115 protein-coding genes and 2 pseudogenes (2 of these 117 only partly in view) are annotated in these 111,487 nt (G+C 69.7%); 50 read left to right on the top strand and 67 right to left on the bottom strand.

Annotated elements, in window-relative coordinates; genetic code table 11:
- Window positions 1-584: the 5' portion of an aminotransferase-like domain-containing protein gene (locus M3Q35_RS46655; protein ID WP_273939057.1), read on the bottom strand. Its footprint begins 700 nt before the window's first position; the window shows 584 of its 1,284 coding nt (coding positions 1-584); it begins with the start codon at window positions 582-584; its stop codon lies beyond the left edge, outside the window.
- A gap of 61 nt (window positions 585-645) precedes the next feature.
- Here M3Q35_RS46655 and M3Q35_RS46660 point away from each other — a divergent pair, with 61 nt between their 5' ends.
- Window positions 646-1,260 (top strand): DJ-1/PfpI family protein, encoded by a 615-nt coding sequence (locus M3Q35_RS46660; RefSeq protein WP_273939059.1) that lies wholly within the window; start codon window positions 646-648, stop codon window positions 1,258-1,260.
- Here the strand turns inward: M3Q35_RS46660 and M3Q35_RS46665 are convergent.
- The 5 genes from M3Q35_RS46665 to M3Q35_RS46685 form a co-directional block, all read right to left on the bottom strand.
- Window positions 1,229-1,819: a TetR/AcrR family transcriptional regulator gene (locus tag M3Q35_RS46665; RefSeq protein WP_273939060.1), complete on the bottom strand. Its 591-nt coding sequence runs from the start codon at window positions 1,817-1,819 to the stop codon at window positions 1,229-1,231. The genes M3Q35_RS46660 and M3Q35_RS46665 overlap by 32 nt on opposite strands.
- Window positions 1,816-3,744 (bottom strand): YhgE/Pip domain-containing protein, encoded by a 1,929-nt coding sequence (locus M3Q35_RS46670; protein WP_273939061.1) that lies wholly within the window; start codon window positions 3,742-3,744, stop codon window positions 1,816-1,818. The genes M3Q35_RS46665 and M3Q35_RS46670 overlap by 4 nt, the downstream gene beginning before the upstream one ends.
- Window positions 3,741-4,403, bottom strand: a complete 663-nt coding sequence (locus tag M3Q35_RS46675) for a hypothetical protein (RefSeq protein WP_273939062.1) — start codon at window positions 4,401-4,403, stop codon at window positions 3,741-3,743. Before M3Q35_RS46675 ends, M3Q35_RS46670 begins: the two co-directional genes overlap by 4 nt.
- A gap of 93 nt (window positions 4,404-4,496) precedes the next feature.
- Window positions 4,497-5,480, bottom strand: coding sequence for a GNAT family N-acetyltransferase (locus M3Q35_RS46680; protein WP_273939063.1), 984 nt, complete (start codon window positions 5,478-5,480; stop codon window positions 4,497-4,499).
- A complete protein-coding gene (locus tag M3Q35_RS46685; RefSeq protein ID WP_273939065.1) occupies window positions 5,417-6,253 on the bottom strand; it encodes a class I SAM-dependent methyltransferase in 837 nt (278 codons plus the stop codon). The genes M3Q35_RS46680 and M3Q35_RS46685 overlap by 64 nt, the downstream gene beginning before the upstream one ends.
- A gap of 201 nt (window positions 6,254-6,454) precedes the next feature.
- Here M3Q35_RS46685 and rpsA point away from each other — a divergent pair, with 201 nt between their 5' ends.
- Together rpsA and coaE are read left to right on the top strand one after the other, a co-directional pair.
- Window positions 6,455-7,924 carry a 30S ribosomal protein S1 gene (rpsA, locus tag M3Q35_RS46690; RefSeq protein WP_273939066.1) on the top strand — a complete coding sequence of 490 codons (1,470 nt, stop codon included), beginning with the start codon at window positions 6,455-6,457 and terminating at the stop codon, window positions 7,922-7,924.
- Between the two features lie 141 nt (window positions 7,925-8,065).
- Window positions 8,066-9,256, top strand: a complete 1,191-nt coding sequence (coaE, locus tag M3Q35_RS46695; RefSeq protein ID WP_273939067.1) for a dephospho-CoA kinase — start codon at window positions 8,066-8,068, stop codon at window positions 9,254-9,256.
- Between the two features lie 173 nt (window positions 9,257-9,429).
- Here the strand turns inward: coaE and M3Q35_RS46700 are convergent, their stop codons facing one another.
- The 3 genes from M3Q35_RS46700 to M3Q35_RS46710 all read right to left on the bottom strand — a co-directional run bounded on the left by M3Q35_RS46700 (window position 9,430) and on the right by M3Q35_RS46710 (window position 11,383).
- Window positions 9,430-9,948 (bottom strand): ribonuclease FAU-1 family protein, encoded by a 519-nt coding sequence (locus M3Q35_RS46700; RefSeq protein WP_273939068.1) that lies wholly within the window; start codon window positions 9,946-9,948, stop codon window positions 9,430-9,432.
- Between the two features lie 137 nt (window positions 9,949-10,085).
- Entirely contained in the window at window positions 10,086-10,637 is a 552-nt protein-coding gene (locus M3Q35_RS46705; RefSeq protein ID WP_273939069.1) for a ribonuclease FAU-1 family protein, read from the bottom strand.
- Window positions 10,638-10,720: 83 nt separating this feature from the next.
- Window positions 10,721-11,383 carry a DUF4232 domain-containing protein gene (locus M3Q35_RS46710; RefSeq protein ID WP_273939070.1) on the bottom strand — a complete coding sequence of 221 codons (663 nt, stop codon included), beginning with the start codon at window positions 11,381-11,383 and terminating at the stop codon, window positions 10,721-10,723.
- A gap of 214 nt (window positions 11,384-11,597) precedes the next feature.
- On the opposite strand from M3Q35_RS46710, the gene uvrB reads away from it, so the two are divergent.
- From uvrB to M3Q35_RS46725, 3 genes are all read left to right on the top strand, one after another.
- Complete coding sequence (uvrB, locus tag M3Q35_RS46715) at window positions 11,598-13,751, top strand: excinuclease ABC subunit UvrB (protein WP_273939071.1); 2,154 nt, start codon at window positions 11,598-11,600, stop codon at window positions 13,749-13,751.
- 97 nt (window positions 13,752-13,848) lie between these two features.
- On the top strand, window positions 13,849-14,037 hold the full coding sequence (locus M3Q35_RS46720; RefSeq protein ID WP_273939072.1) for a hypothetical protein: 189 nt from the start codon (window positions 13,849-13,851) through the stop codon (window positions 14,035-14,037).
- 46 nt (window positions 14,038-14,083) lie between these two features.
- The gene (locus tag M3Q35_RS46725) at window positions 14,084-14,425 is read left to right on the top strand and encodes an MmcQ/YjbR family DNA-binding protein (protein WP_273939074.1); all 342 of its coding nucleotides are present in this window, start codon (window positions 14,084-14,086) and stop codon (window positions 14,423-14,425) included.
- A gap of 183 nt (window positions 14,426-14,608) precedes the next feature.
- On the opposite strand, the gene M3Q35_RS46730 is transcribed toward M3Q35_RS46725, so the two are convergent.
- Entirely contained in the window at window positions 14,609-15,139 is a 531-nt protein-coding gene (locus M3Q35_RS46730; RefSeq protein ID WP_273939075.1) for an RDD family protein, read from the bottom strand.
- A gap of 329 nt (window positions 15,140-15,468) precedes the next feature.
- On the opposite strand from M3Q35_RS46730, the gene M3Q35_RS46735 reads away from it, so the two are divergent.
- Window positions 15,469-17,481 carry a HelD family protein gene (locus tag M3Q35_RS46735; RefSeq protein WP_273944728.1) on the top strand — a complete coding sequence of 671 codons (2,013 nt, stop codon included), beginning with the start codon at window positions 15,469-15,471 and terminating at the stop codon, window positions 17,479-17,481.
- Between the two features lie 14 nt (window positions 17,482-17,495).
- Here the strand turns inward: M3Q35_RS46735 and M3Q35_RS46740 are convergent, their stop codons facing one another.
- A complete protein-coding gene (locus tag M3Q35_RS46740; RefSeq protein ID WP_273944730.1) occupies window positions 17,496-18,233 on the bottom strand; it encodes a pyrimidine reductase family protein in 738 nt (245 codons plus the stop codon).
- A 39-nt stretch (window positions 18,234-18,272) separates the two neighbouring features.
- Here M3Q35_RS46740 and zapE point away from each other — a divergent pair.
- Window positions 18,273-19,283 (top strand): annotated as a pseudogene (zapE, locus tag M3Q35_RS46745) (cell division protein ZapE); the annotation flags it as partial.
- A gap of 42 nt (window positions 19,284-19,325) precedes the next feature.
- Here zapE and M3Q35_RS46750 read toward each other — a convergent pair.
- Window positions 19,326-19,817 (bottom strand): annotated as a pseudogene (locus M3Q35_RS46750) (PaaI family thioesterase); the annotation flags it as partial.
- A gap of 13 nt (window positions 19,818-19,830) precedes the next feature.
- Complete coding sequence (locus M3Q35_RS46755) at window positions 19,831-20,502, bottom strand: TetR/AcrR family transcriptional regulator (protein ID WP_273939076.1); 672 nt, start codon at window positions 20,500-20,502, stop codon at window positions 19,831-19,833.
- 51 nt (window positions 20,503-20,553) lie between these two features.
- Between M3Q35_RS46755 and M3Q35_RS48710 the strand changes: the two genes are divergently transcribed.
- The 4 genes from M3Q35_RS48710 (at window position 20,554) to M3Q35_RS46770 (ending at window position 24,150) form a co-directional block, all read left to right on the top strand.
- The gene (locus tag M3Q35_RS48710; protein WP_337960541.1) at window positions 20,554-21,129 is read left to right on the top strand and encodes a quinone oxidoreductase family protein; all 576 of its coding nucleotides are present in this window, start codon (window positions 20,554-20,556) and stop codon (window positions 21,127-21,129) included.
- Entirely contained in the window at window positions 21,084-21,509 is a 426-nt protein-coding gene (locus tag M3Q35_RS48715; protein WP_337960542.1) for a zinc-binding dehydrogenase, read from the top strand. The genes M3Q35_RS48710 and M3Q35_RS48715 overlap by 46 nt, the downstream gene beginning before the upstream one ends.
- Window positions 21,510-21,551: 42 nt before the next feature.
- Complete coding sequence (locus tag M3Q35_RS46765) at window positions 21,552-23,186, top strand: ABC-F family ATP-binding cassette domain-containing protein (RefSeq protein ID WP_273939077.1); 1,635 nt, start codon at window positions 21,552-21,554, stop codon at window positions 23,184-23,186.
- Between the two features lie 97 nt (window positions 23,187-23,283).
- Window positions 23,284-24,150 (top strand): glutamate ABC transporter substrate-binding protein, encoded by an 867-nt coding sequence (locus M3Q35_RS46770; protein WP_379793743.1) that lies wholly within the window; start codon window positions 23,284-23,286, stop codon window positions 24,148-24,150.
- 66 nt (window positions 24,151-24,216) lie between these two features.
- On the opposite strand, the gene M3Q35_RS46775 is transcribed toward M3Q35_RS46770, so the two are convergent.
- From M3Q35_RS46775 to rocD, 3 genes are read right to left on the bottom strand one after another with little or no spacing between them, the layout of a single operon-like run.
- On the bottom strand, window positions 24,217-25,677 hold the full coding sequence (locus M3Q35_RS46775; protein ID WP_273939078.1) for a glycoside hydrolase family 30 protein: 1,461 nt from the start codon (window positions 25,675-25,677) through the stop codon (window positions 24,217-24,219).
- Window positions 25,678-25,722: 45 nt separating this feature from the next.
- Window positions 25,723-26,547: a GNAT family N-acetyltransferase gene (locus M3Q35_RS46780; RefSeq protein ID WP_273939079.1), complete on the bottom strand. Its 825-nt coding sequence runs from the start codon at window positions 26,545-26,547 to the stop codon at window positions 25,723-25,725.
- Between the two features lie 43 nt (window positions 26,548-26,590).
- A complete protein-coding gene (gene rocD, locus M3Q35_RS46785; RefSeq protein WP_273939080.1) occupies window positions 26,591-27,814 on the bottom strand; it encodes an ornithine--oxo-acid transaminase in 1,224 nt (407 codons plus the stop codon).
- A gap of 278 nt (window positions 27,815-28,092) precedes the next feature.
- On the opposite strand from rocD, the gene M3Q35_RS46790 reads away from it, so the two are divergent.
- Window positions 28,093-29,193 carry a lactonase family protein gene (locus M3Q35_RS46790; RefSeq protein ID WP_273939081.1) on the top strand — a complete coding sequence of 367 codons (1,101 nt, stop codon included), beginning with the start codon at window positions 28,093-28,095 and terminating at the stop codon, window positions 29,191-29,193.
- A gap of 139 nt (window positions 29,194-29,332) precedes the next feature.
- The gene (locus M3Q35_RS46795; protein ID WP_273939082.1) at window positions 29,333-29,584 is read left to right on the top strand and encodes a Smr/MutS family protein; all 252 of its coding nucleotides are present in this window, start codon (window positions 29,333-29,335) and stop codon (window positions 29,582-29,584) included.
- A 7-nt stretch (window positions 29,585-29,591) separates the two neighbouring features.
- On the opposite strand, the gene M3Q35_RS46800 is transcribed toward M3Q35_RS46795, so the two are convergent.
- From M3Q35_RS46800 to M3Q35_RS46845, 10 genes are all read right to left on the bottom strand, one after another.
- A complete protein-coding gene (locus M3Q35_RS46800) occupies window positions 29,592-30,254 on the bottom strand; it encodes a DUF4097 family beta strand repeat-containing protein (RefSeq protein WP_273939083.1) in 663 nt (220 codons plus the stop codon).
- Between the two features lie 162 nt (window positions 30,255-30,416).
- Entirely contained in the window at window positions 30,417-30,992 is a 576-nt protein-coding gene (locus M3Q35_RS46805; RefSeq protein WP_273939084.1) for a dihydrofolate reductase family protein, read from the bottom strand.
- A gap of 76 nt (window positions 30,993-31,068) precedes the next feature.
- Window positions 31,069-31,692 carry a maleylpyruvate isomerase N-terminal domain-containing protein gene (locus M3Q35_RS46810; RefSeq protein ID WP_273939085.1) on the bottom strand — a complete coding sequence of 208 codons (624 nt, stop codon included), beginning with the start codon at window positions 31,690-31,692 and terminating at the stop codon, window positions 31,069-31,071.
- Window positions 31,689-32,471, bottom strand: a complete 783-nt coding sequence (locus M3Q35_RS46815) for a methylenetetrahydrofolate reductase (protein WP_273939086.1) — start codon at window positions 32,469-32,471, stop codon at window positions 31,689-31,691. Before M3Q35_RS46815 ends, M3Q35_RS46810 begins: the two co-directional genes overlap by 4 nt.
- Window positions 32,472-32,474: 3 nt before the next feature.
- A complete protein-coding gene (locus M3Q35_RS46820) occupies window positions 32,475-34,178 on the bottom strand; it encodes an SDR family oxidoreductase (RefSeq protein ID WP_273939087.1) in 1,704 nt (567 codons plus the stop codon).
- Window positions 34,175-35,101 (bottom strand): PDR/VanB family oxidoreductase, encoded by a 927-nt coding sequence (locus M3Q35_RS46825; protein ID WP_273939088.1) that lies wholly within the window; start codon window positions 35,099-35,101, stop codon window positions 34,175-34,177. Before M3Q35_RS46825 ends, M3Q35_RS46820 begins: the two co-directional genes overlap by 4 nt.
- Window positions 35,101-35,967, bottom strand: coding sequence for a metal-dependent hydrolase (locus M3Q35_RS46830; protein WP_273939089.1), 867 nt, complete (start codon window positions 35,965-35,967; stop codon window positions 35,101-35,103). The genes M3Q35_RS46825 and M3Q35_RS46830 overlap by 1 nt, the downstream gene beginning before the upstream one ends.
- Window positions 35,968-36,080: 113 nt before the next feature.
- Window positions 36,081-36,389 (bottom strand): hypothetical protein, encoded by a 309-nt coding sequence (locus M3Q35_RS46835; protein WP_273939090.1) that lies wholly within the window; start codon window positions 36,387-36,389, stop codon window positions 36,081-36,083.
- Window positions 36,390-36,473: 84 nt separating this feature from the next.
- Window positions 36,474-36,890 (bottom strand): hypothetical protein, encoded by a 417-nt coding sequence (locus tag M3Q35_RS46840; RefSeq protein ID WP_273939091.1) that lies wholly within the window; start codon window positions 36,888-36,890, stop codon window positions 36,474-36,476.
- Between the two features lie 4 nt (window positions 36,891-36,894).
- On the bottom strand, window positions 36,895-37,506 hold the full coding sequence (locus tag M3Q35_RS46845) for a TetR/AcrR family transcriptional regulator (protein WP_273939092.1): 612 nt from the start codon (window positions 37,504-37,506) through the stop codon (window positions 36,895-36,897).
- A gap of 128 nt (window positions 37,507-37,634) precedes the next feature.
- Between M3Q35_RS46845 and M3Q35_RS46850 the strand changes: the two genes are divergently transcribed.
- Window positions 37,635-38,330, top strand: coding sequence for an alpha/beta fold hydrolase (locus M3Q35_RS46850; RefSeq protein WP_273939093.1), 696 nt, complete (start codon window positions 37,635-37,637; stop codon window positions 38,328-38,330).
- A 36-nt stretch (window positions 38,331-38,366) separates the two neighbouring features.
- Here the strand turns inward: M3Q35_RS46850 and M3Q35_RS46855 are convergent, their stop codons facing one another.
- The 4 genes from M3Q35_RS46855 to M3Q35_RS46870 are packed head-to-tail and all read right to left on the bottom strand — an operon-like array spanning window position 38,367 to window position 43,143.
- A complete protein-coding gene (locus M3Q35_RS46855) occupies window positions 38,367-39,359 on the bottom strand; it encodes a TIGR03842 family LLM class F420-dependent oxidoreductase (protein ID WP_273939094.1) in 993 nt (330 codons plus the stop codon).
- Between the two features lie 11 nt (window positions 39,360-39,370).
- Complete coding sequence (hydA, locus tag M3Q35_RS46860; RefSeq protein WP_273939095.1) at window positions 39,371-40,759, bottom strand: dihydropyrimidinase; 1,389 nt, start codon at window positions 40,757-40,759, stop codon at window positions 39,371-39,373.
- Entirely contained in the window at window positions 40,756-41,598 is an 843-nt protein-coding gene (locus M3Q35_RS46865) for a nitrilase-related carbon-nitrogen hydrolase (protein WP_273939096.1), read from the bottom strand. The genes hydA and M3Q35_RS46865 overlap by 4 nt, the downstream gene beginning before the upstream one ends.
- A gap of 12 nt (window positions 41,599-41,610) precedes the next feature.
- Window positions 41,611-43,143: an NCS1 family nucleobase:cation symporter-1 gene (locus M3Q35_RS46870; RefSeq protein WP_273939097.1), complete on the bottom strand. Its 1,533-nt coding sequence runs from the start codon at window positions 43,141-43,143 to the stop codon at window positions 41,611-41,613.
- Window positions 43,144-43,291: 148 nt separating this feature from the next.
- On the opposite strand from M3Q35_RS46870, the gene M3Q35_RS46875 reads away from it, so the two are divergent.
- From M3Q35_RS46875 to M3Q35_RS46890, 4 genes are all read left to right on the top strand, one after another.
- Complete coding sequence (locus tag M3Q35_RS46875) at window positions 43,292-44,083, top strand: alpha/beta hydrolase (protein WP_273939098.1); 792 nt, start codon at window positions 43,292-43,294, stop codon at window positions 44,081-44,083.
- Between the two features lie 236 nt (window positions 44,084-44,319).
- Complete coding sequence (locus M3Q35_RS46880; RefSeq protein ID WP_273939099.1) at window positions 44,320-44,721, top strand: XRE family transcriptional regulator; 402 nt, start codon at window positions 44,320-44,322, stop codon at window positions 44,719-44,721.
- Window positions 44,722-44,782: 61 nt separating this feature from the next.
- Window positions 44,783-45,286 (top strand): hypothetical protein, encoded by a 504-nt coding sequence (locus M3Q35_RS46885; protein ID WP_273939100.1) that lies wholly within the window; start codon window positions 44,783-44,785, stop codon window positions 45,284-45,286.
- Window positions 45,279-46,445: an MAB_1171c family putative transporter gene (locus M3Q35_RS46890; RefSeq protein WP_273939101.1), complete on the top strand. Its 1,167-nt coding sequence runs from the start codon at window positions 45,279-45,281 to the stop codon at window positions 46,443-46,445. Before M3Q35_RS46885 ends, M3Q35_RS46890 begins: the two co-directional genes overlap by 8 nt.
- An 85-nt stretch (window positions 46,446-46,530) precedes the next feature.
- On the opposite strand, the gene M3Q35_RS46895 is transcribed toward M3Q35_RS46890, so the two are convergent.
- Complete coding sequence (locus M3Q35_RS46895; protein ID WP_273944732.1) at window positions 46,531-48,120, bottom strand: PucR family transcriptional regulator; 1,590 nt, start codon at window positions 48,118-48,120, stop codon at window positions 46,531-46,533.
- Window positions 48,121-48,250: 130 nt separating this feature from the next.
- Between M3Q35_RS46895 and M3Q35_RS46900 the strand changes: the two genes are divergently transcribed.
- The 6 genes from M3Q35_RS46900 to M3Q35_RS46925 all read left to right on the top strand — a co-directional run bounded on the left by M3Q35_RS46900 (window position 48,251) and on the right by M3Q35_RS46925 (window position 55,075).
- Window positions 48,251-49,573 carry an aspartate aminotransferase family protein gene (locus tag M3Q35_RS46900; RefSeq protein ID WP_273939102.1) on the top strand — a complete coding sequence of 441 codons (1,323 nt, stop codon included), beginning with the start codon at window positions 48,251-48,253 and terminating at the stop codon, window positions 49,571-49,573.
- Window positions 49,570-51,057, top strand: coding sequence for a CoA-acylating methylmalonate-semialdehyde dehydrogenase (locus tag M3Q35_RS46905; RefSeq protein WP_273939103.1), 1,488 nt, complete (start codon window positions 49,570-49,572; stop codon window positions 51,055-51,057). Before M3Q35_RS46900 ends, M3Q35_RS46905 begins: the two co-directional genes overlap by 4 nt.
- 151 nt (window positions 51,058-51,208) lie before the next feature.
- Window positions 51,209-52,045: a chitosanase gene (locus tag M3Q35_RS46910; protein ID WP_273939104.1), complete on the top strand. Its 837-nt coding sequence runs from the start codon at window positions 51,209-51,211 to the stop codon at window positions 52,043-52,045.
- Window positions 52,046-52,199: 154 nt separating this feature from the next.
- Entirely contained in the window at window positions 52,200-52,520 is a 321-nt protein-coding gene (locus M3Q35_RS46915) for an ArsR/SmtB family transcription factor (RefSeq protein ID WP_273939105.1), read from the top strand.
- Window positions 52,517-52,975, top strand: coding sequence for an SRPBCC family protein (locus M3Q35_RS46920; protein ID WP_273939106.1), 459 nt, complete (start codon window positions 52,517-52,519; stop codon window positions 52,973-52,975). Before M3Q35_RS46915 ends, M3Q35_RS46920 begins: the two co-directional genes overlap by 4 nt.
- A 30-nt stretch (window positions 52,976-53,005) precedes the next feature.
- Window positions 53,006-55,075, top strand: a complete 2,070-nt coding sequence (locus M3Q35_RS46925) for a S9 family peptidase (RefSeq protein WP_273939107.1) — start codon at window positions 53,006-53,008, stop codon at window positions 55,073-55,075.
- 71 nt (window positions 55,076-55,146) lie between these two features.
- Here M3Q35_RS46925 and M3Q35_RS46930 read toward each other — a convergent pair whose 3' ends face one another.
- The 3 genes from M3Q35_RS46930 to M3Q35_RS46940 form a co-directional block, all read right to left on the bottom strand.
- Window positions 55,147-55,524 (bottom strand): DUF4333 domain-containing protein, encoded by a 378-nt coding sequence (locus tag M3Q35_RS46930; RefSeq protein ID WP_273939108.1) that lies wholly within the window; start codon window positions 55,522-55,524, stop codon window positions 55,147-55,149.
- A gap of 96 nt (window positions 55,525-55,620) precedes the next feature.
- Window positions 55,621-56,178, bottom strand: coding sequence for a hypothetical protein (locus tag M3Q35_RS46935; RefSeq protein ID WP_273939110.1), 558 nt, complete (start codon window positions 56,176-56,178; stop codon window positions 55,621-55,623).
- A 3-nt stretch (window positions 56,179-56,181) separates the two neighbouring features.
- On the bottom strand, window positions 56,182-56,970 hold the full coding sequence (locus M3Q35_RS46940) for an SDR family oxidoreductase (RefSeq protein ID WP_273939111.1): 789 nt from the start codon (window positions 56,968-56,970) through the stop codon (window positions 56,182-56,184).
- A gap of 82 nt (window positions 56,971-57,052) precedes the next feature.
- Between M3Q35_RS46940 and M3Q35_RS46945 the strand changes: the two genes are divergently transcribed.
- Genes M3Q35_RS46945 through M3Q35_RS46960 form a run of 4 tightly spaced genes read left to right on the top strand, consistent with a single transcriptional unit; the run spans window position 57,053 to window position 60,071 of the window.
- A complete protein-coding gene (locus M3Q35_RS46945; protein ID WP_273939112.1) occupies window positions 57,053-57,817 on the top strand; it encodes an SDR family oxidoreductase in 765 nt (254 codons plus the stop codon).
- A gap of 2 nt (window positions 57,818-57,819) precedes the next feature.
- Window positions 57,820-58,770 (top strand): LLM class F420-dependent oxidoreductase, encoded by a 951-nt coding sequence (locus M3Q35_RS46950; protein ID WP_273939113.1) that lies wholly within the window; start codon window positions 57,820-57,822, stop codon window positions 58,768-58,770.
- 22 nt (window positions 58,771-58,792) lie between these two features.
- Window positions 58,793-59,392, top strand: coding sequence for a TetR/AcrR family transcriptional regulator (locus M3Q35_RS46955; protein WP_273939115.1), 600 nt, complete (start codon window positions 58,793-58,795; stop codon window positions 59,390-59,392).
- Window positions 59,393-59,444: 52 nt separating this feature from the next.
- Entirely contained in the window at window positions 59,445-60,071 is a 627-nt protein-coding gene (locus tag M3Q35_RS46960) for a response regulator transcription factor (protein ID WP_273939116.1), read from the top strand.
- Window positions 60,072-60,345: 274 nt separating this feature from the next.
- Here M3Q35_RS46960 and M3Q35_RS46965 read toward each other — a convergent pair whose 3' ends face one another.
- Window positions 60,346-61,833, bottom strand: a complete 1,488-nt coding sequence (locus tag M3Q35_RS46965; RefSeq protein WP_273939117.1) for an alpha/beta hydrolase — start codon at window positions 61,831-61,833, stop codon at window positions 60,346-60,348.
- Between the two features lie 111 nt (window positions 61,834-61,944).
- The gene (locus M3Q35_RS46970; RefSeq protein ID WP_273939118.1) at window positions 61,945-64,395 is read right to left on the bottom strand and encodes a GcvT family protein; all 2,451 of its coding nucleotides are present in this window, start codon (window positions 64,393-64,395) and stop codon (window positions 61,945-61,947) included.
- A 51-nt stretch (window positions 64,396-64,446) separates the two neighbouring features.
- Here M3Q35_RS46970 and M3Q35_RS46975 point away from each other — a divergent pair, with 51 nt between their 5' ends.
- The 3 genes from M3Q35_RS46975 (at window position 64,447) to M3Q35_RS46985 (ending at window position 67,451) form a co-directional block, all read left to right on the top strand.
- Window positions 64,447-65,406, top strand: coding sequence for a choline/ethanolamine kinase family protein (locus M3Q35_RS46975; protein ID WP_273939119.1), 960 nt, complete (start codon window positions 64,447-64,449; stop codon window positions 65,404-65,406).
- Between the two features lie 2 nt (window positions 65,407-65,408).
- The gene (locus tag M3Q35_RS46980) at window positions 65,409-66,926 is read left to right on the top strand and encodes an amino acid permease (protein ID WP_273939120.1); all 1,518 of its coding nucleotides are present in this window, start codon (window positions 65,409-65,411) and stop codon (window positions 66,924-66,926) included.
- Window positions 66,927-67,028: 102 nt separating this feature from the next.
- A complete protein-coding gene (locus M3Q35_RS46985) occupies window positions 67,029-67,451 on the top strand; it encodes an RDD family protein (RefSeq protein ID WP_273939121.1) in 423 nt (140 codons plus the stop codon).
- Here M3Q35_RS46985 and M3Q35_RS46990 read toward each other — a convergent pair.
- Entirely contained in the window at window positions 67,420-68,013 is a 594-nt protein-coding gene (locus tag M3Q35_RS46990; RefSeq protein WP_273939122.1) for a TetR/AcrR family transcriptional regulator, read from the bottom strand. The two genes, M3Q35_RS46985 and M3Q35_RS46990, sit on opposite strands and share 32 nt — an antisense overlap.
- 59 nt (window positions 68,014-68,072) lie before the next feature.
- Here M3Q35_RS46990 and M3Q35_RS46995 point away from each other — a divergent pair, with 59 nt between their 5' ends.
- Window positions 68,073-69,038: a hypothetical protein gene (locus tag M3Q35_RS46995; RefSeq protein WP_273939123.1), complete on the top strand. Its 966-nt coding sequence runs from the start codon at window positions 68,073-68,075 to the stop codon at window positions 69,036-69,038.
- Here M3Q35_RS46995 and M3Q35_RS47000 read toward each other — a convergent pair.
- Both M3Q35_RS47000 and M3Q35_RS47005 read right to left on the bottom strand, forming a co-directional pair.
- Window positions 69,029-69,628 carry an MFS transporter gene (locus M3Q35_RS47000; protein WP_337960651.1) on the bottom strand — a complete coding sequence of 200 codons (600 nt, stop codon included), beginning with the start codon at window positions 69,626-69,628 and terminating at the stop codon, window positions 69,029-69,031. The two genes, M3Q35_RS46995 and M3Q35_RS47000, sit on opposite strands and share 10 nt — an antisense overlap.
- Complete coding sequence (locus tag M3Q35_RS47005; RefSeq protein WP_273939124.1) at window positions 69,586-70,206, bottom strand: MFS transporter; 621 nt, start codon at window positions 70,204-70,206, stop codon at window positions 69,586-69,588. Before M3Q35_RS47005 ends, M3Q35_RS47000 begins: the two co-directional genes overlap by 43 nt.
- Before the next feature lie 138 nt (window positions 70,207-70,344).
- Between M3Q35_RS47005 and M3Q35_RS47010 the strand changes: the two genes are divergently transcribed.
- Window positions 70,345-71,670 carry a glycoside hydrolase family 27 protein gene (locus M3Q35_RS47010; RefSeq protein WP_273939126.1) on the top strand — a complete coding sequence of 442 codons (1,326 nt, stop codon included), beginning with the start codon at window positions 70,345-70,347 and terminating at the stop codon, window positions 71,668-71,670.
- Window positions 71,671-72,006: 336 nt separating this feature from the next.
- Here the strand turns inward: M3Q35_RS47010 and M3Q35_RS47015 are convergent, their stop codons facing one another.
- Together M3Q35_RS47015 and M3Q35_RS47020 are read right to left on the bottom strand one after the other, a co-directional pair.
- Window positions 72,007-73,359: a ricin-type beta-trefoil lectin domain protein gene (locus M3Q35_RS47015; RefSeq protein WP_273939128.1), complete on the bottom strand. Its 1,353-nt coding sequence runs from the start codon at window positions 73,357-73,359 to the stop codon at window positions 72,007-72,009.
- A gap of 269 nt (window positions 73,360-73,628) precedes the next feature.
- Window positions 73,629-75,467 carry a ricin-type beta-trefoil lectin domain protein gene (locus tag M3Q35_RS47020; RefSeq protein ID WP_273939129.1) on the bottom strand — a complete coding sequence of 613 codons (1,839 nt, stop codon included), beginning with the start codon at window positions 75,465-75,467 and terminating at the stop codon, window positions 73,629-73,631.
- Between the two features lie 357 nt (window positions 75,468-75,824).
- Here M3Q35_RS47020 and M3Q35_RS47025 point away from each other — a divergent pair, with 357 nt between their 5' ends.
- Entirely contained in the window at window positions 75,825-76,028 is a 204-nt protein-coding gene (locus M3Q35_RS47025; RefSeq protein ID WP_273939130.1) for a cold-shock protein, read from the top strand.
- A 145-nt stretch (window positions 76,029-76,173) separates the two neighbouring features.
- On the opposite strand, the gene M3Q35_RS47030 is transcribed toward M3Q35_RS47025, so the two are convergent.
- The 7 genes from M3Q35_RS47030 to M3Q35_RS47065 all read right to left on the bottom strand — a co-directional run bounded on the left by M3Q35_RS47030 (window position 76,174) and on the right by M3Q35_RS47065 (window position 82,231).
- Complete coding sequence (locus tag M3Q35_RS47030) at window positions 76,174-77,004, bottom strand: IclR family transcriptional regulator domain-containing protein (RefSeq protein ID WP_273939131.1); 831 nt, start codon at window positions 77,002-77,004, stop codon at window positions 76,174-76,176.
- Window positions 77,001-78,119, bottom strand: coding sequence for a bifunctional 3-oxoadipate enol-lactonase/4-carboxymuconolactone decarboxylase PcaDC (gene pcaDC, locus M3Q35_RS47040; RefSeq protein WP_379793746.1), 1,119 nt, complete (start codon window positions 78,117-78,119; stop codon window positions 77,001-77,003). The genes M3Q35_RS47030 and pcaDC overlap by 4 nt, the downstream gene beginning before the upstream one ends.
- On the bottom strand, window positions 78,091-78,645 hold the full coding sequence (gene pcaG, locus M3Q35_RS47045) for a protocatechuate 3,4-dioxygenase subunit alpha (protein ID WP_273939132.1): 555 nt from the start codon (window positions 78,643-78,645) through the stop codon (window positions 78,091-78,093). Before pcaG ends, pcaDC begins: the two co-directional genes overlap by 29 nt.
- 73 nt (window positions 78,646-78,718) lie before the next feature.
- Window positions 78,719-79,432 carry a protocatechuate 3,4-dioxygenase subunit beta gene (pcaH, locus tag M3Q35_RS47050; protein ID WP_273939133.1) on the bottom strand — a complete coding sequence of 238 codons (714 nt, stop codon included), beginning with the start codon at window positions 79,430-79,432 and terminating at the stop codon, window positions 78,719-78,721.
- Between the two features lie 11 nt (window positions 79,433-79,443).
- Window positions 79,444-80,622 carry a thiolase family protein gene (locus tag M3Q35_RS47055; RefSeq protein WP_273944735.1) on the bottom strand — a complete coding sequence of 393 codons (1,179 nt, stop codon included), beginning with the start codon at window positions 80,620-80,622 and terminating at the stop codon, window positions 79,444-79,446.
- Window positions 80,622-81,350, bottom strand: coding sequence for a CoA-transferase subunit beta (locus tag M3Q35_RS47060; RefSeq protein WP_273944736.1), 729 nt, complete (start codon window positions 81,348-81,350; stop codon window positions 80,622-80,624). The genes M3Q35_RS47055 and M3Q35_RS47060 overlap by 1 nt, the downstream gene beginning before the upstream one ends.
- A gap of 83 nt (window positions 81,351-81,433) precedes the next feature.
- Window positions 81,434-82,231: a CoA transferase subunit A gene (locus M3Q35_RS47065; protein WP_273939134.1), complete on the bottom strand. Its 798-nt coding sequence runs from the start codon at window positions 82,229-82,231 to the stop codon at window positions 81,434-81,436.
- Between the two features lie 153 nt (window positions 82,232-82,384).
- Here M3Q35_RS47065 and M3Q35_RS47070 point away from each other — a divergent pair, with 153 nt between their 5' ends.
- The 4 genes from M3Q35_RS47070 (at window position 82,385) to M3Q35_RS47085 (ending at window position 86,302) form a co-directional block, all read left to right on the top strand.
- On the top strand, window positions 82,385-83,170 hold the full coding sequence (locus M3Q35_RS47070; RefSeq protein WP_273939135.1) for an ESX secretion-associated protein EspG: 786 nt from the start codon (window positions 82,385-82,387) through the stop codon (window positions 83,168-83,170).
- 285 nt (window positions 83,171-83,455) lie between these two features.
- The gene (locus M3Q35_RS47075; RefSeq protein WP_273939136.1) at window positions 83,456-85,024 is read left to right on the top strand and encodes a glycoside hydrolase family 27 protein; all 1,569 of its coding nucleotides are present in this window, start codon (window positions 83,456-83,458) and stop codon (window positions 85,022-85,024) included.
- Window positions 84,988-85,701 (top strand): DUF1349 domain-containing protein, encoded by a 714-nt coding sequence (locus M3Q35_RS47080; RefSeq protein ID WP_273939137.1) that lies wholly within the window; start codon window positions 84,988-84,990, stop codon window positions 85,699-85,701. The genes M3Q35_RS47075 and M3Q35_RS47080 overlap by 37 nt, the downstream gene beginning before the upstream one ends.
- 103 nt (window positions 85,702-85,804) lie before the next feature.
- On the top strand, window positions 85,805-86,302 hold the full coding sequence (locus M3Q35_RS47085; protein WP_273939138.1) for a DinB family protein: 498 nt from the start codon (window positions 85,805-85,807) through the stop codon (window positions 86,300-86,302).
- Here M3Q35_RS47085 and M3Q35_RS47090 read toward each other — a convergent pair.
- Complete coding sequence (locus M3Q35_RS47090; protein ID WP_273939139.1) at window positions 86,299-86,823, bottom strand: PadR family transcriptional regulator; 525 nt, start codon at window positions 86,821-86,823, stop codon at window positions 86,299-86,301. The two genes, M3Q35_RS47085 and M3Q35_RS47090, sit on opposite strands and share 4 nt — an antisense overlap.
- A gap of 147 nt (window positions 86,824-86,970) precedes the next feature.
- On the opposite strand from M3Q35_RS47090, the gene M3Q35_RS47095 reads away from it, so the two are divergent.
- Window positions 86,971-87,504 carry an aliphatic sulfonate ABC transporter substrate-binding protein gene (locus tag M3Q35_RS47095; protein ID WP_273939140.1) on the top strand — a complete coding sequence of 178 codons (534 nt, stop codon included), beginning with the start codon at window positions 86,971-86,973 and terminating at the stop codon, window positions 87,502-87,504.
- 184 nt (window positions 87,505-87,688) lie between these two features.
- Here M3Q35_RS47095 and M3Q35_RS47100 read toward each other — a convergent pair whose 3' ends face one another.
- The 8 genes from M3Q35_RS47100 to M3Q35_RS47135 form a co-directional block, all read right to left on the bottom strand.
- Complete coding sequence (locus tag M3Q35_RS47100; protein ID WP_273939141.1) at window positions 87,689-88,510, bottom strand: MerR family transcriptional regulator; 822 nt, start codon at window positions 88,508-88,510, stop codon at window positions 87,689-87,691.
- 21 nt (window positions 88,511-88,531) lie between these two features.
- The gene (locus M3Q35_RS47105; RefSeq protein WP_273939142.1) at window positions 88,532-89,329 is read right to left on the bottom strand and encodes an enoyl-CoA hydratase-related protein; all 798 of its coding nucleotides are present in this window, start codon (window positions 89,327-89,329) and stop codon (window positions 88,532-88,534) included.
- A 41-nt stretch (window positions 89,330-89,370) separates the two neighbouring features.
- Window positions 89,371-89,748: a DUF5684 domain-containing protein gene (locus M3Q35_RS47110; protein ID WP_273939143.1), complete on the bottom strand. Its 378-nt coding sequence runs from the start codon at window positions 89,746-89,748 to the stop codon at window positions 89,371-89,373.
- Window positions 89,749-89,862: 114 nt separating this feature from the next.
- A complete protein-coding gene (locus M3Q35_RS47115) occupies window positions 89,863-90,321 on the bottom strand; it encodes a MaoC family dehydratase (RefSeq protein WP_273939144.1) in 459 nt (152 codons plus the stop codon).
- A gap of 14 nt (window positions 90,322-90,335) precedes the next feature.
- Window positions 90,336-91,427 (bottom strand): acyl-CoA dehydrogenase family protein, encoded by a 1,092-nt coding sequence (locus tag M3Q35_RS47120; RefSeq protein ID WP_273939145.1) that lies wholly within the window; start codon window positions 91,425-91,427, stop codon window positions 90,336-90,338.
- Entirely contained in the window at window positions 91,424-92,596 is a 1,173-nt protein-coding gene (locus tag M3Q35_RS47125) for an acyl-CoA dehydrogenase family protein (protein WP_273939146.1), read from the bottom strand. Before M3Q35_RS47125 ends, M3Q35_RS47120 begins: the two co-directional genes overlap by 4 nt.
- Complete coding sequence (gene fabG, locus M3Q35_RS47130; protein ID WP_379793748.1) at window positions 92,589-93,392, bottom strand: 3-oxoacyl-ACP reductase FabG; 804 nt, start codon at window positions 93,390-93,392, stop codon at window positions 92,589-92,591. Before fabG ends, M3Q35_RS47125 begins: the two co-directional genes overlap by 8 nt.
- An 81-nt stretch (window positions 93,393-93,473) precedes the next feature.
- Complete coding sequence (locus M3Q35_RS47135) at window positions 93,474-95,279, bottom strand: FAD/NAD(P)-binding protein (RefSeq protein WP_273939148.1); 1,806 nt, start codon at window positions 95,277-95,279, stop codon at window positions 93,474-93,476.
- Window positions 95,280-95,364: 85 nt separating this feature from the next.
- Between M3Q35_RS47135 and M3Q35_RS47140 the strand changes: the two genes are divergently transcribed.
- Entirely contained in the window at window positions 95,365-95,823 is a 459-nt protein-coding gene (locus M3Q35_RS47140) for a GNAT family N-acetyltransferase (RefSeq protein ID WP_273939149.1), read from the top strand.
- A 7-nt stretch (window positions 95,824-95,830) separates the two neighbouring features.
- Here M3Q35_RS47140 and M3Q35_RS47145 read toward each other — a convergent pair whose 3' ends face one another.
- From M3Q35_RS47145 to M3Q35_RS47155, 3 genes are read right to left on the bottom strand one after another with little or no spacing between them, the layout of a single operon-like run.
- Window positions 95,831-96,181 (bottom strand): hypothetical protein, encoded by a 351-nt coding sequence (locus tag M3Q35_RS47145; RefSeq protein WP_273939150.1) that lies wholly within the window; start codon window positions 96,179-96,181, stop codon window positions 95,831-95,833.
- 24 nt (window positions 96,182-96,205) lie between these two features.
- Window positions 96,206-96,988 carry a slipin family protein gene (locus M3Q35_RS47150; RefSeq protein ID WP_273939151.1) on the bottom strand — a complete coding sequence of 261 codons (783 nt, stop codon included), beginning with the start codon at window positions 96,986-96,988 and terminating at the stop codon, window positions 96,206-96,208.
- A 30-nt stretch (window positions 96,989-97,018) separates the two neighbouring features.
- The gene (locus M3Q35_RS47155) at window positions 97,019-97,966 is read right to left on the bottom strand and encodes an alpha/beta fold hydrolase (protein WP_273939152.1); all 948 of its coding nucleotides are present in this window, start codon (window positions 97,964-97,966) and stop codon (window positions 97,019-97,021) included.
- Window positions 97,967-98,053: 87 nt separating this feature from the next.
- On the opposite strand from M3Q35_RS47155, the gene M3Q35_RS47160 reads away from it, so the two are divergent.
- Window positions 98,054-98,824 carry a crotonase/enoyl-CoA hydratase family protein gene (locus M3Q35_RS47160; protein ID WP_273939154.1) on the top strand — a complete coding sequence of 257 codons (771 nt, stop codon included), beginning with the start codon at window positions 98,054-98,056 and terminating at the stop codon, window positions 98,822-98,824.
- Here M3Q35_RS47160 and M3Q35_RS47165 read toward each other — a convergent pair.
- Window positions 98,811-99,428, bottom strand: a complete 618-nt coding sequence (locus tag M3Q35_RS47165; RefSeq protein ID WP_273944738.1) for a rhomboid family intramembrane serine protease — start codon at window positions 99,426-99,428, stop codon at window positions 98,811-98,813. The two genes, M3Q35_RS47160 and M3Q35_RS47165, sit on opposite strands and share 14 nt — an antisense overlap.
- A 187-nt stretch (window positions 99,429-99,615) precedes the next feature.
- Here M3Q35_RS47165 and M3Q35_RS47170 point away from each other — a divergent pair, with 187 nt between their 5' ends.
- The 3 genes from M3Q35_RS47170 (at window position 99,616) to M3Q35_RS47180 (ending at window position 101,944) form a co-directional block, all read left to right on the top strand.
- On the top strand, window positions 99,616-100,038 hold the full coding sequence (locus M3Q35_RS47170; RefSeq protein ID WP_273939155.1) for a hypothetical protein: 423 nt from the start codon (window positions 99,616-99,618) through the stop codon (window positions 100,036-100,038).
- Window positions 100,014-101,126 (top strand): hypothetical protein, encoded by a 1,113-nt coding sequence (locus M3Q35_RS47175; protein WP_273939156.1) that lies wholly within the window; start codon window positions 100,014-100,016, stop codon window positions 101,124-101,126. The genes M3Q35_RS47170 and M3Q35_RS47175 overlap by 25 nt, the downstream gene beginning before the upstream one ends.
- 77 nt (window positions 101,127-101,203) lie before the next feature.
- Window positions 101,204-101,944: a hypothetical protein gene (locus M3Q35_RS47180; RefSeq protein ID WP_273939157.1), complete on the top strand. Its 741-nt coding sequence runs from the start codon at window positions 101,204-101,206 to the stop codon at window positions 101,942-101,944.
- Here M3Q35_RS47180 and M3Q35_RS47185 read toward each other — a convergent pair.
- Window positions 101,937-102,602 (bottom strand): hypothetical protein, encoded by a 666-nt coding sequence (locus M3Q35_RS47185; RefSeq protein WP_273939158.1) that lies wholly within the window; start codon window positions 102,600-102,602, stop codon window positions 101,937-101,939. The two genes, M3Q35_RS47180 and M3Q35_RS47185, sit on opposite strands and share 8 nt — an antisense overlap.
- Window positions 102,599-103,024 (bottom strand): TIGR03667 family PPOX class F420-dependent oxidoreductase, encoded by a 426-nt coding sequence (locus tag M3Q35_RS47190; RefSeq protein ID WP_273939159.1) that lies wholly within the window; start codon window positions 103,022-103,024, stop codon window positions 102,599-102,601. The genes M3Q35_RS47185 and M3Q35_RS47190 overlap by 4 nt, the downstream gene beginning before the upstream one ends.
- A 54-nt stretch (window positions 103,025-103,078) precedes the next feature.
- Here M3Q35_RS47190 and M3Q35_RS47195 point away from each other — a divergent pair, with 54 nt between their 5' ends.
- Window positions 103,079-103,588, top strand: a complete 510-nt coding sequence (locus M3Q35_RS47195; RefSeq protein ID WP_273939160.1) for a HEAT repeat domain-containing protein — start codon at window positions 103,079-103,081, stop codon at window positions 103,586-103,588.
- Here the strand turns inward: M3Q35_RS47195 and M3Q35_RS47200 are convergent, their stop codons facing one another.
- On the bottom strand, window positions 103,589-105,073 hold the full coding sequence (locus tag M3Q35_RS47200; protein ID WP_273939161.1) for a glycoside hydrolase family 3 protein: 1,485 nt from the start codon (window positions 105,071-105,073) through the stop codon (window positions 103,589-103,591).
- A 104-nt stretch (window positions 105,074-105,177) separates the two neighbouring features.
- On the opposite strand from M3Q35_RS47200, the gene M3Q35_RS47205 reads away from it, so the two are divergent.
- On the top strand, window positions 105,178-106,116 hold the full coding sequence (locus M3Q35_RS47205) for a serine hydrolase (protein ID WP_273939163.1): 939 nt from the start codon (window positions 105,178-105,180) through the stop codon (window positions 106,114-106,116).
- A gap of 9 nt (window positions 106,117-106,125) precedes the next feature.
- Here the strand turns inward: M3Q35_RS47205 and M3Q35_RS47210 are convergent, their stop codons facing one another.
- From M3Q35_RS47210 to M3Q35_RS47220, 3 genes are read right to left on the bottom strand one after another with little or no spacing between them, the layout of a single operon-like run.
- The gene (locus tag M3Q35_RS47210) at window positions 106,126-107,076 is read right to left on the bottom strand and encodes a LysR family transcriptional regulator (RefSeq protein ID WP_273939164.1); all 951 of its coding nucleotides are present in this window, start codon (window positions 107,074-107,076) and stop codon (window positions 106,126-106,128) included.
- A 10-nt stretch (window positions 107,077-107,086) separates the two neighbouring features.
- Window positions 107,087-108,604, bottom strand: a complete 1,518-nt coding sequence (locus tag M3Q35_RS47215) for an MFS transporter (RefSeq protein WP_273939165.1) — start codon at window positions 108,602-108,604, stop codon at window positions 107,087-107,089.
- On the bottom strand, window positions 108,601-109,203 hold the full coding sequence (locus M3Q35_RS47220; RefSeq protein ID WP_273939166.1) for a flavodoxin family protein: 603 nt from the start codon (window positions 109,201-109,203) through the stop codon (window positions 108,601-108,603). Before M3Q35_RS47220 ends, M3Q35_RS47215 begins: the two co-directional genes overlap by 4 nt.
- Window positions 109,204-109,516: 313 nt before the next feature.
- On the opposite strand from M3Q35_RS47220, the gene M3Q35_RS47225 reads away from it, so the two are divergent.
- The 3 genes from M3Q35_RS47225 to M3Q35_RS47235 form a co-directional block, all read left to right on the top strand.
- Window positions 109,517-110,254, top strand: coding sequence for a 2-amino-3,7-dideoxy-D-threo-hept-6-ulosonate synthase (locus M3Q35_RS47225; protein ID WP_273939167.1), 738 nt, complete (start codon window positions 109,517-109,519; stop codon window positions 110,252-110,254).
- Between the two features lie 61 nt (window positions 110,255-110,315).
- Window positions 110,316-111,395 (top strand): 3-dehydroquinate synthase II, encoded by a 1,080-nt coding sequence (locus tag M3Q35_RS47230; RefSeq protein ID WP_273939169.1) that lies wholly within the window; start codon window positions 110,316-110,318, stop codon window positions 111,393-111,395.
- A protein-coding gene (locus tag M3Q35_RS47235) for a class I adenylate-forming enzyme family protein (RefSeq protein ID WP_273939170.1) crosses the window boundary here: on the top strand, window positions 111,395-111,487 show its 5' portion. Its footprint extends 1,299 nt past the window's final position; only the first 93 of its 1,392 coding nucleotides appear in the window; it begins with the start codon at window positions 111,395-111,397; its stop codon lies off the right edge, out of view. Before M3Q35_RS47230 ends, M3Q35_RS47235 begins: the two co-directional genes overlap by 1 nt.

Below are 111,487 nucleotides of genomic sequence, written 5' to 3' on the forward strand. Positions count from 1 at the left end.
AGGCCCAAAGTGTGGGCCAGCACCTTGAAACCGGTGTACGTCAACGGATCCACGGCCACCACGTCCCCGCGTTGCAGGGTGGCCATGGCCGTCGCGGCGAGGCCGTGCTGTGCGCCGCTGACGATCAGCACGTTCGCGGCGTCCACGGTCAGGCCGCGACGTTCCAGATGCTTGGCGACTGCGGTGCGGGCCTCGATCCGGCCGGCGTGCGGTTGGTAGTGCAGCAACGACTCGAGCTCGCCCGCTGCCAGCTCTCGCAACGCGTTGCGCAGCAGGTCGGCCTGGCCGGGGATGGCCGGGTAGTTGAACTGGAGGTCGACGGCGTCGGCCGCCACCGCCTGTTCGTCGATGCCTTGCCCGGCAAGCAAAGCCGTGTCCCGCACGAAGGTGCCGCGGCCCGGCTCGCCCGTCACCAGGCCCATCGCCTCCAGCTCCGCGTACACGCGCGTCGCCGTGACCAGCGCGATTCCTTCCCGCGCGGCCAGTTCCCGGTGCGTCGGCAGCCGCGTCCCCACCGGCCAGCGGCCCGCGCGCAGCTGCGCCGCGAGACCGTCCACCACGCCCTTGTACCGGGGAGTCCGCACCGGCCGATTGTATCCATGACAATTCTTCGACTGTCATGAAAACCGGCCCTAGCCTGGGCCAATGCACATCGCGATCCTGACCTTCGACGGCTACAACGAGCTCGACTCGTTCATCGCGCTCGGCATCCTCAACCGCGTCGACCGGCCCGACTGGCGGATCTCCATCGCCAGCCCAACACCGACCGTGCGCTCCATGAACGGCATCCTCGTCGAGGCCACCGCCACCCTCCAGGACGCCTGCGCCGCCGACGCCGTGATCGTCGGCAGCGGCGCCAAGACCCGTGAGGTCGTCGAGGACCCGGCGATCATGTCCGTGCTGCGCGGCCTCGACCCGTCCCGGCAGCTGCTGGCCGCCCAGTGCTCCGGCACCCTCGTGCTGGCCAAGCTCGGGCTGCTCGACGGCGTGCCGGCCTGCACCGACGTCCGCACCAAGCCATGGGTCGTCGCCGCCGGCGTCGACGTGCTCAACCAGCCGTTCTTCGCCAACGGCACCGTGGCCACCGCCGGCGGCTGCCTCGCCTCGCACTACCTGGCCACCTGGCTTATCACCCGTCTCGACGGCCCAGCAGCCGCCGAGCGGGCGCTCCGCTATGTCGCGCCGGTCGGCGAGCAGGACGAGTACATCGAGCGGGCCCTGCGCAACGTCAGCGCTCCGACACCCCTCGTACGAGCATGATCACGGATTCACGGACCTCGCGCTGACTGCGGTGCGGCTGGAACACCTGCCAGTCGAGGGCGACGACCAGCAACGTGCCGAACAGGGCGGCCGACGCGGTGCCGACCGGCACGTCGGGCGGTAAAGCGCCGACGTCGGCCCGGCGCTGCACGACCTGCTTCACGATGGCGACGATGTCGTCCCGCAGCAGGCTCAACGTGCCGTGCCACTGCCCCGGAGTCCGCCACATCTCGCTGACCAGCAGCTGGGCGAAGGCGGGGTACTCGGCGAAGAAGCCGAGCGCCCCGTCGACCAGCGACTCCAGGGCCGAGCCGGTGTCGTCGACGTCCTCGGCGACCCGCAGCCGCGCGGCCAGCAGCTCGACGCCGTGCCGGAGCAGCGCGTCGACCAGACCGTCCTTGCTGCCGAAGTTGTAGTAGACGGTCCCCTTGGCCACGCCCGCCTCGGCGGCGATCTCGTCGACGGTCACGCCGGCCGCCCCGCGCTCGCCGACCAGGCGCAGCGCGGCGTCGAACAGCTTCTGCTTCGTCGCCGAGGTACGGGCGGGCCGGGGCTTCACAGCACGAGCTCCGGCTTGAGGCGTGAGGGCGTCCACACCCTCTGCTTGTACGCGGCCAACACCGACAGCGCCAGCCCCACCACCAGATACCCGCCGATCACGGCAATGTCCGTGCCGAGGCTGGACAGCGCGCCGCCGTAGAGCAGATGGCGCAGCCCGTCGACCACGTAACCCAGCGGCAGCGCGATGTGCAGCGGCTGGAGCGGCGCGGGAATGGTCTGCCACGGGAACGTGCCGCCGGCGGTGGTCAGCTGCAACACCAGCAGCACCAGGCCGAGGAACTTGCCCACGGCGCCGAGCAGAGCGTTGAGGCCGTGCAGCATGGCGGTGAACGCGAAGCCGGTCAACACCAGGAAACCCAAGGTGCCCAACGGATCCGACGGGTGCACGCCGACCAGGGTGGTCACGACGGCGAACAGCAGGACCACCTGGAGGAAGCTGAGCAGCGCGGCCGGCAGCCAGCCGCCCAGCGCCACGATGCCCGGCCGCTGCTTGGCCGCCAGCGCCCGCCGGGACAGCGGCCGCAGCAGCAGGAACAGCACGAACGCGCCGATCCACGTGGCCAGGCCGAGGAAGAACGGGGCGAGACCGGCGCCGTAGGTGTCGGCGGTGGCCTGGCCGACCGCCTGCACGGTGACCGGGTCGCCGATGGTGTTGGCCGTGGCCGACGGGTCGTTCGGGTCGGGGATCTTGCCGGCGCCCGCGTTCAGCCCGTCCCGCAGCTGCGCGCTGCCGTCGGCCAGCTGCTTGGTGCCGGACGCCAGCTGCGACGCCCCGCTGGACAGCTTGTCGGCGCCGTCGGTCGCGGTCTTCAGGCCGTCACGGAGCTGCGTCGCGCCACTGTCGGCCTGCGCGATGCCGGACGCCAGCTGCGGCGACGCCGCCGCGAGCTGCGACGCGCCGTCGGCCACCTGCCGTGAGCCGGCGGACAGCTGCTGGAGCTTGCCGTTCACGGTCTGGATCTGACCGTTGGCGTCGTTCAGCGGCTTGCGGGCGTTGTCCAGCACGGCCAACACCTGGCTGACCTGGTCGGCGCTCAAACCGGCGGCCTGGAGCCGGGCCTGGATGTCCGAGCGGACGCCGTCCAGGTTGTTGTTGAAGGTCTGCGCGGCCGTGGCGATGGTCGAGCCGCCGGCCGCCACCTGGGCGTTGCCGTCGGCGACCTGCTTGGCCCCGTCGGCCAGCTGCTGGGTCTTGCTCGGCAGGCTGGCCGTGTTGCTCTTGAGCAGATCCAGGCCGGTGACCAGCTGGTTCGACCCGTCCAGCAGCTTGTGCTCGCCGGTGGCGAGGTCGGCGCTGCCGGTGGCCAGCTGCTGCGCGCCGTCATTGGCCTTGGCCGCGCCGTCGGCCAGCTTGGACGCGCCGTCGGCCGCTTGCAGCGTGCTGCTGCGGATCGTCGCGTAGCCGGTGAGCAGCTGGTCCGCCGCGGTCGTGCCGACCTTCTTGGCCACCGCCGCCCGTACCGCGTCGACGACCTTGTCGGCGATGGTGCGGGCCAGATAGTTGTTGGAGTCGTTGGTGGTCAGCTGGAGCACGCCCTGGCGCGGCTTGTTCTGCACGGGCGAGGTGAGCGCCTGCGAGAAGTCGGCCGGCAGCGTCAGCGCGAACGTGTACTTGTTGTCCCGCACGCCATCCGCGGCATCGGTGGCGCTGACCCGGTGCCACTCGAACTTCGGGTTGGTCAGCAGCTCGTCGGCCACCTCGTTGCCGGCGTTGAGCTGCTTGCCGTTGACCTCCGCGCCCTTGTCGTCCACGACCAGCGCGACCGGCAGCGACTTGAGGTTGTTGTAAGGGTCCCAGTTCGCGTACAGGTACATCGCGCCGTACAACAGCGGCACGAGAACCAGTGCGACGACAGCGATCTTGGGCAGCTTGCCCGCCGTGATGCGGCGAAGCTCGGTCGCCGCCAACCGGATGGGGCTCACTGGTGGTCCTCCTGAACCTGCGTAAATGCCAACGTCTCCGGCTGTTCGCGGTCACCGATGCGGGCCGCGGTCACGTCCAGCAGCCGCGCCGAGGTCTCGCTGCACAGCACCACCACGGCCAGGCCCTGCTCGGCCGCCTTGGCGGCGGTGTTCCACCAGGTGTGTGGACCGGCGCCGTGCCGATCGGGCAGCACGAGCACCAGCGCCTCGATGCCCGGGCGCTGCGCGGCGACCTCGACCAGCAGCCGGGTGCGGACCTCCGCCGGCACCGACTCGAAGCGGGCGCTCGCGTGCTCACGGGCGTCGTGCGCGAGCAGCCAGTCCGACACGGCCTTGCGGTTGGCCGGCTGCTTCGCGAAGGCCAGCTCCTCGGCCATGACCGTGCCCAGCGTCAGGGCCTCCTCGGGGGAGGACACGTCCGGCGCGTCCACGATGGCCACGCGCTGGCGCAGGCCGGCGTCGTCGACCTTGCCGTCCAGCTCGACGGTGCCGACGCTCGGCTTCATCCGGCCGCCCACCGCGAGCGCGAAGGCCGTGTGGCCGGTGCCGGGTTCCCCGGCGACGAGGGCGAGTTCGCCCGTCCGCACGCGCAGCGAGGTCGGCTGGAGCAGGGGGCCGTGGGCCCCGTCGATGCCGACGCTCTGGACGTGGATCTCCACCGAGCCTCCTTGAACTGACTGGTCAGTTCAAATAGTGCGGCAACCCGGTGCGCGAGGCAAGCCAGGGCGACGTGATCTCGACCCTATGAGCGATCAGCGCATCCCGCCCGCCGGGCGCACCTCCCACTGGGTCCACAGCGGCCGGTAGCCCTGCCGCGGCCAGAACACCGACGACAGCGGGTTCGGCGGGTTGTAGTGCAGGAAGTAGCCGGACGTCCGATGGCCGGCGAAGTGATTGTGCACGACCGCCATCAGCTGCTGGCCGATTCCGGCGCCCCTTGCCCCCGGGAGCACCGAAAGACAGTTCACATAGCCCCACAGGCCGATCGGCAGCTGGCGGCGGGTCCGCGCGGTCGGCGTGTTGGCCACGATCGCCGTCTCGGCCAGGCCGATGACCATGCCGTCCCGCTCGGCCACCCACACGTCGTCGGTCATCCCGAGCCGGCCGGCCAGCGAGGCCCGGCGGGTCCGCTCGGCCTCGGCCCGGAGCAGCGCCGCGCCGACGTTGGCCGAGTAGCGGACCTCGGCCATGGCCAGTTCCACGACGGCGTCCTCGTCGGAGGCCAGCGCCGGCCTGATGTTCACGGTCAGCGACGGCGCCCGGACCGTGGTCGGCTTGCGCACCGCCGTGACCGTGAGCGGCTGGAGGCCGTGATCGAGGAACACCCGGGCGCACTCCACGTCCCGGCTCGGCCAGATCACCGTGGCCGCCGTGTCCGGCCCGCGGTCGTTGACCCGGTCCAGCCAGTGCCGGAAGGCCCGCAGCACGGCGTCCATGCCGGCCGCGCCGGTGTGCCCGACCACCGGCTGGAGCTCGTAGGTGTCGGCCGCCGACCACAGCCAGGACGGCATGCCCGGCTCCGTCCGCTGGTGCGTGACGACCGCCGCCACCCGCGTGCCGTCCGGCAGCGCGGCGTTGACCGCCTCGCCCGGCTCCGGCGACGGCGCGGGCGGCAGCAGCCGGTCCAGCCGGGCGAACCGCTCCTCCTGCGCGGTCAGCAGGGCGTCGATCGTCACGGGCGTCGGCAGCGGAAGATCGCCGTGCCCGGGAACAGCCGTCCGCGCAGTGGGCTCCACTGGCCCCACTCCGGGTGGTCGGCGCCCGGCCACTCCGGCTCGACCAGGTCCTCCAGCAGCAGGCCGGCCGCCGCGATCTGCCGCACGTAGTCGCCGAGGGTGCGGTGATGCTCCACGTACGTGGCCGCGCCGGCCGCGTCCACCTCCAGATACGGCGTGCGGTCGAAGTAGGACTGCACGACGGTCAGGCCCATCGGGCCCGGGTCGTCGGGGAAGATCCAGCGCATCGGGTGCGTCACCGAGAACACCCACGGGCCGCCCGGCCGCAGCACGCGGGCCACTTCTTTGAACACGGCGCCGGCGTCGGCCACGAAGGGCACGCCGCCGAACGCCGAGCAGGCCGCGTCGAAGCTCTCGTCGGCGAAGGGCAGCTGGTCGGCGCTGGCCCGGACCAGCGCCGGGTGCAGGCCCGTGGCCTCGTTGCCGGCCACCGCGTGGCGCAGCATGCCCGCCGAGATGTCGAAGCTGACCGCGCGAGCGCCCTGGGCCGCCAGCCACCGGCCGCAGGAGGCCGCCCCGCAGCCCACCTCCAGCACGTTTTGTCCGGTCACGTCGCCGAGGTAGCCGGCGTCGGCCTCGCGGATGCCCTCCGGGCACCACATGAAGTCGGCGTCGCCGAGGAAGGTCCCGTGCTCGGCCTGGTAGTCGTCGGCATCAGCGTCCCACCAGGCAATACTCGCCGTCCGGGACTCCGCGCCGCCGACCTCGCGCTTGGCCGCGCCCGCCGTGCCGAGCTGATCCTCGGCGCCGGCGTAGCGTTCCTGCGTGCTCACACTGCTCCTTCTGGGGACCGGGTTTGCCCGGCCGTCACGGGCGCGCGTACGATATGGGCCGCGTAGTAGGTTCCGCGCTGCCCAGAACTTTGGACTCAGAGCTTCTTGACCACGGCCTGGAGTTTCGGTGGCGCACGCAGCGACTGCAGCACGACAACTTCAGGCCCACTAAACCCAATCCGTACCGGAGCAACCCACCTAATGTCCACCGACACCACCATTGTCCCGGCTTCGACCACCCCGAAGCAGCAGATCGCGGTCAACGATATCGGCACCGAGGAGGACTTCCTCGCCGCTATCGACAAGACGATCAAGTACTTCAACGACGGCGACATCGTCGAGGGCACGATCGTCAAGGTCGACCGGGACGAGGTCCTGCTCGACATCGGCTACAAGACCGAGGGCGTCATCCCCTCGCGCGAGCTGTCGATCAAGCACGACGTCGACCCCAACGAGGTCGTCAAGGTCGGCGACGAGGTCGAGGCCCTGGTCCTCCAGAAGGAGGACAAGGAAGGGCGACTGATCCTCTCCAAGAAGCGCGCCCAGTACGAGCGCGCCTGGGGCACCATCGAGGCCCTCAAGGAGAAGGACGAGCCGGTCAAGGGCACCGTCATCGAGGTGGTCAAGGGTGGCTTGATCCTGGACATCGGCCTCCGCGGCTTCCTGCCCGCGTCGCTGGTCGAGATGCGCCGGGTCCGCGACCTGCTGCCGTACGTCGGGCGCGAGCTCGAGGCCAAGATCATCGAGCTGGACAAGAACCGCAACAACGTGGTCCTGTCCCGCCGTGCCTGGCTGGAGCAGACCCAGTCCGAGGTCCGCAGCGAGTTCCTCAACCAGCTGCAGAAGGGCCAGGTCCGCAAGGGCGTCGTGTCCTCGATCGTCAACTTCGGCGCCTTCGTCGACCTTGGCGGCGTTGACGGCCTGGTGCACGTGTCCGAGCTGTCCTGGAAGCACATCGACCACCCGTCCGAGGTCGTCGAGGTCGGCCAGGAGGTCACCGTCGAGGTGCTGGACGTCGACATGGAGCGCGAGCGCGTCTCCCTGTCGCTGAAGGCCACCCAGGAAGACCCGTGGCGCCAGTTCGCCCGGACCCACGCCATCGGCCAGATCGTGCCCGGCAAGGTCACCAAGCTGGTTCCGTTCGGCGCGTTCGTGCGGGTCGACGAGGGCATCGAGGGCCTGGTCCACATCTCCGAGCTGGCCGAGCGCCACGTGGAGATCCCGGAGCAGGTCGTCCAGGTCAACGACGACGTCATGGTCAAGGTCATCGACATCGACCTGGACCGTCGCCGGATCTCGCTGTCGCTGAAGCAGGCGAACGAGGGCTTCACCACGGAGACCGAGTTCGACCCGACCCAGTACGGCATGGCCGCCGAGTACGACTCCGAGGGGAACTACATCTACCCCGAGGGCTTCGACCCGGAGACCCAGGACTGGCAGGAAGGCTTCGACAAGCAGCGCGAGGAGTGGGAGCGGCAGTACGCCGAGGCCCACACCCGCTACGAGGCCCACATGAAGCAGATCGCCAAGGCCGCCGAGGCCGACGCCGAGGCGCAGGGGGAGACCAACTACTCCTCCGGCTCCACCGAGGCGCCGGCTCAGGGTGGCGGCTCCCTCGCCAGCGACGAGCAGCTCGCCGCCCTCCGCGAGAAGCTGTCCGGCGGTCAGTGAGTACCAGCCGCTGAGTAGCTAGACGAGAAGAAGCCCCGCTCCCCGAGCGGGGGCTTCTTCATGCAGGGAAGGACGCCTTACCTGCGTCCAATGCAGGTAAGGCGTCCTTCCCTGCATCAGGGGTGATGGTTGGATGGACCCATGCTGCAGATCGGGTTGACCGGAGGCATCGGCGCGGGCAAGTCCACGGTGGCCCGGCGGCTGGCCGAGCTGGGGGCGACGGTCGTGGACTCGGACAAGATCGCCCGCGAGGTGGTGGAGCCGGGAACCGACGGCCTGGCGGAGATCGTGGCGGCGTTCGGGGGAGAGGTGCTGGCCGAGGACGGCAGCCTGAACCGGCCGGCGCTGGCGGCGAAGGTGTTCGGCCACGACGAGAACCGGGCCCGGCTCAACTCGATCGTGCACCCCAGGGTCCGCGACCGCGCGGTGGAGCTGACGAGCAAAGCCCCAGCTGACGGCATCGTGGTGCAGGACATCCCGCTGCTCGTGGAGAACGGCATGGCGCCGGCCTTTCACCTGGTCGTGGTGGTGGACGCGGACGTGGAGCTGCGGGTGCGCCGACTGACCACCAGCAGGGGCATGGACGAAAAGGACGTGCGGGCACGAATCGCGGCGCAGGCGTCGGCGGAGCAGCGGCGCGAGGCGGCGGACGTGTGGCTGGACAACAGCGGCACCGAGGACGAGACGCGGGCGGCGGTGGACGAGCTGTGGCATGAGCGGCTGCTGCCGTTCGAACGAAACGTCCGCGAGGGCACGTACCCGGAACGCGGCGGCCCGAAGATCGTGGAGTACGACGAGGAGTGGCCGCGAGACGCCCGTCAGCTGATCGCCCGGCTGAAGCTGGCGGCGGGGGACAAGGCGCTGCGGCTCGACCACATCGGCTCGACCTCGGTGCCGGGCCTGGCGGCCAAGGACGTGATCGACCTCCAGCTGACGGTTGCCGGCCTGGACGACGCCGACGCGCTGGCGGAAACCCTTGGCCGGGCCGGGTTTCCGGTGCTGCCGGCGTTCACCCGGGACACTCCCAAGGCGACGGACCCCGACCCGGAGCACTGGCGCAAGCGCACCCACTCCAGCGCCGATCCCGGCCGCTGGGCCAATCTGCACCTGCGTGCGGTCGGCTCCCCGGGCTGGCGCTACGCCCTGCTGTTCCCGGCCTGGCTGCGGGCCGACGACGCGGCCCGGGCCGACTACGAAGCGATGAAACGTGAGATGGCCACACGTTTTGCCGACATCCCGTCCTACGGCGACGGCAAGGAACCCTGGTTCGCCCAGGCCGACGCCCGCGCCGAGGCGTGGGCCGCTGCCACCGGCTGGACCCCACCCCTCTAACCCGCCCTTCTTTCGCTACCTGAGTGGCTCACTTGGCTTCTGGGGCCAAGTGAGCCACTCAGGTGCCGACGGGGAGGGGAAGCTGGTCCCCGCCTTGTGGAGCCGCAGGCGTGGCCGGGCGGGGAACGACCACTGCGACTTCGCCCGGGACGCGCTACCGGACGAGGAAGTCCTTACAGGGGCGGCCAGACGTCGAAGATGTCCAGGTGGTTCAGCCACGCGTTGAGGTCGTGGCGGAAGTGGCTCATCTCCTCGAGCGTGCGGTGCACGGTGCGCAGCGCCAGATCGGCGTCACCGGGGCGCAGCACGCGGCCGGCGACGGCGGCGGCGAACTCCTCGGAGCGCACGATGCGGGCGGTGGTGCCACCGGGCACGGCCAGGCCGAGCAGCAGATCGGTGGTCCGCCACGACCGGCTGTCCCGCTGCACCCGCACCGCGGTCAGCGTGCTCGGCGTCGGACGGCCATGCCGGGAGCGGGAGCGCAGGTGGGTCAGGCGCAGGCCCAGATCGGGCAGCAGCCAGGTGACCTCGCACTCGGCGAACGGGTCCTCGGGGGTCGGACATTCCATCCGAAGTCCCCACCGTTCCACCACGCATGTCGTCAGGTGTCGCGTGCCCCCGGACGAGTAGCTGCGAACCCCGGTGAAGGTGTCGACGGTGTCGACCAGCTGCGGAGTGATGACCGTTCCCACGCGACCCGAGGGTAGCCCTAGGTGTTCGCCCGGTGACCGTCCGGGTCGATTCGTTACATCACGCATTGTGGCCGTTTGGATACCGAATGGGTTGCGAGCGTGCTCGTCAGTCGAACGGCTCTTGACCGCGGTTTCCGTCATCGGCTAATGCCCCAGGCGAGTTCCACGCCCTCGGCGGCCAGCCACCGCTGGATGTCGTAACCGTGCGCGGCGATCCCCGCCACCGCACGGTAGGTGACCTCCAGAGCCAGTTGGGCGTCCTGGGCGCTGAGCACGCCCAGGCGCACCGCGGTCATCAGCTCGTCGGTGTCCAGCACCTCGACCTCGCGGCCGGTCCGCACCAGCAGATCGAGATAGAGGTCGACGGTCCGCCACACGCTCTCGTCCGGCTGCACGTGGACGATGTCGACGTAGAAGTCGAAGTCCCGCTCGTGCCCGGGCCACCAGCTCTGCCTGGTGACCCGCAGGCCGAACGCCGGCAGCAGCCACGACTCGAAGTGCTTGAGCTTGGGGTGCCCGACCACGGCCCGCGACATGTAGAGGCCGTGCTCGGTGCGCCGGTACTCGTCGACCGTGCGCACCTGGCGCTTGGGGTCCGTGTTGGTCATCGCGTCCAGGTCGAACAGCTCGACCTTGGGCGGATGGACATGGGCCTCGCCCCGGACCTGGGTCGGCAAGTGGACGGTCATGCCGACATCGTCTGACCTGCGCGGCGTCACTGCCATCCTCCGGCAGGGTCATATTCCGACCGCTGCCGGGTGGTGGCGTTGCGTCAGCTCGTGATGGAAGTGCCGACGCTGCTCACGGTGAGCAGCGGGCCCACGCTGCCGGCGCAGCCCTGGCCCGAGGTCGGCAGGAACATCGCGGCGGTCTCGTTCGGCGGGTAGACCCGCAGGCCGCGGACGTCGACCGGCTTGCACTGGTCGGCCGGGAACGGGCCGGCGTTGACGATGACCAGGCCGGCGTTGGTGCTCCCGCCGGGACGCAGCGTGATCGTCGGGCCTTGGTTGCCGCTGCGGTTGGCCGGCAGGCCGACCTGCTGGCCGCTGTCGCCGGTGACGTAGGAGACGCCGGGGAAGCCCTGCAGCGTGCAGCTGTGCTGGCTGATATTCGTGAACTGGAGCGAGGTGTACGTCTTCTGCATGGCGTGGTCGGAGTCGTGCCCGAACGACAGTTTCAGCTCGCTCGACTTGCAGTTCGACGGATTGTTGGACGCCGCGGGCTGCGCCCCATTGTTGCCCGTTTGCCCACCGCCCGTACCGGCGTCGGTTCCGCCGCCGGAGGCCTGCGCGGAGGTCGTCGGCGGCGGGCTGCTGGTGGCGGTGTTACCGCTGGTGATGGGGGTGATCGTGCCCGAGATCTGGGCGCCGCCGCAGGCGCTCAGCATGAAGGCTCCGGCGACGCAGGCCACTCCGACAGCAATGGTGGAACGCATGATGTACTCCCCGACTTTCGGTGGCCGGCGGAATTGTGGATCCGAATCGCCTGCCGTGGTTGTTCCGATGCTTAGAGGATGTGTGCGCGGCCGTTTGGTTGACGTGGTGTGATGTGGATTACAGCCAGTGAACCCGCGTCGATCCGGCCGCGTTGCAGGTCGGCCGAGCCGCTGCGCCGCGAAACTGTCAGGGGTGCGTCCTACTCTGGGAGGCGTGGCAGATGCACCTGTGCTTGCGTCCTCGGAGTTCCGACCGGTCAGCGACATCCCGCGCGCCGACGGGCGGTTCAGGGTGGTCGCCGACTACCAGCCGTCGGGCGACCAGCCGCAGGCGATCATGGAGCTGGAACAGCGGCTGCGGCGCAACGAGCCGGACGTCGTGCTGCTGGGCGCGACCGGCACCGGCAAGTCGGCGACGACGGCGTGGCTGGTGGAGAAGCTCCAGCGGCCGACGCTGGTGATGGCGCCGAACAAGACCCTGGCGGCGCAGCTGGCCAACGAGCTGAAGGGGTTCTTCCCCGACAACGCGGTCGAGTACTTCGTCAGCTACTACGACTACTACCAGCCCGAGGCGTACATCCCGCAGACCGACACCTACATCGAGAAGGACTCCTCGATCAACGAGGACGTGGAACGGCTGCGGCACTCGGCGACGATGAGCCTGCTGACCCGGCGTGACACGATCGTGGTGGCCTCGGTGTCGTGCATCTACGGTCTCGGCACGCCGCAGTCCTATCTGGACCGCTCGGTGCAGCTGAAGGTCGGCGGCGAGGTCGAGCGCGACCTGTTCCTGCGCGCCCTGGTCGACGTGCAGTACACCCGCAACGACATCGCCTTCGCCCGCGGCACCTTCCGGGTGCGCGGCGACACCGTGGAGATCATCCCGGCCTACGAGGAGCTGGCCGTGCGGGTCGAGTTCTTCGGTGACGAGATCGACCGGCTCTACTACCTGCACCCGCTGACCGGCGATGTGGTGCGCGAAGTGGACGAGCTGCGCATCTTCCCGGCGACGCACTACGTGGCCGGCCCGGAGCGGATGGAGAAGGCCATCGCCGGCATCGAGGCCGAGCTGGCCGAGTCGCTGGCCAAGATGGAGAAGCAGGGCAAGCTGCTGGAGGCGCAGCGGCTGCGCATGCGCACCACGTACGACATCGAGATGATGCGCCAGGTCGGCTTCTGCTCCGGCATCGAGAACTACTCGCGGCACATCGACGGCCGCGGCGCCGGCACCGCGCCGGCCACGCTGATCGACTACTTCCCGGACGACTTCCTGCTGGTGATCGACGAGTCGCACGTGACCGTGCCGCAGATCGGCGGCATGTACGAGGGCGACGCGTCCCGCAAGCGCAACCTGGTCGAGCACGGCTTCCGGCTGCCCAGCGCATTGGACAACCGGCCGCTGACCTGGGAGGAGTTCCAGGACCGGATCGGGCAGACGCTGTACCTGTCGGCGACGCCCGGCCCGTACGAGATGGGTCAGGCCGGCGGCGAGTTCGTCGAGCAGGTGATCCGGCCGACCGGCCTGATCGACCCGGAGGTCGTGATCAAGCCGACCGAGGGGCAGATCGACGACCTGGTGCACGAGGTGCGGCTGCGGGCCGAGCGCGACGAGCGGGTGCTGGTCACCACGCTGACCAAGAAGATGTCCGAGGACCTCACCGACTACCTGCTGGAGCTGGGCATTCGGGTGCGGTACCTGCACTCCGAGGTGGACACGCTGCGCAGGGTCGAGCTGTTGCGGCAGCTGCGGCTGGGCGACTACGACGTGCTGGTCGGCATCAACCTGCTGCGGGAGGGCCTCGACCTGCCCGAGGTGTCCCTGGTGGCCATCCTCGACGCCGACAAGGAGGGCTTCCTGCGGTCGGGGACGTCGTTGATCCAGACCATCGGCCGGGCCGCCCGTAACGTGTCGGGCGAGGTGCACATGTACGCCGACAAGATCACCGACTCGATGCGGTACGCCATCGACGAGACGAACCGCCGTCGGGCCAAGCAGATCGCGTACAACACCGAGAACGGCATCGATCCCCAGCCGCTGCGCAAGAAGATCGCCGACATCCTGGACAAGGTGTACGCCGAGGCCGAGGACACCGACGAGGTCAAGGTCGGCGGCTCCGGCCGCAACGCCTCCCGTGGCAAGCGGGCCACCGGCACCGAGGGCGGCAAGGCCGTGTCGTCCGGTGTGTTGGTCGAGCGGGACGTGAAGAACATGCCCCGGGCCGAGCTGGCCGATCTCGTGCAGCAGCTCACTGACCAGATGATGGCCGCCGCGCGGGATCTCCAGTTCGAGCTGGCCGGCCGGATCCGCGACGAGATCGCCGACCTGAAGAAGGAGCTGCGCGGCATGGACGCCGCCGGCCTGAAGTAGCGGGGTTCCCCGGGTTTCGGCCCTGTCCGAAACTCGGGGCGCTCGCCGCCGTTCGTGGCTAGTGTCGACCCCATCCAGTTATCGGAAGGGGAGACCGATGCGTGCAGCAGTAAGGATTGTGGCGGCTTTGGCCGTTGTCGGCGGTCTGACGTCGGCCGGCGCGAGCGCCGCGTTCGCCGCCTCGGCGACCGAGTACGGCAGCGCCGGGCCCGACGCTTCGGCCACGGAGTACGGCGTCGTGCACAGCGACGCCACCGCCATCGAGTACGGCTTGTTGGCGAACTGACCGGTCAGGGGTGGGCGGCCGGGCCGCCCACCTCGTACCGTGTGGCATGGATCTGGACGCGGTGATCGCCCACTGCCTGGCCAAGCTCGGGGCCGAGGAGACCTATCCGTGGGGTGACGGCGAGCTGGTCGCCAAGGTCGGCGGCAAGGCGTTCGCGTTCATCGGCATGGACAGCGGGACCGTCGGCGTGAAATGCGGGGCGACCGCCGATGAGGCCGACGTCTGGCGGCAGCGGTATCCCGAGCACATCGTGATGAGCGCCTACATCGGCCGCTACGGCTGGAACAAGGTCACGCTCGCCGGCCTGCCGGCCGACGAGATGCGGGAACTGTTGGACCGGTCGTACGAGGAGATCGTGGCCAAGCTGCCTAAGTCGAAGCGACCCTAGGTGGATTACACCAATGCCGTGGCCGCGCACTCGGGCGAGCCGCTTCTGTACGTGGGCAGCGACTTTCCGCGAACGGATCTCAAACTGGCCGAGTGATCGAAGCTCAACCGCGGTGGACAAAGTGTTGGGCCACAAGGTGTTCACCGCGCGGGGCGGCAGCCGGCGGGACCACCACAACGCCGGTCAGTCGGCGACGACGCGGGTGCCGGTGAGCCAGTCGTGCAAGGCGCGGCGCTGCGGGTGGACGAGCGCGAGGCCGATGCTGACGGGCACGATGACGTAGACGCAAGCCAGGCAGAAGCAGGCGGTCTGCTCGGTGCCGAGGTGCATCCACAGCCGGCTGAGGCCGAGGTGGGCCAGGAACCACGGGCTGAGCTTGATGGTGGTGCGCAGGGCGAGCTGGATCGGGGTGGCGCGGGAGCCGTCGGCGCGGACGACGCGGAGGCCGACGCGGCGTTTGCCGAGGCTGCCCTGGCGGCGGCTGGTCTCGGTGAGCACGAGGTAGATGCCGACGGGCACAAGACCGAGCGTGAGGGTGAAGAGGTCGGCGGAGAGTTCGCTGGAGGCGCTCCAATTCGGCTCGAGGCCTAACGCCCGCAGCCCGATGGCGACGCCGCCGAGTAGCAACAGCCAAGCCAGCGCCACGAGACAGTCCACCAGGCAGGCCTCGGTACGGGCCCTCGACCCGGCCCGTGGCTGGACGTGACGCGGCAACTGCTCACCCCCGACCGAACTGCTTCAGCCGACAACAAGATCATTAGATCACGTCGTCGACCGGCCCGGGCTCGTCGAGCCGATGGTATCGGCGAGAACCGGTTCCGAGGTCAGCCCGCAAAAGGCCCAACCTGCGCGGCCGAACGGCCGTCGGTCAGGGGATTTGTCGCGTCCAGGTCGGTCGGCTGAGGCGGCGGAGAAGAACAAGACTGTTTCTCGACGACATCGGCACGCATCCTCGACGGCACCGCATCACCGAGTCACGGGGGAAACGCGTGGGCAACGCCGAGCTGGCTGCCGAACAAGACCATCTGACCGCCCTGTACGCGATGGTCGACGCCCGGCGGGAACGGGCGGCACACGGGATGAAGGCCGGCGACGAGGAGGCGAAGGCGTTCTGGGGCGAGGAACTGGGCCGCCTGGCGGCGGTGGAGGACGGACTCTGCTTCGGTCGGCTGGACATGCGTGACGGCCGACGGATCTACGTCGGACGGCTTGGCCTGTTCCGGGACGGTCAAGACGAACCGCTGCTGGTGGACTGGCGAGCGGCGGCGGCGCGGCCGTTCTACACGGCGACCATGGCGAAAGCGGACGGCGTGCGAAGGCGGCGGCGCATCACGACCCGGGGCCGGACGGTCACCGCAGTGGACGACGAACTGCTGGACCGGGACGCCGCGAGCGACAGCGAGCTGGTCGGGGAGGCGGCGTTGATGGCGGCGCTGACGGCGGACCGAACCGGCCGGATGCACGACATCGTGACCACGCTGCAAGCCGAGCAGGACGCGATCGTCCGGGACGACTACGCCGGCGTGCTGGTGGTGCAAGGCGGCCCGGGCACGGGCAAGACAGCGGTGGCGCTGCACCGGCTGGCCTACCTGCTCTACACCCGCGCCCACCTGCGTACCCGAGGTGTCCTGGTCATCGGCCCGAGCCGGGTCTTCCTGGACTACATCGGACAGGTGCTGCCGGGCCTGGGGGAGCAGGCGGTGGTGACGGCGACGATTGCTGGCCTGTACCCGGGAGTTCAGGTCAACGGCACGGGGCCGGCCGAGGACAAAGGCCGGGCCGACATGGCCGACAAGATCGCGGCGGTGGTGCGCTCACGGGTACGCGTTCCCGAGGAGTCGCTGAAGGTGCACTTCGAACAGCAGGTGCTGAGGCTGGAATCCGACGACTGCCGCCGGGCCGTGGCGGCCGCCCGCCGCACGGGACTGCCGCACAACCAAGCGAGGCTGGTCTGCCACCAGCACGTGGTCGAACTGCTCGCGCAAGGCCTGGTCAACGGCATGGAGAACGTGGTGCTGACCGAGACCGGCGAAAGCCTGGACGGCGGCAGCGCCGACGGACGGCTCAGCGCAGCCGACCTGAGGGCGTTGGCGGCGGCCGGTGTCGTGCTCGATCCGGACCAGGACGACGGCCCGCGCCGCCTGGCCGACGAGATCGACCCGGCGCAGCTCCGCGCCGCGCTGCTGGCCGATCCCGGTGTCGCCGAAGTACTCGATGACCTGTGGCCAGCTTTGACCGCAGCAGAGGTGGTGGCCGAGATGCTCCCGGCCGGTGAATGGACGGCGGCGGACATTCCGTTGCTGGACGAGGCATCGGCGCTGATCGGCGAGTTCGACGGCACGACGTACGGGCACGTGGTGGTGGACGAGGCGCAGGAACTGTCGGCGATGGCCTGGCGGATGCTGATGCGCCGCTGTCCCACCAAGTCGATGACGGTCGTCGGCGACCTCGCCCAGACCAGCGACCTGGCCGGCGCAGTGTCCTGGGGCGACATGCTCCGGCCGCACGTGAGCGATCGCTGGCGGTTGGCCGAGCTCACCGTCAACTACCGCACCCCGACGGAGATCATGGACGCCGCCGCCGACCTGTTCGCCGCACACCACGCGGACCGGCGGCCGCCACGCTCCGTCCGCTCGGCCGGCGAAGAGCCCTGGCGTCTGGAGTGCCGCCCGGCCGAGCTGCTTGACGTCGTCGCCGGCCTTGCCGCCCAACACACGCGCGGGCAGCTGGCGATCATCGCCAAGGCGCACCACCGCGAGATCACGGCGGCGTTGTCACTCCCAACGCCGGCCGATGTGACCGCACCGGTCGTGGTGCTGACGCCCGGCGAGGCCAAGGGACTGGAGTTCGACGCCGTGCTGATCGTCGACCCGGCCGGCATCCTCGCCGGTCCGCTGGGCCACAACGACCTGTACGTCGCGATGACCCGTGCCACCCAGCAGCTGGGCATCGTCCACCCGGGACCGCCGCCGGCCGAGCTGGCCCGCATCCACCAGATTCGAATGTCACATGCGCGCCATACTTGCCTCCCTGCGGCACGTCCGGACCGCATGTGACAACGCGGGGGAGATTAGCGGCGGGCGCGGTAGCGGAGCATGAGGAAGCTGTCGTCGGTGAGCACGGATTCCAGGTCCAGCTCGCGGGGCGACGCCGGCTGCGGCCCGACGGCGATGCGGCTGGCGTCGCCGCCGGCCAGCAGCGGTGAGACGGTGAGGCAGAGCTGGTCGACCAGACCGGCCTCGATGAGCCCACCGAACAGGTGCGGCCCGCCCTCGCAGCTGACCCGGCGCAGGCCCCGCTTGTCGAGCTCGGCCAGCGCCACCGACAGGTCCACGTCGTCGTCACCGGTCACGACGACATCGGCACCGGCGTCGGACAACTCCCGCAGACGGGAGGACGGGGCGGCAGCGCAGGTGAGGACGATGGTCGGGGCGACGGTCTCGGTGATCAGCGCCGAGTCGGGGGCGACGGTGGCCCGCCGGGTGACCACGGCAATGGGTGGCACGGGGCTGAGCCCGAGCCGGGCCCGGACGGCCGCCCGCACCTCGCCGGACTTCACGCCGGCGTAGCCCTCGATGGCGGCGGTGCCGGCCCCGACCAGCACCACGTCGGCCAGGGTGCGGCCGAGCATGAAGACCTTCTTGTCGGCCGGCCCGGACAGGCCGTGCGACTTGCCGCCGACGGTGACGGCGCCGTCGGGGCTGGAGACGAAGTTCACCTGCACCCACGGCCGCGTCAGCGAGGACGGATAGTCGTAGAGCCGCTCGAGCTCGGTGTCGTCGATGTCACGGGCCTGGGGCAGGAGCATGCGCACGGGTCAATCCCAACACGACACTACGATTCGCACATGACCACCCCGCGCCTGATCGACCGTCATCCCACGATCAGCGGGGACGAGATCGTCGCGGCGATGGTGCCGCCGCCGCGCTTCTCCGAGGTCGGCTTCGCCACCTACATTCCGAACCCGGACGAGCCCAGCCAGGCCGAGGCCGTGCTGAAGGGCCAGGCGTTCGCGGCCCGCGTGACCAGGGACAACCGGTCGAAGTCCTGGGTGAAGAGCCTGTTCGCGGCCAAGGAGCCGACGGCCAAGCGAGGCCTGTACCTGGACGGCGGCTTCGGCGTCGGCAAGACGCACCTGCTGGCCTCGCTGTGGCACGAGGTCCCCGGTCCGAAGGCGTACGGCACGTTCGTCGAGCTCACGCACCTGGTCGGGGCGCTCGGCTTCGTCGAGGCGGTCAAGCGCCTGTCGGAGCACCGGCTGCTGGCCATCGACGAGTTCGAGCTGGACGACCCGGGCGACACGACCCTGGTCACGCGCCTGCTCCAGGAGCTGACCGAAGCCGGCACCTTCGTCGCGGCCACCTCGAACACGCTGCCGGAGAAGCTGGGCGAGGGCCGGTTCGCGGCCGACGACTTCCTGCGCGAGATCCGCAGCGTGTCGGCCCGGTTCGACGTCGTACGAGTTGACGGCCCCGACTACCGGCACCGCGGCCTGCCCGACGCGCCGGAGCCGATGACCGACGAGCAGCTGGTCGCCAGCGCCGAGGCCACTCCCGGCGCCACCCTCGACGACTTCGATGCCCTGTGCGCGCATCTGGCCAAGCTGCACCCGTCCCGCTACGGCCGGCTGGTGTCGGACGTGACCGCCGTGCACCTGCGCAACGTCCACGCCGCCCCGGACCAGGACGTCGCCTTGAGGCTCGTGGCCTTTGCCGACCGCCTGTACGACCGCGCCGTGCCGGTGGCCGTGTCCGGGCTGCCGCTGTCGGAGCTGTTCACCGACGAGATGCTGCACGGCGGCTACCGCAAGAAGTACCTGCGGGCGGTGTCCCGGCTGATCGCCCTCAGCCGTGAGGCAGGCGTCGGGGTTGACCTCGAAGTCGCGGCCCTCGATGCCGCGGCCGTGCTTGCTGAAGTGCTCCAGCCCGACCTCGATGAACAGGCCCTGCGCGGTCAGCGCCACCGGCCCGTCCTCGGCGTTGAGCCGGCCGACGGCGCTGGTGTAGATCTTGCGGCCGAGGCGGCCGTCCACCTGGGCCTGGATGTGCAGCACGGAGCCGACCGGCACGGGCCGGCGGAAGTCGGTCTCGAGCCGGCCGGTGACGGCCGGGATGTGGGTGAGCATGCCCAGCATGCCGAGCACCTCGTCGAACGCGCAGGCCAGCAGGCCACCGTGGGCCAGGCCGGGCGCGCCCTGGTGGTGCTCGGTGACGTGGAACCGGCCGTGCACGGTCAGCCCCTCGCCGGCCCGGGCCCGCATGTGCAGCCCGCTCTCGATGTCGCCGCAGGCGAAGCACTGCGAGTAGTGCACGGGCAGCTCGACGCCGGGCGCGGGCGCGTCGGGGTGCCGCGGCGGCAGCGTCGCGCCCTCCGGCAGCTCAACCTTGTTCACGACACAACTTCCTTCATGGGCTCAGTATCAGCCGCTGCTCCATGCCGGCGATCATCAGGTCCAGTCCGAACTCGAACTGGGTGTCGCCGCCGACGGTCTGGCGCAGTGCGGCCGTGTGCTGGACGAGCGTGGGATACCGCTCGGCCGGCAGGCCGGTCATTATCTGCCGCACCTTCTCGCGCCGCTCGGGATCGGAGTTCTCCTCCAGCAGGCGCACTTCCAGCGTGGTGACGCCGACGACGAAGCCGAGCAGCGTGGTGTACGCGCGGGCGGCGTTCTCGGCGCTGAAACCGGCCTCGGCCAGCGCCCGCAGCAGCGACTCGGCCGACTCGGCGGACTCGTGCCCGGCCAGCGGGCGCTGCTGAAGCAGGGACGTCAGGCACGGGTGCTCGAGGATCTGGCCGCGCAACCGCCGGCAGATCGTGCGGACCTGGTGCTGCCAGCCGCCGTACGCGGTGGTCAGCGCGGCCGCCCCCAACGCGTGGTCGCGCACCGCGTCGAGCAGCTCGTCCTTGCCCCGAAAGTAGGTGTACAGCGTCATCGGCGCGACCCCGAGCTCCTTGGCCAGCGCGCGCAGGCTGAACGCCTCGACGCCGACCTGGTCGAGCAGGGCCAGCGCGGCGGCGACGACGAGCTCCGCGCTCAGTGTGTTGCGGGGCACCCGCGTCCGGGCTTTCGTCTCCATGCCGTACACTGTACCGTACGCTGTACGGAACGGCGACGAAGGAGTCAGACGGTGCGTGCGGTGCAGGTGAGCGAGTTCGGTGGGCCCGAGGTCCTCAAGGTGGTGGAGCTGCCGAAGCCGGTGCCGGCCGAGGGGCAGCTGCTGGTCAAGGTGGATCGGGCCGGCATCAACTACGCCGACACCCACCAGGCCGAGAACTCCTACCTGTCGCAGCAGAAGCTGCCGTTCATCCCGGGTGGCGAGATCGTCGGCCACACCGAGGACGGCCGCCGCGTGGTGGCGCTGAGCGCCGGCGGCGGCTACGCCGAGTACGCCCTCACCCATGAGAGCCTGGCCTTCGAGGTACCGGACGGCGTCTCCGACGCGGCGGCGCTGGCGCTGATCGTGCAGGGCACGACCGCCTGGCACCTGCTGCGCACCTCGTCGCACATGCAGGTCGGCGAGTCCGTCGTGGTGATCTCCGCCGCTGGCGGCGTCGGCACGCTGGCCGTGCAGCTGGCCAAGCTGTGGGGCGCCGGCCGCGTCATCGGAACTGCCTCTTCGGACGGCAAAAGGGCTTGGCCGTCGACCTCGGCGCCGACGTGGCGATCGACGCCGACCCGGCCGACACGCTGGCCGAGCGCCTGATCGAGGCCAACGGCGGCAAGCGCGTGGACATCGTGCTGGAGATGACCGGCGCCGGTGTCTTCGACGCCTCGCTGAGCGCGCTGGACTCCTTCGGCCGCCTCGTCGCCTACGGCGCGGCCTCCCGCACCACCGGCTCCCCGGTGGCCCCGAACAAGCTGATGGCGCACTCCAAGTCGGTCATCGGCTTCTGGCTCCAGGACTGCTTCCGCCGGCCGGGCATGATGAGCGACGCCATGAACGAGCTGTTCGGCCTGGTCGCCACCAACAAGCTCAAGCCGCTGCTCGGCGGCGACTACGCGCTGACCGACGTGGCCCAGGCGCACATCGACATCCGTTCCCGCAAGACCGTCGGCAAGCTGGTGCTCGACCCCGGCAAGTAACTGATTACGCGTTATCGGGCCCGCTAGGTCACGATGTCCCCCATGGGGTTCCTCGAGGCCGGCGGGCTCGCGTATCAGCTCTCCGACGGCCGGCAGCTGTTCAGTGACGTCACCTTCCGGGTGTCGCAGGGCCAGGTGGCCGCGATCGTCGGGGAGAACGGCGCCGGCAAGACCACGCTGCTGCGCATCCTGTCCGGCGAGCTGACGCCGGCCGACGGCGGTGTGGTCGTGCAGGGCGGACTGGGCGTGATGCCGCAGTTCATCGGGTCGGTGCGGGACGAGTCGACCGTCCGCGACCTGCTGCTCGCCGTGGCCACGCCGGCGCTGCGGGCCGCGGCCAACGAGCTCGACGAGGTCGAGCTGCTGCTGATGGAGGTCGACGACGAGCCGACCCAGATGCGCTACGCCGACGCGCTGGCCACGTGGGGTGAGCTCGGCGGTTACGACCTCGAGGTGCTGTGGGACGTGGTCACCGTGGCCGCGCTGGGCATCCCCTACGACCGGGCCCGGTTCCGCGGCGTGCGCACGATGTCCGGCGGCGAGCAGAAACGGCTCGTGCTGGAGGCGTTGCTGCGCGGCAGCGACCAGGTGCTGATGCTCGACGAGCCGGACAACTACCTCGACGTGCCGGGCAAGCGCTGGCTGGAGGAACGGCTGCGCGAGACCAACAAGGCCGTGCTGCTGGTCAGCCACGACCGCGAGCTGCTGGCCAACGCGGCCACGCACATCGTCGCGCTGGAGGCCCACACGACCTGGGTGCACGGCGGCGGTTTCGGCACCTGGCACGAGGCCCGGACCGCGCGCTGGACGCGTGTCGCCGAGCTGCACAAGCGTTGGGACGAGGAGCATCAGCGGCTCATCGATCTCGTACGCGAACTGCGGCAGCAGGCCGCGATCAGCCCGGACATGGCGTCGCGCTACCGGGCCATGCAGACCCGGCTGCGCAAGTACGAGGAGAGCCCGCGCCCGCCCGAGCGGCCGGTGACGCACGAGGTCAAGCCGCGGCTGCGCGGTTCGCGCACCGGCGTCCGCGCGATCACGTGCGAGCGGCTGGAGCTGACCGGCCTGATGAAGCCGTTCGATCTCGAGGTGTTCTTCGGCGACCGGGTGGCGGTGTTGGGCTCCAACGGTTCCGGCAAGAGCCACTTCCTGCGGCTGTTGGACCAAGGTGCTAAAGGAAGTCAGGAGGTCGCGCACACCGGCTCGTGCCGGCTGGGCGCTCGCGTCGTGCCGGGATTGTTCGCGCAGACCCATGAACATCCCGAGTGGATCGGCCGCACGCTGGTGGATGTGTTGTGGCACGGGGAAAACGGCCGCAAGGGGCTGGAGCGCGGCGCGGCCATGTCGGTGCTGAGCCGGTACGGCCTCGCGGCCAGCGGTGACCAGCGGTTCGAGACGCTGTCGGGCGGGCAGCAGGCGCGCTTCCAGATCCTGCTGCTGGAACTGTCCGGCGCCACCCTGCTGTTGCTGGACGAGCCGACCGACAACCTCGACCTCACCTCGGCCGAGGCGTTGCAGGACGCGCTGGAGGAGTTCACCGGAACCGTGGTCGCGGTGACCCACGATCGCTGGTTCTCCAAGTCGTTTGACCGGTTCCTGCTGTTCGGTTCCACCGGAATAGTTCACGAAGTACCGGAACCCGTGTGGGATGAGGGCCGAGTGGCTCGGGCCAGGTGACTTTCGTTCACAAGAATCGGTCAGGAAAGAATTGTTCACACTCATGGTCTGGACGTCCCGTGGTGCGACCCCCTAGGTTCGCCTGATCCCTGACGACGTGACGACTGTTTGGTGGACGATCGTGACCAAGGCGTGGACCGCCACCCGTCGAGTGTCCGTCCTGTTGGCGGCCGCGCTGGTCGCGACCGCCTGCGGCAGCGGCGGCGGCAGCAGCGACACCGTGATCGGCAAGGCCTCGACGGGGCATCTGACCATCGCCATCGCCGAGGACCAGCCGGGCAGCAGCCTCAAGGGGCTCAACGGGGACTACACCGGGTTCGACATCGACGTGGCCCAGTTCGTGGCCAAGGAACTGGGCGTCGACCCGTCCGGCATCACCTGGCGGTCGACGGTCAGCGCCGACCGGGAGACCGTGCTGGAGAACGGATCGGCCGACATGGTGGTGGAGACGTACTCCATCACCGACAAGCGCAAGAAGGTGATCTCCTTCGCCGGCCCGTACTTCGTGGCCGGGCAGGACCTGCTGGTGCGGCTCAACGACGGCGACTCGATCACCGGGCCGGAGTCGCTCAACGGCAAGCGGCTGTGCTCGGTCGCCGGCACCACCTCGGCCCAGGAGGTCAAGGACAAGTTCGCGCAGCAGACGAAGCTGGTGGAGTACGCGCACTTCTCCGAATGCATCACCGCGCTGCTGGCCCGCATCGTCGATGCCGTCACCACCGACGACCTCATCCTGGCCGGCTACGCCTCGCAGAACCCGGAGCTGCTTCGCGTGGTGGGCAAGACCTTCACGCAGGAGCGCTACGGCGTCGGCGTGCGCAAGGGCGACACCGCCTCGGTGTCCAAGATCGACGACGCCATCACCAAGATGATCAGCACCGGCGCCTGGAACTCCTCGCTCCAGCACAACTTCGGCGGCACCGGCTACAAGATCCCCTCCCCACCCGAGATCACCGAACGCTGACCATTCGACGCTTGGAAGGGGCCTTCCTCCACTCCGAGTGGAGGAAGGCCCCCTTCCAAGCGTGAATCAGTGGATCTGGGGCCAGTGGTAGGTGACGGCGGCGCCGGCGGGGAGGGTGGCGGTGAAGGAGTGGGTGCCGTAGACGACGGTGAAGGTCTGCGTGGTGGTGCCGGTGTTGAGGGCCACCAGTGACGTGGACCGGTCCGGGTTGGTGAAGGCGACGGTGGTCAGCGGCGCGCCCGCCCGCGAGGTGGTGTCGACGGTGCTGGCGATGTGCGTGGCGCCGGTCGGCACGAACTTGGAGAAGTGCTCGATGTCGCGGTACTGGTCGTTGTAGGTCACGGCCTTGGTCGCCGAGTTGACCGTGATGGTGCCGTTGCAGCTGCCGCAACCGCCCAGGTGCGGCCCGTGGTTCTCGTCCAGCGCGATGTTCCAGTCGATGGAGCTGCGGCCCCAGTTCTGCATCACGCCGATGAGCGTGGAGGAGTCGCCGCCCTCGCACTCGGTCATGAAGATGTCCTTGCCGGGAAACGCTGCCTTGAGCCCGGTCTGCGCGGTCGGGTCGCCGTAGTAGCAGTGGTAGGCGGTGCCGGCGATCCAGCGGTAGGCGTCGGTGGCCAGCAGGTCGTACGGGTAGTTGGGCTCCGGGTCCTCGTTGGCGCGCTGGTGCGAGGAGATGTCGCCGGGGTGCTCGGACCAGTTGTGGTCGAAGGCCAGGATCTTGGTGTGCAGACCGGCGTTGCGGATGGCCGGGCCGAGCGCCTCGATGACCTTGGCCTCCTGCTCCCAGTTCAGGTCGGTGCCGGGATAGTTCTTGCGCTCCAACGCCTGCGGCTCGTTCTGCACGGTGATGTAGTCCACCGGCACGCCGGCCCGCTGGTAGGCCTGGACGAACTTGACGAGGTACAGGGCATAGGCCCGGTAGATCTTCGGGTCGTCGATCAGCTTGCCGTCGATCATCGAGCCGCCGGTCTTCATCCAGCCCGGCATGCTCCACGGGCTGGCCACGACCTGGATGTGCGGGTTGAGCTTGAGCGCCTGGCGCAGCAGCGGCAGGATCTGCTCCTGGTCGTGGGCGATGGAGAACTGCCGCATCTGATAGTCGGTCTGGCCGGCCGGCAGGTCGTCGTAGCTGTAGTCCTGGCCGACGGCGAAGTCCGAGGCCCCGATCGGCTGCCGCAGGAAGTTGATGCCCGCGCCCGTTTTCGGGTCGAACAGGTTGCGCATGACCGTATCCCGGTTCTCCGGCGTGAGGCCGTAGAGCACGTGCGCCGAGGAGTCGGTGATGGCCGCGCCGAAGCCGGACACCTGCTGGTATCTCACGTTCGGGTCCACGTGCACGGTCACGGGCGTCTTGGTCACGGTGTCGTTGAGCGGAAGCTGAACATCCGTCGGGGTTTCGACGCCGGGCGTGGTCAGCCACTCGTGCACGGTCGTGGGGTTGGCGGCTGTGGCGGCCACGCTTGTCGCTGGCAGGACCGTCGCGGCGGCCGCGACGGCGAGGGTCAACAGCACTCGGGTGCGCATGGCGCGAGACAACACCGTTACTTTGTTTTAGACAAGAATTAACTCTTATCCCAACGCCTGCATCACAGGTGTGAACAGCCGCGACCGGTCGCCGGGCAGATCCTGGCCGTGCACCATGCACGTGGTCTCGAACCACGGCGTGATGCCGTGCGCGGTGGCCCACTCGGCCAACTCGGGGTGCTCGGTGTCCAGTCGCACGTCACCGTCCACAGTGGACGCCACGGCGGCGATCAGGTCGGCCGCGTCGGACAGGTCGGCGGCCAGCACGGGGCCGATCACCACCAGGTCGCCGTCCCGCCACGAGCCGGCGTAGCCGGTGATCACGCCGGCGCTCTCCAGCACCCGCATGTGCCCGGCGAAGCGGAGGTATCCGGTCAGCAGCTCACCCCGGTCCACGCCGGTCACCTCGGCGTCGAGCGCCCGTACGGCGTCGAGGTCGGCGTAGGTGAACGGCCGGGTTCGACCGGTGCCGGGACGGGAGCAGGCGAAGCGGCCGCGGTGGGTGTGCACGGGACCGGTCACGCGGAAGCCGAGTTTCTCGTACAGCGGCACGCCCTCGGCGGTGGCGTGCAGCGCGACGGTGTCGGCCCGGGCGGTGTCCATCGCGTGCCGCATCAGCAGTCGGCCCAGCCCCCGGCGGTTCCACCGGCTGGCCACCAGCATCATGCCGATCCAGGCCAGCCGCGGACCGAACCGGCTCAGGATCACCGAGCCGGCAAGGTCCTGTTGTTCGCGCAGGCCGAAGCCTTCGCCGACGGTGAGCAGGAACGACCACTTCCGTCGGGCGCGCGGCCACCGCCGGTCGGCGGCGAGATCCAGACACGCGGCCAGGTCGTCGATGCCCAGCCGCGCGATTGACGCCGTGTCCATGCGGTCAACGTCTCATGACGTGGGTCACATGCGGTACGGCATTTTACCTACCTATAACGTTGGCGATCGCGTCCACGCCGCGGTCGATCTCCTCGCGGGTGATGACCAGCGGCGGGGCGATGCGCAGCGTGGTGTCGTGCGTTTCCTTGCACAGCACGCCCCGCTGGGCCAGCGCCTCCGACGCCACCCGGCCGGCCGGGCCGCCGGGCGCGATCTCCACGCCGGCCCACAGGCCACGCCCGCGGACCTCGGCCACACCGCGGCCGATCAGCTCGCCCAGCCGCCCGTGCAGATAGCCGCCGAGCTCGCGGGAGCGCTGCTGGAACTCGCCGGTGGCCAGCAGCTTGACCACGGCGCGGCCGACCGCGCAGGCCAGCGGGTTGCCGCCGAAGGTCGAGCCGTGCTCGCCGGGACGCAGCACGCCCAGCACGTCGCCGCGGCCAACCACCGCCGACACCGGCATGATGCCGCCGCCCAGGGCCTTGCCCAGCGTGTACAGGTCGGCGCGCACGCCCTCGTGGTCCAGCGCCAGCAGCTCGCCGGTGCGGGCCAGGCCGGACTGGATCTCGTCGGCGATCATCAGCACGTTGTTGTCGTCGCACAGCTTGCGGATGCCGGCCAGGTAGCCGGCGGGCGGCACGACCACGCCGGCCTCGCCCTGGATCGGCTCGATCAGCACGGCCGCGGTGTGCTCGGTGATCGCGTCGCGCATCGCGTCCAGGTCGCCGTACTTGACCACGGTGAAGCCCGGGGTGAACGGGCCGAAGTCGGCCCGGGCCACGTCGTCGGTGGAGAACGACACGATGGTGGTGGTGCGGCCGTGGAAGTTGGAGCCGGCCACCACGATCTGCGCGGTGCCGGCCGGCAGGCCCTTGACCTGGTACGCCCACTTGCGGGCCACCTTGATCGCCGACTCGACCGCCTCGGCGCCGGAGTTCATCGGCAGCACCAGGTCGGTGCCGGTGAGCTCGGCCAGCTCGCGGCAGAACAGGCCGAACTGGTCGTGGTGGAAGGCCCGGCTGGTCAGCGTGACCCGGGACAGCTGCTCGACGGCCGCGGCGACCAGCGCCGGGTGCCGGTGCCCGAAGTTCAGGGCCGAGTAGCCGGACAGGAAGTCCAGGTACCTCTTGCCGTCGACATCGGTCACCCAGGCGCCGTCGCCCTCGGCGATGACGACCGGCAGCGGGTGGTAGTTGTGCGTGCTCCACCGCTCGTCGAGGTCGACGTAACCGGCGGCCGTGGTGGGGGTGTCGATGGTGGCGGTCATGTAGTAAGGCTAGATGGCCCCTGGCGGTGATTTCATCCGGTCTACGTTGCGTTTGACACCTGTTTGTTGCGCTGTTCGAGAATCTGACGGCGATTCGTTGCATGCAGGCTGTGTTGCGCAATATGCAACATCGGTTGCACGCCTTGCCGACCGGCGATGGTCTAGGCCACAGTGGCGGCACGCCGCCGTTGCTTCGCCGAAAGGGGCGTGTGGTGCCTGATCTGGATCGTCGGCGGTTCCTGGGAGTGCTCGGGGCCGGGGTCGGAGGAGCGGTTCTGATGAGCAGTGGCGTGGCCGAGGCCGGCCCGGTGTTCGGCCAGGTCGACAGCACGGCCGCCGCGACCCGGCCGTTGTTCATCGGCACGTACACCGACGGCACGGGGGCCGGCAAGGGCATCGGCGTCGGCACGTGGGACGCCGCCAGCGGCCAGCTCACCGCCAAGTCCGTGGTCACCGTGGCCAATCCGTCGTTCCTCGCGCTCGCCCCGTCGCAGCGCTTCCTCTACGCCGTCGACGAGCAGGCCGGCGGCAAGGTCACCGCGCTGTCGGTGTCCAACGGCGGCCTGAAGGTCCTCAACAGCCAGTCCAGCAAGGGCGATGGCCCGACGCACCTGTGCGTCACGCCGGACGGCAAGCACGTGCTGGCGGCCAACTACGACTCCGGCAGCGTCGTCGTGCTGCCGGTGAAGTCCGACGGCAGCCTCGGCGCGGCCACGGATCTGGCCCAGCACACCGGTTCCGGGCCCGACCCGGACCGGCAGGAGGGGCCCCACGCGCACCAGGTGCTTCCGGACTGCACCGGCGCGTACGTGCACTCGGTCGACCTCGGCACCGACACCGTGTACGCCTACACGGTGTCCGGCGCCGGCAAGCTCAAGCTGGTGCACCAGGCCAAGGTGCCGGCCGGGCAGGGCCCGCGGCACCTGGTGTTCCACCCCAACGGCCGGTACGTCTACATCGCCAATGAGCTCGGCAACTCGGTGATCGTGGCGGCCTACGACCCGGCCACCGGCGTGCTCACCCCGGGCAAGCCGCAGACCACGCTGACCGCCCCGCCCAAGGCCGGCGTGCGCAACTACCCCGGCGAGATCATCATTTCGGCCGACGGCCGGTTCGTGTACCTGTCCAACCGCGGCGCCGACAACGCGGCCGTCTTCGCCGTCGGCGACAGCGGAGCATCGCTCAAGTTGCTGGCCAACACGCCCGTCGGCAAGAACCCCCGGCACATCGGCCTCGACCCGACCGGCTCGTTCCTGTTCTCGTCCAACCAGGACTCGGCCACCGTCACCAGCTACCGCGTGGACAAAAGCACCGGCCTGCTCACCGCGACCGGCGCGCCGCTGAAGTCGCCGATGCCGGTGATGACCCTGCCGCTCTGACACCCCCTCTTACCGCCACATGCGCTTCTCATGTGTCACCAGATGACACATGAGAAGCGCATGTGGCTTTTCGGTTCCGCCGGCGCGCACCTGCGGCTGTGCCTGCCCGTCCAGGGGCCTGCCCCTCTAGGGTTGGCCCATGCCGGAGATGTTGACCGTCGACCTGCATCCCGTGTTCCGCAGCGACCGGGACATCGACGCCGCCGTGCGTACCGCGGTCTTCCGCGCGGCCCGGGAGCGGATCAAGGTTGTGGAGATCATCCACGGCAAGGGCGCCGGCAAGCTCCGCAAGCGCGTGCTGGCCATGCTGAACCAGCCGCAGATCCGCAAGCTCTACCGGCGCCTCGAGTTCGACCCGGCCAACGACGGCCGGGTCCTCGTCCACTTCTGACCCGGTCTCAGAGGCTGTGGGCGACGATGTCGCCCTGGTTGGTGGTGGCGTGGATGTCGAGCTCGACGGTGCCGTTGTTGGTCAGCGCGTTGCTGATCCGGCCGAGGGTGGTGCCGGCGTCCAGCCGCGCCGACACGCCGGCTGCGGCGCCGATCGAGATGCCGCCCGCCTGGGTACGCAGCACCACCGTGCCGCCAACCGCCTCGGCGACCCGGATGTCACCGCGTGCGGTGCTGATCTCGGCCGGACCGGCCAGCCGACCGACCGCCACGTCGCCGTCCACCGCGGTCAGCCGCAGGCCGGCGGCCTCGTCGATGTGGATCTGGCTGTAGGCGCCGTCGAAGTCGACCTCGCCGAGGCGGCCCGTGGTGTGCAGCTCGGCGCTGCCGGCCGTGGCCCGCACCCTGGAGTCGGCCGGCAGATGCACCGTGACCTCCAGGGAACCGGTCGGGCCGAAGTACTGACCCTTGGCATCGGCGTGGATGCGCAGGACCCCGTCGGCGTACTCCACCGTGGTCTGCTGCGCGGCTTTGACGTCACGGGGCCGGGTGGCGTCGGCCGGCTGCACGTCGACCGTCGTGTCGGCCCGGTCGGCGGCGACGAACCGCACGCGGCCGGCCGGGATCTCCAGGACGGTGGTGATCGGGGCGGGGGTGGCGAAGGTGGGCATCTCGGGCTCCTGACCAGTGGTGTTCCCTGCTGACGGAAACCACCTTCGCCGGCCCCGCTGACAGCGAACCGCCGCCGGCCTGACACCACCCCTGACACCCCGCCGTGCTGCCACATGCGCTTCCTATGTGTCACCAGATGACACATAGGAAGCGCATGTGGCTCAGCGGACCACGTCGTAGATGAGCTTCTGGATGCCGTTGCCGTAGGACTGGCTGTCGACCAGCTTGAGGCCCTGCTTGTCCTTGTCGGTCGCGCTGAACAGGCGCTTGCCCGCGCCGAGCAGAACCGGGAAGACCAGCAGGTGGTAGCGGTCGATCAGGCCGGCGTCGGACAGGTTGCGGTTGAGCGTCGCGCTGCCGTGCACGATCACCGGGCCGCCGTCGGTCTCCTTGAGCGCGGCCACGTCGTCCAGCGACCGCAGGATGGTCGTGTCGCCCCAGTTGTCGACCAGGTCCTGGTCCTTCAGCGTCGTGGACACGACGTACTTCGGCATCGCGTTGTAGCCCGGGAACTCGTCGGTCATGCCCGGCCACACCGGCGCGAACGCCTGGTAGCTGACCCGCCCGAGCAACATCGCCGCGGCTTCCTCCTGCTCACGGCCCTTGAGCTCGTAGGCCGCGGGGTCGAACTCGATGCCCTGGAACGTCCAGCCCGCGTTGCGGTAGCCGTCCTCGCCGCCCGGGGCCTCGACGACGCCGTCCAGCGAGACGAACGCGGTGGTGATCAGGGTGCGCATGGGGTGCTCCTCGGTTGGGCCGTACCTGCATTCAACCCTGCGTCGAACGGCACCCGCCGATATCGACACGCGGGTTTCAGAAGGCGGTGGCGACCCGGTCGGCGCGTTCCCGCCGGGACAGGGCCCGCAGCACGGGCAGCTGGCCCCGCTTGGCGACGGCGATGCGGGCCAGGGTGGTGACGGCGGCATCGACGACGTCCGGGTCGAACTCCGGCGTGGGCACGCCGAGGCTCACGGCGAGGTCGTCGGTGTGCACGACGAGCTCGATGATCCGGGTGGTCAGGCACTGGTCGAGCGGCAGCACCCAGCGGTTGAACATCAGCACGAGCCGGTCCCCGGCCAGGCCTTCGAGCCGAGCGGCGACGGTCCGCACGGTGTCGTCGTACCGGTCGGCGAGCTCGGCGGCGGACCGGCCGGCCTGCTCCTCGCCGAGCACCCGGATGCGGGTGTTGTTCTCGGAGTGGACATCGACCTCGCCGCCGTGCTGCGCGTAGTAGTGGACGGCGTCCATCACCGGGGCGTCGGCGGGCACGGGGACGTCGAGGAAGCGGGTGACGTTGGCCTGCCCGGCGAGGTGCCCGGCCAGCCCGGAGACGCGGAACTCGGCCAGCGCCGACGGCTTGGTCCACGACTCGGCGAGTTCGGGGGAGCGGAGCAGCACGCCGGCCGTGCGGGCGGCGGAGAGGAAGGCCGAGATCACTTGAGCAGCTCCTCCAGCCGCGCGGCGACCTGGCGGTAGCGGGCCACCGGCACGAGGTGCACGCCGTCGAACGCGCCGGTCTCGCGGATCTTGAGCACCTGCTCGCACGTCGACTCGACGCCGGCCATCCGGTCGCCCTCGAGCCGGTCGACCAGGTCGGCCGGGATGTCGATGTCGGGGATGGCGGAGGCCAGCCGGCGGGCGTGGTCGGCGCTGGCGATGACCATCACGCCGGCGTAGACCGGCATGTCGACGGGGTTGGCCTCGCGCCACCGCAGCAGGGCGTCCAGCGAGAAGCTGACCTGCACGAACATGAAGTCGGCGGCCCGCTTCCACGACGGCAGCGGCCGCAGCCCGGCGGCCGTGCCGACCCGGAACGGGGCGACCCCGGCGAACGCCTTGTCCTCGGACAGCGACCGCACCTCGTCGATCATCGACCGCACCGTGAGCTGCCCGGTCCGGCTGCCGGTGGCCGGCTTGTCGCCGTAGACGAACAGGAACTCCTCGACCCCGTACGCGGCCGCGGTCAGCAGGTCACGGCGGAAGCCGAGCATGTTGCGGTCCCGCGAGTTCAGGCAGGCGATGCTGCGCCCGCCCATGGCCTGCACCTCGTGCGCGACGGCCACACTGGACACGGTGGCCCGGCCGATGTGGTTGTCCGGGATGAGGAAGCGGTTGGCCACCTTGGACAGGGTGCCGATCTGGTGTCGTACGTGCATCAGATCGGGCTTGGTCGGCGGCTCGATCTCGCAGACGACCTGGAACGGGCGCGAAGTCATGGGTCAGAACCTAGCGGCAAGCCTCCGCAACACGGTCGGGGACAGGCGGCTCAGCGCCCGCGCGGCCTTCGCCTCGACGGTCACCGGCACGACGGCTCGCCGCTGCCGCACGGCCCGTACGATCTCGGCGGCGACCCGCTCCGGCGGGAAGTTGCGCCGCCGGTACGCCTTCGTGCTGGCTTCCTGCCGCTGTGCCTGCTCGGCGGCGGTGAGTCCGGAGAACGTGGTGGTGCCGGCGATGTTCGTGTTCACGATGCCCGGGCAGATCGTCGACACGCCGATGCCGGCCGGGGCCAGCTCGGCCCGCAGGCAGTCGGACAGCATGAACACGGCGGCCTTGGACGTCGAGTAGATGCCGAGGATCTTGGACGGCAGGTAGGCGGCGGCCGAGGCGACGTTGACGATGTGGCCGCCCTCGCCGTTGGCGACCATCAGCTCGCCGAACGCCTTGCAGCCGTGGATGACGCCCCACAGGTTGACGTCGAGCACGCGCTGCCACTCCTCGGTGGTGGCGTCCAGCAGCGCGCCGGCATGTCCGATGCCGGCGTTGTTGACCACCACGTCCGGGACGCCGTGCGCGGCGGCGACATCGGCGGCGAACTTGGCGACGGCACCCTCGTCGGCCACATTCACCTGGTACGCATGGGCTTTCCCGCCGGCCAGCGCGACGGTCTCGGCCGCGGTGTCGTGGTTGAGGTCGCAGACCACGACTTCCGCGCCCTGCTTGGCGAAGGCCAGCGCGGTGGCCCGGCCGATGCCGCTGCCGCCGCCGGTGATCACCACCAGCTGGTCGGCGAACGGCGGCCGGTGCCGGCCGACCTCGGCCCGGCGCAGGCTTCGTGCCGCTTCCGCGCCGTCGACGTGCCGGATGAACTCCGTGGCCATACGGGCGACGACCTCCGGATGCGTGATCGGCACCCAGTGGCTGGCGGGAACCGTGCGGCGCCACAGTTTCGGGGCCCACTGCTGGAGGTTCTCGGTCAGCGCCGCCGTCACGTACCGGTCGCGCGTGGGGTGGATGACCTGCACCGGCACGGTCGTGCGGCGTTCCCGTGGCTGGCGCATCACCGGCCGGAAGTTGGCTTTGTACAAGGACATTCCGTTGATGCCGTCCTTGGTGACGGTCGGCGCGGGATGCCCCGGCCGGCGCGGCACGCCGTCGACCACGTTCAGCAGACGGCCCCAGTTGCGGCCCAGCCACAGCCGCCAGGCCAGCGTCGGCAGCACCGGCAGGTGGAAGAAGCCGATGTACCAGGAGTGCAGCAGCTGCCTTGCCTTTTTCAGGCTGGGGCGGCGCAGCCCGTGGGCCACGTGGTCAAGGCAGGGCCCGGAGATCGAGGTGTACGAGGCGATCCGGTCGGCGTTGGCCGGCTCGGTGACCGCCTCCCAGGCCTGGATCGAGCCCCAGTCGTGCGCGACGACGTGCACCGGCCGGTCCGGGCTGACCGCGTCGGCCACCGCCATCAGATCGTTGCCGAGGTGGTGGAGGCGATAACCCTCTATTGTGGACGGTTTGGTGGTCTTGCCCGAGCCGCGGGTGTCGTAGCTGACCACGTGGAAGTCCTCGACCAGGCGGGCGGTGACGTCCTGCCACATCAGGTGCGAGTCGGGGTAGCCGTGCACCAGCAGTACCGTCGGCTTCGCCGGGTCGCCGTGCTCGTAGACGGCCAGCCGCACGCCGTCGGAGGCCACTGTCCTGCTCTTCATCGCTCCTCCAGCACCAAGCGCTCGCCGTCGGTGCGCTCCACGCACACCAGGATGTCGTTGCCGTCGACCGTGCGTTGCCGGCAGGTGCCGCAGAAGCCTTGCTGGCACGAGTAGGGCACGCCGGGTCGGAAGTCCCTCAGCACGGCCAGCGCCGACCGGTCCGCCGGCACGTCGAGCACCGGGCCGTTCCGTCCTATTTGGACTTCGAACGGCTTGCCGTCGACGATCGGCGGCGGGCCGAACCGCTCATAGTGCAGGCGCGTTGCCGGGCAGTCACGGAAGCCTCTCTTGACGGCGTCCAGCATGCCCGCCGGTCCGCAGACGTAGACCGCGCCGCCTTCCGGGGCGTGCTCGAGGAGCTCGTCCCGGCCGGGGTTGATGGTGAGATTGCCTTGTGGCAGCTCGTCTTCGAACGGCAGCGACCGTCCCTTGTAGACCAGTCGCCAGTCGAGGCCGAGCCGGTTGGCCATCCTCACCATCGGCAGGATCGGCGTGATGCCGATGCCGCCGGCCACGAACAACATCTTTCCCTGGGCCACGAAGGGAAAGGCGTTGCGCGGGCCGTGCACGGTGACCGTGGTGCCAGGGCGTAGCTCGTGCACCTCGGCCGAGCCGGGGCCGATCAGCTTGGCCGCGATCCGGTACGTGAGGTCGCCCGGGTCGCCGCACAGCGAGTACTGCCGGCGCAGTCCCGACGGCAGGTGCAGATCCAGGTGCGCGCCGGGATGCCAGGCCGGCAGGTCGTCACCGGCCAGCCTGATGCTCACGACATCGTCTGCGACCTGTTTCCGTTCGGTGACAACGAGATTCAGTGGTCGTTCGAGGCTTTGCACCTGTTTGCCGCTGCGGCCCCAGTACGGCAGCGACCTTGTATAGAGGTCCGTGAACCTGGTCAGGCCGCGGATGAAGGGGTCGTGCGGCATCAGTGCGCTGCCTGGGCGGCCGGTGACTGGGCCAGGTAGGCCACCGCCTGGGCCGTCGAGCCCTCCTGCGTCGGGTAGTAGCTCGGCTTGAAGTAGCGGGACATCGACTTCGCTGTGCGCCACGGTCCCGGCATCAGTCCTTTTCGGACCGCCCGCCGATAGTCCCGCAGCCGGGGCTTCGTGCCGCGGGGCAGCTCCGGATCGTTGGCCAGCAGGAACTTCGCGCCCTTCACCCACATGATCCACAGCGTCGGGCCGGCGATCACCATCGCCCGGGCTCGGCGCAGGTAGCGCCCGTCGAAGTGTCGCATCACGTCAAAGGCGACGCAGCGGTGTTCCACCTCTTCCGCCCCGTGCCAGCGCAGCAGATCCAGCATCGTCGGGTTCGCCTCGGCCCGGTCAAGCCCCGGCGAGTTGAGGATCCAGTCGCCAAGGAACGCCGTCACGTGCTCGATCGCCGCCACCATGGCCAGCCGCTCGATCAGGTACTCCTGGCGGCCCCGCACCGTCAGCGTCGGCCTCTCCCCGAGGATCCGCTTGAAGATCCAGGACACCTCGTCCACGAACGGCTGCGGGTCCAGGCCGTTGGCCGGCAGGTGGTCCAGCACCCCTTGGTGGGCCTCCGCGTGCACCGCCTCCTGGCCGATGAAGCCCCTGACATCCTCGGCCAGCCGGTCGTCCGTGATCATCGGCAGGGCCTGCTGGAACACCTCGCAGAACCACCGCTCGCCTTCCGGGAGCAGCAGGTGCAGCACGTTCAGCACGTGCGTCGCGAACGGTTCCCTCGGCACCCAGTGCATCGGCAGCGCCGACCAGTCGAACCGCACGTCACGGGGTTGCAGCAGCAGCTTGTCGGGCTCCGTCATCGCCGACCTCCCGAGTACCTGTTACTTGAGGTAACAGTAAACCGGTCGGCCCATGGTGGCAACCCTCACCCGGGTGATGGCCCCTCCCGATGCGAACGGGAGAGGCCCTCGGCTCAGCGACAGGTCCCGACGAAGTCGTCCCTGATGTACACCCCCGAGCGGCCGCCCCAGAGATTCCCGCGATCCCACAGCCGCCCGTCCAGCGGCCCCGTCGTCCAGTCCGTGATCGTGAACCCCTGCCCCGCGTTCACCTCTCCGTACGTCGTGCTGTTCACGTCCGGCGCCGCGTGGTACCGCACGTTGTTCGCGATCACGCACTCGTACGACGCCGGCGCCGCACTCGCCGCCGGCGCGAGCACCGTCAGCATCCCGGCCGCCGCCAGCACCCCCGCGCCGATCCGAACCGTCCTGGAGTCTCGCAACAACTTCTTTCCTCCCTGTGGTGGGTCGCCCTCGACCCTAGGACCGCCGAATGGAGGAAACATTGAATCCGTGATCCGCGATTGTCAGTTGCTTGGCGCGGCCGGACTGCCGAGTCGGTCGACGAGTGCGTGCAGGTCGGGAAGGTCCGGTGCGATCTTCTTCCGGCGGGCGTAGGCCTCGGCGGAATCGACGGCCATCGCGAGCAAGGTCAGCAGCGCCGAATCCGGGTTGTCGGCCGCTTCGGGCGGCACGGCGGCCTGGATCATGAGCAGTGATCGGGAAGCGTTGAAGCGTCCGGTCCGTACGCCGACGAAGTCGGGGGCGATCCAATCCCCGGGTAGCTGGAACACGACGTTGACATTGAGCGGAGAGCTGACGCCGCTGGCGGCGAGCATTACCTGGCGGGTGAGGTGCCTGGCGGCCCTGTGAGACGGCCCGCCGGACGCGGTGCTGTCGACGATGATGCCGATGCTGAGGGCCTGGGTCGCGTTCATCGACACGCGCTCAGGCCGGGCGGCGGTAGGCGCCGTACCACTGGTTGGCGGCGAGTTCGCGAGCGACGGTCGGGTCCTGGTCGGGGTGGCCGGCGAGGGCCTGCTGGGTGATGACCCGAAGACCGCCGTAGACGATGACCTGGCTGGCGGTGGCGGGGTCGATGTCGGGGGCGGTCTCGCCGGCGGCCTGGGCCTGCTCGATCCAGTGCTGGGAAAGACGCTGGAACGGGATGAGGCGGTCCTCCCAGAGCTGGCCGATCTTGGCGTCGTGGCCGGCGACCTCCAGCACGGCGCGGAGGATGTGGGCCTGGCGGCGGTAGTGGCGGATGACGCCGAGCAGGGCCTCGGTGAGGCGGTCGAGGGCGTCGGGCTGGGCGGGGGTCCAACGCTGCATGAGGTCGAAAGAGCCGTCCTTGAGGGCGGCGGTGAGCGGCGCAAGGAGAGCGTTCTTCTCCTTGAAGTACAGGTAAAGCGTGGAGCGGGCGACGCCGGCCTCGGCGGCGACCCGCTGGGTGGAGAGCGCGGCGAAAGACACGCCCCCGGCCAACAACCGCTCGGTGGCGGCGAGCACGGCCGACTCGATCGCGGCGGCCCGGTCGGCGGCGGCCTGGTCGACGGTCATACGGACATCGTAGGGCGGACGTCGGTGCTCAACGGAGCCGTGATCGGTCGGCGCGATGTTAGGGTCCAAGCTGTCGGACGCTGCGTCCGAAAGGGACTTAAAGGGAGTAAACGGGCATGGTGGCGTACGTGTTGATCCCAGGGGCCTGGCACGGGGGCTGGGCCTGGGCGCCGGTCGCGCAGCGGCTGCGGGCGGCCGGGCACCAAGCGGTCACGGTGACGCTGCCCGGCCTCGGCGACGGGGACGACCCGAGCGGCCACCGCCTGTCCGACGCCGCCGACCACATCGTCGAAACGGTGCTGGACCGCGGACTGACGGACGTGGTGCTGGTCGGCCACAGCTGGGCCGGCTACCCGATCAACGGCGCGGCGGCCCGCCTGACCGGTCGGCTGGCCGGCATCGTCTACTACGGCGCGCATGCCCCGGTGGTGGGCCGGTCCATGATCGACGACAACCCGGCCGAATCCGCCGCCCTGCTGCGCAGCCTGATCGCTGCCTCGCCGAACGGGGCGATCGAGCCCACGCTCCAGTTCGTCGAGGGCATCTTCATGCAGGGCGAGGCGCCCGAAGTGCAGCGGCTGACCGCCGATCTGCTCACGCCGATGCCCGGCGGCTACTTCCAGGACCCGGCCGAGGGAGTGGACGTGAGGACGCTCGGCGTCCCGCTGCACTACCTGCTCGGCGACGACGATCAGGCGCTGCCGTACCCGGGTGGGGTGTTCGCCGAACGCCTCGGTCGCACGCCGGTCGCGGTGCCCGGCACGCACGAGGGCATGCTCACCCATCCCAACGAGATCGCCAAGGCGATTCTTGCCGTGAGCTGACGGGTGGCCGCCGTGGCGGCCACCCGTCATTGCGGATCAGACGGCGGGGATCACCGAACTGCCGTACGCCGCAAGGGTTTTGTCGCGGTCGTCGTGCATCAGGTACAGCGAGAACTGGTCGACGCCGAGGGATTTGAGCTCCTGCAACCGTTCCACGTGCGCCGACTCGGGACCGACGAGGCAGAAGCGGTCCACAATGGAGTCGGGCACGAAATCGGTGGAGGGGTTGCCGGCCTTGCCGTGGTGCGCGTAGTCGTAGCCCTCACGGCCCTTGATGTAGTCGGTGAGGGCCTTGGGCACACCGCCACCCTCGCCGTAGCGGGCGACGAGGTCGGCGACGTGGTTGCCGACCATGCCGCCGAACCAGCGGAGCTGATCCCGTTGGTGCGCAAGGTCGGAGCCCACGTAGGCCGGGGCGGCAACGCAGATCTTCACCGCGGCCGGGTCGCGCCCGGCGGCGGAGGCGGCCTCGCGGACGGAACCGATGGTCCAGCGGGCGATGTCGGGATCGGCGGTCTGGAGGATGAAACCGTCGGCCTGCTCGCCGACCATCTTCAACGCGCGCGGACCATAGGCCGCCATCCACATCTCGAGCTTGCCGTCACGAACCCACGGAATCCGCACGGGAACGCCATGGTGCTGCACCTCGCGCCCCTCGGCGAGATCCTTGATCACGTGCATGGCCTCGCTCAACGTGGCCAGGGAAGCGGGTTTCTGGCCGATGACCCGCCGGGCGGAGTCGCCGCGTCCGATGCCGCAGACGGTGCGGTTGCCGAACATGTCGTTGAGGGTGGCGAACAGCGACGCCGTCACCGACCAGTCGCGAGTGCTGGGGTTGGTGACCATGGGGCCGACGACGAGCGCGGAGGTCGCGGCCAGGATCTGGGAGTAGATGACAAAAGGCTCCTGCCACAGCACGACCGAGTCGAACGTCCAGCCGTAGCGGAAGCCGCCGTCCTCCGCCGCCTTCATCATCTCGACGACGGCGCGGGCCGGCGGATCGGTCTGGAGCACAACGCCGAAGTCCATTGCCGGGCCTCTCAGTTCAGGTACTGGTTCAGTTCGCGGGACAGGAAGCGGCCGTGCCCCTTGGCGCCGTGCCAGCCGTCACGGTCGAGGACAACCCGGCCCCGCGACAGCACGGTGTCGACACGGCCGGTGATCTCCAATCCCTCGTACGCCGAATAGTCCACGTTCATGTGGTGCGTGCTGGCGGACAGGGTCTGGGTGGCCTTCGGGTCGTACACCACGATGTCGGCGTCCGAACCCGGTGCGATGACACCCTTGCGCGGATAGAGGCCGAACATCCGGGCCGGCGTGGTGGAGGTGACCTCGACCCAGCGCTGCAAGGTCAGCTCGCCGCCGACCACGCCCTGGTAGATCAGGTCCATCCGGTGCTCGACGCCGGGCATCCCGTTGGGAATCTTGGAGAAGTCGCCGCGTCCCAGCTCCTTCTGCTCCACGAAGCAGAACGGGCAGTGGTCGGTCGACACCACGGACAGGTCGTTGGTCCGCAGCCCCTGCCACAACGCGCCCTGGTGCGACTTCTCCCGCAGCGGCGGGGAAGCGACGAACTTGGCGCCCTCGAAATCCGGTCGGGCCAGGTCCTCGATGGACAGGAACAGATACTGCGGGCACGTCTCGGCGAAGACGTTCTGGCCGTCGTTCCGGGCGACGGCAACGGCTTCCAGCGCCTGCGCCGCCGAAAGGTGCACGATGTAGAGCGGCGCGCCGGTCACCTTGGCCAGCTGGATGGCCCGATGGGTGGCCTCGCCCTCCAGCTCCGGCGGCCGGGTCAGCCCGTGCTGCACGGGATCGGTCCGCCCGGCGGCGATCGCCTGCGCCACCAGCTGGTCGATGGCGATGCCGTTCTCGGCGTGCATCATGATGGTGCCGCCGTTGGCCCGGGCCCGTTGCATGGCAAGGAGAATCTCGCCGTCGGTGGAGTAGAACACGCCGGGATAGGCCATGAACATCTTGAACGTGTTCACGCCCGCGTCCACGCAGGCGTCCATCTCCTTGAGGGTGCCGTCGTTGACGTCCGACACGATCATGTGGAAGCCGTAGTCGATCGCGCAGTTGCCGCCGGCCTTCTCGTGCCACTTGTCCAAAGTGGACAGAAGCGAGGTTCCCTTGGCCTGCACGGCGAAGTCCACGATGGTGGTGGTGCCGCCCCAGGCGGCCGCGGTCGTGCCGGTCTCGAAGGTGTCAGCCGAAAAGGTCCCGCCGAACGGCATCTCCATGTGCGTGTGCCCGTCGATGCCGCCGGGCAGCACGTACTTGCCGGTCGCGTCGATCACCGTGTCGGCGTTGCCGGGCCAGGAATCCGGCGCGACCACGGCGGTGACCCGCTCGCCGTCGACCACGACATCGGCCGCCACCGAGCCGGTCGAGCTGAGCACGGTGCCGCCCTTGATCAGAATGCTCACGGCTTCACCAGCGATTCGTAGCTGTCCGGGCGGCGGTCGCGGTAGAACGCCCACAGGTCGCGGACCTCGGCCAGCAGCCCCATGTCCAGGTCGCGGACGACGATCTCCTCCTCGGTGTCCGACGCGGCCTCGCCGATCAGCTGCCCGCGCGGGTCGGCGAAGTAGGTCTGGCCGTAGAAGTCGTTGTCGCCCAACGGTTCCACGCCGACCCGGTTGATCGTGCCGACGAAGTACTCGTTGGCCACCGCGGCGGCCGGCTGCTCAAGCCGCCACAGGTACTCGGACAGGCCGCGGCTGGTGGCCGACGGGTTGAACACGATCTTCGCGCCGGCCAGGCCCAGCGCCCGCCAGCCCTCCGGGAAGTGCCGCTCGTAGCAGATGTAGACGCCGATCCGGCCGACCGCGGTGTCGAAGACCGGGTAGCCCATGTTGCCGGGCCGGAAGTAGAACTTCTCCCAGAAGCCCTTGACCTGCGGGATGTGGTTCTTGCGGTGCTTGCCCAGGTACTTGCCGTCGGCGTCGATCACCGCCGCGGTGTTGTAGTAGACGCCGGGCTGCTCCTGCTCGTACATGGGCGCGATCAGCACGACCCCGTGCTGCTTGGCCACCTCGCACAGCAGCTGGGTGGTCGGCCCGTCCGGGATCTGCTCGGTGTAGGAGTAGTAGTCGGCGTCCTGCACCTGGCAGAAGTAGGGGCCGTAGAACAACTCCTGGAGGCAGATGACCTGCGCGCCCTGCGAGGCCGCGGTCGAGATGGCGGCCACCGCGTTGGCGATCATCGATTCCTTGTCCCCGGTCCAGCGTTGCTGGACGAGACCGGCCCGGACGATCTGTGACACGTTCTGTCTCCTTCAGTCAGTCGTGGCAACGGTGACTGCCGGCGCGGCCGATGTTCTCGGCGCCAGCACCAGGTACAGCACGAAGGCGGCGACCAGACCGGCCACCCAGCTGTAGTCGTAGAGGGGCTTGAGGAACGGGATCATGCCGTCGGCCGGGAACGGCCCGGTGCCGGGCGCGGAGTAGGCGCCGCCGACCGCGATGACCGCGCCGACCACGGTGGCCACCAGCGCCCGCCAGTTCCAGCCGCCGGTGAACCAGTACTTCCCGTTCTCCAGATAGAGATCCGGCAGCGACAGCGTGGTCTTGTCGACCAGCCAGTAGCCGGCGATCAGCACGCCGGCCACCGCGGCCAGCACGCCGCCGTAGAAGCCGAGCCAGGTGAAGATGTAGATGTGCGGGTCGGAGATCAGCCGCCACGGCTGGATCAGCACGCCGAGGATGCCGGTGATCAGGCCGCCGGTGGCGAAGGTGATGCGCTTGGGCACCGCGTTGGAGAAGTCGTAGGACGGGGACACCACGTTGGCCGCGAGGTTGGCCGACACGGTGGCCAGCACCAGCGCGACCAGCGCCACGATCACCAGCGCCGGGCTGTCGAAGTGCGCCGCCAGCTGCGCCGGGTCCCAGATCGCCTCGCCGTACAGGGACACCGCGCCGGAGGTGGTCAGGATGGCTACGATGGCGATGAACGACATGGTGGTGGGCAGGCCAAGGATCTGGCCCCAGAACTGCTTGCGCTGGCTGCCGCCGAAGCGGGTGAAGTCCGGCATGTTCAGCGACAGCGTCGACCAGAAGGCGATCATCGCCATCAGCGAGGGCGCGAACACCGCCCAGAAGCCCGAGCCCCAGCCCAGCTTGGACGGCTCGGACAGGATCGGGCCGAAGCCGCCCGCCTTGACCAGCACGTACACCAGCAGGATGAGGAAGCCGACCGAGACCAGCGGCGCGGTCCAGTTCTCGAACCGCCGGATGGCGTCCATGCCGCGCCAGATGATCAGCATCTGCACGACCCAGAACGCCGCGAAGGACAGCCACAGCGTCCACGGCTGGCCGCCGATCGCCGCCGCATTGGTCCAGCCGCCGCCGAACAGCTTGCCGACGATCACGTACAGCGCCTCGCCGCCGACCCAGGTCTGGATGCCGAACCAGCCGCAGGCGATGAACGCCCGCAGCAGCGCCGGCAGGTTGGCTCCGCGCACGCCGTAGAAGGCGCGGGCGAACACCGGGAACGGGATGCCGTACTTGGTGCCGGCGTGGCTGTTGAGCAGCATCGGCACCAGCACGATCAGGTTGCCGAGGGTGATCGTCAGGAAGGCCTGCACCCAGTCCATGCCCAGCGCGATCAGCGAGGCGGCCAGGGTGTAGCTGGGGATGTTGTGGGCCATGCCCATCCACAGCGCGAAGAAGTTGTACGTGGTCCAGGTGCGCTTGCCCAGCGGCACCGGGGCCAGCTCGGCATTGTGGAACCTGCTTGCGGCGACGGCGGTGTCGTCCGCGAGCTCGACACGTCCGTCGGACTGGGTGACCGGGACCGGGGAGTGGGCCATGGCTGCTCCTGACGTCACCTGAGCAAGAAGTCAGTATCGTGGGCGGCGGCTGCGGGAAAGGGCAGTGTCACACTGTCCATGGTTGGCCGCCACCGCGCACACAGTGTTCAGTTCGGAACCGTACTGCCCGTTCGGGCGTCTCTTGATCGTGATTTCGCGACGGGCGCTGCTCATCGGCGGCGGGGTGGGGACGGCGGCGGCGGCCGCCGCGGCAGTGGTGGAGCGCACCCGGGTGCGTCGGCTGCTCGGGTGGACCGGGCCGGACGGGGTGGTGCCGGACGTGAAGCCGGTCACGGTCTCCGTGACGCAGCATCAGTCTGTTGCACGGGGATGTGCGGTCGATGTCGTCACGATGAACGCCGTCGCCGGATACGAGGTGTGCGTGGTCCTGCACGGCCGGGGCAACAACGCCCGGGGCATGATCAACCTCGGGCTGCCGCGGTTCCTGGCGGCCGCCAAGGCCCGGTTCACGGTGGTGGCGGTCGACGGCGGAGACTCCTACTGGGTACCGCGGTCGCCGGCCGATGATCCGCAGAAGATGTTGCGCGAAGAGTTGCCCGGATGGCTGCGGTCGGCCGGCCTCTCGGAGCCCCGAGCCGTCCTCGGCATTTCCATGGGCGGCTTCGGCGGGCTCGTCTACGCCCGCCAGGCCGGCATCCCGGCTGCCGTGCTCAGTCCGGCGCTGTTCCGATCATGGGACGACGCCCGCACCGTCGGGGCGTTCGCCGATGAGGCGCAGTGGGCCTCTTTCGAGCCTTTGCGCCATCCCTTGCCGCCCCATTTCGGCGTGTGGTGCGGCGAGGAGGACCCGTTCTACGACGCGGCACGGGATCTCGCCCCGCACGCCCAGATGGCGGCCTTCGATCATGGCGAGCATACGGACGGCTACTGGCGCCGAGTCCTGCCCAACGCCCTGGCCTACCTGGGGGCAGTCCTGTGAGGCAGGACGCGCCCCCTGGTCGCGTCCTGCCGCCGGACAATCGCCCCAGTGCGACGTCCGCCGTGGTGAACACCCCTCGGGCTCACCGTTGTTCATTCCGGTGGACGTCTCAGTCAGCCTCGCAGCCGGGGTGCCCGGTGTCAACACGCTGCGTTTCTTGACATGCGCATTCCGTGTTCAATACCGTGAACAGTGAACTGTGGGGAGCAGCTGGGGGAAAGGCCTGGGGGATTGGCATGGCCGAGTCCGTTGCCGAGAAGATCAACGCCCTGATCGGCGAGCGCTGGCGGCACCTGCCGAAGCCGCCGGGCAATGCGGCGATCGCCCGGGAGATCAGGCGGGACACGGGGCTGTCGATCTCGACGGGCTACCTGTGGATGCTGCGCACCGGGCAACGCGGCAACCCGACCGGGGACCGGCTGCAAGCCCTGGCCAAGTTCTTCGGCCGCCCGCCGGCCTACTTCTTCGACCACGAGGTGACCAGCGAGGACATGGAGCTGGCGGCCTGCCTGCGCCAACACGGTGTGCGGATGATCGCGCTGCGCGCCGAAGGGCTGTCGGAGCAGAGCCAACGGGCCATCCTCGAGCTGGTGGAGCGGGCCCGGCAGCTCGAGAAGCTCGACGACGCCGATGACTGACTCCGCTGTGCGGGCACGGTTCCACCGCTGCCCGCCGGTGCCGACCGATGAGGCGGACCCCGTGAGAAGACAGCGTCGGCTGCGGGCCATCGCCGCCCGGTACGCGACGGCCGGCCCGTTCTCCGTTGACGCCCTGTGCCGGGTGATCTCGGCCCAACGCGGCCGCCCGCTGCACGTGCACCCGCTCAACGTGCCGCCGTCGGCCGGGCTCAACGCCTGCGGCATGTGGATCGCCACCGACGTGGCCGACCACGTCTTCGTCGAGCACCGGACCAGCCGGTTCCACCAGGAGCACATCATCCTGCACGAGATCGGCCACATGCTGTGCGATCACGTGACGGAGGACCTGCCGTCGGCGCTGACCGACGCCCTGCGCGCGGGCGAGGTCGACACCGGGCTGGTGCGCCAGGTGCTGGCCCGTACCAGCTACACGACCGGCCAGGAGCAGGACGCCGAGCTGGTGGCCAGCCTGATCCTGGAGCGGGTGGCCCGACGGCACGCCCGCGCGCTCGACGACGCGGACAGCCGGCTCGGCACGATTCTGGGGATCAACGACGGTGACTGACCTGATTCAGACGGTCCTGCTCTACGTGTGCTGGATCGTGGTGATCGTGCGGGTCACGGCGCTGCGCTCACGCAACCAGCGGCCGCTGTGGTTCGCGCTGCTGATGTTGGCGCTGGGCATCACCATGCTGCAGAAGGACACCAACGCCTTCATTCGCGGCATCACCGGCGACGCGAACTTCCAGTACCTCGTCTCCAGCGTCATGGCCGTCGGAGTCGCGGCCACGCTGCTGACCTTCGCCGCCCGCGCGGCCGAAGTGTGGATCTCCCCGTGGCTGCGCTGGATCTCCTGCGGCATAACGGTATTCGTGATGATCACGTCCTATGTGGTCTTCACGGCCGGCGGCGGCCAGGCCCGGCCGCACTTCTTCCCGGTGCCCGGCACACTGTCCATTCTGGATCTGTACTGGGTCGTCTACCTTGTGTACCAAGGCATTGCCACGGTGGCCACGCTGGTGTTGCTGATCAAAGCCTTCGGCCGGGTCCGGTCTTGGCTGGTCCGCACGCCGGTGCTGCTGCTGATCATCGGCTCGGTCGGCTTCACCGTGTTCATCGGCAGCCGTTTCGTGGCGGTGTTCGGCGGCGTCGAATCGGCCGTCGCGTTCGGCACGTACGTCTCGTCCCCGCACACCATCGGCGTCTCGCTGGGCTGCTCGATCGCCGCCTTCGTGCCGCTGGTGCTGGGCTGGTCGGCCTGGCGCAACGCCAATGCCCTGTACCCGCTGTGGAAATCCCTCGTCACGGCCGTGCCGCACATCGCCCTGTACCCGCCGCGCGCCCGCCTCGTCGACGCGCTTTTACCGCAGAACAGTCAACTCCGCCTGCACCGCCGCCTGGTCGAGATCCGGGACGGCATGCTGATCATGAACGACTGGGTGCAGCCGGCCGACCTCGCCCAGATCGAGGTCTTCGTCTCCGACGTGCCGCCGGACCTGATGACGCCGATCACCACCGCTTGCTGGCTCAAGGTCGCCATCGCCGTGCACGCCGCCGGTGTGCCCATGGCGACCGACCCGCTCGACCTCGTCCGCGAAGGCGGCACCGACGGCGAGTCCGAGCTGAACTGGCTCCGTTCCGTGGCCGCGGTGTGGACCGACGCCCGCACCGACCGTTTCGCCACCACCGTCAGCGAGACCCGCCTGGCCGCCCACCGCCCGTGAGCCTCTGTCTTGGCACATGCGGTCCGGATGTGCCTCTGGGAGGCAAGTATGACGCGCATGTGACATTCGAATGTGTGCGCGGGGGTCAGGTGGAGAGGTCCATGGCCAGCAGGGCGACGTAGAGGGACAGCATGGACTCGGGATCCTCAAGGGAGACACCGAGAACGGTCTCGATGCGGGACAGCTGCTGGTAGTAGGCGGTGCGGGACATGTGCGCGGCGGCGGCCGCGGCGGACTTGTTGCCGCCGTGCTCGCAGAAGACGCGGAGCAGGTCGACGAGACGGCTGCCCTGGGCGGTGTCGCGGGCGAGCAGCGGCCCGAGTTCCCGTGCGGCGAAGGCGGACAGGCGCTCGTCCTCACGGAGCAGGTGCAGCAGACCGCGCAGGCGAACGTCGTCGAGGCGGTGGTAGCTGCGGGCACCGGGGGAGCGCAGGGCGGCGTTGGCCACGTGGGCGGCCTCGATCATGCTGCGACGGCCGTCGGGGATGGAGCGCACGGTGGTGCCGACGCCGACGACCACGGGGATCGCCGTGGGAGAACTCCTGATCTGGGAAGCAAGTCGCCGCAGTGAAGCGTCCACATTGGACTGGGGTGGCAGCGAGATCAGGGCCCGTACGGAAATGTCGTCGACGCCGCCGACCAGTGCCGGGATCTTGGTCCGACGGGCGGCGGAGGCGGTGGCCTCGGCCAGGTCGCGCAAGGCCTCCTGGGTGGCCGACGGCGTGGTCTCGGGGCGGATGGCCATGCCGATGAGTTGCCGTCCCTCCAACGGAACCCCGAGCGCGCCGGCCCGCGTGGCGAGATCGACCGGCGGCGCGCCGGTGGCCAGCAGCTCGGTCAACAGCGTGCGATGGGTGTGCCGCTCCAGGCTCTCCCGGTCCCGCGCGACGAGCCGGTTCACGGCCAGCGCGGACGCGGCCCGCTCGGCCACCACGACCAGCCGGTGCACCGGCTCGTCCGGGCTGACCAGCACCAACCGGCCCCAGTCGTTGCCACGGGCGCCGACGATCGTCACGAGCCAGCCGGCGCCCGGGTGGTAGGCGGTGCGCTCGGCCACGGTGACCGCGCGTGACCGCTCGGCCCAGCCGGCCAGCAGCTCGGCCACCTCGCCGCCGGCCGGGTCGTAGGCCAGCACGTCGTGACCGAGGGTCTCCAGCACCACCGGCGCGCCGGTCATCCGCGCCACCTCGCGCAGCACCTCGGACGGCTCGGCCCCGGACACCGTCAGCGCCGTGAAGGTCTCGTGCACCTGCTCGGCCGCCCGCAGCTCGGCCAGCTGGGCGTCCACGATCATCGCCACCACCGCCTCGGTGATGGCCACGAACCGGACCTCCTGGGCCAGCGTGATCACGGGCAGTGATCGCCGCTCGGCCGCCTCCAGCAGCGCCGCCGGCAGCGCGTCGGTCCAGCGTCGGACCAGCTCGAACACCACACCGCTGGCCCCGGCGTCGGCCAGGCCGTCGATGTAGGCGGTGAGCTCGGCCGGGTCGTCACGCAGCGCGATGCCGGTGGTCAGCACCAGCTCGCCGCCACGCAGCAGCGGCCCGATGTCGGCCACCTCGGCCACGTGCACCCAGCGCACCCGGCCGTCCAGCCCGGCCGAGCCGGCGGCCAGCCGGGGCCGGCCGCGCCGGATCAGCGGCATGGTCAGCACGTCCGACACGGACGGGAACACCGAGCTCTTGGCCAGCTTGGACACAGTGTCAGTCTAGGGCCGGTAACCCGCTACAGGTTGTCCATTACCGCGACGACCCGCCGAGGCCCACACTCGCTTGCGGGTCCGGTCCACCGTCGGGAGGAAGCAGATGTCGACGCACGCGGAACTGCTGGCCAGGCACAAGGCAGTGCTGCCGGACTGGCTCGCGTTGTACTACGACGAGCCGATCGAGATCGTGCGCGGGCAGGGCCGCCGGGTCACCGACGCCGAAGGCGTCGAGTACCTGGACTTCTTCGCCGGCATCCTGACCAACGCGGTCGGCTACGACATCGCCGAGATCTCCGACGCCGTGCGGGCGCAGCTCGACGGCGGCATCGTGCACACCTCCACGCTGTACCTGATCCGGCAGCAGATCGAGCTGGCCGAGAAGATCGCCAAGCTGTCCGGCATCCCGGACGCCAAGGTGTTCTTCACCAACTCGGGCACCGAGGCCAACGAGACGGCGATGATGCTGGCCACCCAGTACCGCCGCAGCAACCAGGTGCTGGCCCTGCGCAACTCCTACCACGGCCGTGGCTTCGGCACGATCGCCGTCACCGGCAACCGCGGCTGGTCGGCGTCCTCGCTGAGCCCGGTCAACGTCAGCTACGTGCACGGCGGCAACCGGAATCGCGGGCCGTTCAAGGACTTCAGCGACGCCGACTACATCAAGGCCTGTGTTGCCGACCTCCGCGAGGTGCTGAACACGGCCACCGCGGGCGACGTGGCCTGCATGATCGCCGAGCCGATCCAGGGCGTCGGCGGCTTCACCACCCCGCCCGACGGATTGTTCAAGGCGTTCAAGGAAGTTCTCGACGAGACCGGCATCCTGCTGATCTCCGACGAGGTGCAGACCGGCTGGGGCCGCACCGGCGAGCACTTCTGGGGCATCCAGGCGCACGAGGTCGTGCCGGACCTGATGACCTTCGCCAAGGGCCTCGGCAACGGCTTCGCCATCGGCGGCGTGATCGCCCGCGGCGACGTGATGGACAGCCTGTCGGCCAACTCGATCTCCACCTTCGGCGGCAACCCGATCTCCACCGCGGCGGCCAACGCGACCCTGGACTACGTGCTGGAGCACGACCTTCAGGCCAACGCCCTGAAGCTGGGCAACAAGCTGATGAACGGCCTGCGCCACATCGGCGACGAGAATCCGGTGATCGGCGACGTGCGCGGCAAGGGCCTGATGATCGGCGTCGAGCTGGTCGAGCCGGGCGGTGACACGCCGAGCGCGCGGGCGGCCGTGAAGATGATGGAGGAGACCCGCAAGCGCGGCCTGCTGATCGGCAAGGGCGGCCTGAACGGCAACGTGCTGCGGCTGGCGCCGCCGATGACGCTGACCGAGCCGGAAGCCGATGAGGCGCTGGAGATCCTGGCCGAGTCGATCGCTGAGACGAATTCCTGGGCGACCAACGAGGAGCTCACCCGATGACCACGCACTGGATCGACGGCAAGCCGTGGACCGGCACGGCCGAGCGGCGCGGCGACGTCTACGACCCGGCAACGGGTTCCGTGGCGTCCACTGTGGACTTCGCGTCGGTCGACGTGGTCGACGAGGCCGTTGCGGCGGCCTCGAGGGCGTGGCAGAGCTGGCGCGAGGTCTCGCTGGCCGCGCGGTCGACGGTGCTGTTCAAGTTCCGGGAACTGTTGGTGGCCAACAAGACCGAGCTGGCCGCGCTGATCACCGCCGAGCACGGCAAGGTGCTGTCCGACGCCGCCGGCGAGGTGCAGCGGGCCATCGAGAACGTCGAGTACGCGTGCGGCATCCCGCAGCTGCTCAAGGGCGGGTTCAGCGAGAACGCCTCGACGCGCGTGGACGTGTACTCCATCCAGCAGTCGCTCGGCGTGGTCGGCGTGATCTCGCCGTTCAACTTCCCGGCCATGGTGCCGCTGTGGTTCGTGCCCAACGCGATCGCCTGCGGCAACACGGTTGTGCTCAAGCCGAGCGAGAAGGATCCGTCGGCGGCGGTGTTCATCGCCGAGCTGTGGGCGCGGGCCGGGCTGCCGGCCGGCGTGCTCAACGTGGTGCACGGCGACAAGGTCGCCGTCGACCGGCTGCTGGAACACCGTGACGTCAAGGCGATCTCGTTCGTCGGCTCCACGCCGATCGCCCGCTACGTCTACGAGACCGGCACCGCCGCCGGCAAGCGCGTGCAGGCGTTGGGCGGGGCCAAGAACCACATGGTGGTGCTGCCGGACGCCGACCTCGACCTGGCCGCCGACGCCGCCGTGAACGCGGGCTTCGGCTCGGCCGGCGAGCGCTGCATGGCCGTTTCCGTTGTGGTGGCAGTGGATCCGATCGGTGACGAGCTGGTCGCCAAGATCGCCGAGCGACTTCCGGGGTTGTCGGTCGGTGACGGGCGCAAGCCCGACAGCGAGATGGGTCCGCTGGTCACCGGCGCCCACCGGGACAAGGTCACGTCCTATGTGGACGCCGGCCTGAGCGAGGGCGCCCGGCTCGTCGTCGACGGCCGTCAGCACACGATCGACGGCGACTCGGCCGGCTTCTGGCTCGGGCCGACGCTGTTCGACAACGTCGAGCCGGACATGACGATCTATCGGGACGAGATCTTCGGCCCGGTGCTGTCGGTGCTGCGGCGGCCCTCGTACGACGATGCCGTGGACGTGGTCAACGCCAACCCGTACGGCAACGGCGTCGCCATCTTCACCAACGACGGCGGGGCCGCGCGGCGGTTCCAGCACGAGGTCGAGGTGGGCATGGTCGGCGTCAACGTGCCGATCCCGGTGCCGGTGGCCTACTACTCGTTCGGCGGCTGGAAGCAATCGCTGTTCGGCGACTCGCACGCCTATGGTCCCGAGGGCGTGCACTTCTACACCCGGTCCAAGGTCGTCACCAGCCGCTGGCTCGACCCGTCGCACGGCGGCATCAACCTGGGCTTCCCTCAGAACTCCTGACGGACCGCCAACTTTTTCGCCCCTGCGCGGCGTACCCGTTGACCGGGTGCGCCGCGTAGCTCTATGGTCCCCTCCACTACCGGAAAGAAAGTTTCCTAACTGAACAACGTCACCACCAACCGCCGCCGCCCCTGCACTCCCGGAGGTTGATGTGAAGCGGTACCTTGCCCCGCTGCTCGCGGTCGCCGTCGCGGCGACCGCCGGTGTCGCGCTGTCCACCGCCGGCTCGGCGTCGGCGGCGTCGGCACCGAGGCTCGACCAGAAGACGATCTACATGATGGACGACATCACCGCCGTGTTCGAGCAGTCCAAGAACGCGCCGCAGTACTCGAACATCGAGAACGACAACGACGGCTGCGGCTGGACCGCGGGCTGGATCGGCTTCTGCACCGAGACCGGCGACATGCTCGACCTGGTCAAGAAGTACAACGTGGCCAACCCCGACAACGTGCTGAAGAAGTACACCGCCACGTTGCAGAAGCTGGCCGACGACCAGGACGACAGCACCGCGCCGCTGGGCTCGAAGTTCTCGTCCGACTGGAAGACCGCGGCCAAGGACCCGGTCTTCGTGCAGACCCAGCTCAAGGTCGGGCACGACGACTACCTGACCCCGGCGCTGACCATGGCCGGCCAGATCGGCGTCAAGACCAACCTCGGCGTGGAGAACCTGTTCGACACCGCGCTGATGATGGGCCCGGCCAGCACCGACTGCGACGGCATGCCGAACATCGTCAAGGAGACGACCAAGGCGCTCGGCGGCACGCCGGCGACCGGCGTCAGCGAGGCGGCGTTCTTCAAGCAGTACAACACGATCCGCATCAAGCACATGAAGAACCCGTGCACCCCGGGCCGGCAGAACGACTGGCCCGACGCGGTCGGCCGGGCCCAGGCCCTGCAGAAGCTGTGGGACACCGGCCACACCAGCCTGGCCCCGTCTATCACCATCGCCGGCGGCTTCGACATCACCATCTCCAACCCGCACGACTGAGCAACGCTTGGAAGGGCCCCTTCCTGACGTCCAACGTCAGAAAGGGTCCCTTCACGTTTGGAACGGACCATTCCTCTACTCGGAGTTTGGGAATGGTCCGTTCACCGCGTTCGGGGCTTGACGGCACGCTTCGGTAAGTCGTAGCTTACGGTTCGTGGCGACTTACCGAACCGACGGGCTCGGCGCGCTCGGGGATCCGATGCGCCGGGCCGTGTTCGAGCTGGTCGCCGCCGGGCCGAAGGCGGTCGGCGAGCTCGCCCGCGAGCTGCCGATCAGCCGGCCGGCCGTGTCCCAACACCTCAAGGTGCTCAAGGAGGCGGGGCTGGTGGTCGACGACGCGGTCGGCACCAGGCGCGTCTACCGGGTCGACCCGAGCGGGGTCGCGGCCCTGCGGGCCTACCTGGACGTGGTGTGGGACCGAGCACTGGCCGCCTTCGCGGCGGCCGTCGAGAACACACCTGAGGAGCCGTCATGAGCGTGGTCAAGACAGTCACCGTCAAGGCCGGTCAACCGCACGCGTTCAAGGTCTTCACCGCCGGGTTCGCCACCTGGTGGCCGTCATCGCACCACATCGGCAAGGCCGACATGGCCGAGGCGATCATGGAGCAGCGCGACGGCGGCCGCTGGTACGAGCGCGGCGTGGACGGCAGTGAATGCGACTGGGGCACCGTGCTGGTCTACGACCCGCCCAACCGTGTGGTGCTCAGCTGGCACCTCAACGGCGAATGGGCCTACGACCCCGATCCGGCCAAGGCCAGCGAGGTCGAGGTGCGGTTCATCGCCGAAGGCCCGGACGTGACGCGGGTCGAACTGGAGCACCGGCACTTCGAGCGGCACGGCGGCAACTGGGAGGCCGTGGCCCGCGGCGTCGACACCGAGAACGGCTGGGCGGGGCTGCTGCGGGGGTACGCCGATATCGCGGCGGCGTGACCAGGGGCGGGCCGGATAGGGTCATCGCTCGTGACTGCTGAACTGTCCTTTCCCCGCCAGCAAGCCCGCACCCAGCGCTTCTCGTTGGGTGTGCCCAGGGCGTTCACCGTCGCACCGGACGGATCCCGGGTGCTGTTCCTCCGCTCCGCGTCGGGCACCGACCGTCGCACCGGCCTGTGGAGCCTGGACGTCGAGACGGGGCAGGAGGCCCCGCTGTTCGACCCCTTCTCCGACAGCGAGGAGCTGTCGCCCGAGGAGCGGGCCCGCCGTGAGCGCAGCCGCGAGTCGGCCGCCGGTGTCGTCGGCTACGCCACCGACTCGGCGCTGACCGTGGCGGCGTTCGCGCTGTCCGGCAAGGTGCACGTGACCGACCTGGCCGCCGGCACCACGGCCGAGCTGGCCACGCCCGGGCCGGTGATCGATCCCCGGCCCGACCCCACCGGCCGCCACGTCGCGTACGCCGTGGTGGCCGGCGAGCTGCGGGTCGTCGGCGTGGACGGCACCGGTGACCGGGCGCTGGCCGAGCCCGACGGCGACGAGGTGACGTGGGGCGTCGCCGAGTTCATCGCCGCCGAGGAGATGGACCGGTTCCGGGGCTACTGGTGGGCGCCGGACGGCGAGCGGTTGCTGGCCGCTCGCGTGGACAACTCGCCCGTGCAGCGCTGGCACATCGCCGACCCGGCCAACCCCGGCACGGTGCCGGCCGAGATCGCCTACCCGGCCGCCGGCACCGACAACGCCGACGTCAGCCTGGCCGTGCTCGGCCTCGACGGCTCGCGGGTCGACGTGCAGTGGGACCGGGCCGCGTTCCCGTACCTGGCCACCGCGCACTGGTCGGCCGGCGGCGCGCCGCTGCTGCTCGTGCAGTCGCGTGACCAGCGGACGCAGCGGATTCTCACCGTGGACCCGGACACCGGTTCGACGGCCGTGCTGCACGAGGAGAGCGACCCTCAGTGGGTCGACATCATGCCCGGCGTGCCGGCGTGGACCCGCGACGGCCGCCTGGTCCGGATCGCCGCCGTGGACGGTGCTTGGCGCCTCGTCGTGGGCGATGACGTGCTGACTCCCGTCGGCTTGCAAGTACGCTCCGTGACTTCAGTGACGAATGAAGACGTACTGGTCCGGGCGTCCGAGGGCGACCCCACGCAGATCCACACCTATCGGGTCCGCAAGGACGGCGTCGAACGGTTGTCCGTTGCCGACGGCGTGCATGCCGTCGTGCGGGGCGGCGAGGTCACCGTGCGGCTCAGCACCGGTCTTGGCTTCTTCGGCACCGTCACCGAGATCTTCCGTGGTTCCGACCGCGTTGGCTCGGTGAAGTCGCTCGCCGCCACACCGTCCATCACGCCCAACGTTCAGATGTTGGAGCTGGGGGAGCGCGGCCTTCGCGGCGCCCTGCTGCTACCCACCGGTTACGCCGACGGGCCGCTGCCCGTGCTGCTCGACCCGTACGGCGGGCCGCATGCGCAGCGTGTCGTTCAGACGCGGAACGCTTTCACCGCTTCGCAGTGGCTCGCCGACCAGGGCTTCGCCGTGCTCGTCGTGGACGGCCGGGGCACTCCCGGCCGTGGTCCCGGGTGGGAGCGGGCCATCCACCTCGACTTCGCCGGCGCCACCCTCGACGACCAGGTCGACGCCTTGCACGCCGCCGCCGCCCAGTTCCCCTTCTTGGACCTTTCTCGCGTCGCCATCCGGGGTTGGTCTTACGGCGGCTACCTCTCGGCGTTGGCGGTCCTGCGCCGCCCCGACGTCTTCCGGGCCGGCATCGCCGGCGCTCCCGTCACCGATTGGCGGCTCTACGACACCCACTACACCGAGCGCTACCTGGGCAACCCCTTGGAGCGGCCCGAGGTGTACGACGCCAATTCCCTCATCGACGACGCCCCCAAGCTCAGCCAGGACCTGATGATCATCCACGGCCTGGCCGACGACAACGTCGTCGCCGCCCACACCCTGCGCCTCAGCTCCGCCCTGTTGGCCGCCGGCCGTCCGCACACCGTGCTGCCCCTGTCCGGCGTCACCCACATGACCCCCCAGGAGCAGGTAGCCGAGAACCTCCTGCTGCTCCAGGTCGACTTCTTGAAGCGCTCCCTCGGCTGACGTTTCTGCCACCTGCGCTTCCTATGTGGCGTCTGACGCCACATAGGAAGCGCGTGTGGCGAACCAACGTCTCACTGTGGCTGGCCGACCTCGTAGTGGCCATCGTCCGATTTCACGGTGATCAGAACACTCTTGTGCGCGCCGTCCACGGTCACCTGGCAGGTGAAGGCGAGGCCCAGATGCACCGGTTGGTTCGAGGGGCAGTGCACGTCATAGGCCTTGAGTTTGTAGTCGTTGTTCAGGACATCTGAGATACCGATCTCCATCTTGCCTTCGTCGAAGATCTTGATCGGCGACGGCGTCCTGCCGATCAAGGGGGCCGGCGTGGCGGGTGCGGTGTGGTCACGAACAAGGACAACAGTGATGATCACTATGCAGCCGGCGATGACCATGGCGCAGATCGACACGATTGCGGCGACGGCGCTGGACGGCCGGGGCGGAGTGGACACAGCACATCAGTCTGGCGAGGACCGGCCTGCGTTACGTTCACCTGGGCGACCTGCCACATGAGCTTCCTGCTTGCATTTGGGCGGCAAGTAGGAAGCTCATGTGGCAGCCGGCTGGCACCAGAGGGTGAGGTCGCTGGACGTGGCGACGGCGAGGGTGCGGCCGGATGGGGAGAAGCCGGCGGCGCGCAGCTCGGAGTGGTCGGCGTGAAAGATGTGCCACCAGGTCTGACCGGGCGGCCCGGCGCAGTGGCCGCCGTCGGCTGACAGTAGAACGCGCTCGTGGGGCCACTCGGGAGCGACGACATCCAGGCACCAGCCGTCAGGCGTTGTCCGGTGCAGGCCGCCGCCGAAGAGGCCGGCGATGGAGACGAGAGTGCCGGCGAGGGGCCCGAGCCCGGTCAGGTCGGTCTCGGTCTCGGGGTCGGGATCCCGGTCGCGAGCGATCTTCTCGCCGGTCACGGCGTCGAACAGGCCATGGCCGGCACTGGAGACGACCATGACCAGATCCCGGCCGTCGTCCGGATGAACGGCGAAGCCGATGCCCAACAGGCCGCCGACGGGGTGGCTGGCAAGCGGTTGCCAGGGCGGCGGAGCCGGTTGCACCGGCGCGGCCAGGAAGCGGTCGCGCAGTTCCCGCTGGTGGTCCGTGAGCACGGATCAGTGTGGCAGCTGGGCGACGGCGCGGCGCATGCCGGATAGCCAGCGGTCGACGTCGTCGGCCTTGCGCTGCACGAACTTGGCCACCTCGGGGTGGGGCAGGATGTGGAACTTCTCGGCGGCGAGGCCCTCGACGACGATGCCGGCGACGTCGGCAGGCTCGAGGATGTCGCCGAAGGCGGCGACGGCGAGGGCGGCGGTCTCGCCCTGCTCGATGCCCGGCATGAGCATGTCGGTCCGTACGCCCATGGGGCACAGGACGCTGACGCCGATGCCCTGGTCACCGTAGGTGGCGGAGAGCCACTCGGCGAAGGCGACGGCGGCGTGCTTGGACACGGAGTACGGGGCGTCGCCGGGGGACATGAGCAGCCCGGCGGCGGAGGCGGTGTTGAGGAAGTAGCCCCGGCCGCGCGAAAGCATGGACGGCAGGGCGGCGTTGGCGGCGTGCACGTGGGCCATCAGGTTGACGTTGAGGTTCGTCGCCCAGTCGGCGGGTGAGGCGTCCATGCCCCGGCCGAAGGCGACGCCGGCGTTGGAGCAGAACAGGTCGACGGGGCCGAACTGCTCGGCGGCGGTCACCAGGGAAGCCACGGCGTCGAAGTCGGTGACGTCGGCGGCGACGCCGACGGCCGGCACGTCCAGCGAAGCGGCGACGGACGAGGCGGCGGCGCCGTCGATGTCGGAGACGACGATGCCGGCGGCGCCCTCGGCGGCGAACCGGCGGGCCAACGCGGCCCCGATCCCCCGGCCGGCCCCGGTCACCACGACCACGCTGTCGCGCACCTGCATGCCGAATACCTCCTCGTAGTGCCTGCGTACCGACTGGTCGGTATTGTAGCGTGGGGGCCACCCGACCACAGGAGCGACGAAGATGTCAGGTCTGACCGGCAAGACCGCGCTGATCACCGGCGCGTCCCGCGGCATCGGCAAGGCGATCGCCTTCGCGCTGGCCGCGCAGGGTGCGAACGTGGTGCTCTCCTCACGCAAGCAGGAGGCCCTCGACCACGTCGCCGAGGAGCTCAAGGCGGCCCAGCCGGGGGCCAAGGTGCTGGCCAAGGCCGCTCACGTCGGTGACCAGGAGCAGGCCCAGGCCTGTGTGGACGCCGCGGTGGCGGAGTTCGGCGGCATCGAGATCCTGGTCAACAACGCCGGCACGAACCCCTACTTCGGCCCCATGGTCGACCTGGACATCCCGCGCGCGGAGAAGACCGTGCAGGTCAACCAGATGTCGATCGTGCTGTGGACCGGCCTGGTCTGGAAGGCGGCGATGTCCGCGTCCGGCGGCTCGATCATCAACATCGCCTCGATCGGCGGCCTGGCCCCGGAGATCGGCATCGGCTACTACAACGCGACCAAGGCGGCGGTCATCCACCTGACCCGCCAGTTCGCCATGGAGCTGGCCCCCACCACCCGGGTGAACGCGATCGCCCCCGGCGTGGTGCGCACCCACCTGGCCCGCGGCCTGTGGGAGAACAACGAGGAGCACCTGAACAAGGCGCTGCCGCTCGGCCGCATCGGCGAGCCGGAGGACATCGCGAAGGCGGCGGTCTTCCTGGCCGGCGACGACTCGTCCTGGATGACCGGCCAGACGCTGGTCATCGACGGCGGCGCGACGATCCGTCCGATGGTGGTGTGAGCATGAGTCGTTGGGGCATCACGCTGCCGCTGGTCGGGATTCCGCTGCCGCAGCAGCGGGACCTGGTCAAGTCGCTGCCGGACCTGGGCTACACCGATGTCTGGTCGGCCGAGACGGCCGGCACGGACGCGTTCACGCCGCTGGCGCTGGCCGCCGAGTGGGCGCCGTCGCTGCGCCTGGGCACGGCCATCGCCCCGGTCTACACCCGCGGCCCCGGCCTGCTGGCCATGCAGGCGGCGACGATCGCCGAGCTGGCCCCGGGCCGGTTCGCGCTGGGCATCGGGTCGAGCTCGCCGGTGATCGTGCAGGGCTGGAACGCCCGCGAGTTCACCGAGCCGTTCGCGCACGTCCGCGACACGCTCCGGTTCCTCCAGAAGGCGCTGGCCGGCGAGAAGGTCGACGGCGACTTCGGCTCGTTCCAGATCAGCCGGTTCAAGCTGGAGCGGGTGCCGGAGCAGGCCCCGCAGGTGATGCTGGCGGCGCTGCGCCCCGGCATGCTGCGGCTGGCGGCCAAGGAGGCCGACGGCGCGATCACCAACTGGCTGGCCCCGGCCGACGTGCCCAAGGTGCGGGCGGAGTTGGGCGCCGACAAGGAACTCGTGGCCCGGGTCTTCGTCTGCCCGACGGAAGATGTTGCGGCGGCAAGGGCTTTCGGCCGGATGCTGATCAGCAGCTACCTGACCGTGCCGGCCTACGCGGCGTTCCACGACTGGCTGGGCCGCGGCGAGGACCTGGCCGAGATGCGCCGGCTGTGGGCGGCCGGCGACCGCAAGGGCGCCAACGCGGCCATCCCGGACCACGTGGTCGACGACCTGGTCGTGCATGGCAGCCTTGACCGCTGCCGCGAGCGCGTGCAGGAGTACGTCGAGCAGGGCCTGGACACGCCCGCGATCATGGTGTTGCCGACCGGGGCGGACCAGTTCGACGTGGTCAGGGCCCTGGGCCGGCAGTGATTTCTCACGGCGGGAGGTAGTGGTGACGAAGGCTTCGCAGGGGCGCGGCGAGCTGACCCCGATGGAGGGCCGCATCCTGCGCGCGGCGGTGAAGCTGTTCGCGGAGAAGGGCTTCGACGCCACCACGGTGCAGGAGGTGGTGGCCTACGCCGAGGTGACCAAGGGCGCGCTCTACCACTACTTCGACTCCAAGGACGACCTGCTCTACGAGATCTACCACTCGCTGATCGGGCTGCAGACCGCGGAGCTGGACCGGATCATCGCCGAGGGCCGGGACGGGCACGAGACCGTGCGGGCGATCATGGTCAACCTGGTCGTGACGACCGCGGAGCGCATCGACGAGACGGCCGTGTTCGTGCGGGAGATGCACAAGCTGGACTCGGAGCGGATGGCCGCCTTCCGGGCCGACCGCCGCCGCTACCAGCGCACGTTCCGGGACGTGATCGCCAAGGCGCAGGCGGCCGGCGAGTTCAGCTCGGTGACGCCGGCCGACACGGCCGTGCTGATCGCGCTGGGCGTGGTGAACCAATTGCCGACCTGGTATCGGCCGGACGGACCCAAGTCCCCCGAGCAACTGGGTGCCGAGATCGCCGATTTCGTGCTGGCGGCGCTGCGGAACTAGAACCGACACCGAAATCCGGGCGTATTCGGGGTGGGCATACCATCATTTGCCCATGACGGCTTTGGACACCCCGATCGTCCGTGTCGTGGTCGCCGATGACCGCGTCCCGGTCAGATCCGGCCTGGACACCGCCCTCGGGCACTTACCCGGCGTCGCCGTGGTCGGCACGGCGACGCACCATGCCCAGGTGCCTCCGCTACTGGACCGGCACCGACCGGAAGTGCTGCTACTGGGGCTGTCCCTGCCCGGCGGCGACGCGGTCGAGCTGACCCGTGCGGTCCGCGCCGAGCACCCGGCGACCGCGGTCATCGTGATCGCGGTGCTGCCCGCGACCAACGAGCAGGTGCTGCCGGCGTTGCAGGCCGGCGCGGCCGGCTGGCTGCCGCCGACGGCCGACCGCGACACCGTGATCCGCGCGCTGCGGGCCGTGGTGGCCGGCGGCGGCCCGGCGCCGCGCCGCCCGATCGGGCGAGATCATCGCGGCGAGCTGACCGCCCGCGAGGCCGATGTGCTGCGGCTGGTCGCCGCGGGCTTGACCAACGCCGAGATCGCGCGCAGGCTCAGTGTCAGCGAGGCGACCGTGAAGACGCACCTCAACCACGCCTACACCAAGGTCGGCCTGCAGAACCGGGCCGAGGCCGTCGAGTACGCGAAGCGGCACGGACTGGGCCCCGGGTGACGGCGTGGGTCAACATACCCACGCCCCATGGTCAATTCCGGTCCTGTCGGCCTTCGCCCGCCGCCCGCGATACTTCCATGGCGTGAACGGGGGATTTCCACGGGGGGATGACCCAGGGGAGGGGAATCCTGTGCAGGTACCGAAGTTCGGCATAGTCGCATGACGCGGAGGGGCTCCCGGGCGACCGGGAGCCCCTCGCTCGTTGCCGGAGTGGGTCAGCTTCCTCTCACCGGCTCAGTCCGACGCCGCGCGGGTCGAAATCCCTTGACACCGTTCAGAAACCGACCGCGGGCAGCGGGGAGCGCTGACCGGCGAAGCCGGTGGTGGCGGGCGGCACGGCCGGGCAGTGGGTGCCCTTGGCCGGCAGCTTGCCGGAGATCAGGTACTGGTCGGTCGCGGCGACGACGCACGGGCTCTTGAAGTACTGGCCGTGGCCCCAGCCGTCATAGGTCAGCAGTGTGGAGTTGCGAATCTGGCTGGCCGCGCCGACGGACCACGCGTACGGCGTGGCCGGATCGTGCTTGCCACCGATGATCAGCAGCGGCGGCGTGCCGTGAACCTGGTACGGGTGCTGGGGATTGGCCACCTTGTCGACGCCGAGACAGCCGGTCATCGCGCCCCAGCCGATGCCGGACAGGCGCAGCGTCGGCGCGACAGCGTTGCTGATGCGCCGCTGGAGGGCGACGGAGGCGGCGTTGGGCAGGTCGAACTTCCAGTCGGCGCAGAAGGCGAACGGGAAGTACACATACGCCGTGGTGTCGGCCTTGGGGCCGAACGCGGTGGTGCTGTCGGCCAACGCCTTGAGGTCCTGGGCCAGGTACTTCCAGTCCGGTCCGTACAGGTAGCCGACCGGCAGGCCGGACAGCTCGTCGGCGGTCATCGGCTTCTGGGTGTTGGGATCGATCAGCTTGCCGGCCTGCGCCTTGGCGTAGAGCTGGTTGAACAGCAGGTTGACGTCCTGCCCGTGCAGGGCGCAGGTGGCGTCGCGGTCACACCACTTCACGAACTCCTGGAAGGCGTCCTCGTCGGTCTGCGCCTCGGTGACGGTGAAGCCGGTGGTGCGCTGGCTGTGGTCCATGTTGCTGTCCAGGGCCAACGCGCGCACGTGGTCGGGGAACATCTCGGCGTACTGCTGGCCCATCAGCGTGCCGTACGAGACGCCGTAGTAGGTCAGCTTCTTCTCGCCCAGCGCGGCCCGGATCGCGTCGATGTCCTTGACCACGCTGATGTCGTCAACGTGGTCGATCAACGGCCCGCTGAGCTTGCGGCAGTCGTCCATGAGCGTCTTGCGGTACGCGACCGCGGCGGCGTAGCCCTTGGGCGTGTCCGGCGGGTCGGTCGGCGCCTGCTGGAGCACGGACAGGTCGCACTTGATGGCATCGTGCGGGTTCACGCCGCGCGGGTCGAAACCGATGATGTCGAAGCGGCTCATCAGCTCCGGCGAGAACATGGTCGGGTTGTAGATCAGCGACAGCACGCCGGAGCCGCCGGGACCGCCCGGGTCGAACACCAGCGAGCCGATGCGCTTGCTCGGGTCGGTCGCCTTGCGGCGGGCCAGGGCCAGCGAGAACGTGCCGTCCTTGGGGTTGTCCCAGTTGATCGGCAGGACCAGCGTGCCGCAGTCGACGGTGGCGTCCTGTTCGCACGGCGCCCAGGTGATCGTCCGGGCCGGCTGCTCCGGCGCCGCGGTCGCGGGCACGGCGGTGGCGGCCAGGGCGAGCGCCACCGCCGGCAGCGCGAGCGCTGCTCGTAACTTGTTCACTTGTGAATCCCCTCAGTAGTGCTGGCAACACCCACTGATACCAGGGGAACCGAAGCAGTCAAGGGATTCGGGGGTTACCCCCACGAACCCCTTGACGGTTAACGGCTTTCGCTAGGCCTTGACGCGGTCGCCCTTCGGGTCGAACAGCGGATCCCTTGTCACCACACCGTTCACCCATTCGCCGAACAACTCCACCGAAAGGGCGGCGCCGATCGGCGTTGTCGCCGGCAGGTAGGCGAAGGCGATGGGCTTGTCGACGGTGTAGCCGAATCCGCCGGTGGTGACCCGGCCGACGATCTCGTCGCCGATGCGCACCGGCTCGCCGCCCAGCGGCACCGCGTGCTGCTCGTCCAGCGTCAGGCAGCGCAGCCGGCGGGTGATGCCGCGCTCCTTGGCCTGGAGCAACGCATCCCGTCCCAGGAACGGCTTGTCCTTCTTGACGGCGAAGCCCAGCCCGGCCTCGTAAGGGTTGTGGTCCGGCGTGAGGTCGGAACCCCAGAGCCGGTAACCCTTCTCCAGCCGCATGCTGTCGATCGCCTTGTACCCGCCGGCGATCAGCCCGAAGTCCTGGCCGTACTCCCACAGCGTCGCCCACAGCCCGGCGCCGTACTCGGCCGAGGCGTACAGCTCCCAGCCCAGCTCGCCGACGAAGGTCACCCGCTGCGCCACCAGCGGCACGTCGCCGACCGTGATCTGCTGCGCCGTCATGTACGGGAACGACTCGTTGTCCAGGCCGGCCGGCGTCAGCTGGGCCAGGATCTCGCGGGAATTCGGTCCCCACAAAGCGAAACACGTGTACTGGCCGGTGACGTCGGCGATGCGCACCGAGCCGTCCCGCGGTGCGTGCTGGCGCAGCCAGGCCAGGTCACGCGAGCCGTAGGCCGTGCCGGTGACGATCCGGAAGAGGTCCTCTTCCAGTCGGGCCACGGTGAAGTCGCACTCGATGCCGCCGCGGGTGTTCAGCGCCTGGGTGTAGGTGACGCTGCCGACCTCGCGGTCGACATCGTTGGCGCACAACCAACTCAGCAGCTCGGCCGCGCCCGGCCCGGACACCTCGATCTTGGCGAACGAGGTCTCGTCGAACAGCCCGGCGGCCGCGCGGGTGCCGCGGTGCTCGGCCACGATCGCCGGCGACCAGCCCATGCCGGCCCAGCCGCGCGGCTGCATGAAGTCGTCGCCGGCGTACATGTTGTTCTGGTAGTAGTCGACCCGCTCCCAGCCCGACTTCTCGCTGAAATGGGCCTGCTGCTGGGCGTGCCAGGCGTAGGCCGGCGACATCCGCAGCGGCCGGCCGGCCGAGCGCTGCCGGTGCGGGAACGGGATGTCGTAGTACGTCTCGTAGTTCTCGGTGACCCGGGCCAGCGTGTACGAGGGCGACCGGTACTGCCGGCCGAACCGGCGAATGTCCATATGGGACACATCCAGCTGGGCCTCGCCGGCCACGATCCACTCGGCCATCACCTTGCCGATGCCGCCGGCCCCGGCGATGCCGTGCGCACAGAAACCCGCGGCCACGAAGAAGCCGGCGACCTCGGTCTCGCCGAGGCAGAACTCGTTGTCCGGGGTGAACGCCTCCGGCCCGTTGATCAGCTTGCGGATGCCCAGATCGGCCATCACCGGCACGCGCATCGCCGCGTTCTCGCTGATCTCGGCGAACCGCTCCCAGTCGGCGGCCAGCAGCTTTCCGTTGAAGTCACTCGGAATCCGGTCCAGCCCGGTCTTGTCCAGCGACCAGGCCCGCGAGTCACGCTCGTAACCGCCCATCAGCAGCCCGTCGACCTCCTCGCGCCAGTACACGAGGTTGTCCGGGTCGCGCAGCGTCGGCAGGTGCGTGCCGTCCCGCTCGCGCACCGGCTCGGTGACCACGTACTGGTGCGACATCGGGATGATCGGGATCCGCACGCCGGCCAGCCGGCCGATCTCGGCCGCGTACATGCCGCCGCAGTTGACGACGATCTCCGCCTCGACATCGCCCTTGTCGGTGCGGACCCTGCTCACCCGGCCGCGTTCGACGTCGATGCCGGTGACGCGGGTGTGCTGGTGGATCCGCACGCCGCCGGCGCGGGCCCCGGCGGCCAGCGAGTAGGCCAGCTGCGAGGGGTCCACATAGCCGTCGGTCGGCAGGTAGGAGCCGCCGAGCACGCCCTTGGTGTCCATCAGCGGGAACAGTTCCCTGGCCTGCTCGGCGCTGATCTCCTCCAGCGGCACGCCGAACGCCCGGGCCCAGCCGATCTGCCGGCGCACCTCGGCCATCCGGTCCGGCGTGCAGGCCAGCCGGATGCCGCCGCACTGCACCCAGCCGGGCGGATGTTCACCGGCCTGCAACTCGGCGTACAGCTGGGCGGAGTGCTGGTTCATCCTGGTCAGCGTCGGATCGGCGCGCAGCTGGCCGACCAGCCCGGCCGAGTGGAAGGTCGAGCCGCTGGTCAGCTCGTCGCGGTCGAGCACGATCACGTCGCGTTCGCCCAGCTGGGCGAGGTGGTACGCGACACTGGCGCCGCCCACCCCGCCACCGATGATGACGATCCTTGCCCGGTCGGGGAGTGCCCTGTCAGCTGCCACGACCCTCTTGTTACCGCATCGGGTTGACGCTGGCCAGCCGCGGACCGACACTTGCTGATCACGTTCGTCCGAGGACGGGAGGCGCGGCCGGTGGTGCTGGACGAGATCGTCTCCCAGGTGCCCGAGTTCGCCGGGCCGGTCGAGCTGACCGTGATCAAGGGCGGGCTCAGCCACCGGGTCGTGCGGGTCGACGCCGGCGGGGGACGGTTCGTGCTGCGGGTGCTCGACCTGGCCGTCACCGAGGCGGGCCTCGGCGTGACCATGGAGCAGGAGATCGCCAACACCGTGCAGGCCGCCGAGACCGGCGCCGGGCCCCGGGTGCTGCGGGTGCTGCCCGACGCGCACGCCCTGGTGCTGGAGTACGTGGACGGCCGGACGCTGTCGGCCGCGGACGTGCCGTCGCATCTGGACGGGATCGCCGACGCCTGCCGGCGGCTGCACTCCGGACGCCCGTTCGGCAACAGCTTCGACATATTCGAGAAACTGGCCGAGTTCCTCACGCTGTGCGAGCGGCACGGGCTGGGGCTGCCCGACGGCTACGCCGAGCAGTTGCCGTTGGTGGCCCGGATCCGCGAGGCGCTGGCCGCGCGGCCGCTGCCGGCCGTGCCGTGCCACAACGACCTGCTGGCCGAGAACTTCATCGCCGACGGCGACCGGGTGCGTATCGTCGACTACCAGCTGTCCGGGCAGAACGACCCGTGCTTCGAGCTGGGCGACATCGCCGCCGAGGCGCTGCTGGACGTGACCGGCGTGACCCGGCTGGCCCTTGCCTACTTCGGTTCGGACCTGAATGATCGGCTTCTCGCCAGGACCCGGTTGTACCTGACGATGTCCAATGTGACCTGGACCCTGTGGTTCACGGTCCACAGTGGACTGCTCGGTGGCAGAGCTGATGTCTCGGCTGCCGCCGACTTCGACTACGCGGCCGAGGCGGCCGCGAAGTGGGGGCGGGCGCTGAGCGATCTCGGCGATCCCGGGTTGGGAGAGTTGCTGGACACCGTGCGGAGGTAGCCGTGAGCGAGCAGGTCGACGACCACATCGACGATGACGCGACAACACTGGCAAGACTGGGCTACCGGCAGGAGTTGCGCCGGACGTGGAGCGGCTTCTCCAACTTCGCCATCTCCTTCTCCATCATCTCCATCCTGTCCGGCTGCTTCACCACGTTCGGGCAGGCGTGGAACAACGGTGGGCCGGTGGCGATCAGCTGGGGCTGGCCGGTCATCTCGGCGTTCATCCTGATCATCGGGCTGTGCATGTCCGAGCTGGTGTCGGCCTTCCCCACGGCCGGCGGGATCTACTGGTGGGCCTCGAAACTGGGCAAGCCGGTGCACGGCTGGTTCACCGGCTGGCTCAACCTGGTCGGGCTGGTCGCCGTGACCGCCTCGGTCGACTACGGCTGCGCCACCTTCATCTCGTTCTTCCTGTCCCTTGTGGACTCCGGCTGGGAGGGCACGCTCACCCAGATCTTCCTGATCTTCGTGGTCGTGCTGGTGCTGCACGCGCTGATCAACATCTTCGGCAGCCACCTGGTCGCCATGCTGAACAACGTGTCCGTGTACTGGCACGTCGTCGGTGTCGTCGCCGTGGTGGCCATCCTGGCCTTCGCGCCGGTGCACCACCAGAGCTTCGCGTTCGTGTTCACCGAGCGGATCAACAACTCCGGCTTCGCCGACGGCACCTACTGGTTCTACGTGCTGCCACTGGGTTTCCTGCTCACCCAGTACACCATCACCGGCTTCGACGCGTGCGCGCACATCTCCGAGGAGACCAAGGGCGCCGCCCGCACGGCCGCCCGTGGCATCTGGCAGTCCATTCTGTACTCGGCCATCGGCGGCTGGGTCCTGCTGCTGGCCTTCCTGTTCGCCGCCACCAACGTCGACGAGATCAACAAGCAGGCCGGTTTCGTCGGCTCGATCATCACGACGGCGCTGAACTCCAACCTGGCCATCGTGGTCATCGGCATCTCGGCCATCGGGCAATTCTTCTGCGGCATGAGCTGCGTGACCAGCACCTCGCGGATGAGCTACGCCTTCAGCCGTGACGGTGCCGTGCCCGGGCACCGACTGTGGTCGAAGCTGAACGCCAACCGCGTGCCGGTGAACGCCGTGATCGGCTCCTGCGTGGCCGGCTTGGTGCTGACGCTCCCCGCCCTGTACAAGAGCTCCGCCGGCGTGCCCACCGCTTTCTACGCCGTCGTCTCGGTGGCGGTGATCGGCCTCTACCTGGCCTTCCTCATCCCCATCGCCCTGCGCCTGCGAGCCGGCGACTCCTTCGTGCCCGGCCCGTGGACCCTGGGCCGCAACTACAAGTGGATGTGCTGGACCGCCATCATCGAGATCGTCATCATCTCGGTCTACTTCATCCTGCCCACCGTCCCCGCCGGCGTCCCCGGCGCCGCCGACTTCAGCTGGACCGCCGTCAACTACGCCCCGCTGGCCGTCGGCGGCCTGGTGCTGCTCATCGCCATCTGGTGGTTCGCCTCGGCCCGCAAGTGGTTCACCGGCCCCAAACACACCATCGAGATCTAGCCCGTTCGGTCGGAGGGTCCCGGGCAACCATCCGGGGCCCTCCGACGTTGTCGGTGCATGGGAGTCCCGGAAATCAGCCGACCGCCAGCCACGCCGGAGTTCGTGCCTGATCGCCGTGTCGGGCGGCAGCCGGATGTCGAGGACGCGTCGTACGGCCTGATCGTCGTCCAGCGGTGGAACGTGCGCGAGCCGCGGGAGCGCACGGCGCGCTGGCGGATCGCGGTGGCCGTCGACATCCTGCTGCACTCGTTCGTGACGTTCATCGTGTTCGGCAGCTACCTGGTCGGCCACCCGGATCCGCCGTTGTGGGGGGTGCTCCTGGCGCTGCCGGGCAGCTACCTGGCGGTGTCCTTCGTGCACCGGGTGTTTTTGCAGTGGTGGTGGCGGGCCACGCTCGGCAAGCTGCTGCTGGGCGTGGTCCTGGTGCGCAGCGACACCCGCGAGCGGCCGCCGCTGCGGCGCCTGGCCGGGGTTTGGCTGCTCTCCTTGGTGCTCACGTTCGCTCAGCTGTTGGACGGGCTGTGAGCGGCAGGTAGACCCGGTCGACTATCTCCACCAGCACGTCGTCGCCGACGGGGCGCAGGCCGTGGGACGCGTATTCGTTGCGTAGCAACGTGACGGCGACCGTGGCGACGCGCGGGTGGAGGGACTCGGGTGCGGCCTGGCCGCGGTCGACCGCCCGCTGCAAGATCGTCAGCCACATCGACGCGCCGCCGTCGCCGACCAATTCCAGCAGTTGGGGGAGCAGGTCCGGATCCTCGGCGGTGGCGGCCAGCAGGCCGCGGATGACGTCGGCCTTGGGCGTGCCGACGTCGGCGTTCATCTGCCGCAGCACGGTGAGCACGTCGGTGCGCAGGTCGCCGGTGTCGGGCGGGCCGAGCCGGGTCTCCACGAGCAGCTTGTACGCGGCGACGCCGAGCGCGGCGCGGTTGGGCCAGCGGCGGTAGATGGCGTTCTTGTTGGTGCCGGCGCGCTGCGCCACCCGGTCCATCGTCAGGCCCGCGTAGCCGGACTCGGTCAGCTCGTCCGCCGCGGCGCGCAGGATCGCCTGCTCCAGCACCGCCCCGCGCCGCCTCACCTGCGCCATGGTCCGGACCGTACCTTAATCGGTTGATAGGGTACTGCTTGTACCCTACGGTTCGGCTCATGCGAGCCAAGGGCATCACCTATGACACCGGTTTCCTGGCCGGCGGCACCAGCACCCACGAGCCCTTCGATGAGGACGCCGTCCGGCGTGATCTGCTGACGATCCGCGACGACCTGCACTGCACCGCCGTGCGGCTGACCGGCGGGGATGTCTCGCGGCTGGACATGGCAGCCACCTATGCCGCGTCTTTGGGCCTCGAAGTGTGGTTTTCGCCGTTCACCAACGACCGCACCCAGGACCAGCTGCTGGCCGTGTTGGCCGATTGCGCCGACCGGGCCGAGCGCTTACGGCTTGCCGGCGCGGAAGTCGTGCTGCTCACCGGGGCGGAGCTGAGCATGTTCACCGTCGGTTTCCTGCCCGGCGACACCTTGGAGGAACGCCTGGCCGTGCTGGCCGACCCAGCCGAGCTTCGCGCCGCGATCCCCGCGATTCCTCTGCGGCTCAACACATTCCTGGCCCGGGCCGTGACACTCGTACGGTCGCGGTTCGGAGGGCCCGTCAGCTACGCCGCCATCCCGTCCTTCGAGGGCGTCGACTGGACCCCGTTCGACTTCATCTCCGTCGACCTCTACCGCTCCGCCCAGGTCGCCGACATCTTCCCCGACGCCGTGAAGTCCCTTGTGGCACAAGGCAAGCCCGTCGCCATCACCGAGTTCGGCTCGGCCACCTTCCTCGGCGCCCCTGACCGCGGCGCCCATGCCAGCTCGATCGTCGTGCGCGAGGGCGTCGTCGCCGTCGGCCTCGACGGCCCGTACTCCCGTGACGAGGACGGCCAGGCCGCCCACATCGTCGAGCTGCTGGACCTGTTCGACGATGCCGGCGTCGACACCACGTTCGTCCACACCTTCGCCAACTTCCACCTGCCGGGCCACCTGGACCACGCAAGTTACGGCGTGGTGAAAGTGATCGACAACGGGTGGACACCCAAGGCCGCCTTCGCGGCACTGGCCCGCCGCTATCGGTAGCTCGGAACGTCGGCGGTGCGGGGGATCAGGAACGGAATGCTGGTGACGCACAGGATTCCGGCCACCACGATCGCCGTGCGGAGGCTGGTGACGGTGGCGAGCGCGCCACCGGCGGCGATGAAGAACGGCTGGGTGAGGCGGCCGCCGACAGACCAACCAGCGAGGACACGGGACATCATGTCCTCGCGGGTGATGGCCATGCGATGTGCGGCGAAGGCCGGGTTGAACACGCCGGCGCACAGCAGTAGGCCGAAGGACACTGTGCTCAACAGGACGAGGCCGCCGAAACCTTGTCCGGCGAGCGGAATCGTCAGCAGCCAAGGGGTTCTGGCGATGCCGGCGCCGATGAGCACCCGGCGGATGCCGAACCGGCGGACCAGTCGCGGCGAGAGTCTGGCCCCGAGCACGCCACCCAGGCACGGCAGGCCGACCACCAGGCCGTACTGCCATGGCGTGAAATGGAGGACGTTCAGCATCAGCACGGTCTCCAGCGGTACTACCATGAGTATCGCCGAGCCGAACAGCAAAGCGTTGGCGAACAACAACCTCAGCGCCCGATCGCCCAGCAGGTAGCGCCAGCCGGCGACGATCTCCTTGCCGCTCTTGGCCGTTCGGGCTGGTGGTGGCGCTTCCGGCTGCCACGCGAGTCACGCTCTCGGGCTGGAGAGTTCCGTCCTCGGGCCTGCCCACCCAACGTGACCACGCTGGAAGTGGCCCGAGGGCGGAACTCGCCGAGGTGCCCGAGAGCGTGACTCGCGGGGGTCGCCGCCCGGTTTTCCGTTGGTACCAACGACCTCAGGTGCGCGCCGCTGGCCGCTTGGAACGTCACCAGGGCCGCCGTCTGGATCACGCTTACCGCGTACAGCTGCGCCATCGTCACCACGTGCAGCGCCGTCGTCACCGCCACGCTCGTCAGCGCCGCGAACCTGACGATGTCCGCCGCCACCATCACCGGCCGCTTCCGTCGGAACTCCACCGCCGCCCCCGACGGCACCGCGATCAGTGCCCCGGCCAGCGCCGACACCGCCGCCAGCAGCGACACCTCCGCCGGCGATGCGTGCAATATCAACACCGCCACCAGCGGCAGCGCCCCATACCCGATCGCACTACCCGCGTCGCTCGTCGCTGACGCCCACCACAGCCGCCGAAACCCCGCCCCCAGATCCACCCGCCCGACCCTAGCGGTGGGCAGATGGGGCGATGTTGAAGTCGTCAAGCGTCCGCCGCGATAGTTGACGCCGGAAATAAACCCCGGTTACCGTGAGTTTGCCCTGATCAGCGTGGATCGGGAGAAAAGAGACTGCCCATGTCCAGTCGTCTCACCGCGGTTGCCGCGGCGGTCGTCGCCGTTGCTGTTCTGCTGCCGGGCGCGAGTCCGGCGTACGCCAAGACCGGCTTCGCGGCGCCGGCCATGGGCTGGAGCAGCTGGAGCGTGGAGGCCTCGACGCGGGCCACGTACGGGACCAGCTGGCTGACCGAATCCCATGTCGAGGGGGCCGCGGACGCGGTGGCGTCCAAGCTGAAGTCGGCCGGCTACCGGTACATCAACATCGACTCCGGCTGGAACGCCGACCTGTCGTTCAACGGGCACACCGACGGCAACGGCATTCCGGACCCCGACCCGACCCGCTTCCCCGACGGCATCGCCGGCGTGGCCAACTACGTGCACAACGAGGGGCTGCTGCTCGGGCTGTACACGACCGTGGGGCTGGACAAGGGCGTCTACGACAAGAACGCGCCGATCGTCGGGACCGGTTGCCACACCCAGGACATCGCCCAGCAGCCGCTCACCGCCACCAACGGCTGGGGCAGCTCGTGGAAGATCAATTACGGCAACTCGTGCGCCCGGGCCTACCTCAACTCCGTGGCGAGCAAGTTCGCCTCGTGGGGCGTCGACCTGATCAAGGTGGACGGCATCACGGCCGACAACGTCGCCGATGTGCAGGCGTGGTCGCGGGCCATCGACCAGACCGGGCGCAGCATCTGGCTCACCGCCAGCGCGTGGCCCGTGCCGCAGTCCATCGAGTCGCAATTGTCCAGCTACGCCAACGATGTTCGGATCGACACCGACGTCGAGTGCTACTGCGCCACGTTGTCCACGTGGACCAGTTCCGTCAGCGCTCGCTGGAACGACCTGCCCAACTGGCTCGGCGGTCTCGGTTCGGGCTACTTCCCCGACCTGGACTCCATGCCCATTTCCAACAACTCCGGCAGCGCCATCCAGGACGGCATCAGCAGCACCGAGCGCCAGAGCGTGATGACCTTCTGGTCCATGGCCTCCGCGCCGCTCTACGTGGGCGGCGACGTCTACTTCCTCGACAGCGGAGCCGTTTCCATTCTCACCAACCCCGAAGTTGTTGCCGTCGACCAATCCGCCCGGTTCCCCACCCGAATCACCGGCGGCACCTTGCAGAAGTGGCGCAAGCAGCTGCCCGACGGCAGTTGGGCCGTCGCCGTCTACAACCTCGGGTCCTCCAGCGCCAACATCACCGTCAACTGGAGCGACCTCGGCATCAGCGGCAGCCACCCGGTTCGCGACCTGGTGTCCCGGACGGATCTCGGTTCCTTCAGCGGAAGCTGGACCGCCACCGCCATTCCCGCCCACGGCTCCAAGCTGATCAAGGTGGGGTAGTGGGTGCGAGGCGGCCCGGGAGGCGTTGACCACGCGGCGCGGGCGCACAACTGGCCACGCGGGGCGACGGATCCGGGATGGCTGCGGCGGAAATGAGCAGCCCCCGACTTCCATTCTACTCGGTGAAGCTGGGAAACGGGTTCGACGCGATCTTGAGGGACGCTGCCGACCGGTGTTCTCATGTTGATCTGGTTGGATTGATTCGGGGGTGCTCCGCGCGGCCGGCTGAGGTGAAGGGCGCTGCCGGACGGAAAGCGTTGTCCAGCAAAGGAAAAGGGGCCTGCCCTGGCGTTGGCAGGCCCCTCGTCTCAGGGGTGTCGACCCGACAGCGTCACCTCAGTTGAGGGTCCACTGCTGGTTGGCCCCACCGGCGCAGGTCCAGATCTGCAGCGGGGTGCCGTCGGCCGAACTCTGGTTGGTGGCGTCGAGGCACTTGCCGGAGCCGGTGTTCACGAGCTCCTTCTGCGCGTTGAGGGTCCACTGCTGCGCGCCGGTGCCGTTGCAGTCGTACAGCTGGACCTTGGCGCCGTTGGCGGTGCTGGCTCCGGACACGTCGAGGCACTTGCCCAGCGCCTGGAAGGAGTTGCCCGAGTGGTTCCAGGTCTGCGCGGCGGTGCCGTTGCAGGTGTAGATCTGGACCTGGGTGCCATTCGCCGAGTTGGCGCCGGCGACGTCGACGCACTTGCCGCCGATGCCGGTGATGGTGCCGCCGGTGGGCGGCGGCGGGGGCGGGGTGGTGCCGCCGGTGATCTTCTGGAAGATCCGGGAGTACGCGTAGCCGGTGGCCCGGTCGTAGTCCTGCAACTCCCAGAACGACAGCTCCTGCACGCCGTTCTGGGCGGCGAAGGTCTCCAAGGTCTGCGCATCGGTCTGGCTGAACTGCGCGCCGTCGTCGTTGCGGCCGGCGATGGGGGTCAAGCCCATCTTGTTGTACGCCGCGGCGGTGGAGATGCCGTAAAGGCTGGAGATCTGGTTGGCGGCGTTGCGCGCGGCCGACAAGGCGTCGTTGATGACGGGCTGGCCGTCGTAGAAGTCCATCACCATCAGGTTGATGACGGAGATCTTGACGCCCTTGGCCTTGGCGTCGTTGAGCACGGTGAACTGGTCGCTCTCGAGGCCGTCGGTGCCGACCGCGAGCGTGTAGTCGACCTGCACGGCCGGGTTCTGCGCCTGCAAGGCGGCCAGTGCCTGGTTGCGGCGGGAGATCGAAGCGGTGTCCTTGATGACACTGCCCTCGATGTCGAAGTCGAGCCGGGGAGTGCCGTACTGGTTGACCACGTTGGCGTACGCGGCGGTGAGGCTCGAGACGTTGGTGCACGTCTGGGCCAGCTCGCCGCCCTCAGCCCCGCCGAAGGACGGGATCACGTTGCCGCCGGCGTTCTGCAACGCGGTGATCTGCGACTTGAACGAGCCGACGCCGGTGCCGTTGGCCTCCCACACGGGCGTGCAGCCGGACTGCGGAGTGAGGAACGCCAGCGTGTAGAACTTGTCGCCGGTCGAGTTCATGTCCGACGCCATCTGGCCGGCGTCGGCATCGGTGATCTGTAGATAAGGCGCCGAGTAGTGGGCCGGGAAAGCGCCGCCCGCGGCCGGGGCCGCCGTCGCGGCGGGCTGGACAACCAGCATGGCCGCGGTTGCCGCCACCGGCAGCGCGGCCGCCAACACCGCTCTTGTCGTGGTGATGCGCATGGTCGATCTCCTACGGGTATCGCACGGCCGGAATCGTGCAGGCAGGGGTGAAGATCCGGCATTTCACGAAATCGACCCTCCGCAGCGGCGGGGAGCGGTCTGGACCAATTTCGTGAGGTATTCATACCCTCCGAACGGGCACCGATCAATAGTGCATTCGGAGGTAAAACCGCAGCTCAGGGCCGGTTTTGGGAATGCTGGAACCGGCCCGGCCCGTCGCGGGCGGAACGCGCGACGGGTCGGGCCGGAGAATTCGGACGATCAGGGCGTCAGTTCAACGTCCATTGCTGGTTGGCCCCGCCGGCGCAGGTCCAGATCTGCAATGGAGTGCCGTCGGCCGAACTCTGGTTGGTGGCGTCGAGGCATTTGCCGGACCCGGTGTTCACGAGTTCGTGCTGTCCGTTCTGGGTCCATTGCTGAGCCCCGGACCCATTGCAGTCGTACAACTGGACCTTGGCCCCGTTGGTCGTGCTGGCGCCGGAGACGTCGAGGCACTTGCCGAGGGCCTGGAAGGTGTTGCCGGAGTGGTTCCAGGTCTGCGCGGCGGTGCCGTTGCAGGTGTAGATCTGGACCTGGGTGCCGTTGGCGGAGTTGGCGCCGGCGACGTCGACGCACTTGCCGCCGATGCCGGTGATGGTGCCACCGGTCGGCGGCGGGGTGGTGCCGCCGCCCTGCGTCCCGGTCCAGGTGAAGGTGGCGCTGGTGGCCGCCGGCACCGAGTACGTGAAGGACTCGTTGCCCCAGTTGACCCGCACGCTCTGCGCGCTGCCACTCGGGTTGTAGGCCACCAAAGCCTTGGAGCCGTCCGGGTTGATCCACGCGACGTTGCGCACGGCGCCGTCGTTGGAGGCGATGCGGGTCGCACCCGGCTTGACGAACTTGGTCAGCTGGCCCATGTCGTAGTACTCGATGTTGTAGTCGACCTGGCCGCGCCGGCTGTCGTTCTGGTGCACCGTGATCAGGCCGGTGCAGGTGTTGCAGCCGCCGTTGTTCGGGCCCTGCGTCTCGTTGACCGCGAGGCTCCACTTCACCACGCTACGGTCCCAGTTGCGGGTGTAGTCGATGATGTTGTTCATGTCCTCGTTCTGCTGATTGCCGATCCAGTTGCCGCCGGAGTGCTCGGTCTCGTACATGTTCATCGACGGGTACTGGTTGTGCACCGTGCTCTGCTCGGCCACGTTGCCGCCGTAACCGTGCCAGGCCACGCCGCCGAAGTTGGCGTCGTTGCGGATCGACGCGTCGTTGACCGTCTGCGCGGCGTAGTTGTCGTAGGTGTCCCAGTTCCAGTCCAGGGCGAGCACCTTGGTCGACAGTCCGGCGTTGTGCAGCGCCGGCAGCAGGTTGCTCTTGGCGAACGTGGCCAGCCCGGAGGCGTTCCAGTTCATGCCGGGGTAGTTGCCGCCGACGGTCGGCTCGTTCTGCTCGCTGACGTAGTCGACCGGGATGCCCTGGGCCGCGTAGCCCTGGATGTACTTGACGAAGTAGTTGGCGTAGGCCTGGTAGTACTGCGCCTGGAGCCAGCCCTGGATGTAGGAGTTGTTGTCCTTCATCCACGGCGGCGCGGTCCACGGCGAGCCCATCACCTTGAGCTGCGGGTTGAGCTGCTTGGCCTGCTTGGTCAACGGGATGACGTCGACCATGTCGTGCGACAGGGTGAAGTTGTTCAGGTTCGGGTCGGCCCCGCCGTCGTCGTAGGTGTAGCTGTAGCGGGCCAGGTCGGACGCGCCCATGGGGTTGCGCAGGAAGTCCAGCCCGATGCCGTTGACCGGATCGAACAGCTTCTGCATGGTGGCGGTGCGGGTGGCCGCGGACAGCGCGCCGCTGGAGTTCATCAGGTACGCGGCGGTGTCGGTGAACGACGCGCCCGCGCCCTCGAACTGCTGGTACCGGGTGTTCTCGTCGACCGTGATGGTCTGCTGGCCGGTCCCGGTGCCGGCGGTGAAGTTGATCGGCGTCTGCTGTTGCAGGCCACGGGTGACGTTGCGGCCGGCGGAGTCATTGGTGGAGGTCAGCCAGATGTTCACGGACTCGTTGGCCGCGTTCGCGGCCGGGGCCGCCAGCATTCCGGCCACGAGCAACAAGGGCACGACGAGCAGCGTTGGTCGCACGGCAGCAGCACCTCGGTTCGACAGGTTCGCAGGGGTCCGTCGGTGTGTGAGGCTCGATGGCGGTGCGCGCGTCACACCTTATTTCGGGTCATGATTTAAGTAGCGAACTCTTGATGCGTCAAGGGCCAGAAGTGCCAGCGCTCACACCTGTCCGGGTGGCGGGCTTCCACCTCGCGTACTCGGTGTGGTTGACTGTGCGCGGTCGCATTCTGTGTTCGTGTCATATCCACGCTCGCGGAAGAAGTCGCGGGCGGTGGTCCTCCTCGCAGGGAACCGGGTGAAGTCCCCCGTCCGCGATCAGACCCGTAGCGTCGTGGTTGCGGCGACACGTAGTACCTGTTTGAGGAGATAGATCAAGTGGCTGAGGGCACCGTCAAGTGGTTCAACTCGGAGAAGGGCTTCGGCTTCATCGCCCCTTCCGATGGTGGCGCTGACGTTTTCGTGCACTACTCGGAGATCCAGGGCAACGGCTTCCGTACCCTGGAGGAGAACCAGAAGGTCTCGTTCGAGGTCGGGCAGGGTCAGAAGGGCCCGCAGGCCATGGGCGTGCGCGCGATCTGAGATCGGCTGACCGTGATCGGCTGACTGAGTTCGGCTGAGCGAGGCCCGTCACCCTGGGTGGCGGGCCTTTCGTTTCGTTTCGGTTGTTTCATAACCGGGCGCGTCATTGTGCGACAAATGGACGCGCCCGTTCGACCGAATCCCTTCAACGCCTGCTACCGCGCAGATCGTGTTCGATCGCCGCGGCGGCCGTGCGCAGATGCGGCAGCAGTTCGTCGCGGATGCTTTCCGAACTGCCCCGACTGGCGTGGGCCGACACGTTCACCGCGGCCACCACCTTGCCGTCCGGGTCGTGGATGGGCACCGCGATCGACCGCAGCCCCTCCTCCAGCTCCTGGTCGACCAGGGCCCAGCCGTGCTCGCGGGCCTGCTCGAGCAGCACACGCAGCAGACGCCGCTCCACCGTGGTGTACCGGGTCAGCGCCCGCAGGTCGGCCCGCTCGAAGTAGTTGTCCAACCACTCGTCGGACTGTGCGGCCAACAGAACCCGGCCCATCGAGGTGGCATAGGCCGGGAACCGGGTGCCGACCGCGATGGTCACGGTCATGATCCGCTTCGTCGGCACGCGGGCCACGTACACCACGTCCTCGCCGTCCAGCACCGACACCGAACTGGACTCGTGCACCTGCGACACCAGGGTTTCCAGGTGCGGCTGGGCCACCTCGGGCAACCCCATGCTGGACAGGTAGGCGTAGCCCAGCTCCAGGATCCGCGGCCGCAGCGCGAACAGACGGCCGTCGGTGCGCATGTAGCCCAGCTCGACCAGGGTGTGCAGGAACCGGCGGGCGGCGGCCCGGGTGAGGCCGGTGGCTCGGGCCACGTCGCTCAACGTCAGCTCGGCGTGCTCGGCGTCGAAGGCACGGATCACCGCCAGACCCCGCTCAAGGGACTGGACGAAGGCGGTGCCGCGCGCCACCTCGGTGACCTCGACGGCCACGGGCGGCGCCTGGACGTCGGGCGCGGGTATCTCGTTCATGGTGTGTCCAGCGTAGACAGCACCCGGTCGGCGATCCGGAAGGCCCGGTTGGCCGTCGGCACGCCGGCGTACACCGCGACCTGGAGCAGCACCTCCTTGATCTCCTCGACGGTCATCCCGTTGCGCAGCGCGGCCCGCACGTGCATGGCCAGCTCGTCCTCGTGCTGCAATGTGGCCAGCATGGCCAGGGTGATCGCGCTGCGGGTGCGGCGATCCAGGCCGGGACGGGTCCAGACGTCGCCCCACGCGTAGCGGCTGATGAAGTCCTGGAAGTCGGCGGTGAACGGCGTGGTGGCGGCCTGCGCGCGGTCCACGTGTGCGTCGCCGAGGACCTGGCGGCGCACCGAGGTGAAGTGCTCCACCAGCAACGAAGTCACCGCATCGGGTGATTCCAGCGGCGCGATGTGTGCGCCCGGCACCACCTTCAGCCGTGCGCCGGGGACGGCGTCGGCGATGGCCTGGCTGTGCTCAACCGGCGTGGCCCGGTCCTCGTCGCCGGCCAGCACCAGCGTCGGGGCGGTAATGGACGGCAGCTGGGCGCGCAGGTCCAGCGTGGCCAGTGCCTCGCAGCACTCCGCGTAGCCCTCGTCGTCGACCGACGACATCATGTCCACCAGCCATGCACGGTCGGTGTAGTCGGCGGTCACCCAGCGATCGGTCACCTGCGGGGCAATCGACCCCGTTCCGTTGGCCCGTACGGCTTCCGCCCGCTGTCGCCACGCGTCCGGCGTGCCGAAGTACGCCGTCGTGCAGCACACCGCCAGCCGGTCGACACGGTCGGGGGCGTTGGCGGCCAACCACAAGCCGACCATGCCGCCCAGCGACAGCCCGAGATAGTGGGCCCGTTCGACGCCGGCCTCGTCCAGCAGTCGCAGCACCCGCTCGCCGAGCCCGTCGACCGTGTCCAGCCCCGGCTCCGCCGCTGCGTCACCGTGCCCGGGATGGTCGATCAGCAGCAGGCGCAGGGACTTGCCCAGCGCGGGCAGCTGCTCACGCCACATCCGTGCGTCAGTGCCGAGCGAGTTGCCCACGACCAGCACCGGCCCCTCGGGCGCGCCGGCCCAGCGGTAGTCCGTCACGCGTCCCTCACAGCTCGAAGAAGACGGTTTCCCCATCGCCCTGCAACCGGAGGTCGAACCGCAGCTCGTCGCCGTCCGGCCGGGCGATCAGAGTGTGCCGCAGCTCGGCCGGCACGGCTTGCAGGACCGGGTCGGCGGCGTTGGCCTGCTCCTCGTCCGGCCAGTAGATGCGGGTCACCAGCCGTTGCAGCAGGCCGCGGGCCAGTACGGTGACGTCGATGTGCGGGGCCTCGGTGCCACCGTCCGGGGTGGGCAGCGGGCCGGGTTTGACCGTGCGCAGCCAGAACTCGCCCTGCGCGGACGTGGCCGACCGGCCGAAGCCGCGGAAGCCCTCGTCCACCGCGCCGCGCGGGTCGTCGGGGTGGTCGAAGCGGCCGGTGGCGCTGGCCTGCCAGGTCTCGATCATGGCGTCGGGCACCGGATCGCCGGCCCCGTCGTAGACCGTGCCGCGGATGACCACCGCGCCGGGCGTGCCCTCGGCCACCACCTCGGGACCGTCGGGCCAGGGCAGTCCGTCGGGCAGCGCGAAGAACGGGCCGACCGTCTGCGAGGGTGTGGTCACAGGCCCACCTCGCTGGCGCTCGGCGGGTCTGCGACCCAGGTCGCTGTGCTGAATGGTGCCCTCGCAAGCTCGGTCACTGATCGTCCTCCTCGTCCTCGAACACGCTGGCGTCGCTGCCGCGCAGCACGATGTCGAACTTGTACGACAGGGCCCACTCCGGCTGCGTGGTCTCCAGGTCGAAGCGGGAGATCATGCGCTGCCGGGCCTTCTCGTCCCGCACCGAGTTGTAGATCGGGTCGAACGGGAACAGCGGATCGCCCGGGAAGTACATCTGGGTGATCAGCCGCTGGGTGAAGGCCCGGCCGAACAGCGAGAAGTGGATGTGGGCCGGCCGCCAGGCGTTGTCGTGGTTGCGCCACGGATAGGCCCCGGGCTTGATCGTCACGAACCGGTAGTTGCCCTGCGCGTCGGTGACGGTGCGCCCGACGCCGCTGAAGTTGGGGTCCAGCGGGGCGTCGTGGCGGTCCCGGTCGTGCGCGTACCGGCCGGCCGAATTGGCCTGCCACACCTCGACCAACGTGTTGGGCAGCGGCCGGTTGTTGGCGTCCAGCACCTGCCCGCTGACGATGATCCGCTCGCCCAGCGGGGCCGCGAGGTGCTGGCGGGTCAGGTCGTGGTCGAGTTCGCCGACCCGGTCCGGGCCCAGCAGCGGGCCGGTGACCTCGGTCAGGTGCTGCGGGATCAGCTGCAACGGTCGGTGCGGGGCGCGCAGCACGCTGGACCGGTAGGGCTCGCTGGAGTTGGGCGGGTGCGACTCGCCGTCCGGCGTGTAGTGCGGAAGTTTCACCGGCTTCTCCTTCACGCTTCCAGGACGACGGCCAGGCCCTGGCCGACGCCGATGCAGATGGCGGCCAGCCCCCAGCCGCCACCGCGGCGGTGCAGCTCCCAGGCCAGCGAGCCCAGGATGCGCGCGCCGGAGCAGCCGAGCGGGTGCCCGATGGCGATGGCGCCGCCGTTGACGTTGACGATGGCCGGGTCGAGTTCGGGCCACAGCGACAGGCAGGCCAGCGACTGCGCGGCGAACGCCTCGTTGAGCTCGACCACGCTCAGGTCGGACCAGCCGATGCCGGCCCGGGCCAGCGCCCGGTTGGCCGCCTCGACCGGGCCGATGCCGAAGAACTGCGGCTCGACGCCGTGCGCGGCGCGGGCGGCGATGCGGGCCAGCGGCCGGCCGCCGAACGAGTCGATGCCGGCCTGGTCGGCGATGACCAGCGCGGCCGCGCCGTCGTTGAGCGGGGAGGCGTTGCCGCCGGTGATGGTGCCGTCCGGGCGGAACGCCGGCCGGAGCTTGGCCAGCTTCTCCACCGAGGTGTCCGGCCGGATGTTCTCGTCCCGCTCGAGCTCGGCCCCCGGCACCTGGACGATCTCGTCGGCGAAGACGCCCTTTTCCCAGGCGGCCGCGGCTTTGTGGTGGCTGGCCGCGGCGAACACGTCCTGCTCCTCGCGGCCGATGCCGTACTTCTCGGCCAGCTGCTCGGTGGCCTCGCCCAGGCTGACCGTCCACTGCTCGGGCATGGCAGGGTTGACCATGCGCCAGCCCAGCGTGGTCGAGTGCAGCGTCTCGTGGGCGCGGTCGAAGGCGTGATCGGGCTTGGGCAGCACCCACGGCGCCCTGGTCATCGACTCCACGCCGCCGGCGACCACGATGGACGCGTCGCCGACCGCGACGGCCCGGGACGCCCCGATCACGGCCTCCATGCCGGAGCCGCACAGCCGGTTCACGGTGCTGCCGGGCACCAACACCGGCAGCCCGGCCAGCAGCGTCGCCATCCGGGCCACGTCGCGGTTGTCCTCGCCGGCCCCGTTGGCGTCGCCGAGCACCACGTCGTCGATGCGGGCCGGGTCGAGGCCGGGGGTGCGGGCCAGCAGGGACTTCAGCGTGCCGGCGGCCAGGTCGTCCGGGCGGACCTTGGCCAGCCCGCCGGCGTACTTGCCGATGGGGGTGCGGACCGCGTCCGCGATGAACACGTCGGTGATCATGATGCCGCCTTCAAGGCCCGCAGCACGGACAGCTCCTCCTCGGTCGGCGTCGCCGACCGGCTCAGGTCGGGGGAGACGCCGAGGTCCCACCCGGTCGCGGCCTTCACGTCGGCCAGCTCGACGCCCGGGTGCAGGTGCGTGAGCACGAACTCGCACGTGTCCGGATCCGGTTGCAGCACACCGAGATCGGTGATGATCCGGCGTGGGCCGCCGCCGCGCAGGCCGAGCGCCTCACGCTCGCCGGGGCCCCGGCCGAAGCCGAAGGAGGTGACGAAGTCGACCCGGTCCACGAAGGCCCGCGGGCTCTGCCGCACCACCACGATGACCTCCTTGCAGGAGGCCGCGATCTCCGGCGCGCCACCGGCGCCGGGCAGCCGCACCTTGGGGTTGTGGTAGTCGCCGCCGATGACGGTGGTGTTGATGTTGCCGTACTTGTCGATCTGGGCCGCGCCCAGGAAGCCGACGTCGATCCGGCCCGGCTGGAGCCAGTAGTTGAACACCTCGGGCACGCCGATCACCGCGTCCGCGGTCTCGGCCAGGATGCCGTCGCCGATGGACAGCGGCAGCCGGTCCGGTTTGGCCCCCAGCGTGCCGGATTCGTACACCAGCACCAGGTTGGGGGCGTTGGTGCGGCGGGCCAGGTTGGCGGCGGTGCTCGGCAGGCCGATGCCCACGAAGCAGACGACGCCGTCATTGAGCGCCCGCGCCGCGGCGACGGTCATCATCTCGTCGGCGGTGTAGTTCACGCCGCCTCCTTCGTCGGCGGCGAGAACAGTTCCTGTGTTGGATGGTTCGCTCGCAAGCTCGCTCACTTCAGGTCCTCCAGCCAGCGCGTGAACTCGTCCCGGTCCCGGCTGATCGCGTCCCATTCCTGGTAGAAGTCGTTGTCCCGCACCGAATAGCCGGCGGCGTAGGACGGGTGCGCGCCGCCCGGCACCGCGGCCACATGGCCGACGGCCCAGGACGGCAGCACGACCGCGCCGGGCACCGGCTCCAGCTCGTCGACGATCTCCTCCACCGTGACCAGCGAGCGCTCGGCGGCCAGCACCGCCTCCTTCTGCACGCCGGTGATGCCCCACAGCTGCACGTTGCCCTGGCGGTCGGCGCGCTGCGCGTGGATGACCGCCGAGTCCAGTTTCAGCGCAGGCACCGCGGTCAGCACCTCGCCGGTGAACGGGCAGGTGATCGGCTTGATGTTCTCGGTCTGGGCCGGCAGATCGGTGCCGGTGTAGCCGCGCAGCACCGCGAACGGCAGGCCCGAGGCCCCGGCGACGTAGCGGTTGGCCATGCCGGCGTGACTGTGCTCCTCCAGCTCCAGCGGGGCCGGCCACTCGTGCTGCACGGCGTCGCGGAAGCGGTGCAGCGAGCCGACGCCCGGGTTGCCGCCCCAGGAGAACACCAGCTTGCGGGCGCAGCCGGCCCCGATGAGCTGGTCGTAGATGACGTCCGGGGTCATTCTGACCAGCGTGAGGCCGCGGATCCGCTGCCGGATCACCTCGTGCCCGGCGGCGAACGGGATGAGGTGCGTGAAGCCCTCGAACGCCACCGTGTCGCCGTCGTGGACGACCGCCGCCACCCCCTCCGCGAGGGTCCCGATCCGAGCCATCTGCCGTCCTCCGGTGATCCGGTCAACCGTGCCTGGTGTTCGTATTGCGCACGCTCGTTCTCTGACCGAACATACTGCGGCTCGGTGGGCCCGTCAATGTGAGGTGTCGGTTCCACCTGTTCGGGGGCCGGCGGTGCGATAGGTTCAGTGGCGATGTCACCGATCGTCACTGTCTCGCTGGCCGCGTTCGACATGCTCTGGGAAGAGCTCCGGCTGGGCGCGCTGCCCTATCCGTTCCAGGTCCCCAGCTACGGGGAGACGTACGAGGAGCGGTCGCGCATCCGGGCCGCCGTGCACGCCGACATGGAACAACGCGGCGTGACCGAGCGTGGGCGGGTGGCGCAGCCGATCGCGGCGGCGCTGGCGCTGGTGGCGCGGCCGCACATCCAACTGGACACCATCTCCACTGTGGACGTGCAGACGACGCAGGCGTCGATGCTGCGCGCGGCCGCGGCGGCGCGGGGGCGTGACGCGGTGCTGATGGTCCAGGAAGGACAGATGGTCCGGCTGGAGTGGACCCGGGACACGGCGCTGGCGGCGAGCATCGTGGGTCTGCTGCCGCCGACGAAAGCCGGGCCGGGGCAGGAGATCTCGCTGCCGGCGAGCCTGGTCGGCAGTGCCGGCGACGGCCGGCCGGCGATGCCGTCGATGGCCGTGACGCGGCGGACCGCGGAGTCGGCGTCCAAGGATCAGCAGAAGGCGCTGGCCACCATGTTGGAGCCGGAAGTGCTGCGGCTCGGGCAGATCGGCGTCGGTCTGTACGACGAGCGCGGGCGGGTCCGTCGCCTGCCCGGCATGAGCTGGTTCGACAACGCCGCCGGGCGGTATTACAGCGTCGTCGCGCGCGGCCGGGACGGCCAGGACTGGGCGACCGTGTCCCCGGGCGATGCCTCGCGCATGGTCTACCGCCTCGGCGAGATGATCCGCACCGCCCGCTGATTTTCTTGCTACGTGAGTGGCTCATTTGCGTTCGTGCGCCAACTGAGCCACTCACGTGCGGACTTTTCGGTCACGTGAGTGGCTCAATTGGGCGTGGGGGCCAAGTGAGCCACTCAGGTGGAGGAAACGACGGGTGGGCGGGTGGCTGGCGGGGGTTGCCCGCTTCCACACGCACCCTTGACACCTGTCAGCCGGTTTGGTGAGCTCTGGCGAGTCGTGTTCGATTCCGTTCGGTCATGAGCGGAGTCGTGCCGCTTTCACACCGGGGTGGAAGGAAGCCGACGTATGAGGAATCGCGCCCTGACCACGGCGTTAGCCGCCCTGCTGGCGATCGGCGGCCTGACCGCCGTCGCGCCGCAGGCGGTCGCCGACGCGCCGACCGCCAAGCCGCCGCTGGGCTGGAGCAGCTGGAGCTTCGTCCGCAAGAACCCGACGGCCGCGATCATCGAGGCGCAGGCCAAGGCCATGAAGGACAGCGGACTGGCCAAGCTCGGCTATCAGTACGTCAACATCGACGACTTCTGGTACCAGTGCCCGGGCGCGCAGGGTCCGAACGTCGACCAGTACGGCCGCTGGGTGATCGACGGGACCAAGTTCCCGGCGCAGGGGGCGAAGAGCGGCATCCAGGTCACCGCCGACTACGTGCACTCGCTCGGCCTGAAGTTCGGCCTCTACATGACGCCCGGCATCTCGAAGCAGGCCGTCGAGCAGAACAGCGCGATCGAGGGCACGCCGTATCACGCACGGGACATCGCGACCTCCTTCAACGAAGCCAACTACAACTGCGGCGGCATGGTCGGCATCGACTTCACCAAGCCCGGCGCGCAGGCGTTCATCGACGGCTGGGCCAAGCAGTTCACGTCCTGGGGCATCGACTACCTGAAGCTGGACGGGGTCGGCTCGCAGGACCCGCAGGACGTTGAGGCGTGGTCGAAGGCGTTGGCCAGCAGCGGTCGCAAGGTGCACCTGGAGCTGTCCAACAGCCTGGACATCAACAGCGCCAAGACGTGGCAGGACTACGCCGACGGCTGGCGGACCGGCGGCGACGTGGAGTGCTACTGCGGGCCCAACGACTCGAGCTATCCGCTGACCACGTGGGCCTCGGTGGCCTCCCGTTTCGACCAGGTCGCGGCGTGGGCCGGGATCGGCGGACCCAAGGGCTTCAACGACTACGACTCGCTGGAGATCGGCAACGGCGCCAACGACGGCCTCACCCTGGACGAGCGCAAGACGCAGGCGAGTCTGTGGTCGCTGGCGTCCTCGCCGCTGTTCCTCGGCACGGATCTCACGCATCTCGACACGACGGATCTTTCCTTGCTGCGCAACGCCGATGTGCTGGCGGTGGACCAGGATGCCATTGACGCCAAGCGCATCTCCGGCGATGCCGACACGCAGGTGTTCGCCAAGACGGAGCGCAACGGCGACGTGATCGTCGGCCTGTTCAACACGGCCAATGCGCCGCGGGCCGTGTCGACGACCGCGGCGGCGCTGGGCCTGCCCAAGGCGGTCGACTACTCGTTGCAGGATCTGTGGAGCCACGACAAGACCGAGTCGACCGGCACGATCTCGACCGACGTGCCGGCGCATGGCGTTGCCCTGTACCGGGTTCGGGCCCTGCACCACGCCGATCTGCTGGCCAGGCCGAACACCTCGGTGTCGCTGACGTGGGACGCGGCCGGGGCCGATCCCCTCAAGCGGACCGGTGTTCTCGAGTTCGTTGACAACGGCTCGACCCCGGTGACCACCGTTTCCCTTGCCCTGAAGGCATCTTCCGGCGCCACCGTGACGCCGGCGACGCCGGCGTCACGGTCGGTGGTGTGGCCGGGGAGAAGGTGCGGATCCCGTTCACGGTGACGATCGCCGCCTCGGACAAGCTGTTCACCACGTCCACGGTCAACGCCACCGCCGATTTCCGTTACGTGCTGGGCGGTTCCGCCACGCTGGCCGCGGCCGACTCGACGACCGTCAACCATCCGGTCACCGGTCCGTACAAGACGTTCGCCTCCACGACCGCCCAGTTCAGCCAGGACGGCGACCGGCTCGGCATCCAGGCCCAGGGCGCGGACCTGTGGGGCAGCGTCAACGAGTACGGCGCGATGTACCTGCCGGGCAAGGAACATGACGGTTCCACGACCATCGTGCGAATCGACTCCCAGGACGACAGCAACGTCTGGGCCAAGGCCGGCATCATGGTGCGCAACGACATCGGCAACGCCAATGCCGGCGCCGGACACGTGATCCTGGCCGAGACGCCCGGTAACGGCTTCCTGCTCGACTGGGACAGCGACGGCGACGGGCTGCTCGACCAGCAGGCTTCCGTGGCCAGCGCGGTCTACCCGGCGTGGCTGAAGCTGACCCGCACCGGCACGACGTTCTCCGGCTACTACTCGACCGACGGCAGCAACTGGATCCTGGTCGGCGCCGGGAATGTGCCGTCGGCCACCGCGACCCAGGACGTCGGCATCTACGCCATCTCGCACGCGCCGCGGACCACGGCCGAGGTGGACTTCAGCGGTTTCAGCACCACCTAGCGCCGTTGCCACATGCGCTTCTCACTTGCGCCCAGCTGCCAAGTGGGAAGCGCATGTGGCATTTCTGGTGACGTTCGGCGGCGGGGTCTGACATGCTCCGGGCATGTCCACACTCCCGGCGGCGTCCAGCATGGACGTCTTCCACGACCCGATCCGCGCTCAGTTCGACGTGTTCCTCGACGAGCACCGCCGCGATCTCACCGCCTGCCTCGACGGGCTGACCGAGGAGCAGGCCCGCCGCTGCATGGTGTCGTCCAGGACGACGTTGCTCGGCCTGGTCAAGCACGCGACCTTCGTCGAGAAGGTCTGGTTCGACGAGGGCATCAGCGGCCGGTCCCGGGCCGAGATCGGGATTCCGGCGACGCCGGACGAGTCCTTCGCGCTCAACGACTCCGACACCATCGCCGGCGTCCAGCAGGCGCACCGTGAGGCCTGCGAGGCGTCGCGTATCGCGACCGCGCCCCTGGGCCTGGACGACCTGTTGCACGGCAACCGCCGCGGCCCGCTGCCGCTGCGCTGGGTCTACCTGCACATGCTGCGCGAACTGGCCCAGCACTGCGGCCACGCCGACATCCTGCGCGAGCAGATCCTGGCCGACTAGTCGGGGATGCGGGCCGCGCCCCATTCCGACCACTCGCGGGTCATCTCCATCATCCGGCGGCCCCACTCCATCACGATGACGCCGTAGCGGGCCAGGTCGGTGTCACCGTGCCCGTCCCAGTCGATGCTGGCGGTCAGGGCGTCGAGACGGGCCAGATCGGCCAGCGTCCGCTCCCGGACCGCCAGCATGAACTCCTTGGCCTGCGCGCGATCCACCGCGCCGAGCAGGAACACCCGCAGCAGGGTCTCGCTGCGCTGGTGCTCCTCCGGCGTGACCTCGACCAGCCAGTGCCGCAGCTCGGCCAGGCCGGCCTCGGTCGGCGCGTACTCCCGCCGGCCGCGCGGGCCCTCCGCCGTCACGGCGATCAGCCCGGCCTCGGCCAGCTTGGCCAGCTCGGCGTAGACCTGGCTCTTGGTCGCCGGCCAGACCTGGTGCAGGGACTTCTCGAAGATCTGCATCAGGTCGTAGCCGCTGGCCGGCCGCTCGCGCAGTAGGCCGATCAGGGCATGCCGCAGGCTCATTGCCGCAGCCTATTCCACGACTGACCGGTTAGGGGAGCAGTGTCGGCGGCCGACCGTCCTAACTTGGACCGTAGGTTCTAGACAGTCCGAAGTTGGACGGTCTAACTTCGGACTGTCAGCGAAACCGGAACACGAAGGAGTGCCATCATGGGTAGGACCACCTGGGGGCTGCTGTCCGCCGCCGTCGTCGCGGCCGGGCTCGTCGCCACGCCCGCGGTCGCGTCGGCCGCGCCGGCGGGCGGCGGGGTGATGATCCAGAACGGCGCGTTCAACGATCAGGTGCTGTGCGCCAGCCCCACCAACCAGTCGACCTGGCTGCAGAGCAAGGGCGCCGCGGCCGGCAACTCGTACTGCCAGTGGATGCAGATCGGCGGCGACGACCGGTTCGGTCTGATCAACCTGGGCAAGTTGCAGGTGATGGCCTGTAGCGGCGGCGACGTGCAGCCGATCGTGATGGAGCCGTCGAACTCGTCGCCGCTGGGCGGCAACGCAGAGCTGTTCTCCTGGGGCGGCTGGGAGGACTGGGGCTACCGGGCGCTGCAGTGCTTCTACGACAGCGGGCAGAATGTGGATGCCAAGTCGCCCAACGGTGACACGCCGCGGACCGACCCGGTCCGGGCCCGCGGCTGGCGGCACGGCTACCAGCGTGAGCTGACCTGGAACGAGGTGCCCGCGAACTAGCGGAAACCCGGCCCGTACCTGCACGGCTTAATGCATCACGTGAAAGATGTCGTCGGCCGTTCGGTCTAAACCGGTCGGTGAGAGCGCTTCCAAGTGGAGCATTGCCGGAGGGTGCCAGGACGGACACACTCTGTGGAGTGGCTGGTCGTGGTCACGTGGCGGCGGGCCACGACCAGCCACCCCTTCAGTCCCGGGCCACCGGGATCTGGAGCTCGGTGACCCACCCCTGCTGGTCGACGCCCGGCGGGCAGTGCAGGTACACCTCACGGGCGTACTGCCCACCCCGATACCCGTTGTCGGACAACCACTGGGCCAGCTCGTTCATCGTGGTCCCGCACTCCGACATCGGACCGTGGTGCACGGCGGTCGCGGCCTCCGGAAGGCCGGGCAGGGACGTCACCTCGAGTTCCGAGTCGCCCTCGATCTCGCCGGAGACCTGCACGGCGGCGTGCACCAGCACACCGTCCGGAACGTCCTCGTAGTACGCGATACCGGGACCCCAGGTCCCCAACCCCGACCGGGCCAGTGCGGCCTCCACACGGGCGTACAGCGGCTGGATCACCGGCCCGATGTCCTCCGGCTCGTAGCTGGCGGCGAGCGCGGTCAGCTCGGCCACCCGGACCGGCGGCACCTTCTTGAGCACGACGTCGACCGACGGCATCTTGCCCTCCCTTTCGATGCTGCGGAGACGTGCCTGCACCTGGGCCAGCCGGGCGTTGTCGGCGGCCACCTGGGCGGCCAGCTCGGCCCGCCGCAGCCGCAGCATGCCGTGCAGCTGCTCGGCGGTGACGGCCTCGTCGAGCATCTCGGCCACCTGGTGCAGCGTGAAGCCGAGCTTGCGCAGCGCGACGATCCGGTTGAGCCGGGGCAGCTGGTCGGCGGCGTACCACCGGTAGCCGGTGGCGTGGTCGACCCGGGCCGGCGGCAGCAGACCGATGCCGTCGTAGTGCCGCAACATGCGGACCGACACGAGCCCGAGGCGGGCGAAGTCTCCGATGCTGAACATGATGCGGTCCGGTCTACGGGCTCACACGGTGTCAGGGTCAAGCGCATCGAACCGCGGCGGCCGCTTCTCCAGGTGGCTCAGCACACCTTCACGGAAATCGGCCGTGCCGAAGGAAGCCAGCATCAGCTCGACGGCCTCCCGGCGGGAACTGTCCAAATCGGACTCCTGGGCGGCCAGCACCTGCCCCTTGATGATCGCCATGGACTGCGGCGAGCAGTTCTCGGCCAGGTCCCTGGCGTAGGCCAGCGCGGCGGGTAGGACCTCGTTCACCGGCAGCACGTGGTCGACGAGACCGATCCGGCCGGCCTCGTCGCCGAGCAGGATTCGGCTGGACAGCAACAGGTCCATGGCCCGGCTGGCCCCGACCAGCCGCGGCAGCTGCCAGGCGATGCCGTGCTCGGCGATCAGCCCGCGGCGCGAGAAGGCGGTGGTGAACTTGGCGTCGTCGGCGGCGAACCGGACGTCGCAATACAGGGCGATGACCAAACCGATGCCGGCCGCCGGGCCGTTGATCGCGGCGATCACCGGCTTGCGCACCGACAGCGCGTAGCTGATCGGCTTGCCGCTGGGATGGATGTCGGCCTCGGTGATCTTCGAGGGATCGACCGCGCCCAGCGCGGTCAGGTCGGCCCCGGCGCAGAAGCCGCGGCCGGCGCCGGTGACGACGATCGCCCGGACGGTCGGATCCTCGTCGGCGGCGGCCAGCGCGCCGAAGAACTGCTCCTCCATCGCCGGGGTCCACGCGTTCAGCTTCTCCGGCCGGTTCAGCGTGAGCAGCCGCACCCCGTCGGAGTCCTCCACCAGCACGACATCGGTCATCGCCCGATCCTACAAAGGAATCGGGCGATGACCGAGGAAACTCAGTACTGCTGCTGCGGGCGCTGGCCGACGTACTGCGCGCTGCCGAAGCCCAGGATCGGGATGCCGATCGGGGCCAGCAGGAAGACCATGAAGAAGCCGAACGCGCCGCCCTTGCCGAAGTTACGGGCAACGTCCAGCGAGACGATGATGTGGATGATGATGTTGACCAGCGGGATGATGTACAGGATCAGCCACCAGCCGGGACGGCCGGCCACCTTCAGCACCAGGTACAGGTTGTAGATCGGGATGATCGCGCCCCAGCCGGGACGGCCGGCCTTCTCGAAGACCTTCCAGTACGCCGCGATCTCGAAGATGACGACGGCGAGGTAGACGAGGCCGAGGACGATGGAGACGGCCGGGCTCATGCTGGTGTTCACTGTTGCTCCGGGAATGGAAGGCTCCGACAGCGGGCGATTCCCGCCGTCGGAGCACTGTCCCAGCCGGACGTGACCGCTGTCGCCGGAGTTTCCGATCCGTGACCTGATGGGTAATTAGCCGGCCGGCACCAGCAGGGCCAGCGACTCGGCCACGCAGCCCGGCTTCGCCTCGCCCTCGATCTCCACCGTGATGAGCACCGTCACCTGTAGGCCCATCTTGTTCTCGGCGATGTCGGCCAGCTGGCCGTGGGCCCGGATCCGCTTGCCCACCCGAACTGGTTGTGGGAAGCGAACTTTGTTGAGCCCGTAGTTGACGGCCATGGACAGCCCGCCGACCTTCCACAGCTGCCCGGAGAACTTGGCCAGCATGCTCAGCGTCAGGTAGCCGTGCGCCACCGGGCCGCCGAACGGGCCCTTGGCCGCCCTGTCCAGATCCACGTGGATCCACTGGTGGTCCTCGGTGGCGTCGGCGAACAGGTTGACCTGTTCCTGCGTCACCAGGTGCCATTCGGTGACGCCGAGCTGCTCACCCTTGGCCGCCTTGACCTCGTCGAGGTTCGCGAACGTGCGCATACCTTGGCTTCTCCTCAGGCCGGCAGGTCGACGAAGGACGCCAAGGCGTCGCGGTGCCGCTCGGGAGTGCCCAGCGCGAGCTCGGAGCTCTTGGCGCGGCCCAGGTACAGGTGCACCGGGTGCTCCCACGTCATGCCGATGCCGCCGTGCAGCTGAAGAGCTTCCTCCGCCGCGTGCACGGCCAGCTCCGAGCAGTACGACGCCGCCACCGCGACGGCGATGTCCACATCGGACCCGGTGGCCAGCGCGTCGGCTGCGGCGCGGGAGACGGCGACCGCCCCGGACACCGACGCCCACAGGTCGGCCAGCCGGTGCCGCAGCGCCTGGAACGAGCCGATCGGCCGCCCGAACTGGTGCCGCGTGGCGACGTACTCGGTGGTCGCGTCCAGGCACCACTGGGCAACGCCCAGCTGCTCGGCCGCCAGCAGACCCGCGCCGGTGGTCAATGCCGTGCGCAAAGCCGCGGCCGCGTCGCCGGAAAGCTTGCGCGACTCGACGTCGGCGAGCTCCAGCGTGGCGATGCGGCGGGTCAGGTCCAGCGGCGTGATCGGCGTGACGGTGACGCCGGCCGACGCCGTCTGGACGACGTGCAGCTCCGGCCCGTCGGCGCCGATCGCCGGCACCACAACGACATCGGCGACCTCGAGGTCGGCGACGCTGCCGACCCGGCCGGTCAGCTTGCCGTCGACGACCTTGACGGCCGACGGGAACGCGGCGTTCGGGGCGGTGGTCAGCGACACCGCCAGCGCGCCGATCCGTTGCCCCGCGGCCAGTTCCGCCACCGTCTCGGTGTCGCCCGCGGCCAGCAGCGCGGTCGTGGCCAGCACGGCGCTGCCCAGGAACGGGGTCGGCGTCACCGCGCGGCCCAGCTCCTCCAGCACCACGGCGACCTCACGGGCCGACGCGCCGGCGCCGCCCAGGTCCTCCGGCACGAGCAGGCCGGCCAGGCCCATCTCGGCCGCCAGGGTCCGCCACAGCTCCAGGTCGTAGGGCTTGTCGGTCTCCACGCGGGCCAGCACCGAGGTCCACGGCGAGCGGTCGGTCAGCAGGTCCCGGACCGACGCCCGCAGGTCGTTCTCGACCTCGCCATAGAGAAGGTCACTCATCGGGGCAGGTCCTTCCACGGGATGTCGACGTCGCCGCGCGGCTCCTTGGGCAGCTGGAGAATGCGGTCGGCGATGATGTTGCGCAGGATCTCCGAGGTGCCGCCCTCGATCGAGTTGCCCTTCATCCGCAGGTAGCGGAAGCCGGCGTCGCGGCTGGCCCAGTCGGCGTCCGTGGGACGGCGCATCGTCCAGTCCTTGTAGGACAGGCCTTCCTCGCCGTGCAGCTCGACGTCGAGGCCGGTGATGGCCTGGTTGAGCGTGGCGAAGGTGAGCTTGGCGGCCGAGCCCTCCGGGCCGGGCTGGCCGGCGGCCAGGCCCTGGCGCAGGCGCTCCGCGGTCAGCCGCAGCGCCTCGGCGTCCACCCACAGCCGCAGCAGCCGGTCGTGCAGGCCGGGGGTGCGCAGCTCGGGCCGTTCGCGCCAGGTCTTGGTGACCGCGCCGATCAGCCCGTCCTCACGCTCGGCGGCGTGCGCGCCGATGGTGACGCGCTCGTTCATCAGCGTGGTGGTGGCGACCTTCCAGCCCTCGCCGACCGCACCCAGCCGGTACGCGTCCGGGACGCGAACCCCGGACAGGAACACCTCGTTGAACTCGGCCTCGCCGGTGATCTGGCGCAGCGGCCGGACCTCGACCCCGGGGTCGGTCATGTCGCACAGGAAGTAGCTCAGGCCCTGGTGCTTGGGCAGCGACGGGTCGGTGCGGGCGACCAGGATGCCCCAGCGGGCCACGTGGCCCATGGTCGTCCACACCTTCTGGCCGTCGACGATCCACTCGTCGCCGTCACGCACGGCGCGGGTGGCCAGCGTGGCGAGGTCCGAGCCCGCGCCCGGCTCGCTGAACAGCTGGCACCACACCTCTTCGCCGGTGTACAGCGGGCGCAGGAAGCGCTGCCGCTGCTCGTCGGTGCCGAACTTGAGGATGGTCGGCGCGGCCATGCCGTAGCCGATCACCGGCGCGGCCGGGTTGGGCTGCGGGGCGTTCGCGGCCAGGAAGGCCTCGTCCACCGCCTGCTGGGCCGACCGGGACGCGCCGAGGCCGCCGAGGCCGACCGGGAAGTGCACCCAGGCCAGGCCGGCGTCGAAGCGCGCGCCCAGCCACTCGACGGCGTCCGCGCCCTCGGTGGGGTGGTCGGCCAGGAACTGCTCGACCTGGGCCTTGAGATCAGTCACGGGGGCCTCCGGCCACGTAGATGACCTGGCCCGACACGAAGCCCGCGCCGTCGCTGACCAGGAAGGAGACGGTGTGCGCGATGTCCTCGGGCACGCCGACCCGGTTCACCGGGATCTGCTGCGCGGCCATCGTCTTGAAGTCCTCGAAGCCGACGCCGAGGCGCTCCGCGGTGGCCGCCGTCATGTCGGTGGCGATGAAGCCCGGCGCGATGGCGTTGGCCGTCACGTTGAACTTGCCCAGCTCGATGGCCAGCGTCTTGGTGAAGCCCTGCAGGCCGGCCTTGGCCGCCGAGTAGTTCACCTGGCCGCGGTTGCCCAGCGCCGAGGTGCTGGACAGGTTGACGATGCGGCCCCACCTGGCCTCGGTCATGTGCTTCTGCACGGCCTTGGTCATCAGGAACGAGCCGCGCAGGTGCACGTTGATGACCGTGTCCCAGTCGCCCTCGGACATCTTGAAGATCAGGTTGTCCTTGGTCACGCCGGCGTTGTTCACCAGGACCGTCGGCGCGCCCAGCTCGGCGGCCACCCGGTCCACCGCCGCCTGCACCTGGTCGGCGTCGCTGACGTCCGCGCCAACCCCGATCGCCCGGCCGCCGGCCTCGACGATGGCGTCCACGGTCTGCTTGGTCGCGGCTTCGTCCAGGTCGAGCACCGCGACCGCGAAGCCGTCGGCGGCCAGCCGCACCGCCGTGGCGGCGCCGATTCCCCGGGCTGCTCCGGTCACGATCGCGACCCGTTGGCTCGTCTCCGGCACGTGCTCCTCCTTGAGCTGGACGGCGCTGTTTGCCGCGAGCATACCGACCAGGCGGTATGTCGACCAGTAGAGGCAGGTCACGCTGCCCTGGCGACCGTGTAAGACGTCTGACGCTGATGGGTCTTACACGGCCAGAGCAGCCAGCAGGGCGCGGGCGGTGGCGTCGTTCTGCCGGAAGGCGGGGGCGTTGGTGCGGGGACGGGCGAAAGCCGCGACGGCGCGCTCGGTGGAGTAGTGGCCGAGGCCGTAGCGGCGGGGATGGGGCCGGCCGGCGGGGGTGATCATGCGGCCGTCGGGGGCGATGCGGAGCAGGCCCGTCGGGAACGAGTCGGTACCGTCGACCAGGATCTCCTCGACGCCGTCCAGGGCGCGGAGCAGGGCGGAACCGCTGGTCCGAACGGACGTGGCCGGCTGGTAGGCCTCGACGAGGGCGGTGGCGGCGACGGAGCCCGAACCCCCGGCGGCGCGGAAGACGCCGTCGGCGGCCTCGACGCGCAGGTCGGCGCCGAGGAAGCGCACGATGCCGGCGTCGTGCAGGGCGAGCAGCTGGCGGAGGCGGTCGTCGGGCGGACCGGAAGCCATGAAGCTGAAGAAGCCGCGCCACCAGCCGTCGAGGTCGCGGACCTGGGAGGCGGGGCGCAGCGACTTCAGCCGCTGGAGCTGGCCGTAGCAGCTGAGCAGCCCGAAGAACGCGCCGAGGTCGGCGCTGAACCGGTCGTCGGTGCGCCGGGCGATGTCGGCGGCGATGTGCTCGCGCAGCTGGCCTTCGGTGACCGTCCGCCCAAGCAGGGGACGGTCGAGGGCCTCGAAGTCGATACGGTCGTCGGCCGACGGCACGGCCCGCCGGATCAGCGAGTCGAGGGTGGGACTGCCCCACGGCAGCGGGGCGTACCAGCGGTCGAAGTCGGTCCAGTCCATGCGGACGCGCGTGGGATGGCCGTTGAACAGCTCGTGGTAGTACGCCCAGGCGATCTCCTTGGCCAGCAGCGGCCACACGTCGGCGCGGAAGTCGCTGCCGGCCGGGAAGGCGTCGACGACCTCGGGCGTGAAGAAGCGGGGGAGCGGCGGCCGGTCGGCGAGCAGCCGGTAGTTGGTCTTGGAGTGGTACGGCACGCCACGCCGGGAACCCACGTGCAGCACGGGTTCCCGGCCGGACGGCTCATAGTGCAGCACGCCGGGGGACTGCTCGGTGAACCGGCCGCCGCGGCCCTCGGTCAGCAGCACCATCAGGTCGATGAACGACAGCCCGAATCCGCGCATGACAACGTGTTCACCGGGGCGCAGCCCGGAAACATCGGTGTCCGCGGCATATTGCGGCGGAAGGTAGCGCAAGTCGTTGTCGGCGGCGTACTTCGCCAACTCCTGGTGCGCCGGCAGCGGATCGGAGTCCAGGTGCCCGAGCGTGATCACGACCAGGTCGGCGACCAGCGTCTCGCCGTCGGCCAGCGGCACGAGCTGCCGGCCGTCGGGGCCGTCGGAGACGGTGAGCGCGGTCGTCGGGTGCACGGTGACCGTGACGGTGTCGGGCAGTTGCTTGACGACGGTGTCGAAAACCCATTCCAGGTAACGACTCTGAAGCTGCCGGGTGGGAAAGCTGTTGCCCCGCAGGGCTCGGACCTGTTCCGTCAGCACGGAATCGTCCAGGCCGCCGGCCCGCACCTGCTCGGCCCATTCGTACAGCGAGGGGCCCGGGCGGATCGGGCCCTCGCAGACCACGCTGTCGTCGGTGAACATCGTGACGTCCTCGGCCATGGAGTTCATGCGCAGCAGCGGCGACTGCGCATGACGCCATACCCGGCCGGCCCCCGGCGGATGCGGGTCGACCAGGTGGATGTCCAGCGCCTGCGGGAACTCCGGCAGGTTGGCGGCTATCCGTTCGAGCAGACCCGTGGCCCGCGGCCCGGCCCCGACGAACACCAGCGTGGTCACGAAATCCAGGGTAGCCACCGCCGCGGACCCGTCCCAGCTGCTGGGAAGTCCGCCGCCGTACGGGGAATTCCGCTGCACTGAGTCGGTGAAGTTCGTCTACACCAAGCCGTCCGACCCGGCGGCGGAGCCGTTGTTCCGCGAGCTGGAGTACGAGTACACGACGAGATACGGCCGTAACGTGGAGCTGTCCAGTTATCCGAACGAGGAGTTCGAGGAGGCCGACGGCGGCGCGTTCCTGCTGCTGTACGACGGCGATGACGCTATCGCCGGTGGCGCGTTTCGCCGCTACGACGGCAACACCGCCGAACTCAAGCGGATCTGGACGCACTCCGAGCACCGCAGGCGCGGCCTCGGCCGGCTGGTCGTCGACGAGCTGGAGCGGGAGGCCGCCCGGCGCGGCTACACGCGGGTCTATCTGACCACCGGACCGCGCCAGCCCGAGGCGCGCGGGTTGTACCTGCGCGCCGGCTACCGGCCGCTGTTCGATGTCGACGCCGACCCGGCGACGCTGGGCGGTCCGCTCCCGTTCGAGAAGAGTTTGTGAGGAATCCTCACCCCGTCGGCACGGTGGCGCTCTCCACCGACACGGGGTCGCGGCGCGCCGGGATGACCAGCGGGCGACGCTTGGCCGTGGCCCGCAGCACGTGCTGACCGGCCACCAGCAGCATGCGCGCCTCGGCGAACTCCAGGTGCCAGGCGTGGTCGACGGCGGCGCGCAGCAGGCTCGGCGCGTCGCCGAGGTCGGTGGTCTCGCCGTAGGCGCAGGCGGCCAGGGCCGAGGACAGGCCGGGACACACCCGGTCCGGCTCCGGCTGCGCGCTGAGCAGTTCGGTCAGGGTGGCGTCCACCGCGCTACGCAGGCCCGCGACCGGATCGAGGGATCGAGCTGGGAATGCCGTCACGGCAACCAATGGTAGTCCCGCCTTTCAAGTGCTGCCGTTGGTCGAGCGGTACTCCGTGGCCCGGTCGAGAAAACGCAACAGTTCGACCGGGAACGGCAGCACCAGCGTCGAGTTCTTCTCGGCGGCCACCTCGACCACCGTCTCCAGCAGGCGCAGCTGGAGTGCGGCCGGGGTGTCGGCCATGGTCGAGGCGGCCTGGGCCAGCTTGTGCGACGCCTGGAGCTCGCCGTCGGCGGAGATGACGCGGGCCCGCCGCTCCCGCTCGGCCTCGGCCTGCCGGGACATCGACCGCTTCATGGCCTCCGGCAGGGCGACGTCCTTGATCTCCACCCGGTCGATGTGCACGCCCCAGCCCAGCGCGGGGCTGTCGATCATCAGCTCCAGCCCCTGGTTGAGCTGCTCGCGGTTGGACAGCAGGTCGTCCAGCTCGCTCTTGCCGATGATCGAGCGCAGCGAGGTCTGCGCCACCTGCGACACCGCGAACTGGTAGTCCTGCACCTCGACGACGGCCTTGACCGGGTCGACGACGGCGAAGTAGACGACGGCGTCCACCCGGACGGTGACGTTGTCCCGGGTGATGCCGTCCTGCGCCGGCACCGGCATGCAGATGATCTGCACGCTGACCTTGTTCATCCGGTCCACGACCGGCACCAGCATGGTCAGGCCCGGGCCGCGCGGGGCGTCGCGCACCCGGCCCAGCCGGAACACCACGCCCCGCTCGTACTGCTTCACGACCCGCGCGCTGCCGGCCAGCCCGACGATGCCGATGCCGAGCAGGCTGAGCAGCACATCAAGGACGACGCCCATCAGATTTTCAGGCTACGCCCGGACATCGATTCAGAGTCCCTTGACGAATTCCACCAGCGCCGCGTTGACCTCATCCGGACGCTCCTGTTGCGTCCAGTGGCCGCAGCCCTCCAGGTCCAGGATGCCGCGCAGGTTGGGGGCGATCGACGGCAGCTGCTCGAGGAAGCCGGGGGCGCCGAAGGTGCGGACGATGTCCTTGGTGCCGGTGATGTAGAAGGACGGCGGCGTGATCTTGGCGTCGGCCCAGGCCGCGGTCAGCTCCCAGTTGCGGTCGATGTTGCGGTACCAGTTCAGGCCGCCGGTGAAGCCGTTGCGCTCGTACTGCTCGGCGAACGCGTCGATGTCGGCCTCGGTCAGCCAGGACGGCAGCGCCTCGGGCGTCGGCATCGCGTCGAGGAAGCCCTTCGCGCCCTCCGGCACGACCGGCGCGGCACCCGCGCCGTCGCCGGAGGCGGCGACCAGGAAGCGGCGGAAGGTGTCCTTGAGGTCGGCGCCCAGCTCGGCGTCGGCGACGCCCGGCTCCTGAAAATAGATTTGATAAAAGCCTTGCCCGAAGCGCTGTTCCAGCAGGCCCAGCGGCTTGGCCGGGGCCCGGCGGGGCGGCGGCACGCTCAGGCCGGCGACGCCGCGGATGATGTCCGGCCGCAGCAGGGCCGTGTGCCAGGCGACCGGCGCGCCCCAGTCGTGCCCGATGACCACGGCCTCCTGCTCGCCGAGCGCGTGGATCAGACCGATGACGTCGCCGACCAGGTGCAGGATCGAGTAGTCGTCGACCGATTCGGGGCGGTCGGTGCCGGCGTAGCCGCGCTGGTCCGGGGCGACGACGTGGAAGCCGGCGTCGGCCAGCGGCTGGAACTGGTGCCGCCAGGAGTACCAGCTCTCCGGGAAGCCGTGCAGCAGCAGGACCAGCGGGCCCTGTCCCTGCTCGGCGATGTGCATCTGGATGCCGTTGACGGTGAGTTCGCGATGGTTGACCACCCGGCCAGTATGCCGGGGGTTGCGGAACTGGGGCGTCTCGGGTTGCATATGAGTTCTATTACGCAACCCAGCCTCGGAGGGTCACCGATGTCGGTCACCGTGGAACGTCGTGAGCACCTGATGCTGATCGGGCTGGACCGGGCGGCCAAACGCAACTCGTTCACCACCGACATGCTGGCCGAGCTGGCCGCGGCCTACGGAGAGCTGGAGCGCGACCCGGACGCGTGGGTCGGCGTGCTGTTCGCGCACGGCGACCACTTCACCGCCGGCCTCGACCTCGCCCAGGTCGCGCCCACCCTGACCGGCGGCGGGCTGCCGCTGGCCGAGGGCTCCGTCGACCCGTGGGGCGTGTCCGGTCCCGTGCGCACCAAGCCCGTCGTCGCCGCCGCGCAGGGCTGGTGCCTGACCCTGGGCATCGAGCTGCTGCTCGCCTCCGACGTACGGGTGGCCGCCGAAGGCACGCGGTTCGCGCAGATCGAGATCCAGCGCGGCATCTACCCGTTCGGCGGGGCGACCGTGCGGATGCCGCAGGTCGCCGGCTGGGGCAACGCCATGCGGTGGCTGCTCACCGGGGACGAGTTCGACGCCGCCGAGGCGTACCGGATCGGCCTCGTGCAGGAGGTTGTGCCGCTCGGCCAGCAGGTCGACCGGGCCATCGAGCTCGCCGGCCGGATCGCCGCCCAGGCCCCGCTCGGCGTCCGGGCGACCTTGGCCTCCGCCCGTGCTTCCCTCGACGACCCGTCCGGCGCTTTGTCCCGGCTCGCCGACGACCTTCAGCCGCTGTTGGCCAGCGCCGACGCCGCCGAGGGCGTGCGGTCCTTCGTCGAGCGACGCTCGGCTGTTTTCACAGGGAAGTAGCGTCCAGGCTCGGCGTGGCCGGATCCACCTGCTTCGGCCGGCGCTCGCGGAACACCCAGCCGCCCAGGATGCCCGCGAGGAAGCCGAACAGGTGGCCCTGCCAGCTCACGCCCGGCGTGCCCGGCACGATCACCGAGAACTGGTAGGCGAAGGACAGCGCCATCACCAGGCCGATCACGATGTCGATGCCGTGCCGGTCGAACAGGCCGCGGACCATGATGTAGCCGAAGTAGCCGAACACCACGCCGCTCGCGCCCGCCGTCACCGTGCCCGGCGCCGAGGTCAGCCAGGCGCCGAGGCCGCTCACCACGATGATCACGAGCGTCACGCTGATGAACTTGCGCACCCCGCGGAACGCCGCCAGGAAGCCGAAGATGAACAGCGGGCCCGAGTTGCCCTCGATGTGGTCCCAGCCGTAGTGCAGGAACGGGGCCGTGAACACCTCCGGCAGCGACAGCGGATTCCAGGCCTGCACGCCGAACGAGTAGCTCAGCTGGTAGCCCAGCAGCGCGTTGACCACCTGGATCCCCCAGATCGCCGCCAGCGCCGTCACCATCACCCAGAACGCCCGCCGCGCCTCGGCCAGTACCGCCTCGGCGCTCATCTGCTCGGCCACGGCCGGAGAATAGCCCGGTTCCTGCCGGTTCGTGGGGCGGTTTCGTGGTTCGGCACGAGCCACGGCTCCGCGCTTGCCGGTCGCGTCGGCCGGGGATCGGCTCGAGTTTTAGGCCGGACATCGCAATTGTGTTCCTCTTCTCGTCACCTGCGTAAACGGGTGGTATTCCCAGCTCATGACGACCGGTGAAACCGTCGAACTTCGTTGCCGGCCGGTTGACGCGCTGCTAGCCTCCGATTGCGGTTCACGAAATGCGATCATGCTGGCCCGCGCCGGGGGAACGGGCGACGCGTGTTTCCGTGTGGAATTCGGCCATGGCCTCGAGGCGCCCGCCGCGGTGTTGACCGCCGGCGCTGGATTACTGCTCGGTGGGGTGGCGCCGGCCGCCCGGTCGGCGAATCAGTGCACATTCACCGACGGTGAATGGACCCGCTGCATTCAGGTCACGGTGAGTATGCCGGCGGCGCCGGCCGTGGGCGCGACGGCGCCGATCACCGTAGCGATCAACAGCCAGGTGGACCTGGCGGCGGCTGCCACCTCAGGGGCAACGACCCGAACTTCCGGTCGGTCGTGGTGCACGAGCTCGGGCACGCGGTGATGGACGAGGCGTACAAGGACAATTTCCCCGCCGCGCCGAACTGCTTCCCGACGCACTTCATCCAGGCCGTCTCCTCCGCCGGCTGCGCCTGGACCGAGGGATTCGCCGACTGGTACCAGGCCGCGGTGTACGCCGATCCCGAATACGCCGGCGACGGATTCACCGTCGGCCTGGAAGGGCCGACCTGGGGCACGCCGGACTGGGATAATGGCGACGCCGTCGAGGGCCGGGTGGCCGGCGCGATGAACGACATCGCCGATTCCGCGGCCGAACCGTATTGGGACAATTACGGTGAGGGTGCGCCGGGGCATCTGTGGGACACGTTCCTCAACCATCGGTCCGCCACCTTCCACGATTTCTGGAACCAGCGGGGAACCGACAATTTCGACGTGTCCGACGGGCCGCTGGGCAGCCTGTTTCAGAACACCATCGACTACGGCTTCCGCAATCCGCTCGCCGACAACCAGTCGCTGACCCGGCCGGATCCGCTGACCCCGCACAACTACCATTTCACGACCACGACCGTGTTCTGGCCGGTGGTGGCGCTGCGGCCACCGGCCGGGGCCGACTACGACCTGTTCCTGTACGGCGATCGCCCGCAGACCCAGCTGCTGGCGGCGAGCCAGCTCGGCGCCGGCACGACCGACTTCGTCGCCGTCGACTCCAACCGCCGGCCGTTGGGCGACTACTACCCGCAGGTGCGAGCGATCAGCGGGCACGGGCCGTACCAGATCGAGCTCGCTCAGGGCGCCAGTCAGCTGCCGGCCGCGTCGAGCGCCACGATTCCCATGGGCGCCAACGATGTCGTGGCCGTGCGGGACGTCTGCGGTGTGACGGCGGGCTCGACCGTGACGCTGACCGTGACCCCGTCGGATCCCGGCCAGGACGCCGAGCTGTTCCTGATGGGCTCCGATCCGGCCCAGCCCAGCACGTTCGTGCAGCCGCGGTCGGCCAGCGTCGCGCAGGCCGCCGGCGCGGGGCCGGGCCAGCCGGAGTCGTTGACCTACACCGCGACCTCGGCCGGTTGCTTCGGTGCCGTGGTCGTGAACAAGGGCGGGGTCGGCACATACACCCTGACCCGATCCTGACCGATGTCCGGGGCCGCTTCGGCGGCCCCGGACCCTTGGGGTGCAACCGAGCCATGAGTTCACACCGTCCCCGCCCTGTGCGCAGACGTGTTGTCCCGGTGCTGGTCGCGGCGGTGCTGGCCGCCGGCTGCCAGGGGCCGTCGGCTGATCCGCCGTCCGGCGGGCTCGCGTTGCGGGTGGAGCAACTTCCCGGCGGGCCCCTGCCGGCCGGGGAGATCTCCCTGCCTCGATATGTCTTGTACGCCGACGGCACGCTGATCGCGGCCGACGGCACGGAGGGCGGGCTCCCGGTCGCGAAGACGTACCACCTCACCGCGGCGGCGTTCCGACGCATGTACGACCGGGCGGCGTCGGCCGGATTGGCCGAGGCGCATGACTACGACCGGCAAGCTCCGGACGCGCCGACGCTGGTCATCACGTTGGTCACCAGCACCGGTCGATCCCGAACCCGCGTCACCGCGCCGGATCCGGAGGCTTCGGGGGCGGCCGGTGACGCCGTCCGGGCAGTGGCCTTCAGCCCCACCAACCTCACAGCCTCGGACCTGACCGGCACGCCCAGCCGCTACGCCCCCACCCAGGTCGCGGTGAACTCCGCTTACGCCACAGCCGGCACCACCGCCCCGGCGTGGCCGCTCGACGCCCTCGGCATCGGCGCGTCCGTTAACGGGGGCCACTGCGTCGACTACCCGGTCTCCAAGGTCGACGACCTCGCCCGCCACCGCCCGGCCGACGGCCGGTGGAGCAACGGTGGCGCCACCTACCAGGTGTTCTTCCGACCGCTGCTGCCCGACGAGGGCGACTGCGCAACCCTCAACTGATCCAAGGACTTCCGACGGCGGCTCGCTCCGCGCTGCCACCGGGCGGCAGGCGGAGGACGTCGATCAGGGTCGGGTCCTCGTCGACGGAGTGGTGCAGGTGCCCGATCTTGCCGGTGGCGGGGTCGGCGGCGGAGGCGCCGATGAGCTGCCACAGGCCGTCATCCGCCTCATGGCTGACGTACAGCACGGGCTCGCGGTGTTCGAAGACCTCGCCGGTCTGGATGCAGTTGGTGCGTAGCAGCCAGTGCCGCATCCACCACGCCCGGCGATCACGCTCCATGACGTGATCGGCGACCCACCACATGAACGGCAGATCTTCATGGGCGCGGGCCTCGGTTGCGGTCAGGTCGGGACCGCCCTGCGGGACGTCCTCGAACGGCTCGTCGATCAGCGAGAAGGCATGGCCGCCCTCATGCTCGAAGACGACGGCGTGGATGGTGCCGCCGCCGGGGTTGCCGGCGCCGATACCCACGGACAGCCGGCCGACATGCGGATCCGATCCGGTCGTCCAACCGATCGCGTACGAAGCCAGTTCTCCGCCCGGCCCGACGAATTCGCCGAAGGCCCGCCGGTCCATGCCGGTCGCGGTGCTCGTGGGCACCTCGACCAGCTTCCCCTCCACCACCTGGATGTCCACGCGCGCAGGGTAGTCGGTCACGCGCGCAGCTTGGTCGGTTTCACGACAACGGCGGCGGCGAACAGGGCGGCGAACTTCTCGGGGGTGTCGAACAACGCGCCGATGCGCTCGGTGTACTTGGCCAGGTACGCCGGATGTCGGTCGGCGGTCGGCTGGTCGTGGACCTGGACGGCGGTGCCCTCGATGCTGACGACGTTGCGCCCGATGTCGGTGACGTCGAGGGCGAGACTGACCCGGGCGTTGGCGGCGATGTTGCGCAACTTCGCGGTGCCGGGCCGGCTGTAGAGCAGGAAGGTGCCGTCCTCGCGGAGCAGGTACCACACCGGCACGCTGGTCGGCTGCCCGTCCGGACGGACGGTGGTCAGCCAGGCGATCAGGTTGTGCCGCAGCCGGGCGTCGACCCGCTCCCGGTCGACGGGGGCCAGGTGTGCCGTGAGTTCCATGGCACCGACACTATGCGCGGGGTCTGACAATTCCCGGCGGCAACAGGAGGACCGGTGGACCGTGTGGCTGAGCTCGTCGCCCAGTTCGAGGCGACGCCGGACGGCGAGGACGACGGGCACACCAAGGTCGAGATCATCCTTGAGCTCGAGGACCTCCTGGACGACCCACGCGCGCTGACCCTGTTCGCGACGGTGATCGCCGATCCGGCCGAGTACGACCTGGCCCGCATCGAGTGCATCAAGATCCTTCAGCTGCAACCGCCGACCGGATCCGACGACCGGCGTCGCATCGGCCGGATCATCGCCGCGGTCCTCGATCCCGAAGACGACTACCTGGTACGCCAGTACGCCGCCATGTCGCTCGGCCCCTACGCACAAGACCCGGCCGTGTTCGACGCGATCTCCGTCGCCGTCAACGACGACGACATCGACGTCCGGCACAACGCGCTGGAATCGGTGAGCGAAGCCGGGCCGGACGACCGCACGAGGGCGCTGCTCCAGCAGTTGACCGACGACCAGGAGCTGGGCAGCGCCGCGAAACGAGTCCTGGAGGAGTGGCGCTGATCAGCCGGCCAGGACCTCCGCGGCGGCCTGGCCGGTGACGCGGGTGGCCCCGTGCGTGGCGAGGTGGAACGCACCGCGGACGGGCCCGTCGGGCAGGCCCATCTCGACCACCCCGGCATCGGGCCGAGCGGCGAGGATACGGTCGAGGGCGGAGGTCATCCACGGGTGCCGATGAGCGTCCCGAACGACCAGCACGAGCGGACGACCGGCGGCGGGGTCGAGGGCGATCTCGGCCAGCCGGGAGGAATCGGCCGGCGTGAAGGTCGCCACGGACGTTGCCGGCATCAGGACGGACAACGGCGCGCCGAGACCCCACGGCGTGGAGCGGTCGACGGCCTGGTTCATCTCGGGCCGGAACTCGACCACGTGCGGCGCGGACCCCAACGGCAGGGAACGCTCACCCGGGGCAACGGTGACGCGAATGGCCCGCCGAGCGGCCTCCAGACCAAGAACGGGATCGCTGGCGGAATCGTCGGACACGGTCCCGGTCCAGGAAGCGAGAGACGCGACGCGACCGGCAGCCTCGCGAAGGCGGGACTCGGCCAGCGACCCGGACACGACGGCGTCGACCAGGGCATCCCGCAGGGCAGCCGCGGTCTCCTCGTCACACAGCCCGCCGCCCACGCACAACGCGTCGGCCCCGGCAGCGATGGCCAGCACAGCAGCGCCGGTGAGGCCCCAACGGTCGGAGACGGCCTTCATCTCCAACGCGTCGGTGACCAGAAGTCCGTCGAACCCCAGCTCGGTACGCAGCAGGTCGACGAGAATTCGCCGCGACAGCGTCGCCGGGAACTCCGTGTCGTAGGCCGGCACCATGAGATGCCCGCACATCACGGACTTCACGCCGGCCTCGAAAGCGGCCCGGAACGGCGGCAGCGCGACCTCGGCCATCTCCGCGGCCGAAGCGGGGATCTCGGGCAGCGCGAGGTGGGAGTCCACGCTGGTGTCGCCGTGCCCCGGGAAGTGCTTGACGCACGCGGCGACGCCGGCCGCCTGCAAGCCCCGGATCCACGCGGCGGTCTGCCGGGCGACCAGCGCGGGGTCGGCCCCGAAGGACCGCACGCCGATGACCGGGTTGTCGGGATTGGAGTTGACGTCCCCGCTGGGCGCGTAGTTCAGGTTGACGCCGACCGCCGCCAGGTCCCGCCCGAGGCCACGGGCCAGTTCGGCGGTGAGCTTCTCGTCGTCGATGACGCCGAGCGCGAGGTTGCCGGGGCGGGTGCTGCCGGTGGCGGCCTCCAGCCGCGTGACGTCGCCGGCCTCCTCGTCGATGGCGACGAGCACCTCGGGCCGGTGTTCGCGCAGCGACGCGGTCAACGCGGCGACCTGCTCGGCCGAGGTGATGTTGCGGGAGAACAGGACGACCCCGCCCAGGCCCTCGTCCAGCCGGCGGCGCAGCCAGTCCGGCGGCGTCGTGCCCTCGAAACCGGGCTGGAGCACGGCATCGGCCAGGCCGAGCAGTTCCGGGCTGCGCGCGATGGTCACCGGTCGCCACCTTCTCCATTGGACTAGACCAATAATCGGCCAGACTTCCATAGTGAGACTGGCCCGTCAACAACACGACTGCCCACGCCCCGTAGCCTGGGCCGGTGATCAGAACGGCCCTGCGCGGGTGCGCACTGCTGCTAGCTGCCCTCGTCATCGCCGGGTGCGGCGAAGCCGGCGTGCCGGAATCGGCGCTGCCACCGATCACCGCGAGCATGCAGGACATGAAGAGCACGAGCCCGTCGGCCACCACGACGACCACGACCACGACCACCGCCGCCACGCCGACCTGCCCCGCGCCGGGCACGGACTTCGACTGCGACCTGCGCCAGCGCATCCAGAAGGCGCAGCAGTACGTCACCACCCGCCCCGGCACGACCGGCATCGTGCTGCGCGACCGGCAGACCGGGCAGGTGTGGCGCAACGACAAGGCCGGCGACCTGGTCTGGACCGCGTCGACGATCAAGCTGGCCATGACGGTCAACCTGTTCCTACGGGACAAAGCCGGCCAGATCACGCTGACCACGGACGACCGCAACCTGATCCAGCGGATGCTCAACAGCTCCGACGACAAGGCCGCCGACTCGCTGTGGTTCAAGTACGCCGGCGCCGACCACATGGCCTTCAACAACGCCTTTCCCGACTACGGCATGAAGACGATCCAGCCGCAGAAGGGCTTCAGCAACTTCTACCCCTACTGGGGCTTCCAGAAGTGCGCGCCGGACGACCTCGACGCACTGATCAACTACGTGCTGACCAAGGCGCCGGCCGACACCCGCGACTACATCGTCAACCAGCTGCGCGCGGTCGCCCCCAACCAGCAGTGGGGCGTGTGGGCGGCCGGACCGGCGGCGCAGCCCGGCAACAAGGACGGCTGGTCGGAGGAGCAGGGCGGCTGGGTGATGAACTCGGTCGGCTTCGTCGGCCCCGGCGCCAGGTACACGCTGGCCATCATGAACAGCCTGAACGGCCAGGGCGGCTACGACCAGGGCCAGGAGACCGACAGCCAGGTTGCCAAGATCCTGTTCGGCGGCCGCTTCTGACGGTCCGTGCTAACTATGGCTCGACTCCCACCACGCGGCGTACACGGGGTGGTCGTGCACCAGGGTCTGGTAGCGCTTGACCACCTTGGCGTGCACCAGATCGGCCAGCCCGGCCACCGCGGAGGTCGGCCGCCACACCAGCTGCATGGTGCGCTGCAACGGGTTTCCCACCAGCGGCCGCAACACCATGCCCGGCACCGTCACGGCCGACGGGTAGAACGCGGCGATGGCGTGTCCACATCGGACCATCATGGCCGCGGTGGCCATGTCCGCGCCGCGGTGGCGGCAGCGCGGCGTGAAACCGGCTTCCTCGCAGGCCAGCCGTAACGACGTGGTCAGCCCGGACAGCTTCTCGTTGGGCAGCACCCAGTCCTCGTCGGCTAGGTCGGACAGCCGCAGCGCCATCCGGTCGGCCAGCCGGTGCGAGGCCGACAGACCGATGTAGGCGGTCTCGTTGACCAGGTTGCGGGTGCGCAGCCCGTCCGGCGGCTGGATCGGCACGGACGGCTGCTGCGCGTACACCGCGATGTCGAAGTCGGACGCCTGCAACACCTCGTTCAACGTCTCCGGCGTGTGCGCGAGCTGCGTCACCTGCTCCCGGTCGGGCAGCAACTCGCGGACGGCGCCGGCCAGCATCGGGGTGATCGGACCGAGCGGCCCGCACACCCGGATGGCGGCCGGCGGCTCGTCGCGCACCGCGAGCACCCGTGTGCTCTCCACCAGGTCGTCGAACTGGGCCAGCACGTCACGGGCCCGGGCCACCACGTGCTGGCCCAGGTCGGTGAGCGCGACCCCGCTGGGCGTGCGCCGGAACAGCGCCCCGCCGAGCTCCTGCTCGATCCGCTGCACCTGCGCGGTCAGGCCGGACTGGGCGATCCGCAGCTGCGCCGCGGCCCGGCTGATGCTGCCGGCGTCGGCCACCGACTGGATCACCTGGAGATGTCGCAACTCGACCTGCATCGTCTGCTCCTCAGTCGGAAGGGCCACCCAGACACACGGCGATCAGGACCAGCCCGCTCAGGCACAGCACCACGCTGGTGCCGGCGGTGATCCGCATCGCGTGCAGATACGCGGAGGTGGCGGCCTCCGTCAGTTCAGGCCGGCCGGCGGCGCGGGCGACCGACAGCGCCGCCTGCGCCGAGCCGAGAGCCTGGCGCGCCAGGTCGTCCGGCAGCCCGACCAGTGCCGGCCGCAGCTCCGACCGGTACCACGCGCTCAGGATCGTGCTGCCGACGGCGATGCCGAGCGTGCCGCCGAGCTGGCGCAGCCCGGACGTGACGGCCGAGCCGGCGCCGCTGCGTTCGGCCGGCAGGTTGTCCATGGCCGCGCTGGTCGCGGGAACCACGACCAGGCCCATGGCCAGACCCTGCACCAGCATCATGAAACCGAACAGGACAACCGGTGTGGACGCGTCGAACACGAGATAGCACGCGAGCGTCGCAACGGCGACGATCATCCCGATCGACGCCACCCGGCGCACCGAGAAGCGCCGCACCAGGGCCGGCGCCCACAGGTTGCCGGTGAGGATGCCGACCGCGGTGGGCGCGATCGCCAGCCCCGCGCCGAGCGGGCTCAGTCCCAGGATGTCCTGGAGATAGAACGAGGCGTAGAACAGCTGCCCGGTGATGCCGAAGAACGCCACCGTCAACACCAGGCCGCCGCCGGCGAACCGCCGCCGCAGGAACAGCCGGACGTCGAAACTCGGTGCGCTGGAACGACTTTGCTGCACGGCGAACACCGCCAGCAGGGCCAGCCCGGCCATCAGCGGCACCAGCACCGACGGCGAGTCCCAGCCGACGTCCCCGCCGATCTGGATCACGCCGTACACCACGCCCAGCAGGCCGCCGAACGACAGCGCCAACCCCGGCCGGTCCAGCGGCCGCCGCTGCGCCACGTGCAACCGCGGCACCCACAAACCGATACCCACCAGACAAATCGCCGTCACCGGCACGTTGAGCAGGAACACCGAGCCCCACCAGAATCGGCTCAGCAGCAGTCCGCCGACGATCGGTCCGATGGCCAGGCCGACCGCGGCCGCCGAAGCCCAGATCGCCACGGCCTTAGGACGCTGCGCCGGCTCCGAGATCCGCAGCGCCACCGACAGCGTGGCCGGTGTGATCAAGGCCGCACCGACGCCCATCGCGCCCCGGGCGAGCACGAGTTCCAGCGGTGTGGCGGAAAACGCCGCGATCGATGACGTGACCATGAACACCACGAGCCCGGTGGACAGCGCCCGGCGCGGCCCGAACCGGTCGGCCAGCGCGCCGCCGGCGAACATCGCCGCCGCGTACACCACGGTGTACGCGCTGATCGCCCAGGCCAGCTCGCCGGTGCCGGCCCCGAGGCCGAGTACCGGGTCGGCCAGGGTCTTCACGGCCAGGTTGAGCACCGAGCTGTCCATCGCCGACACCGTCTGCGCGAGCACGGCGACGCCCAGCACGGCCGCCCAGATCCTGGGCCGCACAACGGGATCGTCGGCGACGGTCACGACACCGGGGCCAGCGCCGCGCGCCCGGCGACGAACACCGTGGCCTGCTCGGCCACCCGGCGACCCAGGTGCTCGGCGGTGGCCAGATCGGACGCGTGCACGTCCTCCGGCCGCGTGCCCAGCAGCGACTGGGCCGCCGCGCCGCTGTGGAAGCCGAGGCGGTTCTGGTCGTGCTCGCTGCCCCGCACGGTGTTCCACCCGGACTTCAGGCCGAGGTTCACCCAGGTCATCCCGTGCTGCGCGGCCAGCGTCTGGAAGTAGCCCAGCGTCGAGGCCTTGTCGCCGTACTTGTCGCCGGAGTTGGTGAAGCCGCCGGCCAGCTTGTCCAGCCAGGTCTGCCGCAGGAAGCGCCGGGACGTGGCCTCGGCGAAGGCGTGGAACGCGGCCGACGCGGTGCCCATGTAGGTCGGCGCGCCGAACACGATGGCGTGCGCGGCGTCCAGCGCCGCCCAGCCCGCTTCGTCGATCGTGTCCACGCTGACCAGCGTCGATTCGCAGCCGCTCACGGAAGCGGCCCCGGCGTGCACGGCGCCCGCAAATCTCGCGGTATGTCCCGTGCCGCCGTGGTAGGCCACCGCAACGTGTACGGAAATTGCCACGATCGACTCCGATCATGTGAAGAATATGCGCCGGCATGGCGTGCGGACTGCCATGTTAGCGAGGCTCCGCAAGGTCAACCATAGGCCGTCTGCCTGCGTGAAACGTTCATCCCTTGACACTTGACGAACGGGCCCGCCCGCTCATAGCAGAGCATCTTCAAAGTCTCATCAGAGTTCAGCTAAGCGGTCATCGGAACAATCTCTGGCGGCGGCATAACTGCGAAGTTATCGCGATCTGTTAGTTGTCCCGGCTTCGATTGCGCCCCAATCATTCACACCATCGCCGAAGAAGTTTGAACAGGAGGTGCGCACCGTGGCCGATCCCGGGAAGGCGTTCCGCACCCGGCGCCTGTCGCGCGCCGGGGACGGCCGGTACCTGTTCGTGCCGCTGGACCACAGCGTGTCGGACGGACCTGTGGTGCCCAACGAGGACTGGGACGAGCTGATCCACTCCGTGGTGCTCGGCGGGGCCGACGCCATCATCGTCCACAAGGGACGGTTGCGGGCCATCGACCCGACGCTGCTCGACGACTGCGCGCTGGTCGTGCACCTGTCCGCCGGCACGTCGCACGCCGCCGACCAGCACGCCAAGGTGCTCGTCGGGGACGTCGAGGACGCGCTGCGGCTGGGGGCCGACGCGGTCAGCGTGCACGTCAACGTCGGCTCCGACACCGAGGCCCGGCAGCTGGCCGACCTGGGCGCGGTGGCCAGCCAGTGCCAGGAGTGGAACGTGCCGCTGATCGCGATGGCCTACGCCCGCGGCACGCGCATGGCCAACTCGTTCGATCCCACCGTGCTCTCGCACGTCGTCAACATCGCCGCCGACCTCGGCGCCGACATCGTCAAGACGTCGATGGCCCTGCCGGTCGAGCGGATGGCCGAGGTCACCGCCAGCTGCCCGATCCCGGTACTGGTGGCCGGCGGCCCGGCCGCCGACGCCGACCCCGACGGCGCCGGCCTCGTCGACTACGCCCGGTCCGCGCTGGCCGCCGGCTGCGCCGGCCTCGCCGTCGGCCGCCGCGTCTTCACCTCCCCGACCCCCGCTCCCTGATGAACAAGCTCGCCGCCGTGCTGCACCCCGCCCAGGCCGCCGCCCGACTCTTGGAGACCGCGTGAAATTCGCTTGGATCGACCTGCGCACCGTTCCGCAGCCGCAGCTGGAGGCCGTGGTCGCGGCCGCGGTGCACACCCGGATCGCCGGCGTGGTCTCGGACGACCCGGCGCTGCTGGCCACGCTGCCGCCGACGCTGCAGAAAGTGGTGCTGGGCCCGGAAAGCGGTGGTGACCTGGTCACCACGATCGTCGACGACGGCGACCAGCTCGACCGGCTGATCGCCGCCGGCCACACCGGCGTGGTCTTCGTCCAGGTCAGTGACGACCGCACGCTCAACCTGGCCTGCACGGCGGCGGCCCGGCTGCCGTGGACGATCGTCAGCTTCACCGACCCGACGAAGATCCCGCTGGAGATCGTGATCGCCGCGGCCGACCGGTCCGACGGCAAGCTGGTCTGCGTGGTCGGCGACATCGAGGAAGCCACCATCGTGCTGGACGTCCTCGAACACGGCTCGGACGGCCTGCTGCTCGCGCCGCGTGACGCCAACGAGGTGTTCCAGCTGGCCCGCCTGCTGGAAGCGGGCAGCAACGACCTGGCGCTGTCCACCCTGACCGTGGACCGGATCGACCACGTCGGCCTCGGCGACCGCGTGTGCGTCGACACCTGCTCGCACTTCGAGCAGGACGAGGGCATCCTGGTCGGCTCCTACTCGTCCGGCTTCATCCTCTGCGTCAGCGAGACGCATCCCTTGCCGTACATGCCGACCCGGCCGTTCCGGGTCAACGCCGGCGCGCTGCACTCGTACGTGCTCGGCCCGGACAACCGCACCAACTACCTGTCCGAGCTGCACTCCGGCAGCACCGTGCTGGCGGTCAACACCGAGGGCCGCACCCGCCGGGTCGTGGTCGGCCGCGCGAAGCTGGAATCCCGGCCGCTGCTCCAGATCACGGCGCACTCGGGCGACGGCGTCGAGGTGAGCCTGACCGTGCAGGACGACTGGCACGTGCGGGTGCTCGGCCCGGGCCCGAAGGTCCGCAACGTCACCGAGTTGCAGCAGGGCGACGAGCTGCTGGGCTACATCGCCACCGACAAGCGCCACGTCGGCATCCCGATCGGCGAGTTCTGCAAGGAGAGCTGATGGAGCTCGTCGCAGATCTGCTGTCCCAACATCCCGACGACCTGCCCTACCTCATCGCCGATCACGTTGTCACGCACGGAGAACTGCGTGAA

It is taken from the genome of Kutzneria chonburiensis (assembly GCF_028622115.1).
GTDB classification, from domain to species: domain Bacteria; phylum Actinomycetota; class Actinomycetes; order Mycobacteriales; family Pseudonocardiaceae; genus Kutzneria; species Kutzneria chonburiensis.

Coding starts and splice junctions, on each gene's coding strand:
- fabG (WP_379793748.1), bottom strand. CDS start 93,392: ATGCTCGCGGCAAACAGCGCCGTCCAGCTCAAGGAGGAGCACGTGCCG.
- M3Q35_RS47210 (WP_273939164.1), bottom strand. CDS start 107,076: ATGCAGGTCGAGTTGCGACATCTCCAGGTGATCCAGTCGGTGGCCGAC.
- M3Q35_RS46725 (WP_273939074.1), top strand. CDS start 14,084: ATGGATCTGGACGCGGTGATCGCCCACTGCCTGGCCAAGCTCGGGGCC.
- M3Q35_RS47160 (WP_273939154.1), top strand. CDS start 98,054: ATGTCGGTCACCGTGGAACGTCGTGAGCACCTGATGCTGATCGGGCTG.
- M3Q35_RS47085 (WP_273939138.1), top strand. CDS start 85,805: ATGTCCACACTCCCGGCGGCGTCCAGCATGGACGTCTTCCACGACCCG.
- M3Q35_RS47170 (WP_273939155.1), top strand. CDS start 99,616: ATGACGACCGGTGAAACCGTCGAACTTCGTTGCCGGCCGGTTGACGCG.
- M3Q35_RS47100 (WP_273939141.1), bottom strand. CDS start 88,510: ATGTTCAGCATCGGAGACTTCGCCCGCCTCGGGCTCGTGTCGGTCCGC.
- M3Q35_RS47120 (WP_273939145.1), bottom strand. CDS start 91,427: ATGAGTGACCTTCTCTATGGCGAGGTCGAGAACGACCTGCGGGCGTCG.
- M3Q35_RS47065 (WP_273939134.1), bottom strand. CDS start 82,231: ATGGCTCGGATCGGGACCCTCGCGGAGGGGGTGGCGGCGGTCGTCCAC.
- M3Q35_RS47190 (WP_273939159.1), bottom strand. CDS start 103,024: ATGGAACTCACGGCACACCTGGCCCCCGTCGACCGGGAGCGGGTCGAC.
- M3Q35_RS47150 (WP_273939151.1), bottom strand. CDS start 96,988: ATGGGCGTCGTCCTTGATGTGCTGCTCAGCCTGCTCGGCATCGGCATC.
- M3Q35_RS47165 (WP_273944738.1), bottom strand. CDS start 99,428: ATGAGCGCCGAGGCGGTACTGGCCGAGGCGCGGCGGGCGTTCTGGGTG.
- pcaDC (WP_379793746.1), bottom strand. CDS start 78,119: ATGGGGAAACCGTCTTCTTCGAGCTGTGAGGGACGCGTGACGGACTAC.
- M3Q35_RS46825 (WP_273939088.1), bottom strand. CDS start 35,101: ATGCCGCACGACCCCTTCATCCGCGGCCTGACCAGGTTCACGGACCTC.
- M3Q35_RS46920 (WP_273939106.1), top strand. CDS start 52,517: ATGAGCGTGGTCAAGACAGTCACCGTCAAGGCCGGTCAACCGCACGCG.
- M3Q35_RS47010 (WP_273939126.1), top strand. CDS start 70,345: ATGTCCAGTCGTCTCACCGCGGTTGCCGCGGCGGTCGTCGCCGTTGCT.
- rocD (WP_273939080.1), bottom strand. CDS start 27,814: ATGACCGCCACCATCGACACCCCCACCACGGCCGCCGGTTACGTCGAC.
- M3Q35_RS46900 (WP_273939102.1), top strand. CDS start 48,251: ATGTCGACGCACGCGGAACTGCTGGCCAGGCACAAGGCAGTGCTGCCG.
- M3Q35_RS46800 (WP_273939083.1), bottom strand. CDS start 30,254: ATGCCCACCTTCGCCACCCCCGCCCCGATCACCACCGTCCTGGAGATC.
- M3Q35_RS46705 (WP_273939069.1), bottom strand. CDS start 10,637: ATGACCGTCCACTTGCCGACCCAGGTCCGGGGCGAGGCCCATGTCCAT.
- M3Q35_RS46945 (WP_273939112.1), top strand. CDS start 57,053: ATGTCAGGTCTGACCGGCAAGACCGCGCTGATCACCGGCGCGTCCCGC.
- M3Q35_RS46950 (WP_273939113.1), top strand. CDS start 57,820: ATGAGTCGTTGGGGCATCACGCTGCCGCTGGTCGGGATTCCGCTGCCG.
- M3Q35_RS46870 (WP_273939097.1), bottom strand. CDS start 43,143: ATGGCCCACTCCCCGGTCCCGGTCACCCAGTCCGACGGACGTGTCGAG.
- M3Q35_RS46765 (WP_273939077.1), top strand. CDS start 21,552: ATGGGGTTCCTCGAGGCCGGCGGGCTCGCGTATCAGCTCTCCGACGGC.
- coaE (WP_273939067.1), top strand. CDS start 8,066: ATGCTGCAGATCGGGTTGACCGGAGGCATCGGCGCGGGCAAGTCCACG.
- M3Q35_RS46855 (WP_273939094.1), bottom strand. CDS start 39,359: ATGGACTTCGGCGTTGTGCTCCAGACCGATCCGCCGGCCCGCGCCGTC.
- M3Q35_RS46960 (WP_273939116.1), top strand. CDS start 59,445: ATGACGGCTTTGGACACCCCGATCGTCCGTGTCGTGGTCGCCGATGAC.
- M3Q35_RS47030 (WP_273939131.1), bottom strand. CDS start 77,004: ATGAACGAGATACCCGCGCCCGACGTCCAGGCGCCGCCCGTGGCCGTC.
- rpsA (WP_273939066.1), top strand. CDS start 6,455: ATGTCCACCGACACCACCATTGTCCCGGCTTCGACCACCCCGAAGCAG.
- M3Q35_RS46735 (WP_273944728.1), top strand. CDS start 15,469: ATGGTCGACGCCCGGCGGGAACGGGCGGCACACGGGATGAAGGCCGGC.
- M3Q35_RS46995 (WP_273939123.1), top strand. CDS start 68,073: ATGCGAGCCAAGGGCATCACCTATGACACCGGTTTCCTGGCCGGCGGC.
- M3Q35_RS47095 (WP_273939140.1), top strand. CDS start 86,971: ATGGGTAGGACCACCTGGGGGCTGCTGTCCGCCGCCGTCGTCGCGGCC.
- M3Q35_RS47070 (WP_273939135.1), top strand. CDS start 82,385: ATGTCACCGATCGTCACTGTCTCGCTGGCCGCGTTCGACATGCTCTGG.
- M3Q35_RS46815 (WP_273939086.1), bottom strand. CDS start 32,471: ATGACTTCGCGCCCGTTCCAGGTCGTCTGCGAGATCGAGCCGCCGACC.
- M3Q35_RS46845 (WP_273939092.1), bottom strand. CDS start 37,506: ATGACCGTCGACCAGGCCGCCGCCGACCGGGCCGCCGCGATCGAGTCG.
- M3Q35_RS46775 (WP_273939078.1), bottom strand. CDS start 25,677: ATGCGCACCCGAGTGCTGTTGACCCTCGCCGTCGCGGCCGCCGCGACG.
- M3Q35_RS47060 (WP_273944736.1), bottom strand. CDS start 81,350: ATGATGACCGTCGCCGCGGCGCGGGCGCTCAATGACGGCGTCGTCTGC.
- M3Q35_RS46880 (WP_273939099.1), top strand. CDS start 44,320: ATGGCCGAGTCCGTTGCCGAGAAGATCAACGCCCTGATCGGCGAGCGC.
- M3Q35_RS47015 (WP_273939128.1), bottom strand. CDS start 73,359: ATGCGCATCACCACGACAAGAGCGGTGTTGGCGGCCGCGCTGCCGGTG.
- M3Q35_RS46755 (WP_273939076.1), bottom strand. CDS start 20,502: ATGGAGACGAAAGCCCGGACGCGGGTGCCCCGCAACACACTGAGCGCG.
- M3Q35_RS47075 (WP_273939136.1), top strand. CDS start 83,456: ATGAGGAATCGCGCCCTGACCACGGCGTTAGCCGCCCTGCTGGCGATC.
- M3Q35_RS47090 (WP_273939139.1), bottom strand. CDS start 86,823: ATGAGCCTGCGGCATGCCCTGATCGGCCTACTGCGCGAGCGGCCGGCC.
- M3Q35_RS46660 (WP_273939059.1), top strand. CDS start 646: ATGCACATCGCGATCCTGACCTTCGACGGCTACAACGAGCTCGACTCG.
- M3Q35_RS47115 (WP_273939144.1), bottom strand. CDS start 90,321: ATGCGCACGTTCGCGAACCTCGACGAGGTCAAGGCGGCCAAGGGTGAG.
- M3Q35_RS46820 (WP_273939087.1), bottom strand. CDS start 34,178: ATGAAGAGCAGGACAGTGGCCTCCGACGGCGTGCGGCTGGCCGTCTAC.
- M3Q35_RS46740 (WP_273944730.1), bottom strand. CDS start 18,233: ATGCTCCTGCCCCAGGCCCGTGACATCGACGACACCGAGCTCGAGCGG.
- M3Q35_RS46795 (WP_273939082.1), top strand. CDS start 29,333: ATGCCGGAGATGTTGACCGTCGACCTGCATCCCGTGTTCCGCAGCGAC.
- M3Q35_RS46790 (WP_273939081.1), top strand. CDS start 28,093: ATGAGCAGTGGCGTGGCCGAGGCCGGCCCGGTGTTCGGCCAGGTCGAC.
- M3Q35_RS46830 (WP_273939089.1), bottom strand. CDS start 35,967: ATGACGGAGCCCGACAAGCTGCTGCTGCAACCCCGTGACGTGCGGTTC.
- M3Q35_RS46805 (WP_273939084.1), bottom strand. CDS start 30,992: ATGCGCACCCTGATCACCACCGCGTTCGTCTCGCTGGACGGCGTCGTC.
- M3Q35_RS46940 (WP_273939111.1), bottom strand. CDS start 56,970: ATGCAGGTGCGCGACAGCGTGGTCGTGGTGACCGGGGCCGGCCGGGGG.
- M3Q35_RS46905 (WP_273939103.1), top strand. CDS start 49,570: ATGACCACGCACTGGATCGACGGCAAGCCGTGGACCGGCACGGCCGAG.
- M3Q35_RS46710 (WP_273939070.1), bottom strand. CDS start 11,383: ATGCGTTCCACCATTGCTGTCGGAGTGGCCTGCGTCGCCGGAGCCTTC.
- M3Q35_RS46780 (WP_273939079.1), bottom strand. CDS start 26,547: ATGGACACGGCGTCAATCGCGCGGCTGGGCATCGACGACCTGGCCGCG.
- M3Q35_RS46720 (WP_273939072.1), top strand. CDS start 13,849: ATGCGTGCAGCAGTAAGGATTGTGGCGGCTTTGGCCGTTGTCGGCGGT.
- M3Q35_RS47105 (WP_273939142.1), bottom strand. CDS start 89,329: ATGACCGATGTCGTGCTGGTGGAGGACTCCGACGGGGTGCGGCTGCTC.
- M3Q35_RS46990 (WP_273939122.1), bottom strand. CDS start 68,013: ATGGCGCAGGTGAGGCGGCGCGGGGCGGTGCTGGAGCAGGCGATCCTG.